Raw genomic sequence first — 115,343 nt, forward strand, 5'->3', positions numbered from 1 at the left:
ATTCGAGCCGCCATAGATCGATGTCTTGCGGTAATTGAAGTAATACGCGGCCAAGGGCGCTGCCAGGTCGTCGCCGGCGGCACTGTGCGGCGCGCCGCCATCGAGGAAAGCGGGATCGAACGGCAAGGCTTGCGGGCCGATGGCTTCCACCATCAGTTCCGTCAGCTGCTGCTGCAGTTCCGAACCGCGCACCTTCAGCATCGACGCCTGCGGTCCCGGCCCCTTGCCTTCATCGCTGATGACGCGCAAGACCGTCATTTCCAGCGCCATCAATTCGATTTCCAGGGTAGCGACCTTGGCCGCAAAGGCGGGATCGTGCAGCAGCGGCGCGCCGCGCTTGGTTTGCTGCATGGCAAGCTGCTTGAGGAAAGTCAATTCGCGCTTGGAGCGGCCGACGGCGGCGATGCCCGTGCGCTCGTGCCCCAGCAAATACTTGGCATAGGTCCAGCCCTTGTTTTCCTGGCCCACCAGGTTGCTGACGGGCACGCGCACGTTGTCGAAAAAGACTTCGTTCACTTCATGTTCTTCATCGAGCATGATGATGGGACGCACGGTGATGCCCGGCGTTTTCATGTCGATCAACAGGAAACTGATGCCTTCCTGCTTGCGCACCGTGCTATCCGTGCGCACCAGGCAAAAGATCATGTCCGCGTGCTGGCCCAGGGTCGTCCAGGTTTTCTGGCCATTCACGATGTAATGGTCGCCGTCGCGCTGGGCCGTGGTTTTCAGGGAAGCGAGGTCGGAACCGGCGCCCGGCTCGGAGTAGCCCTGGCACCACCAGTCGTCGCAGTTGAGGATGCGCGGCAGATAATATGCTTTTTGTTCGGCGTTGGCGAAGGCCATGATGACGGGCGCCACCATGTTGACGCCGAAGGGCAGGATGGGCGGCGTGGCGGCGCGCGCGCACTCGTCTTCCCAGATGTGGCGCTGCACGGCCGTCCAGCCCGTGCCGCCATGTTCGACGGGCCAGGCCGGCGCGGCCCAGCCTTGCTTTGCAACAATCTTGTGCCAGCGCACATAATCGTCGCGGTTCAGGCGCAGATGCTGGCGCACCTTGCGCTGCAAGTCCGCCGGCAGATGGGTGTCGAGGAAGGCGCGCACCGTGTCGCGGAACGCCGTCTCCTCGGCCGTGTAATGCAGGTCCATGTCTGTCTCCTTGTTCTTATCGGTTGCCGTGATGACTGCACGCAAGGAAGCTCAGCGCACAAAAAAGCACGACCGTTCTCAAGGATTGTACAACAGATTGGGAGCGGCGCCAGGGGTTTTACAAAGGCTGGCGCGCAAGGGAAGCGGGCGGAATTGATTGCCTGCTGCCGCAGGCACTTCGCCTATATGTGCGACAGGATATTAATGAGCTTGCCGAAAGGGTCGCGCACGAAAAACCGCCTGACACCCCAAGGTTCATCGACAGTACCATATTCAATGGGAAACCCCGCCACACGCATGCGTGCCAATGCGGCATCCACGTCATCGACTTCTATGGAAAGGTCGGGCACAGCGGTGTTCGAGCCGCCTTGCGTCGCGAAGCTCACTTGCACGCTCATCTCGCTTTGCGAACCATACGTCATGATCCAGCCATGGTCCATCAACAGGCTCAGACCCAGCACGTCCTCGTAAAAAGTCCGCGCCAGGCCCGGATCCGACGCCGGGAAATTTGCAACGATACGCTTGACTTGCATATTTTTCCTCCATGTCTACTATATAAGTCCAACCCTGCTCAATATCGTCATCCACGTCTCCAGACGTGTCCGCTTCTGGCGAGATTTCCACTGTACACAATTACCTTTGAAGCAACATCCCCCGCAGCAGCAATTCCAAAGCCGCGATTGCTTTTATCAGGCGCGCATTGCCTTCGTCACCGTCTGCGATCCAGAACGCCGCTTCTGCCAGGCTGCCGTAGATCAACGAAGCCAATGCCTGTGGGCAAGCGTCGACCACGATGCCTTGCTGAATCAGCTGCTGGATCAGCCCTTGCATCGATTCGAGGCAATGGCGCTGCGAATCCGGTGAGGCGCCGCCCAGTACCGCCCTGGCATCGCGCAAGACGATGCGCTGAATTTCCGGCTCCAGGGCCATCTCCAGATAGGCACGGCAGCGCTGGCGAAAGCCTTCCCACGAGTCTGCGGCGCTGTCGGAGATGGCTTGCAGGCGGCCATCCATTTCCGCATCGATCTGCTCCACCACGGCCAGCAGCAAGCCCTTCTTGTCGCCGAAGTGATGATACAGGGCGCCACGCGTCAGGCCTGCCTGCGCGGTCAGGTCGTCCATCGATGTGTCGGCATAGCCGCGCTCGCTGAACACTTTGCGGGCCGTGGCCAGCAACGATGCACGGGTTTCTTCCATTTCCACACGGGTGCGGCGAACCATTGCTCTCTCCTTACATACGCAACGTATGATTATTTACATTCATTGCGTATGTATATATACTATTCATACGCGCTGTATGTATTATCACTTTGATGCCCCTTCGTTGCAAGCAGGGCGCCGTATATCACATGATCACATGAAGGAAATGAACCATGAGTACGTCTCCCCACGTTGCCACAGAAACCACTGTCCGCCACCCATGGCTGGCGGTCGGCGCGGTCGGCATGGCCACCTTTTCGGTCGTGACGACGGAAATGCTCCCGGTCGGCCTGTTGACGCCGATTGCAGACACGCTGGACACCTCCACGGGAACCGCCGGCCTGATGATCTCGCTGCCAGCATTGCTGGCGGCCTTGTTCGCGCCGCTGGTCGTGGTCGCATCGGGCAGCCTGGACAGGCGCAAGATTCTCTGTGGTTTGCTGACACTATTGGTGATCGCGAACATTGCCTCGGCCCTGGCGCAAAACATGGCGTGGATGCTGGCCACCCGTGTGCTCGTCGGTTTTTGCATGGGCGGCATCTGGGCCATCGCCGGCGGCCTCGCTTCCCGCCTGGTTCCTGCCCGCTCGACCGGCCTGGCAACGTCGATCATCTTCGGTGGCGTAGCGGCCGCTTCCGTGCTGGGCGTGCCGCTAGGCGCACAAATCGGCGACGTTGCAGGATGGCGCTGGGCCTTCGGCGTCATGGCGCTGTTCAGCAGCCTGGTACTGGCGCTGCATCTGGCTGTCATTCCCGCACTGCCCGCTGCCGGTGCGGCGACCTGGCGCCAATTCGGCAAACAGCTGCGCAACAGGCAGTTGCAGGCGGGGCTGCTTCTGACTCTGTTGCTGGTGAGCAGCCATTTCATGGCCTTTACCTTCGTGCGCCCGCTACTGCTGTCCGTGTCGGGGTTTGATGCGCAATGGCTGGGCGCGCTGCTGTTTGCCTATGGCTGCGCGGGCATCATTGGAAACTTCCTGGTAGGCGTGGTTGCCGTGCGGCGCACGGCGACTACCATCATCGCCATCTCGGGCGGCCTGCTGCTCACGCCGCTGCTGTTCCTGGCGATCGGCGATTCCGGCATCGGCGGCGGCATGGTATTGCTGGCCTGGGGACTGGCCTACGGCGGCGTATCGGTCGGCCTGATGACCTTGATGCTGAAGGCGGCGCCCCGGGCCGTGGAGATCGTCGCCGCGCTGTATGTGGGCGTCTTCAATATCGGCATTGCGCTCGGGGCGTGGACCGGTGGCCAGGCCGTGGACAGGCTGGGCCTCTCAGCCAACCTGTGGCTTGCCGCAGGATGTGCCGCAGCTGCCTTGCTGCTGTCTTTTGGCATCCGTTTTATTGAAGCCAACAAGCAACTTCGCCCTGCAAGCGATTGACGCTGGCCGCCATCACCCGTACAGATGCAGCAACACCTGCACGGCCACGATCTTGACGATGGTCATGCTGGGGAAAATCATGGCATAGCCCAGGTTCGGGCGGTCGGACTTGGCCAGGCGGTTGGCGAACACCAGCACGGCCGGGTTGCCCGTGGCGCCGGCCGCGATGCCCAGCAATTCAGGAAACGGCAGGCGCAGGAAGATCTTGCCCAGGATCACGACGAGGGCCACCACCACCAGCACCGTCACGGCTCCCAGCGCCAGCATGGGCAAGCCATCGGCGCCCACCTGCTGCACGAAGGGCAAGCCGGACGCCATGCCGACGGAGGCGAGGAAAATCGTCAAGCCATAGTTGCGCATCACCAGGTTGGCCGACAGCGGCAAGCGCCAGCTGATCTTGCCGACCCTGCCCAGGCGCCCCAGGATCAGCGCCATCACCAGCGGACCGCCCGCCAGGCCCAGGCTGAACGAACCTATCCACGGCAAGGGGATAGGTACCAGGCCCAGCAGAACGCCCAGCACCATGCCCATGCCCAGCGACACATAACTGAACTCGGCCGTGGCCGTGATGGAATTGCCGAACAGCTTGCGCACATCGGCCGCATGTTTCGCCGGTGCAATGGCCATCACCCTGTCGCCGAATTCCAAAGTCAGGAACGGGTGCGGCAGGATCATGGCGTCGCCGCGCCGTATGAACGCGATCTGCAGGGGAAAATCCTTGCCCAAGTTCAATTCTCCGAGCGGCACGCCGACGATTTCCGCATCCGACACGAACACTTCCGTGCCATCAAACGCGCTGCGGTCCTTCATCAGGCGGCCCGGATCCAGGTGGCCCAGCGCCGTGCGCGCCGCTTCCACGCCCGCCACCGTGCCCGACACCATCAGCGCATCGCCCACGCCGAGCACGAGGCCCGGATCGGGCAAGCGGTTCTGGTGGCCCTGGCGCACGCCGATCACCTGCACGCCCGCCAGGGGGCCATCGGCCAGTTCGGACAGGGCCGCACCCGCCAATTTGGCTTCATCGATGGTAATTTCGGACACGACGATGGGTGCCGGCGGCGGCGTCAGCACGGGTTTTAATATGCGCCCCGCCAGGTACAGGCCCAGCATGGGGCCGACGACGCCGAACGGATACGCGACGGCATAGCCGACGGCCGCGTCGCCATTACCGTGCGACGCTTCCAGCGCCGCCTGCAGGGCAGCCGTGCTGGTCATGGCGCCGGCAAACACGCCGCTGGCCATGCGCAGCGAGATATCGATCCACTGCCCGCCCCAGACGGACACGGCCAGGCCGCCCATGACGGCGGCAAAGGCGATCAGGTTATGTTTCTGCCCCGCGCCGCGCAAGCCGGCGAAAAACTGCACGCCATACTGCACGCCTATGCCATACAGAAACAGCAGCAAGCCGATGGAGCCGACCATCGGCGGCGGCACGGCACCGGGAGCAAACGCGCCCAGCGCCAGCCCCGCGAACAGCACGCCGCCCACGCCCAGCGAAAAGCCGAACACGCTGATGCGCCCCAGCGCATAACCGGCGCCGATGACGAGAAACAGGGCGAGGATGGGCGTGGACTCCAGCGTGTGGCGAAATAATTGAAGCATCAGGCAACCTTGGTCTGGGGAAGGCCCAGTTTAGCATGCACAAAAGCAACACGATGGCGATGATGGCAAGCAAGCGTGCGCAGCTTTGTGCATGTAAAACGGGCAAAAAAAAGCCCGCTGCGGGAGCGGGCTGAATCTAATTCCTGTGAGGAAGTAGAGGAGACAAATGCATGATGCCGCATGGCAACATATAAATCCAATTGCATGTTGTGATGATGGAAATATGTTTCATCAATATCTGACCTAAGCCGTTCCAAAAATGAGGAGTTTTCGCTGCGATCGTTGTTCGCGCGTCACCAGCACGCGGGCTTGCTCCACGCTTACGCAAGTCTGCGGCGCAAACCCTGCCGGCACGGTCTGCGCATCTCGCGCGATGACTTGCGGATCATTGAGCACGTCATAGTCTGCACGCTTGAAAAACAGTTGCTCGATACCAGCACCCCTCGCCGGCAACGGCTTGACGACGATGAGCGACCAATGGCCTTCATCCCCCAGAAACTGCTTTTGCTTCAGGAAGACGTTGACGCGGTCTGCATGGGGCGCCGATTCGCTCAGCTCGCTCTGATAAATACCCAGCGGGCACAGCGCCGTGCCGGCCGGCCATCCCATGTCGGGCAACGCTGCGACCGTGACCGGGCGCAACTGGGCCAGATGGCGGTCGAACGGGTGCTTTTCCGCCGAACAGGCGCCGAGCGCCATCAGCGCGAGCATGCCGGCGGCGCGTAACAGAGCAATCATCCGTTGGTTTCCTTCTGGAGGGTAGGATTACGTGAAGGTATGGTAAGCGATAAGCCGATGGAAACGGGCAAAAAAAAGCCCGCTACGGAAGCGGGCTGAATCTATTTCCTTGGAGGAGATAGAGGAGACAGGAGAATGATGCCGCATCGCAGCATCATTCTCCAATTGCATGTTGTGATGATAGAAATACGATCCCGCTATATCTCAACAGGCCTCCCCTGCCCCGCCATCCTCAGACCTTGTCGCCGCGCAAGGTTTTCGCCGCCGCCACCATATTGGCCAGCGCGGGAATGACCTCTTTCCAGCCGCGCGTCTTGAGGCCGCAATCGGGGTTGACCCACAGGCGGTGCGCGGGGATGCGTTCGGCCGCCTTGCGCATCAGCGTCACCATCTGTTCCTGGCTCGGAATGTTGGGCGAGTGGATATCGTAGACGCCGGGGCCGATTTCGTTCGGGTAGTTAAAATCATCGAAGGCGTCCAGCAATTCCATGTCGGAGCGCGACGTTTCGATCGTGATGACGTCCGCATCCATGTCGGCGATCTGCGCGATGATGTCGTTGAATTCCGAATAGCACATGTGCGTGTGGATCTGCGTTTCGTCGGCCACGCCATTGGCCGTGATGCGGAACGATTCGACGGCCCAGCGCAGATACTCGGCCCATTGCGATTTGCGCAGCGGCAAGCCTTCGCGCAATGCCGCTTCATCGATCTGTATCACGCGGATGCCGGCCTGTTCCAGGTCCTGCACTTCGGCGCGCATGGCCAGCGCCAGCTGGTGGCACGACACGGAACGGGGCTGGTCGTCGCGCACGAAAGACCAGTTCAGGATGGTGACGGGCCCCGTCAGCATGCCTTTCATCGGCTTGTCCGTCAGCGACTGGGCATAGGTGCTCCACTCCACCGTCATGGCGCGCGGGCGGCTGATGTCGCCGAACAAAATGGGCGGTTTCACGCAGCGCGAACCGTACGATTGCACCCAGCCGAACTGGCTGAAGGCGTAGCCGTCCAGCTGTTCGCCGAAGTACTCCACCATGTCGTTGCGTTCCGCCTCGCCATGCACGAAGACGTCCAGGCCCAGGCTTTCCTGTTCCTGCACGCAATGGGCGATTTCCGCCTGCATCAGCTTTTTATAGCCGGCTTCGTCCAGCTGGCCGCTGCGGAACTGGCTGCGGGCCTGGCGGATTGGCGCCGTCTGCGGAAACGAGCCGATGGTCGTCGTCGGGTACAGCGGCAGTTGCAGCAGCGCGGCTTGCTTGGCGGCGCGCTCGGCATAGCCGCTGGCACGCTGGCCCAGGCTGGCGTCGATGCGGGCCACGGCCGCCTTGACTTGGGGATTATGCACGCGCGGCGACTGGCGGCGCGCTTGCACGGCCGCATGATTAGCATCCAGCGCCGCTTGCACGCAGGCGCGGCCCTGGTTCAGGGCGCTGGCGATGGTGTGCACTTCATCGAGCTTTTGACGGGCAAAGGCCAGCCAGGATTGGATATCGGTGTCGAGCTTTTGTTCGCTGTCCAGGTCGACGGGCACGTGCAGCAGGGAGCACGACGGCGCGATCCACAGGCGCGACTGCAGCCTGGCGTGCACGGGTTCCAGCCACGCCAGCACCTCGTTCAAATCCGTCTTCCAGATATTGCGGCCATTCACCACACCCAGCGACAGGACGCTGGAACTTGGCAATTGCGCGATCACTTGCTCGACTTCCTCGCGGGCATTGACGGCGTCCAGGTGCAAGCCCTGCACGGGCAGCGTGCACGCCAGTTCCAGGTTGTCTTGCAGCTTGCCGAAGTACGTGGCCAGCAGCAGTTTGACGCTGTTGACCTTGCTCAAGGCAGCGTAAGCCGTGACGAGCGCCTGCTGCCAGGCGCCGTCGAGTTCAGTGACGAGTATCGGCTCATCGATCTGCACCCACTCCACGCCCTGCGCGGCCAGTTCCTGCAACAGTTGCACGTAGACGGGCAGCAAGCCTTGCAGCAGCGCCAGCTTGTCGGAATCGTCCTTGGCCTTGCCCAGCCACAAATAGGTGACGGGACCGATCAGCACGGGCTTGGCTTTCACACCGAGCTGCCGCGCTTGCGCCAGTTGCTGCAGCAGGCGGCTGCTGTCGAGCTTGAATTGCGTGCCGGCCGCGAATTCCGGCACGATGTAATGGTAATTGGTGTCGAACCATTTCGTCATTTCGCCGGCGTGGACGCAGCTGCAATCGCTGTCGCTGGCCGAGCGGCCACGGGCCACGCGGAAATAGTTATCGAGCGCCGCGCCAGTCAGGTGGCGCACGCGCTGCGGCAGGTTGCCCAGGGTAAAGCTCAAGTCCAGCACCTGGTCGTAGAAGGAAAAGTCGCCGACGGGCGCCAGGTCCAGCGCGTTCTGGTCTTGCCAGTGGCGCTGGCGCAATTCGGCGCCCTGGCCTTCCAGCGCGGCCAAGGTGCTGCCGCCCTTCCAGTAATCTTCCAGGGCGAATTTCAATTCGCGTTTGGCGCCGATGCGCGGGTAGCCCAGATTGTGTGTCGTGACGGTCATGGCGGTAGTGCCTCCTAGTGAAGTATGAATACATCATAGAGGCTTTCATCCATGAAAAATAATGGTAAAACTTCATACATCCATTATTGCCACTCATGTGAATACATGTTCGAATACAGGCGGGGCAAAAAAAAGCCCGCTGCGGGAGCGGGCTGAATCTAATTCCTGTGAGGAAGTAGAGGAGACAGATGAATGATGCCGCATCGCAGCATATCAAGCCAATTGCATGTTGTGATGATGGAAATATGATTCATCAATATCTGTCGCAGCCAGGGCATCTCAGGCGCTGGCCCGCGCGATCAGCTGGTAGGCCAGCGGCGCCAGGGCTGGCGGCGCCGCGCCCTCGTCCACTTCGCCCAGGCGCTGCAGGATGGCTTGCGCGGCCAGCCGGCCGATGTCATAGCGGGGCACGCGGATCGTCGTCAGCGCCGGCATGAGTTTTTCCGAGAACGGGAAGTCGCCAAAGCCCGCCACCGCGCATTGCTCGGGAATGCTGATGCCCAGGCGCGCCGCTTCATAGATGGCGCCGGCAGCCATGTTGTCGTTGGCAAAAAACAGGGCGTCGGGACGCTCGGCGCGCGCCATTTGCTCGCTGAATACCTGCCCGCCCGCGTCGAGCGGCGCCGTCACCGACGCTTGCACGATTTCCGGGCGCAAACCCAGCTGCTGCATGGTTTCCTCATAGCCCTGGGCCCGCTTGCGCGCGCGGAAATCGCTGCCGATGCCGCTGTCGACGTAGACGATGCGCCGGTAGCCTTGCGCGTGCAAATACAAGGTCATGTCGCGCCCCGTGGCGATGTGCGAAAAACCGATTTGCGGATACGGCCGCTCGGGGCGGATATCCCACGTTTCGATGACGGGAATCTGCAAGCCGGCCAGCAAGGTTTCCGTGGCGGCGCTGTGGTCGGCGCCCGTCAGCACCAGCGCGCGCGGCGACCAGCCGAGAAAGGCGCGCACCACCTTCTCTTCCGTCTCGATCGAGTAATCGTGGGTGGCCAGCAGCAACTGGTAATTGTGCTGCGACAAGGTGGTCGACAAGCCCTGGATGGTTTCCGCAAAGATGGAGTTCGACACGCTGGGCACGATGGCGCCCACGATGCGGCCCTGGGTCGACGCGAGGCCGCCGGCCGCCTCGTTGCGGATGTAGCCGAGCTGGTCGATGGCGCTCTTGATGCGCTCGCGTGTTTCCTGCGACACGCGGTCCGGCTCCTTGAAATAGCGCGACACGGAAATGGCCGAGGTCTGTGCCAATTTGGCCACATCGAATACGGTGCTGCGGCCAAGGCCACGCCGCTTGCGTACTGGGTCGTTCATGGGTACTGCCTTCTCAAAAATCGGTGATCACCATGCATCATGCCATGGCCGGCGGCACAGGGGATGCCAGCGTGGCGCCGCTGCGTCGCGGCGTGCCGCGATGCATGCCGGCCGGGCCGCAGAAGTTCCACCTTGGAAATTAGTGCCATTGAAATCATGCCGATAGTGTAATGGCTGTGCGCGGCAAGATGCCAGCCGGCGCGCAATCTCCCTGCATTAAATCTGTTGACAGCCCCCTGCGATTCAAATTATATTTCGCTGTACTTGCAATGTTAGCGCTAACAAAGGCGGCAGGCAAGACCCGAGACAGCCGCACTGGAACGCCATACGCAGCGCGCCAGGCAACCAAAAAGGACACACATTGAGCTCCGCTACCTCCCGCCGCACGCTGGAATCCCTGCGCAGCCAGCGCTGGCTGGCCCCAGACGACATGCGCTCGTTCGCCCACCGCCAGCGCCTGCAGCAGATGGGCCTGCGCCGCGAGGAATTCCTCGACCGCCCCGTCATCGCCATCATCAATACCTGGAGCGACCTGTCGCCGTGCCACTCGCACCTGCGCGAACGGGCCGAAGCCGTCAAACGGGGCATCCTGCTGGCCGGCGGCTTCCCCGTCGAACTGCCGGCCCTGTCGCTGGGCGAAGTGATGGTCAAGCCCACCACCATGATCTACCGCAACTTCCTCGCCATGGAAACGGAAGAACTGCTGCGCTCGCTACCCATCGACGGCGCCGTGCTGCTCGGCGGCTGCGACAAGACGACGCCCGGCATGCTGATGGGCGCCATCAGCATGGACATCCCCGCCATCTTCTGCCCCGCCGGCCCCATGCTCAACGACCGCTACCGTGGCCAGAGCGTGGGCGCGGGCACGCATACCAAGAAATTCTGGGACGATTACGTGGCCGGCGATATCGCCAAGCCCGAATGGATCAAGCTGGAAGCGAAAATGACGCGCTCGCCCGGCACCTGCAACACCATGGGCACGGCGTCCACCATGACGTCCATCGTCGAAGCCATGGGCTTTACCTTGCCGGGCGCCACCAGCATTCCCGCCATGGATGCCAATCACGTGCGCATGGCTTCGCAGTGCGGCGAGCGCATCGTCGGCATGGTGTGGGAAGACTTGAAGCCGTCGCGCTTCTTCACCCGCGCCGCGCTGTCGAATGGCGTGGCCGCCTATATGGCGCTCGGCGGCTCGACCAACGCGGCCATCCACCTGGTCGCCATCGCCGGGCGCGCCGGCCTGGCCCTGTCGCTCGATGAAATGGATGCGATGGCGCAAAAAGTGCCCGTCATCGCCAACCTGTTCCCATCCGGCGACAAGCTGATGGAAGATTTCTTCTATGCGGGCGGCATGCCGGCCCTGCTCAAGGAAATCATGCCGCAGCTGGACTTGACGGCCTTGACGGTGACGGGCCGTACCCTGGGCGAGAACATCGCCGACGCCGTCTGCCTGGACGACAGCGTCATCCGCAAGGTGTCGCAGCCGGTGGCCGACGGCGCGGCGCTGGCCGTGCTGCGCGGCAACCTGTGTCCTGGCGGCGCCGTCATCAAGCCGTCGGCCGCCAATCCGAAGTTCGCCAAACACCGCGGACGCGCCCTCGTGTTCGACTCGAACGCGGAAATGCTGGCGCAGATCCACGCGCCCGACCTGGACATCGATGAAAACACGGTCTTGATCCTGCGCAATGGCGGCCCCATCGGCGCGCCCGGCATGCCGGAATGGGGCAATCTGCCCGTGCCGAAAAAGCTGCTGCAGCAAGGCATCCGCGACATGGTACGCATCTCCGACGCGCGCATGAGCGGCACCCATTACGGCACCTGCGTGCTGCACGTCACGCCGGAAGCGGCCGTCGGCGGCCCCCTGGCCCTCGTGTGCAACGGCGACATGATCGAACTGGACATCGCCGCGCGCACCCTGAACATGGATGTGACGGACGAGGAACTAGCGCGCCGCCGCGCCGAATGGCAGGCGCCGGCGCAGAAATATGCGCGCGGCTACACCAAGCTGTACATGGAGCACGTGACACAGGCGGACCAGGGCTGCGACCTGGACTTCTTGCTGGGCAACGCCGCCACGCCGGAGCCGCCGATTTTCTGATGCCGCCGCCTTCCCTACCTATATAGAGAGCACAACTATGGATATCCTGGACAACCCTTTCCGCGCCTTGCTGGCGGACAACGCAGTACCGCTGGGCAGCTGGCTGATGGCCGGCACGCCCGTCACGGCCGAAGCCATGGGCTGCGCCGGCTTCGACTGGCTGGTGCTGGACATGGAACACGTGCCCATCGATTACCAGGATGCCTACCAGATCCTGCAAGCCTTGGGCGGCACGCCGGCCTGCCCCGTCGTGCGCCTGGCCTGGAACGACCTGGTGCAGATCAAGCGCGCGCTCGACATCGGCGCGCAAACCCTGATGTTCCCGTTCGTGGAAAACGCCGCCGAAGCGCGCAGTGCCGTGGCCGCCACCCGCTATCCGCAGCCGGGCCAGGCCGTACCCGGCACGCGCGGTTTTGCCGCCATGCACCGCGCCAGCCGCTACGGCACCGTGCCCGACTACGCCACGCGCGCCAACGGCGCCGTCTTCTCGATTATCCAGCTGGAAACCCCGGCCGCGCTGGCGCAGCTGGAAGAGATCGCCGCCGTCGATGGCGTCGACGCCCTGTTCGTGGGGCCGGGCGACCTGTCGGCCGCCATGGGCCATATCGGCAATATCGGCCACCCGGACGTGCAGGCGGCGATCGCCGACGCGGCCCGCCGCGCCCGCGCCATCGGCAAACCCATCGGCATTGTCGGCCCCTCGCCGGAAATGGTGCACACTTTCATCCATTACGGCTATGACTACGTGGCCATCGCTTCGGACATGGGCATGATGATGCGCCAGGCCAACGCCTTCATCACGGCCCTGAAACCGTCGCTGGCGAAAGCCCTCGACACGGGCGCCTACTAATTGTTCTGTTGCAACACATTGTTGCAACGCACGTAACGCGCTCAGACGCGTCATTCGCATCTTTTGGAGACAAGCATGTCAGGTGTAAAACTGGAAAAGGTTGTCAAGAAGTACGACAACGGCGTCGAAGTCATTCATGGCATCGACCTGGAAATCAAGCAAGGCGAATTCGTCGTCTTCGTGGGCCCTTCGGGTTGCGGAAAATCAACACTGATGCGCATGGTCGCGGGCCTGGAATCGATCACGGGCGGCACCATCTCCATCGAGGGACAGGTCGTCAACGACTTGCCGCCGCGCGAGCGCGACATCGCCATGGTGTTCCAGGACTATGCGCTGTACCCGCACAAGTCCGTGTTCGACAACCTGGGCTTTGGCTTGAAACTGCGCAAGTTCCCGAAGGCGGAAATCGAACAGCGCGTGCGCGCTGCCGCCACCATCCTGAAAATCGACCACTTGCTCGACCGCAAGCCGCGCGCCCTGTCCGGCGGCCAGCGCCAGCGCGTGGCCATGGGCCGCGCCATCGTGCGCCAGGCCAAGCTGTTCCTGTTCGATGAGCCGCTGTCGAACTTGGACGCCCTGCTGCGCTCGGAAATGCGCACGGAAATCAAGAAACTGCACCAGCGCATAGGCGCCACCACCATTTACGTCACGCATGACCAGGTCGAAGCGATGACCCTGGCCGAGCGCATCGTCGTGCTGTCAGGCGGCAACATCATGCAGGTCGGCACGCCGGACCAGATCTACAACGAACCCGTTTCGAAATTCGTCGCCGGCTTCACGGGCTCGCCGCCGATGAACTTCCTCGGCGCCAAGGTGGCGCGCAACGGCGCCGGCCAGGCCGAGATCGTGCTAGGCGCGGCGCGCCTGGCCCTGCCGCCGGAGCGCCAGGCCGCGTGCGGCAAGCTCGACGGCCGCGCGGTGGAATTCGGCATCCGCCCGGAAGACATCACGCTGGAAGCGGCCAGTCCCGCCAGCGCCGCCCTGGCCGCGACAGTCGTGGTGGTCGAACCGCTGGGCGCGGAAACCCTGGTCATCTTCCAGTGCGAAGGGGGCGAATTGACGGCGCGCCTGCCGCCTACCTTCGCCCTGGCGCCGGGACAGCAAGTGACGGTACAGCTGGACATGGAAAAATTCCATCTGTTCGATCCGCAAGGGGGCGCGGTACTGCCCTCCCGATAAGCCGCGAACGACCGGCATACCCATTCCAAAAAAACAGGAGACAACATCATGCGTATCAAATCCCTCGTCCTGGCGCTCGGCGCCACTTTCGTCCTTGCCACCGGCTTGGCCACCAGCGCCCACGCGCAAACAGTCAAGGTGTTCGTCGGCGGCCAAGAGCGCCCCGAAGTCATGCGCGAACTGTTCGCCAAATTCATGGCCGCCAATCCCGGCGTCAAGATCGACCTGGAAACGGGCGGCGCCACGTCGGAATTGCAGCAGAAATACCTGAACACGGTGCTGTCGGCCGGCGACACCACCCTGGACGTGTTCCTGATCGACATCATCCGCCCGGCCCAGTACGCGTCGGCCGGCTGGATCGAAAGCCTGGACAAATACCTGGGCGCCGACCGCGACAAGATCATGGGCCAGTACCTGCCCGCCTACAAGCAAGCGAATATGGTCGACAACAAGGTCGTGGCCCTGCCCGCCTTTGCAGACGCCATGTTCCTCTACTACCGCAAGGACTTGCTGGCCAAGTACAAGCTGGCGGCGCCGAAAACCTGGGATGAGCTGGCCACCGTGGCGCGCACCATCCAGGCCGGCGAAAAGAATCCGGAATTGCAAGGCATCAGCTTCCAGGGCAAGGCCATCGAAGGCGCCGTCTGCACCTTCCTGTTGCCGTACTGGAGCCAGGGCGGCGAACTGGTCACAAACGGCAAGCTGACCCTGGACAAGCCCAAGGCGGAAGCGGGCCTGGCCATGTGGCGCAAGCTCGTCGACCAGGGCGTGGCAAAGAAAAACATTGCCGAAGTGGCCACCGACGATACGCGCAAGGAGTTCCAGGCAGGCAATGTCTTGTTCGCCGTCAACTGGGGCTATGCCTGGAACCACTTCCAGGATGGCGCCGACAGCAGCGTGAAAGATAAAGTCGGCGTCGTCAGCCTGCCGGCCATGGCGGGCGGCAAACCGGCCTCGTGCATCGGCGGCTGGCAGTGGGCCGTGTCCTCGTTCTCGAAGAACAAGGAGGCGTCCGCCAAGCTGGTGCGCTGGCTGTCGAGCCCGGAAGTGTCTAAGCAGCTGGCCCTCAAGGCGTCCAACCTGCCCGTCTACCCGTCCGTCTACCAGGACAAGGAAGTGCTGGCCGCCAATGGCTGGTTCGCCGATGCCCTGCCGGTGGTGCAAAGCGCCCGCTCGCGCCCCGTCACGCCGCGCTACAGCGAAGTGTCCGAAGCCGTGCGCGTCAACACGAATGCCGTGATGGCGGGCGTGAAGACGCCGGCGGCGGCCGTGGGCGAGATCGAAAACCGCGTCAAGCGCATCCTGCGCTAAGGGGATCACGCCCGTGCCGCCACGACGGCGGCGCGGGCGGCACACGCATACGCACACCGCAACAGACGAGGAAATCATGAGGCAACGCACCCTGAAAAGCCGCATCACGGACCCCAGCGAAACAACGCTGGCCTGGGTCCTGCTGACGCCGGCGATTCTTTTTTTACTGCTGATCGTGGCCTACCCGGTCAGCAAATTGATCTACAACAGCTTTTTCGACATCCGCCTGTCCGGCGGCAGCCTGCCCAGTTTCGTGGGCCTGGACAACTACAAGATGGCGCTGGAAGACGCGCTGTTCTGGAAGTCGCTGAAAAACACCGTCATCATCACCGTCGTCACCGTGCCGGGCGCGCTGGTAGCGGGCCTGGGCCTGGCCATGCTGGCCAACATGCCGTTCAAGTACCGCTGGCCCGTGCGCCTGGCGCTGCTGCTGCCGTGGGCACTGCCGCTGGCCTTCGTCGGCCTGATCTTCGCCTGGTTCTTCCACAGCGAATACGGCCTGGTGAACGACATCATCCGCCGCATCGACCTCTTGATCCCCGGCCTGGGCTGGGAGCCGCAAATCTGGTTCAATTCGCCCGCGCTGACCATGGCCGCCATCTGCATCACGACCATCTGGAAAACCTCGTCGTTCATGGCCCTGATTTTATTGGCCGGCCTGCAAACCATCCCCGCCTCGCTGTATGAGGCGGCCGAAGTGGACGGCGCCAGCAAATGGAAGCAATTTACGGAAGTGACCCTGCCGCTGCTGGTGCCATCGATGCTGGTGGCGCTGATCTTCCGCACCCTGACGGCCATCCAGTCCTTCGATATTCCGTACAACATGCCCGGCCCTGGCGACGAAACCAAGACCCTGGCCATGTACATCCAGTCCAATACCGTCGATTACCTGGACGTGGGCTACGGCTCGACCCTGGCGGTGTTCATGTTCCTGCTGTCGATGGCCACCACGTTTGTGTATCTGAAATATGTAAGAGGAGACAAAGAATGAGCGGCCTGTTTTCATCGAAGCGCCTGCGCTGGTTCGCCGCCGCGATCGTCATCCTCAACGGCGTCTTCCCCGCCCTGTGGATCCTGTTTACCTCGCTCAAGACCGAGAGCGAACTGACGCAAAAGCCGATCACCTACTGGCCGCACGAACCGACCATCGGCAATTTCATCTCCGCTTTCCAGGACCAGCCGCTGCTGACATTCCTGACGAATAGCCTGATCGTGGCCGGCCTGTCGACCCTGCTCAGCCTGTTCATCAGCGCGCTGGCCGCGTATGCGATCGCCCGCTTGCGCCTGCGCTTCCGCGGCCTGATCCTGACGGCCATCATCGGCGTGTCGATGTTCCCGCTGGTGACCCTGATGGTGCCGCTGTTCGAGATCATGCGCAGCCTGGGCTTGCTGAACTCCTACTGGGCGCTGGTGCTGCCGTACACGGTGCTGAACCTGCCCATCTGCACCCTGATGATGGTGAGCTTTTTCCAGGATATCCCGCGCGACATCGAAAACGCGGCCATGCTCGACGGCTGCACCCGCCTGAGCGCCCTGTGGCGCATCGTGCTGCCGCTGGCCGCGCCGGGCGTGGCGACGGCCGCCATCCTCGCATTTGTGAATTCCTGGGACGAGTTCCTGCTGGCGCTGTCGATGAATTCAGCCGTGGCTTACCGCACCCTGCCCGTCGGCATCCAGCTGTACCAGGGCGAGTTCGCCTTCCCGTGGCCGATCATTTCGGCGGCGCTGGTGGTGGCCATCGTCCCCATCGTCGTGCTGATCGTGATTTTCCAGGAAAAGGTCGTCAGCGGCCTGACCTCGGGCGGCTTGAAGGGCTGAAAATGGACCACCAGTCTCCCTTCACCCTGGCGCACGGCGACTGCCGCGCCGACTTCCACCCGGCCACGGGCGGCGCGCTGGCGGCTTTCCGCTGGCGCGGGCGCGACATCCTGCGCGCCGCGCCCGCCGCTGCCAACGTGCGGCAAATGGCCTGCTATCCTTTGGTGCCGTATTCGAACCGCATCGGCGGCGCCCTGCTGCAGGCGCAGGAACAGACGCATGCGCTGCGCGCCAACTTCACGCCCGAGCCGCACAGCATCCACGGCTTCGGCTGGCAGCGCGCCTGGCACGTGGCTGCGCGCACGGCCGACAGCGCCGAACTGCTGCTGATCCATGCCGGCGACGCCGACTGGCCGTTCGCCTGCGAAGCGCGGCAAACCGTGCTGCTCGACGCTGCCGGCCTGCGCCTGACCTTATCGGTGCGCAATGACGACACGCGCGCCATGCCCGCCGGCCTGGGTTTTCACCCCTACTTTCCGCTGGCGCCCGGCCTGCGCCTGCAAACGCAATGGGATGGCGTGTGGAGCATGGGCGCCGACCACCTGCCGGCCGGCTTGGCGCCCGTGGCGCAAGCGTCGCCATTCGCCACGCCGCAGCCGGTGGCCGGCTGGCGCAGCGACCATTGCTACAGCGGCTGGACGGGCCGCGCCAGCCTCGATTACGGCGACTACAGCGTGCTGCTGTCGGCCACCGACAATTGCCGCCACCTCGTGTGCTTCGCGCCCAACGACGAACGCAGCTTCATCGCCATCGAACCCGTCACGCACGCCAATAACGCGTTTGCGCTGGCCGCGCGCGGCGCGCACGACACGGGCATGCGCCTGCTGGCGCCCGGCGAAACGCTGCACATGGCCATGCGCCTGGCCATGCAGGAAAATGCGGAGGAGGCCCATGCGTGAATGGCAAGCCGAACTGGCCCTCGACGCGCGCGCCCAGCTGGGCGAATGCCCGCTGTGGAGCGTGGCCGAACAGTGTTTGTACTGGATCGATATCGCCGGACGCCGCCTGCACCGCTACGATCCGGCGACCGGTCTCGACCGCGTCTGGTGGGTGCCGTGCGAACCGGGCTGCATCGCCCTGGCTGAAAAAGGCGGCCTGGTGGCGGCCCTGCGCGACGGTTTCTACCGTTTCTATCCGCAGGAAGGCTTGCTCGACAAGCTGGCCGATGCGCCCTACGACAGCGCCGACATGCGTTTCAACGATGGCCGCTGCGACAGCGCCGGGCGCTTCTGGGCCGGCGCCATGTACGAGCCGCGCACGGAGGAACTGGCTGCCATGTTTTGCCTGGAACGGGGCGCCACGCGCCTGGGCTGGGGGCCGCAGCAGGGCTTCGGCGTAAAAGTCAGCAACGGCCTTGCCTTCGCCGCGGATGGCCAAGCCCTGTTCCAGTCCGACACGCCGAACCACGTGATCTACCGTTTCGCGTTTGACGCGGCCAGCGGCCAGGCGGGCGAGCGCAAGGTGTTTGCCCGCCTGCCTGCCAAGGGAGAAGAAGCCGTGTATGGCGGCCGCCCCGATGGCGCGGCGCTCGATGCGGAAGGCTGCTACTGGAGCGCGCAATACGAAGGCGGCCGGGTGCTGCGCTTTTCGCCGCAAGGCGAAATCATCGGCATCGTGCGCGTGCCCGTCACGCGCCCCACCATGATCGCCTTTGGCGGTGCCGACCTGCGCACCCTGTACATCACCAGCGCGCGCGAAGGCGCCAGCGACGACGAACTGGCGCGCCAGCCGCAGGCCGGCGGCCTCTTTGCCGTGCGCCTGGACGTGGCCGGCCGCCCCGAACCCCTGTACCGGGATTGATACCCGGATCTTCACCTTGAGGACAGCATGAACGCCAACATCACTCTCTACCCCAGCCTGCAGGACCGCGTGGTCTTCGTTTCCGGTGGCGGCTCCGGCATCGGCGCCGCCCTGGTCGAACACTTCGCCCTGCAAGGCGCGCAAGTGGCTTTTTGCGACATCGACCGCGACGCCAGCGCCGCCCTGGCCGCGCGCCTGGCGCCCCTGTGCCGCCATGCGCCCTGTTTTTTCTACAGCGACATCCGCGACATCGCCGCCTACCAGGCCAGCCTGGCCGACGTCGAGGCGCGCTTCGGCGCCATCCGCGTGCTGCTCAATAACGCGGGCCGCGACGACCGCCATTCGCTGGCCGAACTGACGCCTGAGTACTGGGACAACTGCCTGGCACTGAACCTCAAGCACCACGTGTTCGCCATCCAGCAGGTGGCGCCCGGCATGGCGGCCGCCGGCGGCGGTTCCATCATCAACCTCGGCTCCATTTCATGGATGCGCGGACGCCCCAACCTGGTCGGCTACACGACGTCCAAGGCGGGCATCGCGGGCCTGTCGCGCACCCTGGCGCGCGAATTGGGCGAACAGAATATCCGCGTCAACGCCATCGCGCCGGGCGCCATCGCCACGGACCGCCAGGCCGCGCTGTGGCGCGACCCGGAAGAAGACCGCCGCTTCATCGAACTGCAATGCCTGAAATACCGGCTCGACGCGGGCCACGTGGCGCGCACGGCCCTGTTCCTGGCAGCCGACGATTCGGACGGCATCACGGGACAGAACATCATCGTCGATGCCGGCCTCGCGCAAGTATCTGTAGCTGGCTAAGCCCCCATTCAAGGAGAACCCTCATGTTGAACCTGCAAGACGCAAGCCTGTTGAAACAACAATGCCTGATCGACGGCGCCTGGTGCGACGCCGATGACGGCGCCACCATCGCCGTCACCAATCCCGCCACCGGCGAAGTGATCGCCACGGTGCCGCGCATGGGCGCGGCCGAGACGCGGCGCGCCATCGCCGCCTCGCATGCGGCCTTCCGGCTGTGGCGCAAGCAGACCGTCAAGGCGCGCGCCACGGTGCTGCGCGCCTGGCATGCCTTGATTTTGCAGCACGCGGACGACCTGGCGCTGATACTCACCACGGAACAGGGCAAGTCGCTGGCCGAAGCGAAGGGCGAGATCGTTTCGAACGCGGCCTACCTGGAATGGTTCGCCGAGGAAGGCAAGCGCGCGTATGGCGACGTGATCGCGCCGCCGTCGAATGACAAGCGCATCGTCGTCATCAAGCAGCCGATTGGCGTGTGCGCGGCCATCACGCCGTGGAATTTCCCGAACGGCATGATCACGCGCAAGGCCGGCCCGGCCCTGGCGGCCGGCTGCAGCATGGTCCTGAAACCGGCGTCGCAAACGCCGCTGTCGGCCCTGGCCTTGGGCGAACTGGCGCTGCGCGCCGGCGTGCCGCCCGGCGTCTTCAATGTGGTTACGGGCGCGGCGCAGGCGATCGGCACGGAACTGTGCCACAACGACCTGGTGCGCAAGATCACGTTTACGGGGTCGACCGAAGTGGGCGCCTGGCTGTCGCGCGAGGCGGCCGGCACGATCAAGAAGCTGTCGCTGGAATTGGGCGGCAACGCGCCCTTCATCGTCTTCGAGGATGCCGACATCGACGCGGCCGTCGAAGGCGTGCTGATGTCGAAATACCGCAACAGCGGCCAGACCTGCGTCTGCGCCAACCGCATCTACGTGCAGGACAGCATCTACGACGACTTCGCCGCCCGCCTGGTGGCCAAGGTGGCCGAGCTGAAACTGGGCAATGGCCTGGACGCGGGCGTCACGCAAGGCCCGCTGATCGATGAAAACGCCGTGCGCAAGATCGAGCAGCACATCGCCGACGCGCTGGCCAAGGGCGGCAAGCTGGCCATCGGCGGCAAGCGCCACGCGCTGGGCGGCAGCTTTTTCGAGCCCAGCGTGGTACTCGAGGCAAACAGCGACATGCTGGTGGCCACCGAGGAAACCTTCGCCCCGCTGGCGCCGCTGTTCCGCTTCGGCAGCGAAGAGGAAGTCGTCGCCATGGCCAACGCCACGCAGTTCGGCCTGGCCGGCTATTTCTACAGCCGCGACCTGGGCCGCGTCTGGCGCGTGGCGGAAGAACTGGAAGTGGGCATGGTCGGCATCAACACGGGCATGATCGCCAATGAAATGGCGCCGTTCGGCGGCGTAAAGCATTCGGGCATGGGCCGCGAAGGCTCGCACTACGGCATGGACGACTTCCTCGATATCAAATACTTGTGCATGGGAGGAATTTGATTATTTCAATGTAAGCAAGGCAGGGATCAGCAACCATACTCATAAAAAACACAGGAGACAAGATCATGCAAACGACATTCCGCAAGACCACCCTGGCCGCGGCCATCACCGGCGTGCTTCTCGCGACGCCATTTGTTAGCGCTAACGCACGCGCTGACGAGCTCAGCGACATGAAGGCCATGCTGGCGCAGTTGCAGGACCGGGTGGCGCAGATGGAAGCGAAAGCGGCGCAACCAGCACCTGCGGTGCCTGCGCCAGCGATTGCGGCCGCACCGGCAACGTCGGCGGCGGCCCCCATGCAGCCCGCCACCGGCTTCAACTGGAAACTGTACGGCCGTGGCGATATCGGCTATACGGTGTCGCGCGGCAAGGATGCCAGCGGGCGCCAGCTGACCAACCACCGCCTGAATCAGGGCGAGATGGCCAGCCGCCTGGGCCTCACGGGCGCCTGGGTCTTCAGCGACGAGTACAAGGCCATCTTCGGCGTCGAGACGGGCTTGAACTTGTTTAACGGCAATGCGGGCGGCGGCACGCAAAACAACACCACCTCGTCCGTGCTGTTCAACCGGGGTTCCACCGTCGGCTTTGCCTCGACCACCTGGGGCTCGATCGAAGGCGGCACCATGTACATGGCGCCGTTCTGGGTCTCGCTGGGCGCCGATCTGGCCTCGGCGCACAATTACGGCGCCAACGACTTCAGCGCCCTGTTCTCGCTCACCCGCCCGGAGTCGCTGGGCCGCTACCTGAAAGACCCCGTGACAAACAACGCCAGCAAGACGACGAGTTTGGCCGGCAACAACTCGGGCACGGCCTTGTTCTACGGCAATGCGCTGCGCTACCGCAGCCCCACCTGGAACAACATTTCTGCGGAAGTGTCGTATTCGGCCGGCCAGCAGGCGTCTTCCGCCACCGACCTGGAAAACGATGGCCGCAGCTGGGCCGCCAACGTGCTGTACAAGAAGGGCGACCTGTTCCTCGGCTACGCGCACATGGATTACCAGCAGAGCAACGACATCAGCACGGGGGGCACGCCGAACTTCCTCAAGCGCAACCAGGTCACGGACATCGTCGGCGCGCGCTACAAGTGGAACGATTTCACCTTGGGCGGCTCCTACACCTCCTACCGCGTGTCGAACGCGGGCGGCTATGCGGCCGACGCCTTTGGCGTGTCGGGCGCCTACGACCTCGGCAAACACCGCATCGAGGGCAGCCTGGCGCACATCAGCTATGACGGCGCCAACGCCAAAGGCGCTTTCGGCACCAACACGGGCGATGGCGTGGGCAAGCCCACGTCGACGGCCTACTCGCTGGGCTACCTGTACAACTTCCAGCCGACCCTGTCGTTCTACGCGTACGCCACGCGCATCGCCAACAACAGCCATGCCAAGCTGGGCGTATTGCAGTTCCGGGGGGACAATAACTACTTCGGCTACAGCCCCGTCGAGCTGACCGCCGGCATGTTCCTCGTCTTTTAATTTAGTGCTTCTTTGTTGATGCACCGCCGGCCCGCCCCACGCCACCATGCGGGCGGCCGGTTTTCACAGGAGTTGATCGTCATGCAGTACACACTACACCAGGAAAATGACAGCGTCGCCCTGCGCTGCGCCGGCCGCTTGCTGCTGCGCCACGGCGCCGATGCGCCATGCGTGTTCGTTGGCCAGGGCCGCGAAAGCATGGAAATGTACCGCGGTAACTTCGCCATCGAAGATTACGTCGAAGAGCGCAGCGCCCTGCGCGCGCTGGCCGTCACGCAGGACGGCGACGGCGCCACCCTGAGCTTTGCGCGCCATGCCGGCGACACGCCGCAGCTGGTGCTGGCCGTGCAAGCGGCGCCGCATGGCGTGCACCTGGTGGTGCGCTACGCGGCGCCGGGCTGGAACCGGCTGTGGCTGCGCCTGCCCGCGGAACAGGACGAGCATGTATGGGGCTGCGGCGAGCAAATGTCGTACTTCGACCTGCGCGGCCGCCACTTCCCCCTGTGGACGTCGGAGCCGGGCGTGGGCCGCGACAAGTCGACCCATTTGACGTGGCAGGCGGACGTGACGTCGAAATCGGGCGGCGACTACTATCACACGAATTATCCGCAACCGAGCTTCATCTCGTCGCAGCGCTACTGCCTGCATGCCGAGACGACGGCGTATGCGGACTTCGATTTCCGCCAGCCGGACTTCCACGAGCTGCAATTCTGGGCCATGCCCGAGCGCCTGGAATTCATGCTGGCCGACTCCTTCGTCGACCTGGTCGGCGTCGTCTCGCAACGCTTCGGCCGCCAGCCGCAATTGCCTGCCTGGCTGCAAAATGGCGCCATGCTGGGCCTGAAAGGGGGCGAAGAGCATGCGCGCACCATCCTCGCGCAGGCGCAGGAACACGGCTTGCCCGTCAGCGCCCTGTGGTGCGAAGACTGGGTGGGCTTGCGCCAGACGTCGTTCGGCAAGCGTTTGTTCTGGGACTGGCGCTGGCAGCCGCAGCGCTATCCGGACCTGAAAAGCTGGATCACGGACCTGGCCAGGCAGGACATCCGCTTCCTCGGCTACGTCAATCCGTATTTATGCAACGACGGCACCCTGTACCAGGAAGCGCTGCAGCAGGGCTTTTTGGCCACGGCCACCGATGGCGGCGCCTACCTGGTGGACTTCGGCGAATTCGATTGCGGCGTCGTCGACTTCACCAACCCGGCAGCCGCGCTGTGGTTCGAGGAACGCATCCTGCGCCAGGAAATGCTCGACTTCGGCCTGTCCGGCTGGATGGCCGATTTCGGCGAATACCTGCCGATCGACCTGCGCCTGCACAATGGCGTCGATGCGCGCCTGATGCACAACGCCTGGCCGACCCTGTGGGCCGAAGTCAATGCGCGCGCCATCGAGGCGGCCGGCAAGACGGGCGACGCCACCTTCTTCATGCGCGCCGGCTACACGGGCGTGCAGGCGCACTGCCCGCTGCTGTGGGCCGGCGACCAGTCGGTCGACTTCAGCCGCCACGACGGCTTGCAGACGGTGATCTGCGGCGCCCTGTCGTCCGGCCTTCTGGGCAACGCCTACCACCACAGCGACATCGGCGGCTATACCAGCCTGTTCGGCAACCTGCGCACGGCGGAACTGTTCCAGCGCTGGACGGAGATGGCCGTCTTCACGTCGATGATGCGCACGCACGAAGGCAACCGCCCGGACGAAAACTTCCAGTTTTACCAGGATGAACAGGTGTTCCAGCACTTCGCCCGCATGACGCGGCTGCACGTGGCGCTGGCGCCCACCATCCGCGCGCTGGCCGACGATGCAGTGGCGCGCGGCCTGCCGCTGCAGCGCCCCCTGTTCCTGCACTATGAACACGACCGCGCCACCTACGCCATCCAGGACCAGTACCTGTTCGGCCCCGACCTGCTGGTGGCGCCCGTGCATGCGGCGGGTGCTGCGCGCTGGAGCGCCTACCTGCCGCAGGGCGACGCCTGGATCCACCTGTGGAGCGGCGCCGTCTTCGAAGGCGGCCAGCGCGTGGAAGTCGACGCCCCCCTGGGCCAGCCGCCCGTCTTCGTGCGGCGCGGTTGCGCACAGCAGGATTTCTTCCTGTCGCTGGCGAAATGAGCCTGGCATGAGCGTGGCGTCGCACTTGCTGTTCCTGGCCTGCGTGGCGCTGGCCAGCGTCGCGCAGAACCTGACGGGCTTTGCTTTCGGCCTGATCCTGCTGGGCCTGACGGCCGTGCTGCACCTGGCCAGCCTGGGCGACGTGGCCAACGTGGTCAGCGTGCTGGTGCTGGTGAATGCCGCCATCACCTTTGGCCGCACGCGCCCGCAGCTGGCCTGGCCCGTGTTCGGCCCTTCGCTGGCCGTCAGCCTGCTGGGCGTGGGCGCTGGCGTGGCCCTGTTGGGCTGGTTCAGCGCGCAACAGGTGACCCTGCTGCGCTTCCTGCTCGGCTGCGCCATCGTCGTCTGCGCATGCATGCTGGTGCTGCGCGCCAGCACGCGCCGGCGGCAATCCGGCCTGCCCGCCTTCCTGTTCTTCAGCGGCGTGTCCGGCGTGATGGGCGGCCTGTTCGCCAGCGCCGGCCCGCCCATGGTGTACCACCTGTACCGCCAGCCATGGCCGGCCGACATGATCCGCCATTCGCTGATCGTGCTGTTTGCCGCGAATGCCGTGCTGCGCCTGGCCCTCGTGCTGGCGCACGGCCAGTTCAGCCTGACGGCACTGTGGCTGACCCTGGAAGCCTTGCCGCTGGTGACGGGGCTGACGTGGCTGGCGCGCCGCCACCCTTCGCGCCTGCCCATCGAACACGTGCGCCGCGCCGTCTTCGTGCTGCTGCTGATCGCCGGCCTGGCCCTGGTGCTGCCGCCCGTGCTGGCCCTGGCCGCCTGAGGCGGCGCCTTTTCACTGTTTACCCTTTTTTACGAGACGAACCTTCCATGTCCGCTTCCCGCTTTTCCTCCCTGCCCGCCGACTGCGACCTGCTGGTCGTCGGCGGCGGCATCAATGGCGCCGGCATCGCGCGCGACGCGGCCGGCCGCGGCTTGCGCGTGGTGCTGTGCGAACAGCACGACCTGGCGCAGCACACCTCGTCCGCCTCCACCAAGCTGATACACGGCGGCCTGCGCTACCTCGAATACTATGAATTCAAGCTGGTGCGCAAGGCGCTGCAGGAACGCGAAGTGCTGCTGCGCGCCGCGCCGCACATCATGTGGCCGATGCGCTTCGTCATGCCGCACGACGCCGCCCAGCGCCCCGCCTGGATGATACGCGCGGGCCTGTTCCTGTACGACCACCTGGCCAAACGGGCCTTCCTGCCCGCCTCGCAAGGCATCGCGCTGGACCGCCATGCGGCAGGCGCGCCGCTGAAGGCCGGCTACCGCAAGGGCTTCGTGTATTCCGACGGCTGGGTCGACGATGCGCGCCTGGTGGTGCTCAACGCGCTCGACGCGCAGGAGCATGGCGCGCATATCCTCACGCGCACGGCCTGCGTCGACGCGCGCCGCGACGGCGACGCCTGGCAAGCCACCCTGCAAGCCGAGGGGGGCCAGCGCAAGACCTTGCGCGCGCGCGCCATCGTCAACGCGGCGGGACCGTGGACGGCGCAATTTGCAGGCGTGGCCGGCGGCGGCAAGACGCAGGGGTTGCGCCTGATCAAGGGCAGCCACATCATCGTGCCGCGCCTGTTCGACCATCCGAACGCCTACATCTTCCAGAACCCGGACCAGCGCATCATCTTCGCCATCCCCTACCAGGATGACTTTACCCTGATCGGCACCACCGACGATGAATACAAGGGGGACGTGAGCCAGGTGAAGATCAGCCAGGCGGAGATCGATTACCTGTGCCAGGCGGCGAACCGCTATTTCAAGCGCGAAATCGGCCCCGCCGACGTCGTGTGGACGTATTCCGGCGTGCGCCCCCTGCTCGACGACAGCGCGCAGAACGCGTCGGCCGTCACGCGCGACTACCTGCTGGAAGTGGCACGCGGCGCAGCGGCGACGGGCGCGCCCCTGCTCAATATCTGGGGAGGCAAGATCACCACCTACCGCAAGCTGGCCGAAGAGGCGCTGGGCCTGCTGGCGCCCCTGCTGGACAATGCTTCCCCGGCCTGGACGGCCCATGCGCCCCTGCCCGGCGGCGACCTGCAGCAGGTGAATCAACTCGTGGACAGCCATGATTTCGACGGTTTCCTCGCCCGCTTCCAGCGCGACCACGCCTGGCTGCCGCCCGCGCTGGCGCGCCGCTATGCGCGCGCCTATGGCAGCCGCGCCGCGCGCCTGCTGACGGGCGCCACGTCGATGGCCGACCTGGGCGCGCAACTGGCGCCCGGCCTGTACGAGGCCGAAGCGTGCTATCTGGTCGAGGTGGAATGGGCCAGGAGCTGCGACGACATCCTGTGGCGCCGCAGCAAACTGGGGTTGCGCTGCGCGCCGGCCGACGTGGCGCGCCTGCAGCAGTGGCTGGCCGCCCATCCGGCGCAAGAGGTGGCGGCATGACGTATTTGCTGGCCCTCGACCAGGGCACCTCCAGCTCGCGCAGCATGGTCTTCGATGAAACGGGCGCCATCGTGGCCGTGGCGCAGCGCGAATTTCGCCAGATCTTCCCGCAGCCGGGCTGGATCGAGCACGACCCGATGGAAATCTGGCACAGCCAGCTGGCTACCTGCCGCGAAGTGCTGGCCAAGACGGGCTTGCAGGCCGACGCCCTCGGTGCGCTGGGCATCACCAACCAGCGCGAAACGACGGTGGTATGGGACCGCGCCACGGGCGAACCCGTCTACAACGCCATCGTCTGGCAAGACCGCCGCACGGAAGCGCTGTGCGAGGACTTGCGCGCGCGGGGCCTGGCAGGCGCCATCCATGCGAAGACGGGCCTGGTGCTCGACCCGTATTTTTCCGGCACCAAGCTGCGCTGGATACTCGACGCCGTGCCCGGCGTCCGCGCGCGGGCCATGCGCGGCGAACTGGCCTTCGGCACCATCGATACCTGGCTCGCATGGCAGATGACGGGCGGCAGGCTGCACGTGAGCGACGTCACCAACGCTTCGCGCACCATGTTGTGGAACCTGCATGAAGGCTGCTGGGACGCCCAGCTGCTCGACTGGCTGGGCATTCCCGCCAGCCTGCTGCCGACCGTCCACCCTTCGAGCCACGTGTATGGCGAAACGGATGCGGCGGTGCTGGGCAGCCCCGTCATCATCGGCGGCATCGCCGGCGACCAGCAGGCGGCGCTGTTCGGCCAGACCTGTTTTACGCCGGGCATGGCCAAGAATACCTATGGCACGGGCTGCTTCTTGCTGCTCAACACGGGCGAACAGTGCGCGCAATCGCAGCATGGCTTGATCAGCACGGCCGCCTGCCAGGTGGGCGCGCAGCCCGCGTATGCGCTCGAAGGCAGCGTCTTCATCGGCGGCGCCGTGGTGCAGTGGCTGCGCGACGGCCTGGGCGCCATCGGCCACGCGGGCGAAGCGGAAGGCCTGGCCGCCTCCGTGCCCGATTCCGGCGGCGTCGTCTTCGTGCCCTCGTTTACAGGCCTGGGAGCGCCGTACTGGGTGCCCTCGGCGAAAGGCGCCATCCTGGGCCTGAGCCGGGGCAGCACGGTGGGCCACATCGCCCGCGCGGCGCTCGAAGCGATCGCCTTCCAGAGCGCCGCCCTGCTGGGCGCGATGACGCGCGACGCGCAAGCGCCCATCACCGAGCTGCGCGTGGACGGCGGCGCCTGCGCCAACAACCTGCTGCTGCAATTCCAGGCCGACTTGCTGGGCATCCCCGTCGTGCGCCCGCAAGTGATCGAAACGACGGCCCTGGGCGCGGCCTGCCTGGCGGGCCTGGCCATCGGCCAGTACCGTGGCGTCGACGAGCTGGCATCGCACTGGCGCGCCGACAGGACGTTTCTGCCCACCATCGGCCGCGACCAGGCGGCCAGCCTGATGCAGCAGTGGGAGGTGGCGGTGCGGCGGTTTACGGGTGCCGGCGACGCATAGTCGTGCGGAATGACAGGCAAAAAAAAAGCCCGCTGCGGGAGCGGGCTGAATCTATTTCCTTGGAGGAGATAGAGGAGACAAGTGAATGATGCCGCGTTGCAGCATATAAAACCACTTTATATTCGTGATGTCAGAAATACGCAGCAGTGATATTAGGGGCAACAGACAATTCCATACGGCAACTTTTACGTTGCCGTTTCCGTTTTTACGTCGCCGGAACGCAACATATTCTTGATGCCGCGCAAGGCTTGCCGGACGCGCGCCTCGTTTTCGATTAGGGCGAAACGCACGTATTCATCGCCGTATTCGCCGAAACCGATGCCGGGCGACACGCTCACCTTGGCTTTTTGCAGCAGCAGCTTGGCAAATTCCAGCGAACCCAGGTGGCGATACGCTTGCGGGATATGCGCCCAGATATACATCGAGGCCTTCGGTTTTTCCACCATCCAGCCCGCCTCATGCAAGCCTTTCACCAGCACGTCGCGGCGGCGCTGGTACTGGGTGCAGATTTCCGTCACGCAACTTTGGTCGCCTTCCAGCGCGGCAATGGCCGCCACTTGCACGGGCGTAAAACTGCCGTAGTCGTGGTAGCTCTTGATGCGCGCCAAAGCGGCCACCAGTTCCGCATTGCCGACCATGAAGCCGATGCGCCAGCCCGCCATGTTGTAGCTTTTCGACATGGTAAAGAATTCCACGGCCACGTCGCGCGCGCCCGGCACCTGCATGATGGACGGCGCCTTCCAGCCATCGAAGGTGATGTCGGCATACGCCAGGTCATGCACCACCAGGATATTGTGCTGTTTCGCCAGCGCGACGACCCGTTCGAAAAACTCCAGCTCCACGCATTGCGCCGTGGGGTTGGACGGGAAGCCCAGCACCATCATCTTCGGTTTCGGGTAGCTTTCGCGGATGGCCCGTTCCAGTTCGGCAAAGAAATCCACGCCCGGCCCCATGCGCACGGAGCGGATGTCGGCGCCCGCAATGACGGCGCCCCAGATGTGGATCGGGTAGCTGGGATTGGGCACCAGCACCGTGTCGCCACGGTCCAGGGTCGCCAGCATCAAGTGCGCCAGGCCCTCTTTCGAGCCGATGGTGACGATGGCTTCGCTGTCCGGGTCGATGTCGACCTCGTAGCGCTTCTTGTACCAGTGGGCAATCGCGCGGCGCAGCCGCGGAATGCCCTTGGAGGCGGAGTAGCCGTGCGTGTCGGGGCGTTTCACCGTCTCGACCAGCTTGTCCACGATGTGGGCCGGCGTGGCGCCATCGGGATTGCCCATCGACATGTCGATGATGTCCTCGCCACGGCGGCGCGCGGCCATCTTGAGTTCGGCGGTGATATTGAAAACGTAGGGGGGAAGGCGATTGATGCGCGAAAAGCTGCGCGGAGCTTGGCTGTCGGTCATGGTTATCTCTGTACGTAAGCGCCCGGATCCGTCCGAGCGACGTTGGCGCAGTAGCTGCGCCTGCAACGATACTAACCCGTCTTCGCAAGAACTGGCAAGGCCGATTCGGACAAGCTACAATACGCGCTGATCGAAAATGAGCGCACCGGTTGGTAACCCGGTAAGTGCCTGGCACAGTCCAGCATGCTCCCGCCCACACGGACCCACGGCGCTGACCCTTGGCTGTTACACCAGCCGGGGAGGTGTTCTGGTTCGTGCATCTTTCCGCCGCGCCATCCCTCCCCTGCTCTGATTAGGAATAAAAACGGATGGCAACACACGACACCGCAGTAAGCAACATGACCCTGGACCGCGCCGGCATCGAGCAGCAGCTGGCCCTGCCCGTGCGCCACTTCATCGATTGTGCGTTCGACGGCGAAGACTTGTCGCGCCTCGATCTGCAGGGCTGTACCTTCGAGCGCTGCACCTTTGCCGAAACCAATTTGTTCGCCAGCAAGCTGGCGCGCAGCACCTGGCGCCGCTGCCGCGCGGGCAGCGCCGATTTCGAATCCGTCGACGCCGTCGACGCCACGTTTGAAGGCTGCGACCTGAACAACACAAAATGGCGGCGCGCCAAGCTGGCCTCGGCCACCTACCGCGGCTGCAAGCTGACGGGCGCCTCGTTCGAGGAAGTGGCCCACCTGGGCCTCACCTTCGAAGACAGCCTGCTGGTGGGCGCCGACCTGCGCGGCTTCTCGTTTCGCAAGGCAATATTAAAGCAGCTGGACTTTTCCGACGCCTACCTGGCCGGCTGCGACTTCCGCGACGCCGTCTTCGAAGGGGGCAGCCTGCGCAACGCCACCATCAAACTGGCGAAGTTCCAGGGCGCGGACTTGCGCGGCGCCGATATCGACGGGTTCAAATTGAGCGAAGCGTCCTTGCTGAAAGGCGCCGTCATCACGCATGCGCAGGCGGCGAACTTCATGCGCGCGCTCGATCTGGTGGTGATTTAATCTGCAATGACAAAAAAAAGCCCGCTACGGAAGCGGGCTGAATCTATTTCCTTGGAGGAGATAGAGGAGACAAGTGCATCTTGCGGCATCGCGGCATATCACGCCACTTTATCTTCATGATGATAGAAATAGCCGTCAGTGATAACGAGCCGCCATCAGGGTTTCAAGCCGTGCGGCGCGCGGCCAGCGGCAGAAATTCTCCCATCCATACCAGCAGGGCCAGGCCCGGAAACGCCATGCCGGTCAGCAAGGTTGCTTGCCAGCCATAGCTGGCATACACCCAGGCGCCGATGGCCGAGCCGGCCGCGCCGCCGGCGAAGAACAGCGCGAAATACAGGCCGTTCAGGCGGCCCCGCACTTCCGCGCCCAGGCTGAAGATGGCGCGCTGTCCCAGCACCAGGTTGGCCGCCACGCCCATGTCGAGCACGATGGAGGCGACCACCAGCAGCCCCAGCGCCACATGTTTCGACTCTGGCGCCAGCATCGGCAAGGCAAAGGCGACGATGCCCAGCGCCAGCGCGGCGGCCGTGGCTGGCAAGGTGTGGCCAGCATCGGCCAGACGGCCGGCGATGGGCGAAGCGACTGCGCCTGCCATGCCCACCAGGGCAAAGATGGCGATACCCGTTTGCGACAGGCCGAACGCGGGGCTGGACAGCACCAGCGGCGTGACGGTCCAGAACAGGCTGAAGGCGCCGAACAGGCCAGCGTGATAGGCGGCGCGGCGGCGCAGCACGGGCGTGCCCAGCAGCAAATGCCACAAGGACGCCATCAAGGCCGGATAACGCATGTTCGACACGGGCCGGCGCACGGGCAAGGCGCGGCGCAGCACCAGCGCCAGCAGCACCATCAGCACGGCGGCGCCACCAAACACCACATGCCAGCTCGCATGGGCCGCCACCAGCGAGGCCACGGGACGGGCCAGCATAATGCCCAGCAACAAGCCGCTGACCACCTTGCCCACCGTCTGCCCACGCGTCGCTTCCTGCGACAGGTGGGCGGCAAACGGCACGATCACTTGCGCCGCCACGGAACCGAGGCCGATGGCCAACGCGGCGGCCAGGAACACGATGGCGCCCGTGGAAAGGGCCGCCACGACGAGGGCCGTGGCCGTCACCAGCAGGGCCGTGATGATCAGGCGGCGGTTTTCCAGCAAGTCGCCCAGGGGCACGACAAACAGCAGGCCCAGGGTATAGCCCACTTGCGTCAGGGTGACGATCAGCCCGGCCGCCTTGGCCGACAGGCCAGTCGAAGCGCTGATCGGCCCGACAAGGGTTTGTGCGTAATACAGATTGGCGACAATCAGGCCGGAAGCGATGGCCAGCAGCAGCACCATGGCGGGCGAAATGTCGTGGGGAGCAGAAGGTGAGGCCTTGTTCATGTTGTTTCCTCGGTTCGATAGGGATGTCGCTATTCTAGGCAAAGCCGGGGAAAAGATAATTAGGGCATAATCACCCTATACTTTTCACATAATATGAACAATGAAAGCTATCCCATGGACAAGATCAAGGCCATGCAGACCTTCGTGCGCATCGTCGAGGCCAACAGCTTTTCCAAGGCGGCCGAAACCTTGAATTTGCCGCGCGCCGCGCTGACGGCCACCCTGCAAAAGCTGGAAGCCTACCTGGGCACGCAACTGCTGCAGCGCACCACGCGCCGTTTGTCGCTGACGCCGGAAGGAGCCGAGTATTTCCGCCATTGCCTCGATATTTTGAAAGCCGTCGACACGGCGGAACTGGCGTTCCGTGGCCCGGACGCGAAAAAACCCCGCGGCTTGTTGCGCATCAACCTGCCCAACACGGTGGGCCGGCGCCTCGTCATGCCCCATATCGCGCAATTCCACGCCGCCTGGCCGGACGTGCAACTGCAGCTGAGCCTGACTGACCGCCTGGTCGACCTGACGCAGGAAGGCATCGATTGCGCCTTGCGCGTGGGCACCTTGCAAGATTCCGCCTTCATCGGCAAACAGGTCGGCCTGATGCGCTTCGTCACGTGCGCCTCGCCCGCCTACCTGGCGCGGCACGGCACGCCGCACACCCTGGCGGACCTGGCCGCGCACCGGGGCATCATGCATTACTCGGGCCGCACGGGACGCGCCTTCGACTGGGATTTCCTGCAAGGCAAGGAGGTGGTGCGCGTGCCGATGGCCGGCCCCATCGCCGTCAACGATGCCGACGCCAGCGTCGCTTGCGCGCTGCAGGGACTGGGACTGGCGCAGGCGGCCGTGTACCAGGTGCGCGCGCACCTCGACAGCGGCGCCCTGGTGGCCGTGCTGGCGGATCACCCGCCGACGCCGATGCCCATGTCGCTGCTGACGCCGCAAGGCCGGCTGGCCACGCCCAAGCTGCAGGCGTTTGCGGGCTGGATCACGGCCCTGTTCGAAGCCAATATGGATCTGCAGCCGCTTGCCAGGGAGGCTGCCGCACGGGCCGGCTAGCCGGGGCAAGCACGGCCCTGGCTGTTACGGCATGGCCGGGCCGCTGGTCATGCCGGCCGGCAACAGGATGCCGCCGTCGAGCACGCTCAATTGCAAGCCCGGCAGCACCTGGCGGGATGCTTGGCCGGCCACGCCGGCCACGACAGGCACGGCAGGGCCGGCCGCCGCTTTGCCGCTATGGGCATGCTCCGCGACCACCATATTGCCCGCCAACGGCACGGCGGCGACGGAAGCGGCCGCTGCCGTCAGCGCATTGCGCAAGGCTTCGGCCGGCTTCACCTTCAAGCTGCCGGCCACATAGCCGATCGCATAGTTGTTCGACGTCTGCCCTGCGGCGGCAACCTTGTAGTTGCCGGCCGGCGAACCCGCGCCTGCCTCCGTGCTGAACAGCAGTTCGCCGCGCAGTTCCGATGCCACGCTGTCGCCCCCCAGCAAGCCCGCATAGCCGACGTCAAAGACGGGATTAGGGCGCCCCTGGTCTTTCTCGGCATTGTTCACCGTCACGGTCAATTTCGCCTGCGTAATATCGGCCCGCGCCGACGCCGCCGTGTTGACCACATAATTGCCGGCGTCCAGCCCGCTCAAGCGTATGCCATCCACGCGCACCGTCTTGCCCTGTCCCGCATTCTTGTCGGCAAACTGGGCAGCATTGCTGCTGATGCTCAGCTGGTCGCCGGCAAGACGGTCGTCGCGCCAGTTCACGCTGGCAGCGACGCTCGCATCGTAGACCTTGTTGACACCCGTGATACCCACCGTCAGCGCCGCCGGCGTGATGCTGGCCGTCAAGCCGTTCGGGTCGGCCACCGTGTAATTGCTGGCCAAGCCGCTGGCCGTGTCAGCCAGGGCCGTGCCCGTCACCGTCACCGCCTTGGCCTTGCCCGCGTTCTTGTCGCCGAAGCTGGCCGTCATCCCGGTCACGCCCAGGCGTTCGCCTTCGACCAGGCCGGACAGCACGCCGCCGCTGACGCTGGCCTGGCGCGTGCCGTCGTAGACCTTGTCGAGCGCCACCGCCCCCGTCACCGTCAAGGCCTTGGGCGTGATGCTGGCCGTCAAGCCATTCGGGTCGGCCACCGTGTAATTGCCGGCCAAGCCGCTGGCCGTGCCGGCCAGGGTCGTGCCCGTCACCGTCACTACCTTGCCCTTGCCCGCGTTCTTGTCGCCGAAGCTGGCCGTCATCCCGGCGATGTCCAGGCGTTCGCCTTCGATCAGGCCGGACAGCACGCCGCCGCTGACGCTGGCCTGGCGCGTGCCATCGTAGACCTTGTCGAGCGCCACCGCGCCCGTCACCGTCAAGGCTTTGGGCGTGATGCTGGCCGTCAAGCCGCTCGGGTTGGCCACTGTGTAGTTGCCGGCCAAGCCGCTGGCCGTATCGGCCAGGGTCGTGCCCGTCACCGTCACCGCCTTGGCCTTGCCCGCGTTCTTGTCGTCGAAACTGCCCGCCATGCCGGCGATGTCCAGGCGTTCGCCTTCCACCAGGCCGGACAGCACGCCGCCGCTGACGCTGGCCTGGCGCGTGCCGTCATACACCTTGTCGCCCGCCACCACGCCCGACACCGTCAGGGCCTTGGGCGTGATGCTGGCCGTCAAGCCGCCTGGGCTGGTCACCGTGTAGTTGCCGGCCAAGCCGCTGGCCGTGTCGGCCAGGGTCGTGCCCGTCACCGTCACTACCTTGCCCTTGCCCGCGTTCTTGTCGCCGAAGCTGGCCATCATCCCGGCGATGTCCAGGCGTTCGCCTTCGACCAGGCCGGACAGCACACCGCCGCTGACGCTGGCCAGGCGCGTGCCGTCATACACCTTGTCGAGCGCCGCCGCCCCCGTCACCGTCAAGGCTTTGGGCGTGATGCTGGCCGTCAGGCCGTTCGGATCGGCCACCGTGTAATTGCCGGCCAAGCCGCTGGCCGTGTCAGCCAGGGCCGTGCCCGTCACCGTCACCGCCTTGGCCTTGCCCGCGTTCTGGTCGCCGAAACTGGCCGTCATGCCGGCGATGTCCAGGCGTTCGCCGTCCACCAGGCCGGACAGCACGCCGCCGCTGACGCTGGCCAGGCGCGTGCCATCGTAGACCTTGTCGAGCGCCACCGCGCCCGTCACCGTCAGGGCCTTCGGCGTGATGCTGGCCGTCAAGCCGTCCGGGTTGGCCACCGTGTAGTTGCTGGCCAAGCCGCTGGCCGTGTCGGCCAGGGTCGTGCCCGTCACCGTCACCGCCTTGGCCTTGCCCGCGTTCTTGTCGCCGAAGCTGCCCGCCATCCCTGCGATGTCCAGGCGTTCGCCTTCCACCAGGCCGGACAGCACGCCGCCGCTGACGCTGGCCAGGCGCGTGCCGTCATAGACCTTGTCGCCCGCCACCGCGCCCGTCACCGTCAGGGCCTTGGGCGTGATGCTGGCCGTCAAGCCGACCGGGTTGGCCACCGTGTAGTTGCTGGCCAGCCCCGTATCGCTGGCCAGCACGGCGCCCACCGTCACGGCCTTGCCGTTGCCGGCGTTCTTGTCCGAAAAATAGCCGCTCAGGCCAGACAAGATCACGTTTTCCGAGCCGACGAAACCGCTCAATGTGCCGCCCGTCACGCGCGCGTCGGCATTGCCATCGTAGACTTTATCTTGCGCCGCGACGCCGCCGAGCGTCAGCGCCTTGGGCCGGATGGTGCCCGTGATGACGGCGTCCGTGGCGGCCAGGATATAGTTGCCGCTGTCGGCGCCAGCCAGCACGATATCGCTGACATACACCGTTTTGCCGCTGCCCGCATTCTTGTCCGCGAAATTGCCTCTGGCAGTGACCACGGCAAGACTGTCGCCGCTCACCATGCCGTGCAAGACGGCCGAAGCGCCGCTCAGGCTGGCCCCCAGGCCGCCGTCATACACCTTGTCATCGGCCTTGATTCCCGTCACGCTGCTGATGGTGGCCTTGGTGATCGCGCCGCTGAAGTCGCCGATTGGCGCCAGCGTGTAGTTGCCGGCGGCACTGCCGCCCAGCGTGGCGCTGGCCGTAATGGCGAGATTGTTGCCGACATTCTTGCTGGCATAAGCGCCGGACAGCAAAAAGCTCAGCTTGGCCACGTCATCGCCCAGCACGCCACTGAGGCTGCCGCCAGCCAGCACGGCAGAGGTGTTGCCGTCATACACCTTGTTGCCCGCCGAAACGCCATTCAGGCTGATCTGGCGCGGCGTAATGGTCACGCCGCCATCGACATAGCTAATCAGGTAGCCATTCTGGGCCGTGGAATACATGCCGCTGGCCCGCACCACATAGTTGCCGGCATTGACCGGGCTGCCGGACGCATTATCATATGTCAACGAGCCTTGCAGCAGGGAAGGATCGCCCACCCTGGAATAGCTTACGGTGACCGGATCGCTGGCGAGGCCATCATAGACCTTGCTGCTATGCGACACCGTCACCACCAGGGGCGTCAGGAAGGAACGCAGCAATGGCGTGCTCTGTCCTTCGTAAATCACCCAGGTATTGTTCAAGTCCCACGCCGGGCTGCCCGCGCCGTTGCTGCCGTTATAGTTGGCCAGTTTTTTCAAATCGGCCGAACTCAAGCCCGTGCCGCCCTGGCTGCCCGCCTGCCCGCTGATCTGCGTATCCCAGTAACTGCCCGTGGCATCGGCGGCGGAGGCGCCGCCTGCCAGCCCGCCCAGCCCCGCTGCGCCGCTGACGGCAACGGCCGCATAGCTGTTACGGATGCTGCCGCCGCGGCTGTCGCCAGCCAGGCCGCCCACATTCACGCCGCCCGTCGCGCTGCCCAGCGCGTAACTGTCGACAATTTCACCCGTATTGCTGCCCACGAGGGCGCCGACCTGCGCATCGCCCGTGACATTGCCGGTAACGAAACTGCCGCTGATTTTTCCCGCGTTCGCGCCGGCGAGCGCGCCCACATCGCTGCCGCCGGTGATCCGGGCGTCGCTCAAGCCCAGGTCCGAGATACTGCCATTTTTGCCGAGACTGCCGATCAGGCCGATTGCAGCGCTCCCCTGCCGGAAGATGCGCAAGTCGGAAATGATGTGGCCGGCGCCATTGAGGCTCCCCGTGAACGGCGACGCGGCGTCACCGACAGGCACGAAGCCTTTGCCGCCCCAGATATCGCCGCCGGCCGTCGCCCCCGCGCTGAAGCTGCTGCCCAGGGTATAGGCAGCCGCCTTGTCCATCGCCATCAGCTGCAGCTGGTGCGCGGAATTGATGGTGGTCGAGTACTCGCCGCTGAACATCGGCAAGGTGCCGCCCTTGCCGTTCATGCCGCCGTTCGATCCCACCGTCACCCAATTGTTGCCCGTGGCGCCAGCCGTCGTCGTGAAATTGAATGTTGGATAACTTGCAGGATCACCCATCGCAAGGTCCGTCAAGCCGACGATATTGCTCGTTCTGCCATTGCCTTGGCCCAGGCCCGTCAGGCCGTGGTTGGCGCTGCTGTTGTAATAGGCATTGCTCACGTTGCCGCTGGAATCATTGTAGCCAACGATGCCGCCCCGGTTGTCGTGCTGCGCATTGACCGCGCCGACGGAATAGACATTGTCCACAATCCCCTGGTTCCGGCCGACGATGCCGCCCGCATAGTTGCCCGCATTGACGCTGCCAGTGGCATAGCTGTTGCTGATCCTGCCCGCATAAACGTCACCGACGAGGCCCCCAAAGCCTTGCTCGGACTGCGCATCGCCGGAAGAGTAGACATTGCCTGTCGCATAGCTGTTGCTGATCGTCCCGCTCATGCGGCCAGCCAATCCCCCGGCGATGGAATTGCTGGTCACGCTGCCCGTCGCATAGCTGTCGCTGATATTGCCAGACGTGAATGCCGCCAGGCCGCCCGTAAAGGTATCGCCCGCGACGTCGCCCGTGGCAAAGCTCTTCGCGATGGCGCCAGCGTTTTCAAGCACCAGCCCGCCGGCCCTGCCCTTGACAACGGTCACTTTCATGCTGCTGCTACTGTTGCTGACGCTGCCGCCACGTTCATTTTGGGCAACCAGCCCGGCAGCTCCGCCACCGTAATTGGGAGTGTGTTCGATACTGCCGCTGCTGCGGCTATTATTGACCACGCCGCTATTCACGCCCACCAGGCCCCCTGCATAAATCGACCCTGTCAGCTTCAGCTCGCCGTACGCACTGACGTTATCGATCAAGCCCGCGTTTCTTGCCGCCAGCATGCCCATCCGGATCTGCCCGTACTTGCCTTCCGGCGCCTGTATCCGGGTATTGACCAGATTGAGGTTGCGCACCACCCCCGACGCGCCGATGGCGCCGAACATGCCGACATCGGCATAGTCCGTCAGCCGGGTGAGGGACAATCCCGTGACGTCATGGCCAAGGCCGTCAAGCCTGCCCGTGAATGGCGTGCCTGTGCCACCGATAGGCACGAAGCCCTTGCCGCCGTCCCAGTTGAGCGTGGCACTGGCGTCGATATGGCGGCCCAGCGCGTAGTTGCCTCCCAGGTTGGCATTCATACCCTGCAAATCGGCTGCGCTCAGGCTGCCAGCCGCACCTGCGCTGTTGATCACCGTATAGCTGATGACTGCGCCATCCGTGCCCTGCCTGGTGCTGAAGTTATTACCCGATGGCAAGTCCACTTCCGCCTTCACGTTGTAGGTGGACAAATTGCCGGCTGCCACACCGCGCTGTCCATACTCGAGCGCCAGGCTGGCCGTGCCGACACCGCGCAGCGGTGCATTGATATTGATATTATTGTGCGCCGTCAAGGTCAGCTTGTTGGCCGACCAGCTGATCGTGTCGTTGACATGGATATCGCCTGCCGCGCCGCCGCTGGCGACCGTTGCAATGGTGACATTGCTGGACTTGAGCGCATTGCTGTAAAACGCACCGGTCTGGTTGCCGCCCGATGCCGCAATCGTGAAGTCGGTCGGATCGATCAGCCACATGCCCGTCGCGCCCTTCGCCGCGGCCGTGCTCACCTTCAAACCATCGTCGATCTTCACGTGCGCGGCCGAGGTGTCGATGAAGCCGCCATTGCCGCCCGCAGGCGCGCTGGCGTCCAGGGTGCCGGCCGCGTTCACCGTGCCGCTTTGCATGTCGCCCAGCAACTTGATCGTGCCGCCGCGCGTGTCGATGCTGTGCGCCTCGATCACGCCCGTGTTGTTGACGACGGTTTTCAGCAAGTCGCCCGCCGCTTGCGCCGTCAGGACGACGCTGCCGCCATCGGCCTGGATCAAGCCGCCGTTATTCACGAGAGCGCCCACGGCGCCCCGGTCCACCGCCACGTTCAGCAAGCCGTCGCCCGCCACGTCCAGCGTGATGGCGCGGCCCGCCGCCAGGGCCACCGAGCCCAGGCGCGCCTGGATCGTGCCTTCGTTCGATACGTTCGCGCCCAGCAAGGCCACATAGCCGCCCGGCGCGCTGATGTTGCCCTGATTCAAGACTTTACCGCTGCCATTGCCGGAAAACTGGTACTTGCCCGCCATGAAGTCGGCATTGCTGATATCCAGCGTGGATGCCACCAGGCCGGCCGTGTTCACGGACGCGCCGTGGCCGAACAGCACGCCGTTCGGATTGACGATGAACACCTTGCCGTTGGCCGACAGCTTGCCCAGGATGGTCGTGCCGTCGCTGCCCAGCACGCGGTTCAAGGCTACCGCATTGCTGTTGGGCTGCTGGAACTGCACCGATTCGCCCTTGCCGATATTGAAACTGGCCCAGTTGATGACGGCATGCTGGCTGCCCTGCTGGATCACGGTATTGCCCGGCGCGCCATTGATGGAAGCCTGGCCCGCCACCACCGTGCCGCCCGCCGGCCCCGCCAAGGCCAGGGAGCCATAACCGAGCATCAGCGCCGCCGCCATGCCGGTCAGGGCGAAATGCGCGCCGCCCCCGCTGCTGCCCGGCATTGAGCGCTTGCCGGCGGATTTGACGTTTTCGGAAACGGCGGCGTAGGCGCCGGTGGCCTGGTTCCAGATGGAGCGGTAGATGCGGTTCATGGCAGTGTCCTGATGTTTTTATTGATGTAGTAATTTAGAAATACTTGACGGCTTGCAACCAGAAGCGGCCTGCCGCATCCGGTGCCGAGGTCGCCTTGGCATTGCCCAGCTTGTGCGCGTAATACGCCTTCAGCACGAGCGCGTTGGCGCCCGTCCACGTCACGCCCACGCCCGCGCCGCTCAGGGTGCGGCGGTTGTCGCCGGCGCTCCAGGAATCGCGGTTCAGCTTGACGGTGCCCGTGTCGGCAAACGCCAGCACTTGCAGCTGGCCGGGAAAGGCCGTGAACGCCGTCACGTTCTGGCGCAGCTCCACATTCAGCACATAGCCCTGGTCGCCATACGCCTCGCCGCCCGGATAGGCGCGCACGCCGCCCACGCCGCCGATGCCCATCTTTTCCGACACATCGAGGTTTTTCGACGCCGCCTGGCCGCTGACGGTGCCGAACAAGCTCGTCTCGCCGCCCAGGCTCTGCACGCGCGCGCCATTGAAGGCCAGCTTGTTGAAGTGGCCGTTGCTGTTCACCGTCGCGCGGTCGAGCGCCAAGGTTGCCGGCGTCTCGATATCGATCTTGCCCGTGGCAAATGTCAACGAATAGGTGCTGGCGCCGCCACCGCCCCAGCCATCCTTGCTGTCGCCATTCAGATTCAGCATCCACACCTTGGCCTTCTTGTCGTTGACGCTGCCCGTCGATTCCGTGCGGTCCTGGAAGGTCTTGTCGTCATAGCTGACCTGTGCATACAGGTTGTTGCTGCGCGAGCGGATCAGCGGATAACTGCCGTAGGCGCTGGCGATCTTCGCCGTGCCCTTGGCGTCGAGCACGGCAAATTCCTTGCCCAGCTTGTAGTCCATATAGGTGTAGGCGCCGCCCAGGCGCAGCAAGCCCGCCTGCCCCTGGTAGGCCAGGCGGCCATAGTTCAGGCCGTCGGCCGAGGTGAACGCGCGCACGGTGGCCACGTCGCCGATGCCGGCCAGTTCATTGATGTTCAGGGTGGCGCCGATGCGGTTGCGGCCCGTGTAACGGTTGCCCTGGTTGTCTAGGTCGATGCTGCCGTTGAAACGCGAGCCCGGCTGCACGTCGACGATCAGGTCGGACGCGCCCAAGGACGCCCCCGGCGCCAGCGTCGAGCTGACCTGCACGCCCGGCAAGTCCGACAGCAGCAGCAAGCGGCGTTCCAGCGGCGCCGTGGCGATCACCTGCCCGTCCAGGCCCGCCAGCACGGTGCCGGCCAGGCCGTCGGACAGATTGCTCTGGTTGCGCAGTTGCACCTGGCCATACTGGCCTGGCAACACGCTGATCGTAACGACGCCATCCTTGATATCTTGCGCGGGCAGATAGGCTTGCGCGAGGAAATAGCCGCGGTTCTGGTAATAGCTGGCGATGTTGGACGCCATGGCGCGCAATTCGCCCAGGGTCAGCTCGCTTCCCGCAGTAAATCCCGAGGCGGCCACCAGTTCGCTCTCGGTGAAGACTGGCGGCGCCGTGATCTGCAGGCGCTGCACGGCGATGCGCGTCGTGTCGCCCACCGTGGTGGCGGGTACATTGCCCTGCTGCACGCGGATGGCGGGCGGCGCTTTCGGCAGCGGGGGCGCCACGGGAATCTGCTGCAGCTGGCTGCCGGCACCGGGAGGATCGACGGCCCAGGCGGTCTGTATCAGCGCCAGCAAGGGCAGCAGGGTCAGGGGAAGAAGTTTACAACGCAAGATAAGCCTCTCGGTCGCCGCTGGCGGCATGACGGAATGAATAAAGAAGGAAAAAGCATGCGGTGCCGGCATCGGGCGCTATGCATCAGGCGCAGGCAGCCATGGGACGGCGCACTGCGTGGCGGATAACGCGCTTTGCTGCCGCGCTTGACCGCGCTGCCATTACAGAAAGCCAAAGAAAATTTCTTTGTGGGAATATAACAAGAATGGAAAATGTATAACGGAGCAAATCTGAGCGATTCCCGACAAATTCAGTCGGGATTTGCGGCTCGCAGCGGCATGAAGATGAGGGAACTTGGGGAATGCGGCGGGCGCCACGCAAAAAGCAAGACAAAAAAAAGCCCGCTGCGGGAGCGGGCTGAATCTATTTTCTTGGAGGAGAATAGAGGAGACAAGTGCATTATGCTGCGTCGCGGCATATCAATCCAATTGATTGTTGGAATGATAGAAATACGCCAGACAGATAACTGATGGCACAAAAAAAGCCGGCTCCGCAAGGAACCGGCCTCTTATGGGACAACAAGCCTTATTTCGCTGCCGTCACCGGCGTCGCCTTGCCGTCCGCGCCATATGGCAAGACCTTCGACGCCATGCGGCTATCGGCCTTGATCAGCGCCACTTCGTCGGCCAGGATGCGCGCCGCTTCGTTCAGCAGCACGTCCTTGGCGCTCTTCGCGGCCGTTTCAGCGTCCAGTTCGGCACTCAGGGCCCGTTCGTCACCCTGCAAGCCGTCGTCCGTGCGCAAGGCGCCCTTCACGGCGGCGATCTGCTTGGCCGTCTTGTTGGCCGCTTTCGCGCCCTTCAGCACGTCTTTCGGATCCGGAATCACCACCAGGTCGTCGGCAGGGTTCGAAATCTGCGCGATCAGGCGTTTTTCACGGGCCTTGGCGCGCGCTTCCTGGGCATCGCGCTCCTTGCGGCGCACGGTTTCATTGAGCGAAATCTGGTTTTCCTTGCGCTGCTTGACGACGAGGGCTATGTCATCGAGCAAGTACTGGAAATCCTTGTCCTTGGCCACGCGCGCATCATGTTTCTTGTCCAGCAGCGGCACGATCTCCTTCAGGTCGCCCGTCGGTATGTAGGGCGCCGGCTTGATCGCGACCCATGGCAGGGCATTGTCATAGCTCGACTCGCCGAAGTTTTCCGCGTCCGACATGGCTGGCAGCTTGATGTCTGGCGTGACGCCGCGCAACTGCGTGGTGCCGCCATTGATGCGGAAGAATTGCGCGATGGTCATTTTCAGCTCGCCGAAACGGGCTTTTTCGCTGCCGCCGAAACGGTCGAGGTTGAACAAGGTTTGCACCGTGCCCTTGCCGAAGCTGCCTTCGCCGATGATGACGCCACGGCCATAGTCCTGCACGGCGGCGGCGAAAATCTCGGAAGCGGAAGCCGAGCCGCGGTTGATCAGCACGCCCATCGGGCCATCCCAGGCCAGGCCGGCATTCGTATCGCTTTCCACTTCGACCTTGCCTTCGGCATTGCGCTGCATCACGACAGGGCCCTTGTCGATGAACAGGCCTGTCAGTTCGACGGCTTCGTTCAGCGAACCGCCGCCGTTGTTGCGCAAGTCGATCAGGACGTTGTCGACCTTGTCTTTCTTCAACTCGGCCAGCAAGCGGCTGACGTCGCGCGTGGCGCTTTTGAAGTCCTTGTCGCCGCGGCGGCGCGCTTCGAAGTCCTGGTAGAACGTCGGCAGGGAAATGACGCCGATGCGGCGCTTGACGCCGTTGTCGCGCACTTCGATGATCGATTTCTTCGCCGCCTGCTCTTCCATGCTGATTTTCTTGCGCACCAGCGGCAAGACCACGTGCTTGGCGTCCGGGCCGGCGTCGGCCGGCAGGATGTCGAGGCGCACCACGGAATCCTTGGCGCCGCGGATCAGCTGCACCACGTCGTCGATGCGCATGCCCAGCACTTCGGTGATGGGGCCGCTTTCGCCCTGCCCCACGCCGACGATGCGGTCGCCCACTTTCAGCTTGCCCGACAGGCCGGCCGGGCTGCCCGGCACGACTTCGCGCACCACCGTGTATTCGTCGCGCGTCTGCAGCACGGCGCCGATGCCTTCGAGCGACAGCCGCATGGCGATGTCGAAGTTGTCCGACGCGCGCGGGCCCAGGTAATTGGTATGCGGCTCGATCGACATGGCATACGAATTCATGAAAATCTGGAACACGTCTTCGCTGTTGAGCTTGCGCGAACGGGTCGTATAGCTTTCATAGCGCTTGTCCAGGGTCTCGCGGATGGCCTTGTCTTCCTTGCCCGCCAGTTTCAGGCGCAGCCAGTCGTTCTTGACGCGCTTGCGCCACAGGTCGCGCACTTCCTCGTCGTTCTTCGGCCAGGCAGCCTTTTCGCGGTCGAGCTGGTAGCTCTCGTCGGCCGTGAAGTCGAACTTGGTTTTCAGCAATTCACGCGCATACGCCATGCGCTCGTCGAAACGCTGCTGGTACAGGTTGTAGATGGCAAACGGCGCCGTCAAGTCTTCATTGATGATGGCGTCATCGAGCTTGGTGCGCAGCGGCGCGAAACGGTCGACGTCGGCTTGCACGAAAAACAGTTTTTCCGCGTCCAGGGACTTGAAGTAGCGATCGAAGATTTTCTCCGACATGGCGTCGTCGAGCGGCATGGCCTTGTAATGGACGCGTGTCAATACGCGCGATGCCCACAAGGCGGCCTGCGTTTGCTGGGCCAGCGGCTTCATGGGTAGCGGAGGAGCGGCGCTCTTGTCCGTCTGGGCTGCGCCAGCGTGGGCTGACAGGGCAAGCACCAGGGTGACCAGCATCATTTGCTTCTTCATCGGCTTCTCCGAAAATTAGTTGAATCAATTCCAGGCGGCGCAGATAGGCATGCGCCAGCCAGCAAGACAGTAAGGGGAATACACGACTGGTCTGCATATTATTCTACAGGATACGGCCTGGCAGTCTCCCATGGAATATCAGTTTCTTCCTGGAAGCTTAAACGCGGATTAAAGGCAGCGTGTCATTCATTACAAAGTGAAACATTCGTGACAAAAATCGCATCACCCGCCAGTGACGAACAGCAACATTCATTATTGAAATCAAAAAAGTCAATAGCCAGTCTTTGCAATCCTTGATGCAGATGATGTTTTTACGCAAAAGAAAAGATTCCTGCGGGAAACACTTAGTAACAAAAGACAAGCAACATGCTATCATCGCGCCCTGAAATTCAGCTTGCCTGTGCGCGGCCCGACAGCCTGCGCGCCTCCGTTTCAAGCGCATTCCCCACCAGATCCCCTCCCCGCGTGTCATGTCATGACCAGGAATGGCCGAGCTGATTACCCTTTGCCAGACTCACACTATGCCTACAATTTCCTTCTCCCCCCGCCACTGGAGTGTCGGCGGCAAGATCACCATTTTCACGTTTGCGCTGGTCAGCCTGATCCTCGCCAGCCTGACGGCCTTGACCAGCATCCGCACCTCCAATGCGCTGGAACAGCGCGCCGAAGCGGCCGTCACCAGCGAACTCAATAGCGTCATGACGACCACGGAAGTATTTCATACCGCCATGGTCAACGAGGCGGCCAGCTTTGCCCGCCTGTTCGCGGCCGAATTTCCCGGCCCGTTCTCGGTCGATACGGGCGCCATGGTGGCCGTGGCCGGCAAGGCCACGCCGGCCCTGGCCAACGGCAACAGGGTGCTCAACCTCGACACGTCCCTGGTCGACCGCTACACGGCCCAGACGGGCGTGATCGCCACCATTTTTGCCGCCAACGGCGATGAATTCGTGCGCATCAGCACTTCGCTGAAAAAACAGGATGGCGAACGGGCCGTCGGCACCCAGCTCGACCACAACCACCCCAGCTATGCGCCGCTGCGCGCAGGCCAGCGCTTCGTTGGCATGGCAACACTGTTTGGCAAGCAATACATCACGCAATATGACCCCGTGCGCGATGCGGGCGGCAAGGTGGTGGGCGTGCTGTTCATCGGCCTCGATATCAGCAAGAATCTGGCCATGCTGAAAGAGAAGATTCGCCAGGTCAAGATCGGCCAGACGGGTTACATCTATATCGTCGACACGGCGCCCGGCGCCAATTACGGCCACCTGGTGCTGCACCCGAACAGCGAAGGCAAGAGCGCGCTCGAGTTCAAGGCCAGCGACGGCCGATTGTTCATCCAGGAAATGCTGGCGCAAAAGGATGGCGCCATGCGCTACACGTGGACGGCGCCGGGCGAAACGAGTGCCAGCGCGCGCGAAAAGCAGCTGTTTTACCGTCAATTCAAGGATTGGCAATGGATCATCGCGGGCGGCACGTTCACGGATGAGATCACCCTGGAAGCGCGCCAGATGCGCAACCAGCTGGCCATTTCCGGCTTCATCGCCCTGCTCGTCTTCGCCCTGCTGCTGTACTGGCTGGTGCGCACCCTCGTGTCGCGCCCGCTGGCCGCCGCCGAAACGGCCGCCGCGCAAATCGCCGCCGGCGACCTGACGGTGCACCTCGATACCAGCAGCCTGGACGAAATCGGCCGCCTGCTGCTCGCCATGAACCGCATCAGCGACAACCTGTCGCAAGTGGTCAGCAATGTACGCGGCAGCGCCGGGCAGATCGCTACGGCGTCCGGTGAGATCGCCAGCGGCAACCTGGATTTGTCGAGCCGCACGGAACAGCAAGCCAGCTCGCTGGAAGAAACGGCCGCCTCGATGGAAGAACTGAGCTCCACCGTGCGCCAGAACGTTGATCACGCGCAACAGGCAAGCCGACTGGCGCATGACTCGTCCAGCCTGGCAGCGGAAGGCGGCGCGGCCGTGGCGCAAGTGGCCAGCACCATGGACGCCATCCGCAGCTCCTCGGGCAAGATCGCCGACATCATCGGCGTCATCGACGGCATCGCCTTCCAGACGAATATCCTGGCCTTGAACGCGGCCGTGGAAGCGGCACGTGCCGGTGAACAGGGACGGGGCTTTGCCGTCGTCGCCACGGAAGTGCGCACCCTGGCGCAGCGCTCGACGGCAGCGGCGAAAGACATCAAGGATTTGATCCAGGCGTCCGCCAGCACGGTGGACCTGGGCCATGCGCAAGTGAGCCAGGCCAGCGCCACCATGGACACGGTGGTGGCCAGCGTGCAGCAAGTGAGCACCATCATGGCCGAAATCGCCCAGGCGAGCGAAGAGCAGCGCAGCGGCATCGAGCAAGTCAACCAGGCCATCGCCCAGATGGACCAGGTGACCCAGCAGAACGCGGCCCTGGTGGAAGAAGCGGCCGCGGCGGCCGACGCCTTGCAGGAGCAGGCGCAGGAACTGAACCAGGTGGTGGGCGTGTTCAAGCTGTAAGGACTAGCCCGGTGCTAAGATGGGGATGAATCTACCTTGCCAGGAGGCACCATGCATGACGACTACGTTTTAATTGCCCGGCTGATGATCCCCACGGATGCGCACGTCATCCGCGGCTGCCTGGCCGCCGCCGGCATCGACGTGCTGCTGACGGATGACCAGCACATGCAGGCCGACATGCTGCTGGCGGCCGCCATCGGCGGCGCCCGCGTGCTGGTGCGCGAACACGACGTGGCGCGCGCGAATGACATCCTTGCCGCCTTCGAGCGGGGCGACCTGGCGCTGGCGGACGATGCCGATGTAGGCGCGCCTGTCGCCGAATAAGAACACCTGTCAAAACCTACTGCGCGTCGTAATTTGCGGTCTGCGATGCTCACTGTACCTTCGTACAGTTGCGCTTCTCAAGCACAACTTCCTTCCGCTCGCTACGGTTTTGCTAGGCGTTGTAAATCAGGCATAGAAACAGCGCCCGCAAGCCTGGCGGTAACTTTCGTTGCCGCCAATACTGATCTGCTCGCCTTCCTTGATGCGGCGGCCCTGCTCATCCACGCGGATGTTCATCGTGGCCTTCTTGCCGCAAGTGCAGATATTCTTCAATTCCTCGATATCGTCGGCCAGCGCCAGCAGATAGGCCGAGCCGGGGAACGGTTCGCCCTTGAAATCCGTGCGCAAGCCGTAGCAGATGACGGGCACGCCCTTCACTTGCGCCAGCTGGTGCAATTGTTGCACTTGTGCCGTGCTAAGAAATTGCGCTTCGTCAACCAGCAGGCAAGCGACCTGGGGAATTGCGTCGAGGAAATTCGTGTCGGCATGGAAGATATCGACCTGGCGCTGCGGGCCCAGGCGCGAAGTGACCCTTCCCACGCCGTAGCGGCTGTCGATGGCGGCCGTGTACAGGCGCACCTGCTGGCCCTGCTCTTCATAGTTGTGCGCGACCTGCAACAAGGCCGTCGACTTGCCCGCGTTCATCGCGGAATACCGGAAATAAAGTTTTGCCACTGCCGCCTGCCCTGTTCGTCTGGTTTTCAGGATACTGTTTAGTTCCTTTTCGAGGCGTGATTATAAATCGCAATGGCGGGCTTGCGGCAGCTTAATAGTCGTGCCGTTGGCGCGGCAAGCGGGCAAAAAACGGCGCATACTCGAAGCGCGCACGCTGTAGCCGCGCTGCTGCTGATATGCGAAAGCCGCATATGCAAGCATGCAAACATTCGTTCGCCGCACCCGTGCACCCGCCTACACTGCGCGGCACGGAAGGCGGCTCGGGACACAATCCGGAGCGGCTGTTTCTCTGACAGGAGCCACCATGAATGATCGAATGCCATCCCCATCCCAGCCGCCAGCGCTATACAAGCTGATCGGCAACACCCCACTGGTCGAAGTGACCAGGCTCGACACGGGCCTGTGCCAGCTGTTCCTGAAACTGGAATCGCAAAATCCCGGCGGTTCCATCAAGGACCGCATCGGCCTGTCCATCATCGAAGCGGCCGAAGCCGACGGCCGTTTGCAGCCGGGCGGCACCATCGTCGAGGCGACGGCCGGCAATACCGGCATCGGCCTGGCGCTGGTGGGCCGCATCAAGGGCTACCGCGTGATCCTTGTCGTGCCCGACAAGATGTCGACGGAAAAAGTACTGCACCTGAAAGCCCTGGGCGCCGAAGTGCACACCACGCGCTCGGACGTGGGCAAGGGCCATCCCGAGTACTACCAGGATTACGCGGCGCGCCTGGCGCGCGAACTGCCGGGCGCCTTCTTTGCCGACCAGTTCAACAATCCCGCCAATCCGCTGGCCCACGAAACGACGACGGCGCCCGAAATCTGGGAGCAAAGCGGCCATGACGTGGACGCCATTGTCGTCGGCGTCGGTTCCTCAGGCACCCTGACGGGCCTGACGCGCTACTTCCGCAAGGCGCAGCCGAAGCTGGAATTCGTGCTGGCCGACCCGCAAGGCTCCATCCTCACCGAATACATCGACACGGGCAAGGTGTCGGACACGAGCGGCTCGTGGGCCGTCGAAGGCATCGGCGAAGATTTTATCCCGTCGATCGCCGACATGGACAGCGTCACCAAGGCCTACACCATCAGCGACCAGGAAAGTTTTGATTCCGCGCGCGCCCTCTTGCGCGCCGAAGGCATTTTAGGGGGCTCGTCAACGGGCACCCTGCTGGCCGCCGCGCTCAAATACTGCCGCGAACAGACCACGCCCAAACGCGTCGTCACCTTCGTGTGCGACACGGGGACGCGCTATCTGTCGAAGGTCTACAACGACGGCTGGATGCGCGACCAGGGTTTGTTGCAACGGGCCTTGTCCGGCGACTTGCGCGACCTGATCGGACGCCGCTACGACGAGGGCGACGTGGTCAGCGTGGCGTCGGGCGACACCCTGCTCACGGCCTTCAACCGCATGCGTGCCAGCGACCTGGCGCAGCTGCCCGTGATCGACGGCGGCCAATTGGTCGGCATCCTCGACGAATCGGACTTGCTGCTGCACGTCTCCGGCGACGCCGCGCATTTCGCGGGTCTGGTGGGCGCCACCATGACGACGCAGATCGAAACCCTGGCGCCCACCAGCGGCTTGCCCGCCCTGCGCGCCACCCTGGACCGGGGCTTGACGGCCGTCGTCGCCGACGACAGCGCCTTCTATGGCCTGATCACCCGCTTCGACCTTCTCAACCACTTACGCAGGACACTATCTTGAGCCAGCACATTCCCCGCAAGAGCCGCCTCGCCACCCGCGTCATCCACGCCGGCCAGTCGCCCGACCCGTCGACGGGCGCCATCATGCCGCCCATTTACGCCACCTCCACCTTCGTGCAGGACAGCCCCGGCGTGCACAAAGGCCTGGACTACGGCCGCTCGCACAATCCCACGCGCTGGGCGCTGGAGCGCTGCGTGGCCGACCTGGAAGGCGGCAGCGCAGCCTTCGCCTTCGCCTCGGGCCTGGCCGCCATCTCGTCCGTGCTGGAATTGCTGGATGCGGGCAGCCATATCGTCGCCGGAGACGACATGTACGGCGGCACCTACCGTTTATTTGAGCGCGTGCGCCGCCGCTCGGCCGGTCATGAATTCACGTATGTCGACCTGACCAATCCGGAAAACCTGCTGGCCGCGCTGCGCCCGGAAACGAAGATGGTATGGGTGGAAACGCCCACCAACCCCATGCTGAAACTGGCGGATTTGCGGGCGATCGCCGACATCTGCCGCGAACGGGGCATCATCGCCGTGGCCGACAACACGTTTGCCAGCCCGCTGGTGCAGCGCCCCCTGGAACATGGCTTCGACATCGTCGTGCATTCGACCACCAAGTATTTGAACGGCCACTCGGACATCATCGGCGGCATCGCCATCGTGGGCGCGGAAGAACGCCAGACGGAATGGCGCGAGCAGCTGGGCTTCTTGCAAAACTCGGTGGGCGCGATTGCCGGGCCGTTCGACAGCTTTTTGGCCCTGCGCGGCGTGAAGACCCTGGCCATCCGCATGCAGCGCCATTGCGAAAGCGCCCTGGCCCTGGCGCAGTGGCTGGAACAGCAAAAGGAAGTGCGCAAGGTGTTTTATCCGGGCCTGGCCTCGCACCCGCAGCACGCGCTGGCGCAGCGCCAGATGGATGGCTTCGGCGGCATCATCTCGATCGACCTCGATACGGATTTGGCGGGCGCGCGGCGCTTCCTCGAACGCTGCGAGGTGTTCGCCCTGGCCGAAAGCCTGGGCGGCGTGGAAAGCCTGATCGAGCACCCTGCCCTGATGACGCATGCCAGCATCCCGGCCGAGCAGCGGGCCAAGCTGGGCATCGGCGATGGCCTGATCCGCCTGTCGGTGGGGATCGAGGACATCGAGGATTTGCGCCATGACCTGCGCACGGCGCTCGACGCGATTTGATACGCCCGGCGGCTATTTTCCGGGGTGGTACCTGCGCTCCAGGTGCTTCGCCACGTCCTCGGGATAAAACAGCACATCCTTGAATTCGCACCGCGCATACATGGCCGCCTGGTCCCGGAAGTGGGGCGACTTCGGGTCGCCGCTCTGGCCGCCGGCGAGGATGCTTTTCGCCTTGATGCGGGGGCCGAATTCCACGGCCGCCACAAAGCTGTTGCCACGCTCGCCGTAGATCCTGCGCGTGGTGCTCTTGCTGCTCTGTCCATACGCGGCCAGCGCGCCCCAGTTGCCCGACGCGTAAGGCACGGGCAGGCTGGCTTGCGCATCGTCAAACGGCTGCACGATGTCGCCCGTCAGGCGCTGGAAGCGGTTGATCTCGCCCCACGGCGTTTGCCAGTTGCCGAAATCGCGCTGCAGTTTATCGGCCGCCGTCGCCAGTGCAGCCAGGCGCTGCGCCGCCGTGACCTTGTCCGTCGCCAGAAAATCGACGACGGGCACGCCCTGCTCGCGCGCCTGTTTTCCTGCCAGCTCGGCCAGCTCCTGGCCCCAGAACACGGCCAGCGAGGTGGCGGTGGAGTCCAGCGCATAGCGCCAGTCCCAGGCCCGCAGCAAGGCCACCTTGTCGGCCAGCGCCAGCTTGTGCGCGTCGCCCGCCGGCAGCGCATCGTATGCCGCGAACAGGGGCGGCAACAGCGCTTCGAACGCCGTCAGTTCGCTGTCGTAGGACGCGGCGATCAGGCTGCCCAAGGTAAAACCCGTCCTGTTCTGGAAAACCTTGACGGCATGCAGGCCGCGCGCGTTTTCGCCGTACACGGACATGTAGGCGGGATAGTCGCTCTGGCGCGGGCTGTGGGCGCCAGCCGCCGAATACGGCCAGTTGTTCGTATTCTGGATCCAGCCATTCTTCGGATTGAACAGGGTGATGGTTTGCGCCACCGTGTGCAGCCCTTGCCATTCCGTGGCCGGGTCGCTGCCGTCGACTGGCTGCTTCCAGTTGAAGCGCGGGTCGCGCACGGGGATGAAATTGCCGTGAAAGTAAGCGATATTGCCATCCGCATCCGCATACACCGTATTGTTCGACGAATTCGTGCGCAATTCCATCGTTTGATAAAACGCAGCATAATCGCGCGCCTTGGTGCGCGTGTACGACTGCATCAAAGCCTTCAACGGTTCCTGCATCAGGCGCACGGCCACCCATTTACCGTCCTGCGCACGCACGATGGGGCCGTGGTGGCTGTAGTGGACGGTGATGGTCTTCGACCCCATGCCGCCATCGGCCAGTTTGTAGGGCAAGGTGATGGGCACGGTTTTCAAGGGCCGCAAGCCGCCGTCATAGCGGTAGAACCAGGCGCCATCGTGGTCGACGATGCTTTCCAGGTATTCGTCGATGACGTCGCCGCCGCCCGAGGTGTGCATCCAGCCCAGACGCTCGTTAAAACCCTGGTAGACGAAGAACTGGCCCCAGGTGACGGCGCCATACGCGTTCAAGCCTTCGCCGCTGGTGACCTGCACTTCGGGACGGAAGTAGAACGAGGTGTGCGGGTTGATCATCAAGAGCGCATGGCCATTTTTGGTGATGGCCGGCGCGATGGCGAAACCGTTCGAGCCGCTCGGCTCGGGATCCAACCCGGTCTCGATGCTGGCCAGCGCCACGGCGGCAGGACTGGCCTGCTGGCCGTAAAACGCTTCGAGCTGCGCCAGGTTGATCGATTCGATATCGCCGCCGATGCTGCCCTCGCTGAAGCTCAAGGCCATCCACGGCTCGAAATGCGCGATCAGCCGCGGTTTGACCTGCGGATGCATGGCCAGGTAAAAATTCAGGCCATCGGCAAAGGCGTCCATCAACTTGCGCAGCCACGCCGGGCTGGCACGGTACTGCGCCTGCAGCTCAAGCGGGTCGATGAAGAGCTTCATGCGCAGGTCGCGGTACAGCTCCCGTTCGCCCTCCACTTCCGCCAGGCGCCCCATGGCGTTGATGTAATTGAGTTCCACGCGGGGGAAATCGTCTTCGGCCTGCGCATACATCAGGCCAAATACGGCATCCGCATCCGTCTTGCCCGTCACGTGGGGAATGCCCCACGTATCGCGCGCGATGCTGACATTGGCCGCCTGCGCCTGCCAGCGGGCCATGTCCTTGACAGAAACAGCGGGTGCGGCCAGCACGGGAATACTGGCGACAGCAACTGCGGCAAACAGGGCACTGCGATGTAACATGCCAAAACTCCAGATCAGGATGCGTCAATCAGGGCCGCGATGCGCTGGTTCAACTCCACATTTTCCGCCTGCAGCTGCGCCACCTTCTGTTTCAGGCTGGCGATCTCGCCGCGCAAGCGTTCCGTTTCGGACGGCGCCTGCGCCGCGTTCTCGGCCCACGGCTCGTTGCCCGTTTCCGGCGTATCCTGCGATACATGCACCTTCGGCTCGCGCGGCGTACGCGTGGCGGCGCGCTGTTCGCGGATTTCCTTGGCCGCCTGGCGCAGCAGTTTTTTGCCGCCGGCGACGGCCGCCACCTGCTCTTCCGGCGGCAGGGATGCCACGGTGGCCGCCGCATTGATGGAAATCGTGCCCGAACGGACGGCTTCCACCAGTTCCGGCGACGCCGCCTTCTGGATCTTCTCGATCTGGCTGATCTGGTTGCTGCTCAATCTCGCCGCCTTGGCCACCTCTTCGCGCGTGCTCATGGGTGCCTTCGGCGCGTTTTCGCCGTCCGGCGCATCCTGAGCGCTGACGGGCGCCGGGCTGCGCGCGGCGACGATTTCCTTCTTGCGCAGGGCCAGCACGCCGCGCTGGAAGTCAGACACGCTGCGGCGCGCCAGGTGATTGTCGATCATCCACAGCATGACATCGTCGAGCGAGGTAAAGCTGGTGTTCTGGATGGTCTTGAATTCGATGCCGTGCTGGCGGCAGATGGCGTAGCGGTTATGCCCGTCGATCAGCACGTCGTTCCACAGCACCAGCGCATCGCGGCAGCCTTCGGCCAGCAGGCTGCGCTCGAGCGCCGCGTACTCGCTGGCGGTGAGCGGGTCGATATACGACTGCAGCACCTGATTGATAGTGATATTCATGGTTGTCCTCAATATTGCGGCGCGATGGTCCGCGCCGGCACGAATGCTACACCATCCGCCGCCCATGCAGCTGATCGAGGTCCGCCATCGTCCGTCACAATGGAAAAAAGCGCATTTTCCCTTTCTTTCATAGGCAACTGAACTTATCATTTGGCAATATTTAGCTACCCTTCCCCTTAATCGCGCCGGCTTGTGCATGAGCGCGCCCAAGACAAACAAGGAAATCAATGAAAAAGTTATACCGCGTCGCCATCGCTGCGCTGCTACTCAGCGGATGTGCCACCATGGAAGTCCGCGAGACGACCCGCACGATGGAGCGCATCGGCCATGATCCGCAACTGAACATCGTTTCAAAGGTCACTGCTGGTGAAGCGCTATTGTCCACATTCCAATACACAAGCAAAACGGGCTATCAGATCTACGATGGACGCGCCGTGTCCATCGGCGGCGGCCGCGTTGCCGTCATCGAGGGCGACTTCCTGTACCGCGCCGATATTGAAGGCAAGCCCGCTTACTGCACCGAACGCCAGGTCTTCAACATGCTGCTGCCCGGGATGACCAGGAATGCCTGTTTTGCCGACCGCAACAATGATGGCCTGCTGGACCAGGTGATGGTCGCCAGCGATCTGATGTGGTGGCACGAAGATGTCAACCCCGGCATCAAATTCGGCCCGGGAGTGGAAACCGCGCCTATCGACAGGTCCATCAATTCGCAGTTGCTATACCAGGGCTACAGCAATCACACCTTGCGCATTGCCTACAGAGAATATGCAGGCGACCTGGCACGGCCGTCGTTTTCGCAAGACTTGTCGTTTGAGATCACCAGTTTTCCCGCGGAAGTCACCTTCCGGAAAATCCGGATCCAGATACGCAGCGCAGGAAATCAAGGTTTGGAATACCAGATCCTTGGCGGCTATTGACCCCCGCGTGCAAGCTGCGACCCAACGAGCCATAGCATGAAAAGAAAGTACGCCACCGCGATCATTTTTGCCGTCGCCGCCATCGGCTTCACCTGGGTCAGCCCCTATATCGCCATGTACCGCATCAGCATCGCGGCGAAATCCGTGCGCCTGGAAAACCTGGCGCAGCAGGCCGACCTGCCCGCCGTGCGCGCCAGCGTGGCGCGCCAGCTGCGGGCGGCCGGCGAAACGGCCAATGAGGACGATTTCAAGGAAATGCTTGACACCATCGTCTCGCCGCCCGGCATCACGGTATTGATCCTGCATGGCAAGCACGGGGTGGACGGCAAGCGCCACGACTTCGGCATGGCGTACCGTTCATGGAACGAAGTGGTGCTGCGGCGCAGCGGCGCCGGGCCCGCCGCCAGCCAGTTTTTGCTGCGCCGCCATGGCATCTGGGACTGGAAACTGACGGACATCACCTTGCCGCCGGAATTACTTTAAAGAAACTTGATCTAAAACAACACTTACTTAAACCTCTATATTGATTTTGGGAAATATTATGTAGAATGCCAACACTTCAGGCGCACCGGGTCGCCAGGCATCCGAGAGATCGCACGATGAAAAGAATGATGCTTCTCGCTGTAGTGGCACTGGTCGCGCTGGCCGGCGTCTTCTATGGCAGCCCGTATTTCACCATGAATAAGATTCGCACGGCAACGATGGACGAGGATACCCAGGCCCTCGCTGCGCATATCGACCTGCCCCAGCTGCGCGGCAGCCTCGGGCAACAACTGCACACCCTGTTTTCGGCGCCCGAAGTGGCCGACGACATCAGTCCCGACGTCATCGACCCCTTGCTCGATACCATGCTGATGCCCGAAGGCATCGTCGCCTTGATGAAGCTCAATGACCGCTACGAAAAACCGCTCGCCAAGGTCAGCGACATCAGCGGCCGCAAGCGCAATACCAAGCCCGACTACAAACTGCGCTACACCTCCTGGGACAGCGTCGTGGTGCAGCGCGCCCACAGCAAAAGCCATATCGGCGAACTGACCCTGGCGCGCGACGGCCTGTGGCACTGGAAGCTGGTGTCGGTGGCCCTGCCGAAGAACTTGCTGGCCGACGCCTGAGGCGCCGGCGCAATTCTGCTCCCGAGGCGATCAGCGCCGGTCCGTCACCCTGCCCGTCGTATCGGCAAACCAGCGGCTATGCGACACCACTTGCAGCGCGCCGGCAGCCACTTGCCCCGCCAGCCATGCCAGCAATTCATCGATGACCGCATACGAGGTCTGGTAGTCGGACGTTGGCGTCCTGACGATATCGTGGCCGTTGACAAACACAAAGCTGTCGTCGCCCACCGCCGTCTGGATCGCCGCCTGGACTTGCGCAAAGCTGGCGTCGTTTGTCAGGTTGACCGTGGAAGTGTTGAGGATGTAGGCATCCTTGTCGTTGCCAGTGAAAAACATCTGGTCAAAGCCGCGCTCGGCCGTATAGCCGGCGCCGCGCGCCGACAGGAAACCGGCGGCGCGCATGGCGTTGATGGCCGTATTCGTCCACAGCGATTCGACCCACGCATGGTGCGATGGCCCATCGCCGCCGATACCGGCGGCGCGCATCTTGTCCCGCCCCACCTGCAGCGCAGTGACGTACTGGGCCGAACCCTGTACCGCCACATTGTCGTGCACGCTCTGGTGCAAGGTAAAGTCGAACAGGCGCGACGGATCGTCGAAGCGCGCCTTCATGCGCTCAGCCGACATGTAATCGGGCTGCCCCAGCAGGGACGTGACGATGGCAAACGAGGCCGGCAAATCATAGTATTTCAGCCGCTCCATCAGATACGTATCCCAGGAGGCATAACCATCGTCAAAGGACAAGATGACGGTGGGCAATTTACGCTTCGGCAACGCCGCAAGCATGCCCAGCCAGATGGTTTCCGGCTGCGTCGTGGCGGCGGTCAGCTGCACGGTAAATTTCCCGCGCGACAGGTTTTGTGCCGTGGGCGTGCCCTCGCTATCGAGCGGCGTGGCCAGCTTGGGCACCCACCACTCATTGTTGACGAACATCAAGGTGTCGGCGGCGGCGGAACCGCCGTAATGCAAGGCATTCAGGAAGCCGGACCAGAAACTGCTGTAATCGCTGTTGCCCAGGTAAATCATGCCCCCCGTCTGCATGATGGCGGCATTCGTCGAGCGCAGCGCGAAGGAAAAGCGTTGCAAGTCCCAGTTGAACGGGATGCGCGGCTGGCCCTTGCCGGCAGCGCCTGTCGTGCCCACTTTCACGACGGTACCTGCAGGCAAGCCGGCTGGCAGGTCGATGCGCAAGGAGGGGTAGCCATCCTTGAACGACACGGCGGCATCGAGCGACACCATGCAACCCGACGTCACATCGCTGTCCCAAAAGGACAGATCGTGCGTGGGCATGAATTCCAGCGGCGTATTGGTGACTGGCGGCGAGGGCATGGAAAAGCGGGGCGGGGCGTCAGGGTACTGGCTGGACATGGTGCGGCTTTCAAAAGTAGTGCGCGCGGCGCCGGCGGAACAAACGCAGCACGGCAGAAAAGGATCAATCAACATTGCCTTGCCAAGCTTTTTCGCCAGGAGTGCTTGTCAACTATATCACTTGATTGCCATTATGCAAATAAATAATGACGCCCGGTCATGCCTTCCGCGGCGGCCATGGCGCAGCCCGCGCGCCAGGCCGGCACGGCATCGCCCAAGCCTGCGCGGCACTGCTATCATCGAGCTTTGATTTCCATCGGAGGCTCCATGTCAGACTTGGTACAACACGCACTGGCCCACGCGGGCAAACCGGCCACCACGCCCTGGGTGGTGACCCTGATCAGCGGTGAAAAACTCACCGGCCCCATTTCCCCGCTCAGCGACGGCTGCTACGCCATCGGTCTGGGGCAAATCAAGTATTTTTCCAGCGATAAGGTCGCCTGCCTGAATGTGTCGGGCGCGGGCGCGTTTCCCATCTGAAGACCTTGGCAATGGACCACGCGCAGGATCAGACGCAGGACGGCGCACGCCTGGCGGCGCAGCTGCAGGCGCTGGAAGCGGCGCTGCAAAGCCGGGCCGTGCGCGCCGACAGCGCCAGGCTGGCAGCGCTGCTAGCCGACGAGTTCGTCGAATTCGGCAGCTCGGGCAAGCTCTGGACACGCGCCGCGACCCTGGCGGACTTGCCGGCAGAAGATTTTTGTCCGCGCAGCATCAGCGATTTTCAAGCCCGCCTGCTGGCCGACGATGTGGCCTTGGTGACCTACCGCTCGCAACGCCACGCCAGCGGCGCCCTGCCTGCCAGCGCCAGCTTGCGCAGTTCGCTGTGGAAGTGGCGCGATGGCCGCTGGCAAATGATTTTTCACCAGGGCACGCCGATTCCCGGCTGATCCGCACAGGGGATGGCCGCCACCGGCACCGTCCCCTGTCGCGCAGCAACAACACGCCCCTGCCGAAAAAAATCCGCGGCAGCTGTTGTATTTCCAGTGCCCGGGCGCGGGCCGCGCGGCAACAGCCCTCCCTCTGTTTGCGTTTCCGCAGGAAACCGCCATCGCCATGCCAGGCCACTTTGCGCTCGCGCAAGCCTGCCGGCACTCCACTATGCACCCGCCCAATATTGACGACAAATACGATTTTATTCGCGTATTCAGTCGAAAAACATATGAATGAGCGCGCCTGAAAAATGGCATGAATACCAAAACTTTCCGTGCTAGCATGATTTTTCGTCCAGCTGACCAGCGCCAGCTTGCAGCGCCCCAACAACCTTCACCGACAGGAGCCGTTTCATGATGACACCGCATGCCAGCACACGCGCCAGCACAATACGCCACACCCTGATTGCCCTGGCAATCACTGCCGCCTTCCCCCTGCAGGCGATGGCGCAGGACAGCGTCCCGCCGCCAGCCACCGACGCGCCGGCCGCTCCGGTGGCGCAAGCCGGCCCCGGCCAGCTGGAAACGGTGATCGTGACGGCGCAACGGCGCGCGGAAAACATCAAGGACGTGCCCATGTCCATCGCCACCCTGAAGGGCGATAAGCTCGACACCCTGACGGCCGGCGGCGCCGACATCCGCTTCCTCAACAGCCGTTCGCCCAGCGTCTCCGTCGAATCGGATTACGGCCGCACCTTCCCCCGTTTCTACATTCGCGGCCTGGGCAATACCGACTTCGACCTGAACGCCTCGCAACCGGTGGGCCTGGTGATGGACGACGTGGTGCAGGAAAACGCCATGTTGAAGGGTTTTCCCGTGTTTGACGTGGATCAGGTCGAGGTGCTGCGCGGCCCGCAAGGCACCCTATTTGGCCGCAACTCGCCGGCCGGCGTGATCAAGTTCGACTCCGCCAAACCCGTTTTCAAGACGGAAGGCTACCTGAGCGGCGGTTTCGGCAAGGATGGCATGAAGAACCTGGAAGGCGCCTTCAACGTGCCCGTCAGCGACACGGTGGCCCTGCGCTTTTCCGGCCAGACGCAGCGCCGCGACGACCGCGTGCACAACCCGCGCCCCACCGGCACGCGCGACTTCGAAGGCTATGAAGACAGCGCCGCCCGCCTGCAGGTACTGGTCAAGCCCACGCGCGACTTCACCGCGCTGTTCAACGTGCATGCGCGTAACCTCGACGGCACAGCCACTTTGTTCCGCGCCAACATCCTGAAACAGGGCACCAACGACCTGGTCGACAACTTCGATTACGGCTCCTACCCGACCGACGGCATCAACCGCCAGCACCTGAAAACCAAGGGCGGCAGCATGCGCCTGAAATGGGACTTGCCCGGCGTCACCCTGCATTCGATCACCGGCTACGAAAAACTCGATTTCTTCAGCCGCGCCGACGTCGACGGCGGCTATGGCGCCGTGTACGCCCCGCCCATGGGCCCCGGCTTCATCCCCTTCGTCGTGGAAACGGCCGACGTGATCCCCAACCACAAGCAGATTTCGCAGGAATTCCGCGCCGAATCGTCTGCCCGCGGCCCGCTGCAATGGATAGGCGGCTTGTTCTACTTCAAGGAAGATATCCAGATCGACAGCATCAGCTTTGACAGCCTGGCGCCCGGCAATCCGCAAAACAGCGCCTACGCCACGCAAAACCAGAGCTCGAAATCGTATGCGGCCTTCGGCTCGCTCAACTACACGGTCTCGGACGCCCTGAAACTGCGCGCCGGCCTGCGCTACACGAGCGACAAGAAGGATTTCTCAGCCAAGCGCGTGGAAGCGACCACGGCCGGCCCATTCAACTTGCACGACACCTCGCACAACGTCAGCTGGGACTTGAGCGGCACCTATGTGCTCACACCGGAAACCAATGCCTACGCGCGCATCGCCACCGGCTACCGCGCGCCGTCGATGCAGGGCCGCCTGAACGGCCTGGCCGACCGCCCTTCGTTTGCGGGCGCTGAGAAAGCGCTGTCCGTCGAGGCGGGCATCAAGCAAGACCTGTTCGACAAGCGCGCGCGCCTGAGCGTGGCCGTGTTCCAGTACCGCGTCAAGGACAAGCAGCTGACGGCCGGCAGCGGCGCCGTCAACATGAACCAGCTGATCAACGCCGACAAGGCCACGGGCCGTGGCGTGGAACTCGATTTCCAGGCGAATCTCAGCGATTCGCTCAGCATGACCCTGGGCGGCAGCTACAACCACACGGAAATCCAGGACAAGAAACTGTTCGTGCAAAGCTGCGGCAACGCGCAAAACAACCCGGCCAGCGGCTGCACCGTCACCGATCCCGTCGGTCCGTTCAAGGGTACGGCCTACATCGACGGCAACCCGCTGCCCCGCGCGCCGGAGTGGCAGACCAACTTCACCCTGAAATACAGCATTCCCCTCGCCAATGGCGAGTTCTACGCCTACACGGACTGGGCCTATCGCACCAGCTACAACTTCTTCCTGTATGAAGCGAAGGAATACAAGGCCAAGGAACTGCTGGAAGGCGGCTTGCGCGTCGGCTACAAATGGGACAAATACGAAATCTCCGCCTACGGCCGCAACATCACCAACCAGATCCAGTCGCTGGGCGCCATCGATTTTGACAACCTGACGGGCATCATCAACGAACCGCGCACGTACGGGGTGCAGTTCAAGGCGACGTTCTGACGGCAGGCAGATGAAACCAGGCTGTCCGGCGCAAACCGGACAGCATGGCTCAGGCACAAGATGGCATTATGGGCATCACCTGTGCTAGAATCTCGCCGCGCTGCCCGGATGGTGAAACTGGTAGACACTGGAGACTTAAAATCTCCCGCCTGTAAGGGCGTGCCGGTTCGATTCCGGCTCCGGGCACCAGCGCACAGAATTCAGAAACATCAAAAAAGCCATTAAACCCAATACAATCAACGGGTTAGTGGCTTTTTTTACGTCCCGACATTTCCCTTGATACAGATTAAACCCGACAAAAACCGGTAGCGATTACGCCAGATTTACGCCGTGATTACGCGAGCGACCCCGACGCCATCATTGACCTGATGGCCAACGAGGAAACGCGCAAGCATGGCATGGCCTTCGAGGTGGATTTTAATAACCATGAAACGGTCGACATTTCCATCAAGCTGGACCTGACCGAGCGCGTGACCGTCAAGGCCGGCGAAGCGGGCCGCCTGGACATCAAGCACCTGGCCGAGATACAACACATGCCGGCCTACGCGGACGAGTTTTGGAAGCTATATGACGGCGAGACCCTGCTTGCCGAATGGCGCACGCCCGAGGCCACGCCATGAGCGACGACCTGCACGCGCTGGAAGCCTGGGCCGGCGCTCTGCTGGCCATGCTGCAGCCTGCCCGGCGCCGCGCCATCAATCACAAGGTGGCCATCGACCTGCGCCGCAGCCAGGTGCAACGCATCAAGGCGCAGCAGGGGCCGGATGGCGCCGCGTACCCCGCGCGCAAGCGGCGCAAGGATTTCAAGGGAAAGAATGGGCGCATCAAGCGGCAGAAGGCGGCCATGTTCGCCAAGATTCGTACCGCAAAATACATCAAGGTGCAGGCAGATCCTGGCCAGTTGACTGTCGGCTTCGTGGGTAAGGTGATGCACGTCGCACGGGTGCATCAAGAGGGCTTAACGGATAGCGTCTCCAAGAAGGGGCCAAAATACAGCTACCCGGCCCGGCCGCTCCTGGGTCTCAGTGAAACTGATCGGACGTTAATTCGCGAATCTCTGCTGCAGCATCTGGAGCAATTCTAGATGGCCTGCTTCGAACTTCAACTGACTAAAGTTGTCATTTGAGTTAGAGTGGCGTCGAAGCCTCAGTCAGGGGCGAAAGAAATCGCACAAAGTTACTAAATTTGCATTAAAATGCATAAAATATCATTATGGCAATATACTACATTTTCCGGAGACAATTGTACCTCCCGATAGCTTCCGATTATGTACAATTTTAACGTAGCGAAGCATAATCTTAATGTGGAAGTTGACGCCTTACCATAAATAACCGTTGAAATTAAAAAAAGTAAAATATAAAAACACCCAACATGTGTTATTAGAAAAATTATTAATATAAAATTCCCAATGAAAAAACTATTTCCCGGTCACTATCGCCCTTCCGAAGAAGCATTCAAATCTTTATGGACGAATGGTCTATTTGTCTTCGATACCAATGTTTTGCTCAACTTGTACTCATACCCTGAGGCGGCACGGGAAATTTTCTTTTCCGTACTAAATAGAGTAGCAGAACGCTCATGGATTCCTTACCAAGTTGCATTAGAATTTCATCGAAATAAATTCACAAGGATTAAGAAATCCAACGAGCCCCTCTTGGATTTACGCGACCGCATCAGAGAAAATAGTGCAAGCTTGGAAGCCGAATTCTTAAAAATAGAATTTGAGAAGAGAAATACAGGAATTGTCGACCTACACGACAGACTTAGCGCTGTACGTGATTCGAATATAAAGCTAGCAGAAGCAATCGACCTCGCTTGTGTTCGTTTGCCAAGCGTAAGCTTAGATGACCCAATTGGAAATAGGATTGCAGAGCTATTTTCCGGTCGCGTCGGTGAGCCTCCAGCCGATCAAGAGGCTCTAGACATACTCGTGAAGGATGGCCAGGACCGCTATGACAAGAGAATTCCACCAGGATACAAAGATGCCAAAGATAAACGTGACCTACACTATCGAGATCGTGGAATTACATACGCAGGAATGTTCGGCGACTTAATTTTATGGCGCCAGACAACGGCATTTGTCGCAAAGAATGGCAATAAGGACGTCGTATTTATCACAGGCGATGGCAAAGATGATTGGTGGTCCTCTCACGAAGGAAAAACTCTTGGTCCAGCACCCGAACTGATACAAGAATTTCTAACCCTTTCCGGAGCAGAGCGATTTTGGATTTACCGAGCAGATCAGTTCCTAAAAAATGCAGAGCAATACTTGAAAGCCAAGGAAGTCACAGAAGAGACTATCGCGCAGGTAAAAGAGACGGCAGAGTACCAACAAAGCGAAGCGTCCGAGCAAAGCCTTACATGGGAAAATCTTCGGAATTTTCAACTTAGACCGCAAGAAGAAGGATATACAATCTTCGATGAGCGATTAATAAAATCAGGAGAAAAAAATAATCTTCGACGTGATTCAAGATCTTGGATGCTGTACGTAGAAAGTATAGTAACCCGTTGGGCAAAAACCTTTCATCGATCAGATAAATTAATTAATATGATTTTCCCAGACATTGTCATAGAAGGGAAAGATGGCTTGCACGGGTATGAGATTATTTCCCCGCGCGGATTAAAGCGAAGGGTAGTCCAAGAGCTAATTCGAGATGTATCTACGCGTTCAAAAGAAGTACCCATTGACAATATATCAATCGTCGTGGCATTTTCGGCACAGGAATTTGTTGACCTCGATGAGCGGGCGCTAGATAGATATGCTAATGACATTTTAAATATGTTATTCAACACCCCCATCCATAGCGTCATCATTGGCTACATTGTTGGCGATGAGTTCCACACCACATTCGTTCTCAAGAGCCCAATTTTCCTAGCAAATCAAGCGCTGAAGGAAAGATGATTCTAATGAAATTTTTTCATATGGCTTCTATTTTACAATGGTCGCAGAAACTGACACGAAAAACCCGGCCCGGAAAATTCACGTCTCTATACCAAGTTAACATCTAAAGGAAGAAATCGAGCATCAGGATACTTCAGTTAATAGAGACGATTAGCCATTTTGTGAAACACTAACATATCAGCTATCTAAATCAGCGCGTCATCAATAACCGTAGCCACTAAGCAGCATATCAACCCGCCCCCGCGTGCATCCGCACGCGGACTTCGGCAACATGCACTGCATGAACGCCGACCTGTCCGACCTCTCCCGCCTGCTGCAAAACCTCATCCGCCTGGGCACCATTGCCGAGGTCGAAGGGGCCAAGGCGCGCGTGCGGCTCGGGCCGACTCTCACCACCGAATGGCTGAAATGGGCCACCCGACGCGCCGGCAGCACCCGCACCTGGTCGGCGCCCACCGTGGGCGAACAAGTGATCGTCTTTTCCCCGGGCGGCGACCTGACGCGTGGCATCATCGTGCCCGCGCTGTACTCGCAAGAATTTGACGCACCCGAAACTAGCGACAGCATCCACACCACGCACTACCCCGACGGCGCCGTGGTGCAATACGACCACGCGACCCACGCCCTGACTGCACTTCTCCCCGACGGCACGACCACCATCACCGCCGACAAGGTCACGTCGAACGCACCGAGCACCATCTGCACGGGCAACCTGATCGTCATGCAATCGGCCACCGTCAGCGGCGCCACCGCCCTGAACGGTGGCGTGAACGCCAAGGCCGGCGCCGCTGACAGCTTGGCCATAACCATGCAAGGGACAATCACGGCAAGCGAGGACGTGCTGGCCAGCGCCATCAGCTTGCTCAAACATCCGCACGCCAACGTCAAAACCGGCGAGGAGCAGTCGGGCGGGCCGCTGCCATGATGGGCATGCACGCCGCCACCGGGCGCAGCCTGACGGGCCTGGGCCACCTGCGCCAGTCGGTTGCCGACATCATCACGACGCCCATCGGCTCGCGCATCCAGCTCCGCCGCTATGGCTCCGAAGTGCCCGAGCTGATCGATAAGCCCCTGAACAGCGCCACGCAGTTGCGCATCTATGCGGCCACCGCCTTTGCCCTGCGCCGCTGGGAACCGCGCCTGCAGCTCGCCAGCGTGCAGCTCACGCGCGACACGGACGGCGCCATCGCATTGCTGCTCGATGGCACGGCGAATGGCCAGGGCATCACCCTGTCCGTGCCCGTCAAACAAGGCGGCAGCGTATGAGCACGCCCATCGACCTGGCCCAGTTGCCGGCGCCCAGCGTGATCGAGGTGCTGGACTTTGAAGCCATCCTCGCCACGCGCAAAGCGCACCTGGTCAGCCTGCTGCCGGAAGCCGAGCGCGCCGCCGTCACGGCCCTGCTGAAACTGGAATCGGTGCCGGCCACCAAGCTGCGGGAAGAAAACGCGTATCAGGAAACCATCCTGCGCGACTGCGTCAACGAAGCGGGCAAGGCCATCATGCTCGCGTTTGCCCTGGACGGCGACCTGGACCAGCTGGGCGCCAACGTCAACGTGGCGCGCCTGGTCATCACCCCGGCCAATCCCAACGCCATGCCGCCCGTGGCCGCCGTCATGGAAGACAATGACGCCTATCGCCTGCGCATCCAGGAAGCGCCGCCCGCTGACCTAGCGTCCTCGTCGACCGATTCGATTTTATGGCCTCACAAAATCAGGCCTTTGTCCTTCAGTATTGCAACTTCCTATTTCCGTCTGATGATTTTGCGTCCTTTATCGCACCCGAATGGAAACCACAGACGCGCGAGTATTTGGTCGCAAAAAAAGGGGATGGGAGAAGCCTGCTTCAAAAAAGACAGACAACGTGGCATAGTTGCTACCGGCGAAGTCTTTTTTTTTGATTCCGCTCAATGAAGATTATCCTACCCTCCGAAACGATGAAAGCTCCTGGTCGCTGTAGGTGGTATGGAGAAGCATGGTCGGAAAACAAGACGCCGAAAAACATAATCATTTTTCACAATAGCAAGCTGAGGAAAGTATGAACTTAGAAAAAGAAATGCCATCATCCGCCGATGACAGTACGGCTCCCGCTGTAGATAGAGCATTTGTCAGAAACCTGGCTGTTAAAAACTTTGAGGCGCTACAGGCAGCCGCCATTGCTGGGAAGAATACTCACCAACTAGCCCTTGACCAGAGCGACGAAATAGAGGACTTCATCAAAACTTTGCCGTCTGAAGATAGGTCAAAATTCTCTACTCTCTACGAACAAGAGTTGAATGCAGCTACCCAAGCGTCGATCGACAAGACCATGGAGATTAATTCACAAACTGCCAATCAACTTTTAGATAACGCTACAAAAACCAATAACGTCTCTATCTGGATCAGCCTTATTGTCTTTTTCATTGTCCTGATCAGCTTCATAAAAATGATAAAGAACTGAATCACCCCACTGCCGCGTGCATCCATAAGCGAATTTCGGCGTCATGCATTGCATGAACGCCGACCTGTCCGACCAAGCCATCACCCTGACCGTGCCCGTGCCCGTAAACTAAGTAAGCATCGCACGCGCCCCCATCGATCTCGCCAGTTGCCGGTGCCCTGCGTGGTGGCAGTGTCGGACCTCGAAACCATCGTCGCAGCGCGCAATGAACATCTGGTCAGCCAGCTCCGGGAAGACCAGCACGTAACCTTCGCAGCCCGGCCGGCTTTTATACAACACCGCTCATCGCACCATGCAAGGCGGTATCTGACCCTCGCTCGCCTTCAGATGAGTCTGATCTACGTAGCCTAAAAGGGTCGCCAGATCGGACAGCTACGTATTCCCCCGCCGCCGCTCCCGCGTCGCAGCCACTAGCGATTCCACGGCCCGTGCCTAGCGGCGCAGCACACTCAAGGGAGGCCCGGTCCAAATACGTACGCGACAGCCTACCATTCGTGCGCTGCGGCCTACTTCGGCTGTTCCAGCGCGCAAGAGCGCCTGTATTGCAGCGTGTCGCAAACGTTCAAGACCTGCTTAAGCAACCAAACGATACTACCTCCATCTGATGCCAACCGAGGGAGTCTGATGAATACCGCTGCCATGTCCGCCTTGCATGATATTGCCTATTTATTAATAAATGAGAATTTTCGGTGCAATATCTGTAGCCCTCGATGAGGTATGGAGCTCCAGCGCAACACAGGGAAAATCACACTCACTCATGGATTCATATGTCAATTCGTAAATTTCACCGCCTGTCGGCATGCGTCCTGGCGGCCTATATATTGCTGCATCTTGTCAATCACCTGATGGCCATTGCCGGCGCCCATGCGCACATCGCCTTCATGGAGGCGACACGGCCACTCTATCGACATGCCGTCGTCGAGTCGGTGTTGTTGGCGTGCGTGCTGTTTCAATGTGGCAGCGGAATATGGATGGTGCTGCGGGGATGGAAAAAACGCTGCGGGTTCGTAGCGTGGCTGCAGGCCGGCTCAGGGATCTATCTGGCCCTGTTCCTGCTTTTTCATGTCGGCGCGGTCCTGTTTGGCCGCGCCGCGCTCAAGCTCGACACCAATTTTTACTATGCCGCAGCCGGTTTTGTGCTGATGCCATATGAATTGTTCTTTGCACCGTATTATTTCTTCGCAGTGTATGCGCTATTCACGCACCTGGGCTGTGCCGCATATTGGCAAGTCGAAGCGCACTCGCCAATGGTGCGCAGGCTCGCCATCGGCGTTCCGGCAGGAGTCGGCCTGGTGGTCGCCCTGCTGATCAACCTGGCGCTGGCTGGCATGCTCCACCCGCTCGATATTCCCGCGAAATACCTGACTATTTACCGGTAAGCGGGGCGCGAGCACGCTGAGTCAGAACACGCATGAAAAAAGGAAGCCGCACCGTTTGCTTCTGCCAATTAGCCTGTACATTCTTTTTCCGATGGCGTACGTCGGTATGCCATCATGCCCGTTATCCAGTTTCCAGGTTGCGCTGGTGCCGCATCCCCTCATCGCTCCCCCTCAGTGCCCCCCCGCTGACGTTTTTACAACAGCCCCCATCGCCCCGCGCCCTCCCCCGCAACTCCCTACTGATATAATACTAGCAATCAACTAGTACTCCGAGATGTGCGCCTCAAGGCTCCCGCAACCGTCTGTGTACCGCTAAGCCCTGCCCATGCGCTCCCTTTTCGACCACGAGATCATCAAACAGCTGCACAGCGGTACGCGCTCGCGGGTTTATCGCGCCCGGGCCGCCGATGGCACTGCGCTGATCGTCAAGATGCCGAATCAGCAGTTCCCCTCCTTTCAGCAACTGGCACAATTCAAGCGCGAGTATGCGATTGCTCGCCGCTGCCGCCATCCGGGCGTGGCGCATCCGCTGGCGCTGCAGCTGCACGGCGGGCGCTGGACGATGATCCTGGAAGATACCGGCGGCCTGGCGCTCGACCAGGTGTTGCGCGCGCAGGTGGCGAGGCGCAGTACTCCGTCGCAGCCCGCATTGGCGCTGGACGATTTTTTCGACATCGCGCTGCAACTGTGCGCGACGCTGGACGAGGTCCATCGTCAGGGCGTGATCCACAAGGACGTCAATCCTTCCAATCTGGTGTGGAATGCCGAACGGCGCCTGCTGCAGCTGATCGATTTCGGCATCGCCTGTGAACTGCCCTGCGAAAGCCATGGCATCGTCAATCTCCAGACCCTGGAAGGCACGCTGCGCTACATGGCGCCGGAGCAGACGGGGCGCATGAACCGGCGGGTCGATTGGCGCGCCGATTTCTATGCGCTCGGCGTCACCTTGTACGAAATGCTGACCGGCCAGGCGCCGTTCGAGACGGGCGACGAGATGGAACTCGTGCATTGCCACATTGCGCGCAGCCCGGACTGGTCGCACCCGGCGCTGGCCAGCTTGCCTGGCCAGCTGCTGCCGATCATCCAGCGGCTGCTGGAAAAAAATGCCGATCAGCGCTACCAGAGCCTGCAAGGCTTGCGCAGCGACCTCGAAGCCTGCCGCGCGAACAAGCCGGCGCAGGCGCTCAAGCTGTCCGACCACGACGGCCGCTTCCTCGTGCCACAAACGTTGCACGGGCGCGAAGATGCCATCGCCACGCTGCTGGCGGCGTTTGAGCGCAGTGCCGCCGGCACATGCGAGATGCTGCTGGTGGCCGGCCATTCGGGTATCGGCAAGTCGGCGGTCGTCAACGAAGTGCAAAAGCCCATCATCGCCCGGCGCGGCCGCTTCCTGTCCGGCAAATTTGACCAGCTCCAGCGCGACGTGCCGTATGCCTCGTTGATCCAGGCCTTCCAGGGGCTGGTGCGCCAGTTGCTGGACCAGCCGGAAGAAACCCTGCGGCAATGGTCCGCAAAACTGCACGAAGCCCTGGGCAGCGGCGTGGGCGTGATCGTCGAGCTGATTCCCCAACTGGCCTTGATCGTCGGCCCCAGCGACCCGCTGCCCGCGGCGCCGCCGGCACAGGCCCAGCTGCGCCTGGACCGCCTCTTCCCCCGCTTCGTCGAAGTCTTCGCCTGCGCCGGGCATCCGCTGGTGCTGTTCCTCGACGACCTGCAATGGGCCGATGCGGCCACGCTGCGGATGATCGAGCTGCTGATGGTCTCCTGCGACAAGAGCTGCATGCTGTTCATCGGCGCGTACCGCGATAATGAAGTGGGCCCCGCGCATCCGCTCAGCGCGCTGCGCGACAAGCTGCTCGCCCGTGACGTGCGCCTGTCGACGCTGTTACTGAGCGCACTGACCGAGCCGCAGGTGGCGCAAATGGTCTCGGCCACCGTGCGCGTGACGGCGCCTTACTGCGCGCCACTGACCAGCATTTGCTACCGCAAGACGGCCGGCAATCCCTTCTTCCTCAACCAGTTCCTCGCCGCGCTCAACGAGGCGGGTCACCTGCGCTACCGGCCCGCCGACGATTGCTGGGACTGGGACCTGCCCGCGATAGAACAGGCCGGATACGCCGACAACGTGGTCGAGGTGCTGCTGGAGAAAATCCGCCGCCTGCCCGGCGTGACGCAGCACCTGCTGCAACTGGCCGCCTCCAGCGGCAACCGCTTCACGCTCGACACGCTCACCCTGGCAGTGGACCGCGCTCCCCGGCAAACGCAGCAGGACCTGTGGCCGGCGCTCAGGGCAGGCTTGATCCAGCCGCTCGACGCACGCTACAAATACGTCAATGGCGACACCGCCGCGGGCAACAGCGGCGTCAGTTACCGCTTCCTGCACGACCGGGTGCAGCAGGCAGCCTACCTGGTCGCCGATGCCGGCGCGCGCGCGGCCAACCATCTTCTCATCGGCCGCCTGCTCCTGCGGCATACGCCGCCGGAGCGCCAGGACGAGACGCTGTTCGACATCGTCGAGCAGCTCAACGCCGGCCGCGCGCTGATCGACGAGACGGGCGAGCGCGTGCATCTGGCGACGCTCAATCTCCAGGCCGGCGTCAAGGCGCGGCGCTCCGCCGCGTTCCAGTCCACCCTGGAGCACATGCGCATCGGTCTCGAGCTGCTGCCGGCGGACGCATGGAACGCCCAAGCCGGCCTCTGGCTCGAGCTGCAGCTGGGCGCCGCCGAAGCGGCCTACCTGTGTGGCCAGTTCGATGCCGCCGAGGCGATCTATCCACTGGTGCGCGCCCGCGCCTTGAGCCCCTTGCAGCAGGTACGCTGCATCGCCATCCAGGCGCACCAGTATCAGTTGCAGGGCCGCCTGCTCGACGCCATCGCCGTGCAGCGCGACGGCCTGGCACAGCTGGACATCGACATTCCGCACGATGTGGCGCACATGAAGGCGCGCTTCGCCGACATTCTCGCCGACATCGGGCGGCAGCCTGGCGCGCATGCGCCCGAGACCTTGCTGGCGGCCGCCGACATGTGCGAGCCGGACGCGGTGGCCGCGATGCAGATGATGCAGGGCCTGTGGATGGCCAGCTACTACGCCGGCCAGCAGGATCTCAGCGCGCTGATAGTGGTGTCGATGACGCGCCTGTCCATGCAGCGGGGGAACAGCGATTTCAGCGCTGTCGCGTATGTCGGCTACGCGATGATGCTGGCGCTGTACAGCGGCGACATCGCGCGCGGCTACCACTTCGGCGCGATGGCGATGGCGCTGGCCAGGCGCCGTACCAACCTGCAGACGCGCACGCTCACGGGGCTGATGTTCGGCGCGCTCAGCAACCACTGGACGCAGCCGCTGCGCAGCTCCGACGCCCTGTACGAGGAAGCGTTTGGCTGGGCGCTGGAAATCGCCGATTTCGTGCAGGTCGGCGTGGTGGCCGCCGTGCGCGCCACCGACCGGATCATCCTCGGCGACTACCTGCCGCACCTGATGCACGACATCGAGCACGACCTGGCGCTGATGCGCGCCAATGGCCAGCAGGCGATGGCCGATTGCTGCGTCGCCGCCGCGGTCCAGCCGATCAAGTGCCTGACGGGCCTCTTGCCGCGCCATGACAGCTACGACGATGCGGCCTTCAGCGAGGCAGGCTTCCTCGCACGGTATGGCGACTCGCACCTGTACCGCGCCTACTTCTTGCAAGGGAAGATCCGCAACGCCTACCTGTTCGACAACGCCGATGCCGAACAGCTGGCCGGCCAGCTCGGCATCGTCACGCAGATCATGCGCGGCCAGGCCAAGGTGGCCGAGTGCAGCTTCTATGCCGCGCTGATCCTGATCCGCGCCTTGCAGCGCGCTCCCGCGCGCGCCGATGCGGGCGATCTGCGGGCCGTGATCGGCACGCTGCAAGCGAGTCTCGCCGAGTGGGCCAGGCAAGGCTCGGACAATAGCGCGGCCAAGCACCTGCTGGTGATGGCCGAGATGGCACGCTACCGGGACGATCTGCAGCTGGCCACGCGCCTTTACCAGCAGGCGATCGACGCGGCTGGCCTGGCAGGCTACGTCAACATGCAAGCGCTGGGCAATGAACTGTGCGGCGAATGCTGGTGCGACCAGGGGCAGCCGCGCGTGGCAGCCGTCTTCATCGGGGACGCCATCGCGCACTACGGCCAGTGGGGTGCAGAGGGCAAGGTGGCGCAGCTGCGGGAGCGCCATGCCGCGCTGCTGTCAAGGATGGATGGCCGCGGCACGCAGCGGCATTCCGTCTCCCACACGCACGGCAGTTCCGCGCTCGACCTGGTGTCGCTGCTGAAGGCGGCACAAATCCTGTCGAACGAAGTCGGCCTGCGCAATGTGCTGACACGCCTCATTGCCATCGTGTGCGAAAACGCCGGCGGGCAGGTAGCGCGCCTGCTGCTGCTGTCCGAAGGCAGCTACCAGCTGGAGGCCAATATCGACGGCGATGGCGTCACCGTCCTGCAGGCGCGCCCGCTGGACCTGAACGCCGCCAGCGACCCGCAATTCCCGCTGTCGCTGCTGCGCTACGTCATCCGCACTGGCGCGGAGGTGATCGAAGACTGCATCACGGGCGGTTCTCGCTTTGCCGCCGACCCGTACGTGCAGCTGAACCTGCCGCGCGCCGTCATGTGCCTGCCGATCCGGCACGGCGGCCGGATCGACGGCATCCTGTACTTCGAGAACCGGCTGGCCGACGCCTCGTTTACGGAAGAACGCGTCGCATTCCTGCGCATGCTCGGTGCGCAGGCGATGATCTCGATCTCCAGCGCCAGGCTGCATGACAGCCTGGAACGGCGCGTTGCCGAGCGCACCGGGCAACTGGAAGAGGCCAACCGCAAGCTGGCGACCCTATCCATCACCGACGGCCTGACGGGGCTGTCGAACCGGCGCCATTTCGACGACGTGCTGCGCACCGAATGCGCGCGTGCCACGCGCGTCGGCCAGCCGCTTGCCGTCGTCATGCTCGATGTCGACTACTTCAAGCTCTTTAACGACCGCCACGGCCACCAGGCCGGTGACGCATGCCTGATCCGGGTCGCGCAGGCGCTGGCGGCCGGCATGCGGCGCGCAGGCGACCTGACGGCGCGCTACGGCGGCGAAGAGTTTTCGATCGTGTTGCCGAACACGGGCGCGGACGAAGCGCGCCAGATCGGCGAAGCGCTGCGGCGCGCCATCGCAGACCTGGACATCGTCCACGCGAGTACGGAAGCGCAGCAGGTGACGATCAGCGTCGGCATCGCGGTCCAGTCGGCGCCGGGCGCCGCCGATCCTGACGCCCTGTTGCGGCTGGCCGATGCCGCGCTGTACCAGGCCAAGGATGCGGGGCGCAATTGCGTGGTGCTGAGGATTCTGCCGCCTGGCTGACGCATGCGCCCCACGCCCTTTTTCACGACGCGGGGCGGCGCCTCACTCGCTGCCATGGGTGTGCTCGCGCGCCTGCTCCCGTGCCTTTTCCTGCGATGCCAAGCCGTTGAAGAACAGATTGAGCAGCACGGCGACGATGGCGGCCAGCAGGATGCCGCTGTGCAGCAGCGGTGACAGGGCCTTCGGCATGTGCTGCGCGGACTGTTCCGCCACCAGCGGCAGCATGCCGAAGCCGATAGCCAGAGCCACGATGAACAGGTTGTTGCGGTTGCTCTTGTAATCGACGCCGGCCAGGATGCGGATGCCGGTGGCGGCGACCATGCCGAACATCACCAGCCCTGCCCCGCCCAGCACGAACGCCGGCACGGCTTCGGCCGTCTGCGCGATCTTCGGAATCACGCCCATGACGAGCAGGATGAGGCCGGCCGCCACGCAGACCCAGCGGCTGCGCACGCCCGTCACCCCCACCAGGCCCACGTTTTGCGAAAACGAGGTGTAGGGAAAGGTATTGAAGATGCCACCGATCAGGGTGCCCAGGCCATCGACGCGCAAGCCGCGGCTGATGTCATCCTGCGTGATGCGCTTGTCCGTCATCTCTCCCAGCGCCAGAAACATGCCCAAGGACTCAATCATGACGACGATCATCACCAGGCTCATGGTGACGATGGCGACCACGTCGAAGGTCGGCATGCCGAACTGGAACGGCGTGACGATGGCAAAGGCCTTGGCGCCGGCCACTTTGGCGAAATCGGCCTTGCCCAGCGCAAACGACAGGGCCGTGCCGGCGATGATGCCGATCAATACCGCGATATTCGACAGGAAACCGCGGCCATATTTGGCCACCAGCAAGATGACGGCCAGCACGAAGAAGGCGATGCCCATGTTATCCAGCGCCCCGTAGCCGGGATTGGCGATCAGGGGCACAGGACCGGCTGGCGCGGGCAAGCCGGCCGCCGTGGCGGCAGCGGTCATCTTGAGGAAGGCAGGATCGACGATTTGCGCCATGGCGGGCGGCCCGCCCATGGCCCAGTTCACGCCCACGCGCATCAGCGACACGCCGATCACGGCGATGATGCTGCCGGTGACCACGGGTGGAAACAGGGCCAGCAGGCGGCTGATGAAGGGAGCGATCAGCATGGAAACGACGCCTGCGCCGATCACGGCGCCAAAGATGCCGGTGATGCCCAGGGCAGGGGTGTTCGCCATGGCCAGCATGGGGCTGACGGCGGCAAAGGTCACGCCCATCATGACGGGCAGGCGGATGCCGAAGTACTTGCCGATGCCCAGGGACTGGATCAGGGTGACGAGGCCGCAGCAGAACAGGTCGGCACTGATCAATGCCGCCACCTGCTCGGGCGGCAGCTTGAGGGCGCGGCCAACGATCAGCGGCACGGCGATAGCGCCCGCATACATGACGAGCACGTGCTGCAAGCCCAGCGTAAACAGTTTGCCGGTCGGCAGGATTTCATCGACGGGCGATGGCGCGGCAGGCACCGTGCCGGGCACGCTGCGGTGGATGGATTTCAGACGGGGAGTGGCCATTTACGCTCCATTTCCTGGGTTACCGCGGCCCGGATGGGTGCAGGTGAAAGGGAAAAGCAAGAGAGAAACGGGACGACAGGAAGACACTGGCGGCGGATGAGACATGCGAAGCTCCTTGGATGGGATGACCAAGGTATGCCATGCACGCATCGTGCCAGCACCGATTGTATACAGGAATCGTGCCGAAAATCGCCAGAGATCAGGCAATTTGACGGTGGATGCACCGTTTTCTCGCATGCCGCCCCGCACCTGCACCAGAAGGCGGCACAAGGCGACGGGGCTGACAGGTCGCTGATGGCTGATGGAGGTTGGCAGATGGCAGATGGGTGGAGGTGGAGGTGGAGTTGGAGTTGGAGTTGGAGTTGGAGTTGGAGTTGGAGTTGGAGTTGGAGTTGGAGTTGGAGTTGGAGTTGGAGTTGGAGTTGGGAACTGGAGTCTGAAGCTGGAACCTGGCGACTGGTGCTGAGAGCCTATCCCAGTAGAGGCATACATCCCCTGCTGGTGCCTCTCGGAAGCGAAGACTGCATTGATCTTCGTCGCGTGGCTCGCCACGCGTCCCCCTAACACCTTGTCCGCGGTCCTGATGCGCTGCCAGCAGAAGACGCTCCCTGCCAGGATAGGCGCTTAGCCACCGGAGCAGGCATCAAGCAGCGTTTCCAGCTGGCGCACATGGGCGGCACGCAATTGCTCGCGCGCCAGCAAGGCTTGCACTTGCTCGAAGATGCCGTGGGATGGCACCGCCGGCAAGACGGGAGCGGCGGGGCGCGTGGCAATGCATGGCACGCTGACCGGCCAAGTTTCCCCCTTCGATGCCGGCACCCATGCCGCACAACCGGTCAAGAAACTCATCAGCAACACCGCGGCGGCGCACCTGGCACACCACCACCCTGCCGTCCTCCCGGCCCGCCACCCCGCACTCGCACGCGGCGGCCTCATGGCATTTCGCTGGCGATCAGCGCCTCTGCGGCACGGCAGGCGTCACCTTCGGGCTGCAGCGCCAGGATGCGCGCCGCTGCAGCTTGGGCGTCTGCCTGCCCGGCCTGCGCCGTGGCCAGCGCCTGCCGCACCCGCGCCGACCGGCGTGCGCCCTCTTCCCGCATCGCATTCAGCGCCTGGGTCTGGCGCCCCAACAGGCCCTGCACCTCCTGCACTTGCGCCGCGCACGCGGCGCGACCGGCTTCGCGTCCCCAGCGCTGCGCGCAAAACACGGCTGCCCCCAGCAACAGCAACATGGCCAGGATGCTCAACGACGGCTTCATGCCAGCACCTTGCGCGCTGCCGCGTACATGGCCAAGCGTTCGGCCAAGCCGTTCACGCCGCCGTTGATGCGGCGCGTCACCCTTTCCTGGTCGCCCGCGTCGGCCAGGCGGTTCAAGCCGCGCGATTGCCAGAACCAGCCCGCCGAGCGACACGCGAACATCGTTTGCTCCAGCAACTGCGGCGCCGCCAGCAAGTCCAGGCCCAGCGACACGCCGCATGCCGCATAATTGGCGCGCCCCGTCACCTGCAGCAAGCCGCGCCCCTTGAAGCGCACGCCGTCGCCGGCAATCACATTGCCCAGATCCGCCCTCCCCTCATAAGCCGCGCCGCTGGCCAGCTCGCGCACATAGCGCAGCTGTCCCGATTCGTGGCCCACCTGTGCCAGGAACGCTGCCTGACGCAGCGGCGTATCAATACCGAATTCGGCCATCGCCGCATTCAAGGGCGCCAGGAACAGCATAGCGCGGCGGCCGGCCAACGGCATGATCTGCATCAATTGGGCGCCTGTCACAACATGCCCCGCACATCCTTGACGGTCGCGGCGGCATCGGCCACCAGTTCGCCGATATCCTTGCCACGCCGCTTGTCGAACCAGCGCACGCAGGCGCCCAGCACCCACCAGGCTGGCAAGCCGGCCGCCACCATCAGCGGCGCGGCGATGAACAAAAAACCCGTTGCCGGATCGCCGCCATACAGCCCCGCCACGGTCTTCGCGCTGTCAAACAGGCTGGGCCACCACGACAGCACGGCGGCCACGAGCACGGGGCCGAGAAAGGTGGAAATGATGATGCTGGAACAAAAACGAATGAATGCCTCCTTGGTGGACTGGGGCCACATGAACATGAAGCCCAGCGACGTGGCGGCGGCGCCGGCCAGCACGGGCACGCCAAACAGTTTGATCAATGCGCCGCCGGCGGCGGTGGTTTCGAGGGCCATGATTGCCTTTCAGGTGGTGGAAATGAAAAAACCCGCCGAAGCGGGTTTAAGGTGGACAACTGATTTGCTACACGGCCTTGACCATCACGTAAGCCCTGCCATCGGGCTCGGCCGAGATCACGCGGCCGACTGCATGGAGGTACTGCTTCATGCTGAGATCGTCCTCATGCACGGCGATGCCCTTGATGCCGGCGCCGTCCTGCACCGGCACGATGTAATCACCAGGCTGGGTACCCAGTACGTTGACCGGCACGCGGCCGGCGATGGCGATGCGGTCGACCTTCTGGCGCTCGACTTCCAGCGCCGCGTCGAAGGCGGCCATGGCTTCGGCATCCTGCAGCACGGCGGTGTTGTGGGCGGCCAGTGCGGCGGCGTAGATGGCCTGCTTTGCTGCCCACTCGTCATCGGTGTCGCCGGGTTCGGCTATGACGTCCTCGAATTCCGGTGGCTCAATACCTGGAACTGCCTGCGACGTGACTACATCTGCACGGCGCACGGGCCGGGTCGGCGCTACCCCGGCCTGGGCCGACGGGCGCGGCCCAACCTCATGGCCCCAGGTATCACCGCCCACGAACGACGGGGCCGTTGATTTGATCGAAAACATCACGGCGTCGGCCCACATGTCGGTGACCTTATTCTCCGCGGTGATACCGACAATCTGGCCAGGAGCTACGATGCCGCACATCGAGCTTTTGAAAATATACTCGGCATAATCATTGCCATTTGTGTTCACCGTGCCGGTGACATTAATACTACGGCTTGTCGTACTGTTCTTTCCAACAGTCAATACTGCGGGCGAAAACGACCATCCCGCCTGGCCATTCGACGCAACCACCCATACAGAGGGATAGGCGGCGGCATCGGTGCCAACGTACAAAATCGGATCGCCCTCGGCAGCGCCGCGACTGATGCTATGCTGAAGGCCAGTATTGGTGCTGCCTGCTTTCAGCAAGGGCACATACACTTGGCCATTGCCCTGAAATCTCGCCAAATCTGCGGAAGTTGTATTGGAATTTTTGTCATATGCCCGGAGAATAAGACGGAACCCCTCCTTCCCAGCCAGGGAGTTTGCACCGCCTGAAACATACCAGACAAACTGTCCAGTCGAGTAGCTGCCGGCAAGCCCGCCTACACCCAGTGAAAGTACGTCATTTACTACGCCCGCTGCCGCCCCTGCAGAGCAGGGTCTAATATACCCGCCCCCCGTAGTCCAATCCCCGAAGAATAACCCGTTGTTGACCTGTACTGCACTGTGCAGGCCTGCGTACGTGCCTGAATTGGATATACCGCGCATGCGCGGTGGATATACAGCAGCATTTCCTGAGTCATAGACAACTGCTCCAGCAGGAGTTGCTGTCACTGATACTGGCTGTGCGTATGTCGTAGTGGTATAGCCCAGCAGACTAAATGATGCCGAACCAAACGTCCCGGCTCGGAAATGCAAGTACACCTCAAAAGTTCCGTTCACTTGCTGAAAAACCTGTATTCGCGCGTTTATCGAAACGGCGCCATTAAACGTCGCATCGTAATAAAAGCCGTTCCGCACACCCAGCATGAGGACGAACGGGGTACTGGCGCTTGCAGCCCAATCGCTGTTGACTACACCATCAATTCGCAGGTGCTGTGCATTGCTGCCGCCGTCAGCTGCAAATGTAGCGATCCGATACCAGATACCCGTCGGGGGATTTTGGCCAACGTAGCTATAACCGTACTTATTGGTTATGCCCACCGCCACAGGAAAGGCCGTTGCAATTGGGATGCCCGGATCAAGCCACGCCGGACTCATATAGCCATTCGGCCCGCCCAGTGGCGACCGCCCCACTGCTGCAGCATACGACGCCACCACGGCGCCGCGCCCGGCCAGCTCATTCAGGCGCTGGATCGTATCCTTCTGGCCATAGTAGAAAAAGTCACCCATTACATTTCCTCGATTTCGATGTTAGTGGCATATGCCAGGTAATACGGTGTGGTGATGGCGGAATTGCTGGCAATGCGACCATACACCTGATGCGCCTGCTCGAGCTCGCCGTCGTCGCTCTCTGGATAGAGACTGACCAGCAGCGGGCGCGACAAGCCGTTACCGCGCACGATGCGCCACACCTCGGCCCGGTCCAATGGCGTCATATGGTCGAGCGCCAAAGACAACTTGCGGTACAGTGCGCCGCGCGCCACAGTCTGGCCGCCAGCGCCGTCCCGGTTGTGGGTGCTGGTGTCGACCGACGTGACACCGGCACCATATGACGCGTTCTGCTCCGGGCTCCAGTAGGGGCCGGCCACCAAGCGCGCCGCCTCGATATAGCCTGCCGGATTGTCCGGATCAGCAAGCTCGATCACCAGTTTCTTAACGCTGACCATCGGCAGCCAGCAGCGCGCATACGTGCCGCCGCCGTAGCTGAAGGCGTTCACACCGAGCGGCAGCGCGCCCCAATCCCACATACCCAGCACAGCGTATTCGCATGCCGATACGATGCCCGTATCGAAATCAGGCACGGCGTCACCTGGCTCGACGTAGCCGCGTACACGGATCGTCGCCGTCGGCGTCAGGTTGCAAAATGGCAGGGCCACGCACCCAATAATCTCGGGCGTGGGCCAGGTAGCGGTGATGGTTAGGGCCAGGCCGAGCGAGCGCAGCACGGAAAACTTGCCTTCGCGCTGCAGATTGGCCGGCCCCAGCGCGTCGGCCTGGCTCGATGCGGTCAGCACAGCCCGGTCGCCGGCGTTGTCGTAGATGATGCGGAGGTTGGTCATGTCAATCCTATTCGTAAAGTGAAGCATCTATGACCGGCAACACCAGGCCGCTGGTATTGCCGTAGGTCTGGTCTTCAAAATAACCATGGGTGTTTCTAGGTGGAACATTGGAATTACTCGTCTCGACCATTCTCGCTTTGACGTTCCCGTCAGTTCGCCGATAACAGGCAAGCCACTCGGTGAAGCGCGCAGACGAGCCTCTAGTACTGTAGGACTCCCTGTTACGCATAATTGACGGCACTAGAAAAGCGGGCTTCCTCGGCAACGATGGCAGTGCCAGGCTTGATTCTGTGCTGCTGACGTTGATTCCTGCCGCAATTTGCTGTATCGCCAAATGCACCTTTCCGCTGTCGAATAGCAAGCGCCCGGAGGTATCCCACAGGCGAGTAGCCATCCGGGCAGTTGATATCTCGACTGGGCTCAATGAGAATACATACGCCTCGGGAAGAACGGGCGGCAACGCAACGGAGGGGGGAAAGAATGCATGAACTCCCGTGTGGACATAGGTAACTCCCGCAAAGCCATACTGATTCTGCGGCCACCACCAGATATTTTCGTCGGAGACTGGCAGCGTCCAGAAGACCATGAATCCCCGACCGTTCGTTGCCGGTAAGACACCGCTATACCCATGCGAAAGAAAGCCGGATTCGCCACCGTCATTCGAAATGATGGGCGTCGGATTAAGTGTCACCTTGCCGATAAACTCGGGCACCAGATTGACGTTGTCGATCAAGCGATGGCCAGCATCCGTGTTGAAAAAGAGGCTCATACGGCAAATACCAATAAAAGAATGGGACCGCCGTTAAAAGTTGCGGGTTGAACGGTAAAAATAAGCTGGGGGTTACCAGCGCCGTCCTGACCAACAACCCAGGTAAAGCTGCCGCCGTGTACTTGGTAGATACGCAGCGCCAGGCCTGCAGCGCCGTAGAAGGTCCGTACCAGCGGATCGCCGACCTTTTGCTCGTGCATGCCCAGGAAGACACCGCCAGCAACAGTGGGGGTGATGACCGGCGTGCCGTCGGTTTTAAAGGTCCAAAGGCCGATCATCGCGGCCACTTCCCACAAGCCATGGCGATGCTGCCATCGGAGTTGTAAAAATACAGCCCAGTTCCTGTCTGGTCGTACCCTTCATTGTTACCGGCAACGCGATTGGGACTCTGGATCAACTGAAAGGAGCCGACAACGCCCGACAGTACGCCGGAGAACTTTGCAACCGGGGGAGCTACCGCAGATCCAGGCGTCACGGTAAGTCCTGGCATCTCAAAATAGCCCGTACTCGACAGCTGAAAAAAACCACCTGGCACATTAATATTGCCAATAAGCAATCCTTTGTCGCTCAGATGAAAACCGCTACCGCCATTGCTTGGCCATGCATAGGCACTGGTGGGATAACCATTACCGCCGTGCAGCGTCGCGCTGTAGATATCGCCCGCCGTGACCTTGCCAAGATCAGCGCTGATTGCACTCAACTGACCTACTTTAAGTGCGTTGAGATACGGTGCTGCCCACTTGGTGGTGCCGCTGGCCGGATTAAAAATGCCATCCGAACGGTACAGCGATTCGCCGGCGCCAAACAGCGGCGGCGAACCCTCCCACACGGTGCCGGCGCCCCAGGTATCAATCGGCGGATAGGATGTTGCCCCCTCCGTGCTGAGCGTCGCCGGCGTGCTTCCCAGGGACAGCAGACTGGTTTTGCTGTAGCAGACGCGCGCCGAATTGCCCGTAACGCCGTCGAAGATCTTGCTCACCGTCTGGCTGGCCGTGTAGGTCAGGCCGTCGACCACGATGGTCGCCGTGACCGTCACGCTGTCGCCCACCATACCGGCATACGCCATGCTGGCAACATTGCCGACGCGCGTCAGCACGCTGGCGTTGCTGGTGGTGAATGTCACCTGACCCTGCATGTTCACCAGGCCCGCCGTGAAATCGATGCTGGCAGGAGCGGCAATTGTCGTGGCCGCCACCTTGAACGCCTGTGCCGTAGCAGCCAGCAGCAGCACGCGATCGTTGGCCGGCGCGAAGCGCGGCACGGTATTCATGATCAGCCTGTCGCGTTCCCCCACAATCGCGCTCATGCCAGCACCCCCACCGTCACTCTGCCCGTCAGCCAGAAGCGCGACAGCAGCACCACCACGCCCGGTATGCCATCCTGCAAGCCAAAGCGTTCAGCGCGCAGTTGTACGGGCTGCCCCAGTTCCAGCATCATCATCTCGGGTTCTCCATCGAATTCGTAAATGGTGCGTGGCACCTTGTTCAAGGCCAGGCGCCGCTGCGCTTCCGCACGGGCGTCGGCCCGCGTCTTCAGGCACGTATCGATCTGCACCGGATCGTCGCTCAGTCGGTAACGGGTGCGCACCGCCGCGTCGACGGCCGTCTCCGTCAGCCATTCCGTGGCGTACAAATCCGCATGCGCGGGCGGAATGCTGGTCGTCAGACCCGCCTGCAGCGTGTAGTTGCGGTCGAAGCCGATCTTCACGGCGGCCGTCACGGGCACACGCTGCGCGGGACGCAGTGAGCGCTCGCGCATCTGTTCCGGACCGATTTCCACCGGCACGCCGGCGGCCGGCAGCGCGATCTGCACCAGGCGCAGCTGGCCGGTGCGCGACATGATCGCCTGGGCGCCCACGCTGGCCGCCAGTTGCTGGATGGCTTGCGCCTGGTTCGTGCGGTCCGCAACATACAAGCCCACCGGCTGCGGATGGGCCGCGTCGAAGGCGGCCAGGTTGTCCAGGTCCAGGTCGTCCGGGGTAAAACGGTCGGCCGCCTTGCCGTAGGCGGTGGCGATGCGCTGCACCAGCGGGGCGATGCGCGGCGCATAGCCGCCGCCCTTGTCGCCCTGCACGCTGGCCGTGATCGTGGTGGAAAACGGATCCGTGGTCAGGTTGAAGCGTCCCGCCTGGTCATTCAAGGCCACGGCGATCGGCTTGCCGTTGGTGCGCACCTCGAACGTCGATTCGACCGCGCCAAGAAAACCGTACTCCAGGGTGGCCGGATTGGTCAGCAAGGGCGCCACGTTGTGGCACTCGCCAAACGGTATCGGCAGGATGGCGTCCTTGTTCGGCGTCGTGCCTCCCAGCTTCGCCTCGGAGATCGGCGTATTCAGGCGCTGCAGCTTGTCGCGCAGTACCAGGTTGACCGACTCGCGCCCCGCACTGGCCACGTCGGCGATGATGCCGTCGAAGACCAGCTGGAAGGCGGCGCGCGGCCACGATGCATCGCCGGCCCAGGCCTTGATCGGCCGGTTCATCCAGACGTCGTCCAGCCAGCCATCGAGCGCGCCATCGGCGTTATCGAGTTCGATATCGCCGCCCGACAGCCCCGCCTCGCCGGACAGGCTGACCTGTTCCGTGAAGGCCAGGCCACCCTTGGCCAGCGGCTGGTACGCGGTATTCGCCGGCACCTCAACCGGCCCGGTGATGTAGGGTCGGGAAGAGATATACCGCGTCACCTCGCTGCCATCCACATTCACTTGCGCCTCGATCAGCACCATGCGGATGGCCGACGGGCTTTGCAGCCAATCCTGAAATTGCGCATCGGTCATGCGTATTCTCCTTTCACTGCATTGGCCCAGGCGGATGCCCGGGACGATTTGTCCACGCCATCGACCACCGTCCTGGCGGCATTGGCGTTCGATTCAAAGGTGGCCTGGATGGTGGCGCCCGTCTGCGCCCGCTGGTCGGCGCGCAAGCCTTCCAATTCGGCTCGCATGGCCTGGTTGTCTTCGCGCAGGCCACGGATTTCGGCGACGAGAACATCGGAACCGACGTTCGCGGCCGACGAGTAGCGCACGGGGTCGAAGACTGCCGCCGCGACCGGGGTTGTCATCGCCGCCAGTGCAGCGATCACGGGTGGATTGCTGAACTGGACGCCAAGATCTGCCGCACCGCCCATCGCTGCCCGCAAACCGGCAATGGCTTGCGCCACCGTCAGCACGCTGTCATTGATCTTGATCAATCCCGATACCTGGGCATTGAGCGCATCGAGGCTGGCCTGCTGCACATCGACCTGTTCGGCAGCCCATTTCAACGCTTCCTTGTTCGCTTCCACCACGCGGGCATAATCCGCCGCATAACGGGCATCGGAGGCGTTGACCACCTGCGATGCCGTCAAAAACGCCTGTTCGGCGGCGGACAAACCCGATTGCGCCGTCGAATCACCCGCATTCGCAGCCGCCAGGGTTTTCTCGAACTGGGCCCGTGCTTCCGCATACTTCTGCTCCGGCGTCAGCGTCGACTGGGCCCCCAACGCCATGCTGGCATTGAGCCCGTTCAAGGTCGTCACCCACGATTTCGACTTCTCCAGTGCCGACTTGGCCGCCGCCGATTCCGTCTCGTAGGCCTTGGCCAGCGCATCCTTCGCGCTGGTTACCGCCTTGACGGCCTGGATCTGGTCGAACAGCCCCCGATTCGCTTCAGCGACGCTGGCGCGCTGGGCAGCCAGCAACTGCGCTTCGCTTTGCGTCAGCTGGTTCAACTGCTGTTGCAAGTCGCGCCGTTCGCTGGCGATGTCGCTGGCCGTCTTGCTCACTGCGGCCAGCTCGCCCGTGGCGGCGCTGAGGTCGGCGGCATAGTCGGCAGCGGTCTTGAACGGCTCGGCAAGGGCCAACAGGGATGCGTACAGCTCCGCAGCTCCATCCTGGCCCGTTGCCACGCCATCGGCAGCCGACAGGACGGCAGCCTTGAAGCCATCCATCGTCGTCACTCCAGCCAGGCCCAGTTTGCCCATGGCTTCATTGACCGACCTGGTAATCGGCGCCAGACGTTCCGCCTCGGTCAGGAAGTTTTCCACGAAAAAACCCGTACCACTTGTCAGTTTGTCGATTCCACCAGCCGCGTCGATCAGATGTTCGCTCAACTTCACGGCGCCCAGGCCTGTCGTATTGAACGACTTGCCCAGTACGGCCAGCACATCCGTCACTTGCATGTAGTCATTCGCAACGCGCGCCAAGGTTTCCAGATAACCCTCGCCAACCTTCTGGTACTGTTCCAGGCCACCCACACCAAACTTGGCCATATCGTCGCCCAGCTTGGAGAATGCGGCTTCCAGCGCTTTCTGAATCTCGTCACCCTTCAGGTCTTTCAGCGAGATCTTGCCCAGATCGACCACGAAGGACTTCAACCGTGCGTTGAATGCATCACCGCCCATTCCCAGCATGCCGGCCGCCGCCTTGACGGTGTCGGACAGGCCGAGAATGACTTTGCTGAATTGATCGTTCGCTTCGCGGTCGAGGCCATTCAATGCCGTACGTTTCTTGTCACGGGAAAACCAGCCACCCGACGTCTTGGTATCCGTGTACTGACTGGCCGATACGCCTCCCGCCTGAATGCTGTCCAGCGTAGTCTTGTTCAACATCAGGCCCGTGTCGATCGTCGTCGTTTTACCGCCGAAGATAGAGCCAAGGATGCCGCCCGTGATTTTTCCTACCAGCCCACCTGTCAGCTTATCGAGTGTCAGGCCAATGACGCCGCCCGTGATGGCAACGCCAAGTGCGGAAGAGCCAAACGTCGCCGCACTGCCCTTGGTATCCGGCGCCATGGCGCCCGTCACGCCGGAATTGCGCACCAACAGTCCACCCAAGCCACCTATGCCCGCCACCACCTGGCGCAGCGAGTAAGCCATCGAGGCGGAGTACGCGAGCCCGAGTCCAGAGTTTTTCTCCATGATTTCCAGCGAATTCGCGATCGAATTACTCTTTGCGCTGCTGTCTCCCAATACCGTGCCCGTGCCGGTTGCCGCCTGCCTGTCCTTGGCAGTGGTATCGCCACCACCGCCGCCGGAAACGGCGACGCCGATGGCCATCAGCATGCCAGCCACCATGGCGAATGCGCCGATATTGGCTGGAAATGGCGCAGCCAGCGAAGCGGCAAGGGCCGACGTTCCGTAGGCGCTGGACTTGGCCGCTTCCGCGGCAGCCACCGGAGCGACAGATGCAGCAGTACTTGTAACTTCCGCAGTCGTCGCTGCTGTTTTCGCCGTCGTCACCAGGCTGATATTCGTCAGCTTTTCAAACAGCGACTTGGCATTCATGGCAAATTCATAGGCACGGAAGCCTTTTTCCACCTTTTCCATGAGTTCATAGCCGGCCGACTTCTCTTTGAAAAAGCCTTTCGCGGCAGTCGCCATGTCGTGATACTGCTTGACCGTGGCCCTTTTCTTGTTTTCCTGCGCCTTTTCCTGCCCTTTTTCGGACGGGTCTTCCTTCACTTCCTTGGCGAAGTTAAAATCGATATCGTCCTGCGCCTTCCTGAAGCCCAGCAAGGCAGTGGTCATTTTTCCGATGGTGCCACCGACCTTGCCAAACGCGTGCTCCAGCTTTTCACCGAACGTCTTGGCAAATTCACCCGCCTCCTTCCATTCCGCCTCGCTATATTTGCGTGCAGGGGCTGCCGGAGTTGCCGGTGCTGCCTTTGCCTTGGCATCGGCGGCCTCTTTGCCTGCCGTATCCAGCTTGTCCTGGCGCTGCTCTTCAATCGCAAAAGCGCCATATTTGGCGCCTGCGCCGGCGGTGGCGGCGCTCCCCGCGGCACGGAAAGCCGCCAGCCGCGTATAGGCATTGCCAAGGCCATTGACCACCTTGAAGGCATCGGCCAGCGACTTCGCCTCGCCGGCATTCCATGTCCCCAGGGCATTCGAGGCGGCGGTGGCATCGCGTGCCTGCTCCGCCAGGGCGCGCAGCAACAGCGCCGACGATTCCGCCTCCGTATTGCTCGCCTTCATGCCCTCGGCCGCAGCCAGGCTGGCCTCGCTGATTGCTTTCAGTACCTGCGCGGTGTCGGTCGCCTTCGTCAAGTCAATGACAAGTTTCAATTCTGTTATCTCTGGCATGATTGGCCCATAAAAAAAGCCGCGCATGGCGGCCGGGTTGAAAAATGCGGGTCAGCCCGCCGCATGCTGGTGCGACAGGAACAGCGCGTCGAGTTGGTCCAGCAGTTGGTGCTCGAACGGTTCGATGGCGATGCCGTGGCGCGCCTGCCAGGCGAGGATTTCCGTGCTGGCGATGGGGTTGACGGCCATGCCGTTCTGGCGCTTGCGGTTCAATTGCGCGAACCACTCCCACACGTGGGTCAGTTCGAACGGCATGGGTGGCACCGCCTCCTCGGGCGGCGCGCGGTACAGCGGATGGCGCCGGGCCGCGTCGATATGCTCGCCCTTGGCATGCCCATCGGCCGCCCTCGCGCCGCGCTCGAACTGGTGCCCGGCGTAGCGCAGCAGGCTGGCCGTCAGAGTTTCAAAAAATTCGACTCGTTTTCCAGCGCCGTGGTGACCTTTTCCTGCCAGGTCGGGTATTTTTCAAAGGCCGCTTCCAGCAGCGCGGCATCGAGCGGCGCGGGCGCACCGTTGCTGGTGAAGCCGTACCAGCCCGTGACCACGGCCAGGGCCAGGCGCTTCTGGTTGCCATCGATGGCTTGCACCAGCAGTTCCGCGCCTTCGTCGGTGGAGGCGTCGATGGCCGTCTTGCGACGCGCCGATTTTTTATAGCCTTCGGCGCGCACGGCGTTGTTGGCCAGGCGATATTGCTCGCTGTTCTTGCCGACGATGGTCAGGCCGGCCACCGCTTCGCCATCCGCGTCGAAGATGACGGGCACGTCGAAGGTGACGGGAGTGGCAGCCGCGTGGATATTTCCAATGTCGAAACCTGCCTGGATTTTTTGTGCGTTGTTCATGTGTGCTGCTTTCTTGATCAAGATAAAAAGTAAAAGGGCCGCCACGATGGCGGCCCCGGTGCAAGCGTCAGCCGATTACAGCGCGCTGTCCTGGATGCTCAAGGTGGTCGCTTCGTGCTGCGCGTCGGCGCCCTTGTAGCGCAGGACGTCGAAGGCGCAGGTGACGATCTTGTTCTTCTCGCCGTCGTCGATCTTGGCCGAGGTGATCTTGATGCGGCCCATGGCCAGTGCCAGCACGTCGGCGGTGGGCGCCGTGCCCGACGCCATGGCGTAGGCCAGCGGGATTTCCGTCTCGGACTTGAAGTAGTCGAGGTAGGTGGCATCCTGCAGCAGCACCGTGAACTGGCCCGAACCCATTACCTTGCCGCGCGAGGCGGCCGTGGCATACTTCGAGCCGATCACCGGGTCGACCTTGACCTGGCCGTCCAGCGAGACGGACATGCCGGTGCAGATCTGCGACGGGATGCCGTTCACGGACAGCATCGCCGTGGCGCCCGAAAATTTACCGGTGCCCGGCGCGGCCAGCGGCGTGGGGAAGTACGGCACGGCCGTGGTCGGGCCTTCCGCCTTGCCCATCAGGGTGAAGTCCAGGCTGGTGATGCCGTTCGGCTGCACGGCGATATCCATCTTGCTGACCAGCTGGTCGACGAAGCTGCGGTGCACGCCGATCTTCGGATCCTGCACTTCGGCCGTGAACCAGTCGGTGGTGTGGCCCGTCAACGGGGTGAAACTGCGCTTGCCGACCGCCGTCACGCCGACCGAGTCGCCGGCCGCCTTGACGATCATCGCCGAGCCGTCCATGAACTGGCCATTCAGGTTGGTGGCCGTCACCGACGTGACGAAGAAATTCTTCGCGTTGTTGGCAGCGGCGGGCGCCGTCATACCGGTGATGCGCACCACGCTGCCGGCACGGAAACCTTCCGCCAGCCAGGAACCGGCGCTGCGCGTCAGGCCGGTGGCGGCGGCGGCGATCGTGGTTTGCGCGGCAGCCACGCCGCCGGCCGTGAAGTCGCGGCGCAGCAGCGCAGCCATCAGCGGCGCATACGTGCCGCACGCCGCTTCGGCCTTGATGGCGCCCGTGGTGCGGAAGTTGCCCAGGCGGGTATCGCCCTGCTGCTGGCTGGCGTCGATTTCGGCGCTTGCGTATTTGTCCGCTTCCGTGTCGAAAGTGGCCGTGACGCGGGGGTAAATCTGGCCGCCGCCGGCGGCGGCCTTGCTGCCTTCGGCGCTTTGTTTGCTGATAACGATCAAGCTGTCGATGCCGTTTGCTGTCGATGCCATAGTTGTAAAACCTTTCGTGGGGTGAAAACCGCCGGGGCGGCCTTGTGGAAGAAACTGAAAAATGGAAGGTGAAACGAAAAAGCCCGCACGCGGTGAGGCGGCGGGCTGGCGTCCGGATGGCGCGGGGCCATGCCGGACGGAAGGTGGGCGAAGGGGCCATGAAGGCCGTTCGCTGCGCTGATTTCCCCTATCGGTGTCGCGCCGAAAGCGCGTCTATTACGAGTGGAGAAGCATGTGATGTACTGCGGGTGTTAGCTGTGTTGCCGTTGCTGCGTGATCGAGACTCTATTGTAGGGGCGTTTTTTTCAGCGCCAGGCATATTGCAAAAAATTTGTCAGTGGCCGAGGCGGCGCATGGCGCGGGCGCCGTGCGACTGGAAGATGGCTTCCAGTTCGCTGACCATGTCCTTGATGCGTTCGAGCTCGAAGCCGCCGGAGCAGCTGATGGCCGCTTCGCCGGCGCCGCGGCAAGCCTGGCAGACGAGCGGCGCGCCGGCCTGCATGGCAGCGACGACGCCAGTGCCGTGGCAGACCTTGCATTTGCTGTCGAGCCAATGCGCGAGCGACGCTTCGGCCACGCGGCGGTACAAGGTGTTGGCCGCCTGCGCATCCCAGGCCGTCTGCGCCTTGACCCAGCGCCGCGCGCGGCCCTTCTGCGTCACGGCCGCCGTCCAGGCGCGCAGCAATTGGGCCAGGTTGCCCGCATTGCCTTCGAACAGACGGCTGACGGTGCCGTCCGCGTATTTGACGCGGCACAGCAAGGCGCCCATGTCGCCGGCCAGCGCGGCGGCCGCGATCACGTCCAGGTCGTGGTGGACGGCATCGTCGCGCAGGTTCTGCGACGACAGCGATGCGATGAATTTTTCTGCAAACCCCATGATTTCTCCTCGTTGATTCTTGTTTCAGTTACCCGCCGGGCCAAACAGGGCCGCCACCAGCGGATCGCGGCGCGCCGCGCCGCGTACCCAGCTGGCCGTGCGGCGCACTTGCGGCGGCAATTCGGCCCAGCCATCGACGTCGTCGTCCTGTTCCCCCAGCGCGTACAGGGCGGGCCGCTGGCGCCCCGGCTCCGTGCAATGGCGCTGCGCCAGGTGGATCTGTCCCAGGCCGCACATGTGGCGCAGATAGCGGCTCATGGTGCCCGCATCGAGTCCCAGCAAGGCGGACAATTGCGCCGCGCTGGCCTGGCCCTGCTCGCGGATGTACTGCGCGATGCGGGCGATATGCAGCTGCGACTTCTTGCTGCGTCCCTGTAATTGGCGCCCCTGCCGTGGCGCCGTCCTGCTTTCAACCAACTGACTGCTGTTCAACATCTGCCTGACCTCCCGTGGTGCTGCCCGCCGGCAAACGCTGTAGTGCGTTTGCGACAGGCAACGAGTGGACTTTATCAATCGCTAATGTTAAAGTCAAGCATTTGGTAATTTATCAAACGGTAAATTTCAGGTTTAATGTGGAGATGAATATGTATCAATACAGACGCGACCGCCTGCTGGCCCTGATCCGCGAGCACTACGACAACACGCGCAAGAAGATTTCCGACGTCAGCGGCTGGAGCGAGGCGCGCATCTCGCAAATCCTCTCGCCCACCTACCGCGAGGGGCGCGCCTTCAGCGAAAAGATCGCGCGCAAGCTGGAAGCGGACCTGCAACTGGACAGCATGTATTTCGATCAGGGCGCGGCGCCCGATCAGGCGGCGCTGACGGCACGCGCGCTGGCCGGCGTGCAGCCGGTGGTCGTGGAAGATGGCGAGGATGAACGCTTTTATCCGATCCGCAAGGTAAAACTGCGCCTGTCGGCCGGCATCACGGGCTTTGCCATCGAACCGGAAACGCACGACGGCAGCACCATCAGCGTGCCGCGCAGCTGGGTCGAGCGCAATGGCTACCATCCGGAAAAACTGGTGGCGATCAAGGTCAAGGGCGAGAGCATGGAACCGGCCCTGTACGAGGACGACGTGGTGATCATCAATACGGCCGACAACCGGCCGGCAGATGGCATCGTGTTTGCCATCAATTACGAAGGCGAACCGGTGGTCAAGCGCATGGCGCGCGATATCGGCGAATGGTGGCTGACGTCGGACAACCCGGACCAGCGCAAATACCACCGCAAGCTGTGCCGCGGCAATGAATGCCTGATCGTCGGCAGGGTCGTGCGCAAGGAAAGCGACCGGATTTGAAAGCGAAGTTTATCAAACGATAAACTTCGCTCACGGCAGGGCGCTTACGCCAGCGCCGCCTGGATCTGCTGCAGCGATGCCGGATCGTCCATCGACGTCAGGTCGCCCGGGCTGCGGCCTTCGCAGATGGCCTGGATCGAACGGCGCAGCAATTTGCCCGAGCGCGTCTTCGGCAACTGCTGCACGAACAGCACGCGCGCCGGCCGCGCCACGGCGCCCAGCTGGCGGTCGACGACGGCCATCACTTCACGCTCCAGCAGCGCTTTCGCCTCGACGCTGTCGAAGCCCCGCGGGTCCTTCAGGATCACGAAAGCCATCGCCACCTGGCCTTTGAGCTTGTCTTCCACGCCCACCACCGCCACTTCCGACACGTTCGGGTGACTGGTGATGCTTTCCTCGATTTCGCGCGTACCCAGGCGATGGCCAGCCACGTTGATCACGTCGTCGGTGCGGCCCAAAATGAAGTAATAGCCATCCGCGTCGCGCACGCCCCAGTCGAAGGTGGAATACACTTGCCGTTCGCTGAAGGTGGACCAGTAGGTGTCGACGAAGCGCGCATCGTCGCCGTAGACCGTCTGCATGCAACCGGGCGGCAACGGGCCTTCCAGCACCAGCACGCCCTTCTCGTTGGCGCCGCACTCTTCGCCCGTCGCCTCGTTGAGCAGCTTGACCTGGTAACCGTACATGGCCAGGCCGGGGCTGCCCAGGCGCGTGGGCGTGTTGGCAACACCCTTGGCCACCGAGAGGATCGGCCAGCCCGTCTCCGTCTGCCAGTAGTTGTCGATGATGTCCACTTTCAGTTCGTCGGCGATCCATTGCGACGTGGTTTCATCGAGCGGCTCGCCCGCCAGGTACAGCGCCTTCAATGACGACAGGTCGTATTTACGCATCAGTTCCACCGGGTGCTTGCGCAGCACGCGGATGGCCGTCGGCGCCGAGAACATGCGCGTGACCTTGTATTTTTCAACGATGCTCCACCAGATGCCCGCATCGGGACAGATGGGCAAACCCTCGTACAGGATGGTGGCCATGCCGGCGATCAGCGGGCCATACACGATGTAGGAATGGCCCACCACCCAGCCGATATCCGAGGTGGCAAAGAAGGTTTCGCCGGGCTTGCCGCAAAATGTGTACTGCATCGACGACGCCAGCGCCACCGCATAGCCGCCCACGTCGCGCTGCACGCCTTTCGGCTTGCCCGTCGTGCCCGAGGTGTAGAGCACATACGACGGTTCGTTCGATTCGAGCCAGGTGACGGGCACCTGCGCATCCAGGTGCTGCTCGCGCAGGGCAGCGTAATCGACGTCCCGGCCCGGCGTCAGTTCCATCGGCACCAGTTGGCGGTCGACCAGCAACACCCGCTGCGGCTTGTGCGCGGCGATGCGGATGGCTTCGTCGAGCAGCGGTTTGTAGGCAATCGCCTTGCCATTGCGCGAACCGGCATCGGCGGAAAACACCAATTTGGGCTGCGCATCGTCGATGCGGCTGGCCAGGCTATTGGCGGCAAAGCCGCCGAACACCACGGAATGCACGGCGCCGATGCGCGCGCAAGCGAGCATGGCGAACGCCGCCTCGGCGATCATCGGCATGTAGATCAGGACGCGGTCGCCCTTGACCACGCCCAGCGACAGCAGGATGGCGGCGCAGCGCTCCACTTCGCGCTGCAGTTCGCGAAAGCTGTAGCTGCGCTCGGTATTCGTTTCGGTGGAAATGGCGATCAGCGCGGCCGCATCGCCCTGGCTTTCCACCCAGCGGTCGACGGCGTTATGACACAGATTGGTGGTGCCGCCGACAAACCACTTGGCGAACGGCGGGCGGGAATAATCGAGCACTTGCGAAAACGGGGCATGCCAGGCTATCTTGTCCGCTTCCTCGCGCCAGAAAACGTCAGGCGTGTCGATCGAGCGTTGATAAAATGCTGCGAAATTCATGTCTCCTCCGGTAGGCTTGCAATCTGTTGTAGTTGCTGCTCGTTCCTGTTCTGGTGATCTGTTCGCGCAAGCACCCTCCGCTCCGTGCCGCCACTTGCAGGGCAGGTATCGGCCGGACCAGTTGCGGTCCGGCCTGGGCGGGTTATGCGCTAGAGGCGTCGCCAGGAATGCGCACAGTCCCTTCCATCAGCACGCGCGCGCTGCGGCTCATGATGGCCTTGGTGACGCTCCACACGCCATCGGCCAACGCCGCTTCCGCGCCCACCATCAGGGTGCCGGACGGGTGGCCGAAGCGCACCGAATTGCGGGGACCGCCGCCCGCCGCCAGGTTGACCAGGGTGCCGGGAATGGCCGCCGCCGTGCCGATGGCGACAGCGGCCGTGCCCATCATGGCGTGATGTAATTTACCCATCGACATGGCGCGCACCAGCAAGTCGATCTCGCCCGCTGCCACCTGCTTGCCGCTGGACGAGACATAGCCGGCAGGCCTGGCGACAAAGGCCACCTTCGGCGTGTGCTGGCGTTTCGCCGCTTCATCGAGATGCGCGATGAGTCCCATGCGCAAGGCGCCATGCGCGCGGATGGTTTCGAAGCGGGCCAGCGCCACCGGATCGCCATTGATGGCGTCCTGCAGTTCCGTGCCCGTGTAGCCGATGGCGTCCGCATCGACAAAAATCGTCGGGATGCCGGCGTTGATCATCGTGACCTTTAAAACACCGATGCCGGGTACGTCCAGGTCATCGACAAGGTTGCCGGTAGGAAACATAGCCGAGCTGGCCCCATCGCCGCCCTCCTCGTCTGCCGCCGGATCGAGGAATTCCAGTTTCACTTCGGCGGCCGGGAAAGTCACGCCATCGAGTTCGAAGTCGCCCGTTTCCTGCACTTCGCCATGCGTCATGGGCACGTGGGCGATGATGGTCTTGCCGATATTGGCTTGCCAGATGCGCACCGTGGCGATGCCGTTTGCAGGCACGCGCGCGGGATCCACCAGGCCGCTGGCGATGGCGAACGAGCCGACGGCGGCCGACAGGTTGCCGCAATTGCCGCTCCAGTCGACAAATGGCTTGTCGATGGAGACCTGGCCGAACAGGTAGTCGACGTCGTGGTCAAGCTTGGCGCTTTTTGCCAGGATCACCGTCTTGCTGGTGCTGGACGTGGCGCCGCCCATGCCGTCAATCTGCTTGCCATACGGGTCGGGGCTGCCGATCACGCGCAGCAGCAGCGCATCGCGCGCGGCGCCCGGCACTTGCGCGCTGGCCGGCAAATCCTGCAGGCGGAAAAACACGCCCTTGCTGGTGCCGCCGCGCATGTAGGTGGCGGGGATTTTGATTTGGGGTACGTGGGTCATAAGGTTTCCTGAAAAGCCGGGCAGCGCGCCTGCGCGCCACCCGGTGAATGACGAACTGCTTACGCTGCCTTGGTCGACTCGAGGAAATCCTGCGCGAAGCGCTGAAGAACGCCGCCCGCCTCGTAGATCGACACCTCTTCCGCCGTATCGAGGCGGCAGGTGACAGGCACTTCGACCGTTTCGCCGTTCTTGCGGTGGATCAGCAAGGTCAAGGTGGAGCGCGGCGTGCGCTCGCCGACGACGTCATAGGTTTCGCTGCCGTCCAGGCCCAGGGTCTTGCGGTTCACGCCAGCCAAAAATTCCAGCGGCAAGACGCCCATGCCCACCAGGTTGGTACGGTGGATGCGTTCGAAACCTTCGGCCACGATGGCTTCCACACCGGCCAGGCGTACGCCCTTGGCGGCCCAGTCGCGCGAGGAGCCCTGGCCATAGTCGGCGCCGGCGATGATGATCAATGGCTGCTTGCGCTCCATGTACACCTCGATGGCTTCCCACATGCGCGAGATCTTGCCTTCCGGCTCGATGCGCGTGAGCGAACCCGCTTTCACCTTGCCGTCCTCGATTACCATCTCGTTTTTCAGGGTCGGATTGGCAAACGTGGCGCGCTGCGCCGTCAGGTGGTCGCCCCGGTGCGTGGCGTAGGAATTGAAGTCTTCCTCGGGCAAGCCCATCTTCGCCAGGTATTCTCCGGCCGCGCTGTCGAGCATGATGGCGTTCGATGGCGACAGGTGGTCGGTGGTGATGTTGTCGCCCAGGACGGCCAGCGGACGCATGCCTTTCAAGGGGCGCGCGCCAGCCAGCGCGCCTTCCCAGTACGGCGGGCGGCGGATGTATGTCGTCTGCGGACGCCAGTCGTACAGGGGGCTGACCTTGATGCCATCGTCCGCCTGCGCGGCGAACATCGGAATGTACACCTTGCGGAACTGCTCCGGCTTGACGCTGGCAGCGACGATGGCGTCGATTTCCTCGTCCGACGGCCAGATATCCTTGAGCAGAATCGGCTTGCCATCCGCATCATGGCCCAGCACATCCTTCTCGATATCGAAGCGGATGGTGCCGGCGATCGCGTAAGCCACCACCAGAGGCGGCGAAGCGAGGAACGCCTGTTTCGCGTACGGGTGGATGCGGCCGTCGAAGTTGCGGTTGCCCGACAAGACGGCCGTGGCGTACAGGTCGCGCGACACCACTTCGTCCTGGATCACGGGGTCGAGCGCGCCCGACATGCCGTTGCACGAGGTACAAGCGAATGCCACCACACCGAAGCCCAATGTTTCAAGCTCCGGCATCAGGCCCGCTTCCTGCAGATACAGCTCCACGGTTTTCGAGCCGGGTGCCAGCGACGATTTCACCCACGGCTTGCGGGTCAAGCCCAGGCGGTTCGCATTGCGCGCGATCAAACCGGCGGCGATCATGTTGCGCGGATTGTTCGTGTTGGTGCAGCTGGTGATGGCCGCGATGATGACGGCGCCGTCCGGCATCTTGCCCGGTTCGTTTTCCACTACGCAGGAAATCCCGCGCGCGGCCAGCTCCGACGTCGGCACGCGGTTGTGCGGATTCGACGGACCGGCAATATTGCGCACGACGGACGACAGGTCGAAGCTCAAGACGCGCTCGTACTGCGCGTCCACCAGGCTGTCGGCCCACAAGCCCGTCTCTTTGGCGTACAGCTCCACCAGTTTCACCAGTTCGTCGTCGCGGCCCGTCAGTTTCAAATACTTGATGGTTTGCGCGTCGATGTAGAACATGGCGGCCGTGGCGCCAAACTCCGGCGCCATGTTGGAAATCGTGGCGCGGTCGCCCAGGGTCAGATGCGACGCGCCTTCGCCAAAGAATTCCAGGTAGGACGAGACGACCTTCTGCTTGCGCAAAAATTCCGTCAGCGCCAGCACCGTGTCGGTGGCCGTGATGCCCGGCTGCGGTTTTCCCGTCAGCTTGACGCCGATGATGTCCGGCAGGCGCATCCACGAGGCGCGGCCCAGCATCACGCTTTCCGCTTCCAGGCCGCCCACGCCGATGGCGATCACGCCCAGCGCATCGACCATCGGCGTGTGCGAATCCGTGCCCACCAGCGTATCGGGATAGGCTACACCATTTTGCACCTGGATCACGGGCGACATGCGCTCAAGATTGATCTGGTGCAAGATGCCGTTGCCCGGCGGAATCACGTCGACGTTCTTGAAGGCCTTCTTGGTCCAGTCGATGAAGTCGAAACGGTCTTCGTTGCGGCGGTCTTCGATGGCGCGGTTCTTGGCGAAGGCGTCGGGGTCGAAACCGCCGCATTCGACGGCCAGCGAGTGGTCGACCACCAGCTGTGTCGGCACGACGGGGTTGACGAGGGCCGGGTCGCCGCCCTGGGCCGCGATGGCGTCGCGCAGGCCGGCCAGGTCGACCAGGGCCGTCTGGCCCAGGATGTCATGGCAGACGACGCGCGCGGGGAACCATGGGAAATCGAGGTCGCGGCGGCGTTCGATGAATTGGCTCAGGGACGCGTTCAGGGTGGCCGGATCGCAGCGGCGCACCAGGTTTTCGGCCAGCACGCGCGAGGTGTAGGGCAAGGTGGCGTAGGCGCCTGGCTGGATCGCATCGACGGCGGCACGCGTGTCGAAGTAGTCTAGCTGGGTGCCTGGCAAGGGCTTGCGGTAAAGCGTATTCATGTTGGAGTTCATTATTTGCGGTCCTTGATCGGCACGAATTCCAGGTCTTCCGGGCCCACGTAATTGGCGCTCGGGCGGATGATCTTGTTGTCGATGCGCTGCTCGATGATGTGGGCAGCCCAGCCCGAGGTACGCGAGATGACGAACAGCGGCGTAAACATCGCCGTCGGCACGCCCATCATGTGGTACGACACGGCCGAGAACCAGTCCAGGTTCGGGAACATGTTCTTGATTTCCCACATGACCGTCTCCAGGCGCTCGGCGATGTCGAACATTTTCGTGGAACCGGCTTCCTGCGACAGCGAACGGGCCACTTCCTTGATGACTTTATTGCGCGGGTCCGAAATCGTGTAGACGGGGTGGCCGAAGCCGATCACCACTTCCTTGTTGGCCACGCGTTCGCGGATGTCCGCTTCCGCTTCGTCGGCGTTGTCGTAGCGTTTCTGGATATCCAGCGCCACTTCGTTCGCGCCGCCGTGTTTCGGGCCGCGCAGCGCGCCGATGGCGCCCGTGATGGCGGAATGGATGTCCGAACCCGTGCCGGCGATCACGCGACTGGTGAAGGTCGAGGCGTTGAATTCGTGTTCCGCGTACAGGATCAGCGACGTGTGCATGGCTTTTTCCCACGACGCCGACGGTTTTTCGCCGTGCAGCAGGTGCAGGAAGTGGCCGCCGATCGAGTCGTCGTCCGTTTCCACTTCGATGCGCTTGCCGTTATGGCTGTAGTGGTACCAGTACAGCAGCATGGAACCGAACGACGCCATCAGGCGGTCGGCGATGTCGCGCGCGCCCGGGGCGTTATGGTCGTCCTTCTCCGGCAGGGTGCAGCCCAGCACGGACACGCCCGTGCGCATCACGTCCATCGGGTGGGCGGCGGCCGGCAGCGCTTCCAGCGCCAGTTTCACTGCCGACGGCAAGCCGCGCAGGGATTTCAACTTGGCCTTGTAGCCTTTCAGTTCGGCGGCTGTCGGCAGCTTGCCGTGCACCAGCAGGTAGGCGATCTCCTCGAACTCGCAGCTGTCGGCCACGTCCAGGATGTCATAGCCGCGGTAGTGCAAATCGTTGCCGGTCTTGCCGACCGAGCACAGCGCCGTGTTGCCGGCGGTGACGCCGGACAGGGCGACGGATTTTTTAGGCTTGAAAGTGGCGGCTTGCGGTGCGTTCATTGATTTCTCCAAAAATTGACTAGTCTCGGTTGCATCACTGCGGGGCCGGCATGCGGCCCCTGCTTCTCTTTTCTTTACTTATTTCTTTTGCGCGGCGAACAGCGCATCGAGCTTTTGCTCGAAATCGTGGTAATTGATCGATTCGTACAGCTCCATGCGCGTCTGCATAGTGTCGACGACGTTCTTTTGCGTGCCGTCGCGGCGCAGCGCCTGGTAGACGTTTTCCGCCGCCTTGTTCATGGCGCGGAAGGCCGACAGCGGATACAGGGCCAGGCCCACGTGGGCGCTTCGCAGTTCGTCCAGGGTGAACAGCGGCGTGGAACCGAATTCCGTGATGTTGGCCAAAATCGGCACGTTGACGGCCTTGGCGAAGGTGGCGTACATGTCCAGGTCCGTGATGGCTTCCGGGAAGATCATGTCGGCGCCCGCTTCGACGCAGGCGACGGCGCGTTCCAGCGCCGCTTCCAGGCCATCGACGGCCAGCGCATCGGTGCGCGCCATGATGACGAAGTTCGGGTCCGTGCGCGCATCGACGGCCGCCTTGATGCGGTCGACCATTTCTTCCTTGCTCACGATTTCCTTGCCCGGACGGTGGCCGCAGCGCTTGGCGCCCACCTGGTCTTCGATGTGCAGGCCGGCCGCGCCGAACTTGATCATCGATTTCACCGTGCGCGCCACGTTGAAGGCGGACGAACCGAAGCCCGTGTCGGCATCGACCAGCAGCGGCAGGTCGCACACGTCGGTGATGCGGCGGATGTCGGTCAGCACGTCGTCCAGGCTGGAAATGCCCAGGTCGGGCAAGCCCAGCGAGCCGGCCGCGACGCCGCCGCCGGACAGGTAAATGGCCTTGTAACCGGCGCGCTTGGCCAGCAAGGCGTGGTTGGCGTTGATGGCGCCGACGACTTGCAACGGGGATTCTTCCTGGACGGCCTTGCGGAATGCGGCACCTGCGGAGTATTGAGTCATGTGTTCACCTTATGGGTTTCGGATGGTCCCGAATGTTTCACGGAGTGGCTATGAGCATCAGTATTGCAAATGCCGTGCCAGGCCGGCGCGGCGCGGCGAACAACACGTGACGGCAGAGCGAAAACAAGCGACAAGGGGCCAGCCAGCACTGCTCCGGGGCTGTGACGCGAGGGAACAACGATGTCACGTTTGTCCTATTCGATGTTTCATTATCGTTTCATAATTTCATTTTGAAACATAGCATTGAAACATGCAACACCGCTAGATGAAAAGATGGGGGCAGGCACACGCGCCGCCGGTCGCGCGCAAAAAAAAACAGCCGGCGGATGCCGGCTGCGGGAACACTGAAAGAGTAAAGAACTAGGCCAGCCGCACCAGCGGGTTGGCGATGATGTTGTCGATCTGGCGCACGGCTTCTTCGCAGGCGGCGGCAATGGCGCCCTCCTCGTCGTCGCGCACGAATTGCATGGTCGAGCCTTCGAATACTTCCAGGCCTTCGGCCGTGGCGCGCTCGATGTCGCAACTGGCCGACCATTTGCCGTCGGTGGTGGGCACGGCCAAGGGAACGATTTCCCAGCCTTTATAGTGAATTTTAGAACTGCTATCCATGGGTGCCTCCTTCGTGACTGACTCAATAGTGGAAATCGTAGCATGAAGCGCGGCTGGCAGCGACGTGTTTCACGCGCCAGCCGTAGTCAGGCTCACTTTCGGGCTAAACGATTTACGCTGGCTCAAGGGCGCAGCAGATTATCGACTTCCGTCCTGGCCACTTGCAGGCCCGCCGTGCAAGCCGTTTCGGGGGCCGCGTAGCCGCCCAGGGTGCGGCTGCGCGTGATCGCCTGCGCTTCCGGCTCGCCTTCGCGCTGCAGGCGGTAGGTAAAATCCCATAAATCGTCGTTATCCTTTTGCGGGGTCACGGAAATCGTAAAACCGCGGTACTGTTCGCTGCGTGCAGTGATATCGTTCATGAATTCCTCCTTGGAAGAATGAGGTTACCATGCTGCAAGCGCCGGGGTGCGCACGGCTGTAACGGCCGCATGCCTGCTCCCTTATCTGTTTTTCGCATGTTAAATGTGAATTTACAGCATTTTTTTAGCGAACTCTGGCGATATAATGCCATTCCCTGTCCGTCCCTTGCCGCCGTGATGACTCCACAAATCCAAGCTTTCTTCGATCCCGCCACCGCCACCGTCACCTATATCGTGTATGAGGCCGACGGGCGGGACTGCGCCATCATCGATTCCGTGCTCGACTACGATCCCAAGGCGGGCCGCACCTCCACCGCTTCGGCCGACAAGGTGATCGCCTTCGTGCGCGAACACGGCTTGCAGTGCCGCTGGCTGCTGGAAACCCATGCACATGCCGATCACCTGTCCGCCGCGCCCTACCTGCAGCAGCAGCTGGGCGGCGACGTGGCCATCGGTGCCGCCATCCAGACGGTGCAGCAGGCCTTCGCCGCCGTCTACCACCAGGGTGCGGCCAAGGCCGACGGCTCGCAGTTCGACCAGCTGTTCGCGCCCGACCAGGTATTCCATATCGGCGCATTGGAAGTGCGCGCGCTGCACGTGCCCGGCCACACGCCGGCCGACCTGGCATACCAGATCGGCGACGCCGTGTTTGTCGGCGACACCCTGTTCATGCCGGACGTGGGCTCGGCCCGCTGCGACTTTCCCGGCGGCTCCGCTGCGCTGCTGTACCGCTCCGCGCAGCGTTTGCTTTCGCTGCCGCCGCAGACACGGCTGTTCATGTGTCACGACTACCCGCCCAATGGCCGCGCGCCGCGCTGGGAAGTGACGGTGGCCGAACAGCGCGCAGGCAACATCCACTTGCGCGACGGCATCACGGAAGAACAATTCGTGGCCATGCGCACCAGCCGCGACGCCACCCTGGACATGCCGACATTGATCCTGCCCGCCATCCAGGTCAACATCAACGCGGGCAAGCTGCCCGAGCCGGAAGACAATGGCGTGCGCTACCTCAAAATACCGCTGAACGCGATCTGATTTCCCCGGCATTCCCCGCCCGCCGCGCTTCCTTTCTTGACACCACGCAATTCCCACCTCAGGCAATCCGCATACAGTGCAGATTGCCTGAGTTCGCTTGGGCGCCGCTTTTCATCTTTAACGTTGACGGAGCGCCCGCATGTCGCCCGACCCTACGCTAGCTGGCAATTGCATCCTGCTCGCCGAAGCCGAAGGCACAACCTTGTTCAGCCATGCGCTGCTCCAGGCCGTCACGCGCCTGCCCCGTCCCAGCATCGTCATCTTCGTGCATGGCGTCAATTCCGACGGCGAATGGTATGAGCAGGCCGAACAAGGGCTGTGCGCCGGTCTGAAGGCGCGCCTGAAGCGACGCGACGAGGATCTGGCGATCCCGGGCCCGGCGGCCGGACAGATGCAGGCCGCCACCTACGCGCGCGAATTGACGGATGACGGCTTCCTCAATCCCAAGCGCAACGCCACCACCTTCCTGCATCCACCAACTTTGCGCCGAGGACTGACGGTGCATAAGTTCATTGCCACGCCGCGCCAGCGACTGGCCTGGGCCTTCGCCACGTTTCTCTGCGTCATTTTCCTGACATGTTGGTCCATCTGGTCGGGCTATGCCGATCACCAGCATGTCCATTCACCTGGAGACTTCATGAAACAGTTCCTCGCGCTGCCCACGCTCGCCGCCTTCTCCATGTTTGCGCTATTGACAGCCTGCGCCGTGAAGCCGGCGCAGAAAGAAGACGGTCTCCCAACAACCACTGTCCAAGCTCCCTTCCGGGCACAGGTCGTGGGCCTGCAGTGGCTCAACCCTCTGCAACGACGCGACTATCCCACCGAGTGGCAACTGCTCTGGACGCTTGGCCTGGCCAAACCCAACAAGAATGACGATATGGTCAGGACGGATCCCAGGGGTTTCAGTACCTTGCAGGCAGTCGCCCCCATTGCCCACGATATCAATGGAAGGGAAACGTTCAAGGGCTATCACCATAAATATCTACTCGAACTGATGACCAATTTTCACGATATTTATTATTCCAGCCCCACCTACTTCTACCACGTCTACCCCAAGGATCAAAAACAGAACTGGCGCGAACTGGCAGGCATCCGCGTGGAATATGCCCTGCCTGACGGAAAATTCGATCCGGCAGAAGTACACCAATTCACGCAACAAACCATCACCGACACCTTCAGCATCGGCAACACCCACTTCCCCACCCTCTGGACCCGCGCCACCCCGCCCGACGTGCGCATCACCCTGGGCGGCAACAACGCGGGTTTTACCGCCCTGAAAGCCGCGCTGGCCTACCTGGAAACGCATCCGAAGGAAACCGTGTGGGTGATGAACTGGGATGCGCCGAGCCGGCCGAAGACCATGCAGATCAATGAAAACCTGGTGCTGCTGGTGCTGGCCGGCCCCGATTACAAGACGGAGCGCGCGGCGCTGGCGTGGATAGCTTATCCGGCCACGCGCAAGGTGGCCGATTTTGAAGCGGGCAAGGACAAGCCGCCGCGCGCCGTGCAGGCATGGCAGGCCGTGTTTGCCGAAGCGTCGCGCCATGGCGGCAAGACGGAAGAAGACATCGGCTACGTCATCCACGACGCCAGCAAGACCCTGCCCTCGTCATCCGACCGTCTGGGCCAGCTGGCGCAAGCGCTGACCCTGGAAGTATCGGGATTCGACTTCCTGCCGCAGACCTTCAATACGCCGGCCCTGCTGGGGGAAATGGGCGCAGGCACGGCGCTGACCAATGTCGCCCTGGGTATCGCCCATGCGAACCACGTCGGCAAGCCCGTGCTGGTGGCGGGCACCAGCGATCCTGACGGCGTCACGGGCGTGCTGGTCTTGCCGCCAGCGACGGTGCGGCCCATCGCCCACGACAAACCGTGGTTCCGCGCGCGCGGCGAAAACAATGCGTATTTGCCGTGGTGGGGCATCCGGCATGACACGGCGGACAGTTTGCAGGGTTACTCGAAATAAAGTCCAAGTACTGGCCACCGGCGCGCAGCGACCTTCCCGGCGGCCCGGCCGCGCCGCATACATGGCGTCCAACGCAACAACACAATGCAAATGATGCGCCTTCCGCCATACCAGATCCCTCGATACCATGTAATGACCCCATTCGAGGATCAGCCACGCCATGCATGCACCGTCAAAACCCGCTCCACCCAACCAGCAGGCGTCCCAGGCCGGCAACGCCACGATGCCCGTGCGCGGCGCGCTTGCCAGCCTGTCCCTGGCGATGCTGCTGCCCGCGCTGGGCACCAGCATCGCCAACGTCGGCCTGCCCGACATGGCCAGGGCCCTGCAGGCACCGTTCCAGGACGTGCAATGGATCGTGCTCGCCTATCTGCTGGCCATCACCGCCCTGATCGTCAGCGTGGGGCGCCTCGGCGACATGGTCGGCCGGCGCCGCCTGCTGCTGGCCGGCATCGCGCTGTTTGCCCTAGCTTCCATCCTGTGCGCGCTGGCGCCCACCTTGTGGCTGCTGGTTGCCGCGCGCGCCCTGCAAGGCCTGGGCGCGTCCGTCATGATGGCGCTGACCATGGCCCTGGTCGGCAGCACCGTCCCCAAGGCCAGGACGGGCAGTGCCATGGGCCTGCTCGGCACCATGTCCGCCGTCGGCACCACGCTGGGCCCCGCGCTGGGCGGCCTGCTGATCGCGCGCTTCGGCTGGCAAGCCATTTTCCTCGTCAACGTGCCGCTGGCCGGCCTGGCGCTGCTGCTGGCCTGGCGCTACCTGCCGGCGGACCAGCGCGACGCGCACGCCAAACGGCCCGTCTTCGACCACCGCGGCACTGCGCTGCTGGCGCTGACCCTGGGTGCCTATGCGCTGGCCATGACCCTGGGCCGCGGCCATTTCGGCGTGCGCAACGCAGCGCTGCTGCTGGCCGCCTGCGTCGGCGCCATCCTGTTCGTCCGGGTCGAGCTGAAGGCGCCGGCGCCGCTGATACGCCTGGCCATGCTGCGCGCGCCCATGCTCAGCGCCGGCCTGGCGACCAGCATGCTGGTCGCGACGGTGATGATGTCCACCCTGGTAGTCGGCCCCTTCTACCTGGCACGCGGCCTAGGTTTAGGCACGGCCGTTACCGGCATGGTGCTGGCGGCGGGGCCGCTGGTGGCGGCGTTCTGCGGCGTGCCGTCCGGCTGGCTGGTGGACCGCTACGGCGCGCAGCGCATGGGCGGCGCGGGCCTGTGCGGCGCGGCGGCCGCCTGCCTGGCGCTGGCCCTGCTGCCCGCCAGCCTGGGCATTCCCGGCTACGTCGCGCCCATCATGCTGCTCACGGCCAGCTATGCGCTGTTCCAGGCAGCCAACAATACGGCAGTCATGGGCGATATCGCTGCCGAGCAGCGCGGCGTCATTTCCGGCATGCTCAATCTGTCGCGCAATCTGGGACTCGTCACGGGCGCCTCCGTGATGGGCGCCGTCTTCGCTGCCGGCGCCGGCGATATCGCCAGCGCCCGGCCAGCCGCCATGATCGGCAGCATGCACGCCACCTTTGGCGTGGCCAGCGCGCTGATACTCGCCGCGCTGGTCATTTTCGTGCTTGGCCGCACCCTGAGCAAAACTGGAGACCCCGCATGATACGCACCCGTGCAATCCCATCCCTGCCTGTCCCTCTGTTGCTGCTGGCCCTGGCCTGCGGCGCCACCCTGTCCGGTTGCTGCTGGCCCTGAGCTGGCGCGCCGGCGGCGTCAGCCGGCGTTGATCCGGGCCGCGCAAGCGTCGACCACGCAGCCGCGCAGCCAGCGGTGGGCGGGGTCGGCATCCATGCGCGGATGCCACATCAGCGACACGGTCAGGTCGGGCATGCGCAGCGGCAGCGCAAAGCTGAACATGCCGGCGCGCAGATTGCCCGTATGCCGTTCCGGCACAGTGGCGATCAGGTCGGAGCCGGCGGCCAGCGCCAGCGCCGCCGTGAAGCCGCCGACGATGCTGGCGATCGTGCGCTGCAATCCCAGCGCGGCCAGCGCGTCGTCCATCGGCCCCGTCTCCTGGTCGCGCCGCGCCACCAGCACATGCCGGCCGGTCGCATAGCGCTCGGCGCTGATGTCGCCCTGCGCCAGTGGATGGCCGCTGCGCACCACGCCCACGAAACGGTCGCCGAACAGCCTGCGCGTGCGCACTTCCGGGCTGGTGAGGCTGCCGATCACGCCCGTTTCCAGGTCGATGCTGCCCTCGCGCAGCTGCACGCTTTCGCGGTCGAGCTTTTGCACGAAACGCAGACGCACGCCTGGCGCTTGCGCGCCGATATGCGCGAGCAGCGCCGGGCCGAAATTTTCCACGAAACCGTCGCTCGAACGCAGCGTAAACGTTTGCGCCAGCTGGCGCGGATCCAGCTGCTGCGCCGGTCCCAGTACGGCCAGCACTTCGCCCAGCAGGGGGGCGACTCTTGCGCGCAGCTCCAGCGCGCGCGGCGTGGGCACCAGTTCACGCCCGGCGCGCACCAGCAGCGGATCGCCCGTCGTCTCGCGCAGGCGCGCCAGGGCGCGGCTCATGGCCGATGGACTCAAACGCAAGCGCCGCGCCGCGCGCGTGACGCTGCCTTCGGCCAGCAGGACATCGAGGGTGATCAACAGATTCAGATCGGGTAGCGACATGGTGTTTACCTTGGCATGCATTGCTGGCGCCAAGTTGCCGGCGCCAGCACTGGCGCTTACTCGCCCTGCTCCGGCGCGCGGCCGATCTCGCCGTCGATATTGGCCAGGAACCAGGCCAGCGACGACATCAGCGCCACGTTGCGCTTCAGGTTTTCCGGGTCGACCTTGTCCAGCGTGTCGGCCGCCGTGTGGTGGTAGTGAAAGTAACTGTGGCTGTCCACCAGCGGCTCGAAACTCGGTACGCCGCCCGTTTCCAGGCGGTGCAAATCGCCCGTGCCCAGCGCGTCGCGGCGCGTGAAGGCGTGCGCGCCCATCGGCAACAGGGCCGCGCGCAGGGGCGCGAACAGTTTTTCCGACTTCGGCCCCACGCTGGCGAGGATGCCGAACGGGCGGCCGGCGCCGCTATCCATCTCGATGGCCGCGTATTGTTTACCGAGCGCCTGCTTGTGGGCCTCGAAATAGGCCTGGCCGCCGCGCCCGCCGTTTTCCTCGTTCATCCAGGCGATCACGCGGATGGTGCGGCGCGGACGATAGTCGAGCTTTTTCAGGGTTTCCACCACGCCCATGGCTGCCACGACGCCGGCGCCGTCGTCGTGCGCGCCCGTCGCCAGGTCCCAGGAATCGAGGTGGCCCGAAACCACCACCACTTCGTCGGCCTTGTCCGTGCCCGGCCAGTCGGCGATGACGTTGTAGCTGTCCGCTTCCGGCAGGTTTTGCGGCGTCAGGGTCAGGTGCATTTTCAGGGGGCCGCGCGCGGCCAGGCGGCCCATCAGCAAGGCGTCTTCCACGGTGACGGCGGCGGCGGGAATGCGTTTATTCTCGTCCAGGCCCGTGGCGCCCGCGTGCGGGATGCGGAAATCGGCGCCGCCCACCGAGCGCACCAGCGCGGCAGCCGCGCCCAGGTCGGCCGCAGCCTTCGGCCCGAGGAAGCGCGCGCGCGAACCCTGGCCATAGGTGACGCCGGCCAGGCCGCGCTCGGCCATCTCCTGGTCGAACGGCGTGTCGATCAGGACGATGGCGCCCTTCACTTCCGCCGCGCGGGCCTTGAGCTCATCCAGGCTCCTGACGATGATCACGGGCGCCGTCAGGCCGGCGGCCGGCGTGGCGCCGGAGCCGCCCAGGGCGGTGAGCACCACGCGCTGCGACACGCCTTGCGGACGCCCCGCGTAATCGACGATTTCCGCCGTTTCCACGCCGCGCACCCAGTGCGGCACTTTCACGGGCTGCAAGGTGACGGTCGCGCCCAGCCGGCGCATGGTGTCGGCCACCTGCTGCACGGCGGCGGCCGCGCCGGCGGAACCGGACAGGCGCGGGCCGATCAGATCCGTCATGTCGGCCAGGCGGGCGTACGCCCAGTCGCTTTGCAGCGCGGTGTCGCGCACCTGCGCCAGCGCTTGCGGCGCATTGCCCGGCGCGGCGGCAAAGGCGCCGGCGCTGACGATGCAGCCAAGGGCAAGGGATATGGCGGAACGGCGCAATGGCGCGCCAGTCAGGATGCTATGCATGTGTTCAAATCCAGTCAACGAGGTCGAAGCGGGTACGCCGTGGCCATGGGCAAGGCGCGACTTTTTCTACGATAGCGTATTTATTCTGTCATTGCAGCAACTTTTACGGGATCGATTGCCTCGCCCCCCATAGTCGATTACCATCAGAATCGTGATCGCTACCGGAAACCGCCATGCTCAAGGGAACACTCTGTACCGTCCGGCATTTGCAGGCCGCCGACCTGAATACCTATATTTCCCTCGTCAACGACCTGCCCTCGCGCGGCGAGTTTTTCTCGATGCAATTCAAGTCGCCCGAAGCCATGCGTCGCGACTTCCTGCAATCGGGCTTCGTGACCGAGGACAGCGAATTGTTCCTCATCGAAGATCACGCCCAGCACATCATCGGCACGATCACGCACTTCAAGAGCCGCACGCCAGCCTCGCGCGAGATCGGCTACCGCCTGTTCGACCGGCAGCGGGATGGACGCGGCTACATCAGCGAAGCGACGCGCCTGCTGGTCGACTACCTGTTCAACGCCTATCCGTATCACCGGCTGGAGCTGCTGATGGACCCGCTGAACATCGGTTCCGAGCGCATCGCGCAAAAGAACGGCTTTACCCAGGAAGGCTTGCTGCGCCAGGCCTTCTTTATCAATGGCGTGATGCGCGATGTCAAAATGTACAGCCTGCTGCGTCCCGAATGGCAGGCGCGCCTGCGCTGACTTGTTACGGCTGGGGCAGGATTGTAATAAGTTGTATTAGACATGGAACACGGTTGCGACAGCAGATATAGTCCAGTCCATGCAGATCATTGTGATCTCGCCGGAATGGAAGGAAATGCCATGTTGAACAAGAAACTCCTGGGTGCGGTAATGGTAGCGGCAGTGGCTGTGTCTTCGGCCGCAGTCGCCGGTGACCGCGACTTCAATACCGTTGCAGGCGCCGTTGTCGGAGCGGCCATTGGCAACAGCACCGGCGGCCGCAATGGCGCGATCGTCGGTGGCGTGCTTGGCGCCGCCGTCGGCAACAGCATCAGCACGAATGACCGTTATTACGACCGTGGCGGCTATCGCGGCGGTTACCGCGAAACCTATTATGCGCCGGCGCCGCAGCCCGTGTACTACGCCCCTGCCCCGCAGCCCGTGTATTACGCCCCGCCACCGCGCTACTACGGCCCGCCGGCTGTCGTCTACGTGCAACCGGGCCGCGGCTACTACCGCGACCATGGCCGCCGCGACTACTATGACCGCGGAGACTACCATGACCATGGCCGCGGTCACGGCTGGGGCCATCGCCGTTAAGCAGCGCCCTGCACCTGCACCATGAAAAACCTGCGCCAGCCTGCTGCCGCGGGTTTTTTTGCGTGAAAGGCAAGGTATCGCCCCTGCACAATATCGGCTAAGCTGTGTCCTATGATCAACATTGCTGGCCGCCTGGACCGCACCAACCGATGCATTTAATCAAAGACGAGCTCGATTTCGGCCCCTGGCTCGACGCCGCCGCCGGCACCAGCGTGGGCGCCGGCCCCCTGCCGCGCCGCGAAAACCAGGACAATTTCCTGCTGATCGATGCCAGCGGCCACGCCGTCTGCCTGTCGCGGCAGGCGCCGTTCCACTGCCAGGTGCCGGGCTGGCCGCGCGGCCACGTGCGCGCTGCCGTGCTCGACGGCATGGGCGGCCACGGCCACGGGCGCGAAGCGGCGGAAGCGGCCGTGCAAGGCTTGCTGGCCATGCCCGCCTGCCTTGACACGGCCAGCCTGGCGGCCAGGCTCGACGCGCTGCACACGCGGCTGCAGGACAGTTTTGCCGAGGCCGCGCCAGTCCAGGCGCGTCCGCCCGGCACCACCCTGACCCTGCTGGAAGTGCCGCCCGGCGAAGCGCCGCTGCTGTATCACGTGGGCGATTCGCGCCTGTACGAAATTGCCGACGGGACAGCCAACATCCTCACCGTGGACCACGTGCCGGCCACCGTGTACGCCATGCGCGGCGCGCTCGACGAGGCGCGCTGGCGTGCCGCCGTGCACGGCGAACACCACCCGCAAATCTCGCAGGCATTCATTTTAGGCAATGCCATCGGCGACAGCTTGCAGCTCGACAAGCCTTTGCGCGGCCTCGATGCGGCCATCTTGCCGCCCTTCCTCGCACACCTGGGCGACCGCCGCGTGCTGCGCGTGCGCCCCGGCGCCCACTATCTGCTGGCCAGCGACGGCTTCTGGGCCTGCGAGGACCCGCTGGCCCTCACGGCCCGCTGGCCCGCCTTGTGCGCCGGCAAGACTGCGGCACAGGCCGTCAGCGCCCTGTTCGACGACTTCCTCTCGCATCCACCCAAAGGCTTGCATAGCGACAACATTACCGTGCTGGCGCTGCGCTTCGATGCGGAATTCACCGCCCCAGCCGGCTAGCGGCCAGGTAGCCGGCCGTCGCCGACACGGACGACAGCACGGCGCCCCAGGCCATGTCGATCGCCGTCAAGGCCAGCGGCCAGTCGCGCAAGGTCGCATAGTTGCTCAAATCATAGGTGCCGTAGGCCAGCAGGCCCAGCAGCGCGCCCAGCACTGCCGCCGTGCGCCCGCGGCGCGCGCGCAAGCCCGGCAAAATGGCGAAAACCAGCAATCCCGCCACGTACAGCAGATAAAACAGCGTCGCCGGCGCCCAGCGGGGAGACTCCGCCAGCAGCGGCCCCAGCGCTGCGGCGTACACCGGCTTCATCAGCACCGCCAGCCACAGGGCATCGATGGCCAGGAATACGCACAGGGTGGCGCCATAGGCTATGGCAAGCTGGAGCGGGCGTTGGGCAGGCATGGTCGTCTTTCGAAGTCGGGCGGCATCGGGGGAACGGCTGTGCCAGCATAATACAAAACGCCTTCCAGCTCTTGCCGCAGGCATCACCATGCGCGACCGGCGTCCACACGCATGGCTGGAAAACCTGTCCATACAATATCAAAATAACATATCCAGAAAGATATAAAATGTGTTTTTGAGCAATAGTTTCCATGACATGTATTGCGAGGTGTGACCAGGGACATGAATTTGGACAAAAAGAGCGCATTCCGCTGCCGTGAAAGTTGCCAAGCAAGCGCAAAAGCGCGTAAGCTCTCATGTATAACAGAGGGCAAAATGTCCCCGCTCGATTCGAGTCAGAATGTCATGAAAAAATGCAGCAACCCGGAGCACCCGCACTGTACGTTCTGGGTCTTGCCTGGGGAAACAGTCTGCGCGGGCAACCACCCGCAAGCGACGACTGCCCCCAGCAGCTACGACCTGTTGACCGCACTGCGCAGCGCCCGTTCCGAGCCATCGGCAACGGCGCTTCCGCACGCCCCTGCTGCTGACGCTGTTACCGCACCGCTGACGGGCACAACCGCGCCAGCGCTGCCCACCCGCATTCCTGCGACTATGCCGGCCTCCACGCCAGCGGCCTCGCCTGCCGTCGTTACCGCCGCCGCCCACGCCGCCTACCAGCCCGTGCAAGCCCACCTGCACATCAGCGGCTTCGATCCCCGCGCGGCAGGCGGACGGCAAACCCTGAAGATGGAATTGCGCGGCATGAGCGCCGCCTGCGCGCCGCAGCTGACCTTGCGCCTGCGCTCGGACCTGATCCCCCGCGGCCAGGTGCAGCATGATTTCGTGCGCACCACGCGCGGCGACTGGCGTCCCGTGATTGTCGAGTTTTCCTCACGCAACAAGGAACACGGGCAATACCAGATCGAAGTCGAGGTGCACAGCCACGTCGATGGCGCCGTGGCGCAGAAATGGGTGTGCACCTTTGTCATCCTCGTGCCGCGCCGCGACGCGACCCTGACGGAAATCCATCAGATCTTCCTCAGCACGCACAAGAATGTGCGCGTGATGGCCGACGACGCCTCGATCGCCCGCGTGACGGGTGGCGACGGCTGCAACCTCGACGTGACGGCGCGCAATGCCGGCATCGCCCATGTGGATCTGTCTGCGCCGCAGGGCAAGATCGACATGGGTTTTACCACTATCGCCTGGGACGAGGAATTGATCGAGGTCGACCTGCCCGCCGCCAGCCACTGCCATCCGCACCCGAGCCAGGCCGCCTGCCTCGTCAATGCGGCGCCGGAAGCGGGCGAACAGCGCCAGATCCGCCTGTTCGCGCTGGAAGAATGCATGCTGGGGCGTTTTGAGCTGGTGGACCCGGAAGCCGATGTGCTGCTCAGCCATTTCAGCCCCGACGGCCAGGACAACAATGGCTTGACGCGCCGCCTGTCGGGCCGCCACGCCATCATCCGGCGCGGCCAGCAAGGCTTTGAAATCGAGGACGTGTCGCGTTACGGCGTGCTGCTCGATGGCGTGTGGCCCGGCAAGCACAAGCCCGTCGCCCTGCGCCTGGGCATGCGCATCGAATTGTCTGCCAGCATCAAGGGCATCGTCGTGCTCAGCGTCACGGCACTGCTCGCGCACGGCGTGATCCTGCACCGCATCGACCACGGCGCCCGCGCCGAGTGTTTTTACCTGCTGCTGCCGGAAGCCCAGCCTGCGCCGGCCAGCCACCTTGCCACGCCGCAAGCCAGCTGCCTGCCCGTGCTATTCCACCGCAACGGCGGTTTCTGGCACCTGGACACGGCCAGCGGCAAGGAAACCGCGCTGGCGCCCGCCACCGCGCTCGACAAGCTCAGCGGCTTCGCGCGGCACAACCGCTTCGCCAGCGAACCGTATCCGGAATGCTGGATCATCCGCACCGAAGCCGCGGCCCTGTGCGATAGCACCATGCAAACTGCCTGATACAACGCCTCCCGCCACCTGACCGCTAGCGTCTGAAAAATGGTCAGAGCAAGGCGCGCTGCCGAAGACAGTACGAATGTACGGCAAGGCAGTGCAACGCAGCTATGGCCTTTTTTCGGACGCTAGCGTGGCACCAGCACGAGAAAAATCATCGACAGGCCGAGTATGAACACCGCTTCCAGCGTGAACACGATGGCGGGAATCTGTAATTCGCGTGGAATTTTCATGGCGAAACCTCTTCAAAACGCAGGACTGCTTTCAGCATAGCGCGCCCTGCGCCGATTGCATTATCATCTACACAACATACTTGACCGGTCGGCATGAGTTGCCGAGTTCGCTGGCCAGGCTATTCCGACACACAATTTAACAATTCAATCGCAGATATTCTGCAAATAGCACCCCTTCCCGCCCTTGCATACTGTATATTCATCCAGTTAATATTTCCCTGCACTTCATACAGCGCCCGCACGGCGTTTTACATTTCCTATGGCTTCCAACAAAGCGCATCACGCGACCGGTTGGGCTGCCGGCGTGATCGCCGCGGCCCTGGTCGCGCACGCTGGCGCCGGCGGCCCCTATCAAGTGCTGAGCATGCTCGCCTTTGTCATGGGCGCGCTGGGCGGTACGGCGCCGGACTGGCTGGAAGTGGCCTGGTGGGCACGCACGCACCGGCTGTGGATCACGCACCGCACGTGGACGCACTGGGGCTTGGCGTGGATCGCCCTGCTCGTCTACACGTACCTGCAATTGCCGCACCACCTGTGGGCGCCGCCCCTGTTCGGCTTTGCGGCCGGCGGCATCATGCATTTGCTGGCCGACTGGCCCAATCCGCTGGGCGTGCCGTGGATCTTCCGCCGCCACTCGCTGCGCTGGTGGAAAAGCGGCCGCCACGACATCATCGTCATCATCGCCGCCTGGCTGGCCGCCACCGTCGTGGCCGACCACGTGTTTTTCGACGGCATCCACCTGCGCCGCACCGTGCTGGCGCTTGAGGGCCTGCTGCACTGGTCCGCTGGGGCACTGCAGACGGCCTGGGCAAATCTGCAACAATGGCAGCTGCGCTGGCGCCTGGGCGGCGACGCCAATTGACGCAGGCGGCGTGGCAATGTGATAATGAGTATCATTCTCAAACAGCCCAGCCAGCCGGCACCCCGCGTTCCGTCAGCCCAGCCCTTCCCTTGTCTGGAGAACGCAGTGAGCACCGTCAGTCCCGTCCATGCCAACCACCTGAGCACCCTGTACTGCGAGCACCACGGCTGGCTGTATGGCTGGCTGCGCGGCAAGCTGGGCAACCGCGCCGAAGCGGCCGACCTGGCGCAGGACACCTTTTTGCGCCTGCTGGGCAAGCGCGAGGTGACACCGCTGGCGCCCCTGCGCGAACCGCGCGGCTACCTGGCGACGATCGCGCGCGGCTTGCTGATCGACCGCTACCGCCGCCAGGCGCTGGAGCAGGCCTACCTGGAAGCGCTGGCGCAGCAAGCCGAGCCAGCATCGATGTGCGCCGAAACGCACGCCATCATCATCGAAACCCTGCTCGCCGTCGACCGCCTGCTTGACGGCCTGGGAGCGCGCACGCGGGCCATCTTCCTGCTGGCGCAAATCGAAGAACTCAGCTACGTGGACATCAGCCGGCGCCTCGGCATCTCGCTGCCGACCGTGAAAAAACACCTGGTGCGCGCCTACACGGAATGCCTGATGCTGGCGGCCGCCTGATGTTCGGCACCGCGACCTCACCTTCCGCCCCCATCGCCCGCAAGGTGCTGGCCGCCGCCGCCCACTGGCATGTGGAACTCCTGTGCGGCAGCGCCGACCCGGCCGCCCTGCAGGCATGGCGCGACGCCAGCGCCGAGCATGAACGGGCCTGGGACCTGCTGCGGCGCATGGACGGCCAGCTGGGCGCGATACCGGCAGCGCTGGCGATGCCGGCGCTGCAGGCGGCGCAGCAGCGCCGGCGCGCGGCCGCCAAGATACTCGCCCTGCTGGTGGCGGCCGGCGGCGGCATCGCGTTGGGCCAGGCGGGCTTGCAATCCGGCCCATGGCAAGCCCTGACGGCGTCCCTGCGCACGGCGCCGGGCCAGCGCCGCCACGTGACGCTGGCTGATGGCGGGCGCCTGGAGATGAATACGGCCAGCGCCCTGGATGTCGCTTACAGCGCCACGCACCGCCGCATCCGCCTGCACCGTGGCGAAATCATGATCACGACGGCGCCCGACCCGCGCCCCTTCCTCGTCGACACGCCGCACGGCGTGATCCGCGCGCTGGGCACGCGCTTCGGCATACGCTGCGACGACGATGGCAGCACCGTCAGCGTCTTCGAGCACGCCGTGGAAGTGCGCTGCGCGGCGCGTCCGGACGCCGTGCGCCGCCTGGAGGCGGGGCAGCAGCTGCGCTTCGGCGCCACCGGCGCGGATGAGGTATTGAGCATGCCCGCGCACCAGGATAGCTGGCTGCGCGGCATGCTGGTGGCCGCCGACTGGCCGCTGCAACAGCTGGTGCAGGAGCTGGCGCGCTACCGGCGCGGGCGTCTCGCCTGCGATGCCGCCGTGGCGCTGCGCCCCGTCACGGGCACCTACCGCCTCGACGATATCGACGCCGTGCTGGAAAGCCTGTGCGCCTCGCACGGGCTGCAAGTGACGTACTTCACGCGCTACTGGGCCACGGTATCGGCCCGGCCGGCATAAATATTTTCAGTTTTTTTGCGTTTGGGGTTGGTGTTTCGATGCGCTGCTTCGGCTTGACAAGTAAGAAGCCGATTCATTGGCCATTTTCTTATCCCTCTGAGCAGAAAGACCGAGCATGCAGCTGACCACCCCTGTCCTCCATCCCGCCGCGCGCGCCATCCGCCTGGCCGTCCTCGCCATGGCTTGCGCCGCCCCCGCCGCCTTCATCGCCGCGCCCGCCCTGGCGCAAGGCCAGGCCGCCGCCACGGCGCCGCAAGCCTACGCCGTGCCAGCCGGCCCGCTGGCCACTGCCCTGAACGACTTCGCCGTCGCCGCCGGCGTCAGCCTGTCGACCGATCCCGCGCAGACGCGGGGACTGCGCTCGCCCGGCGTGCGCGGCAGCTTCAACATCACGCAGGGGTTTGCCCAGGTGCTGGCCGGCAGCGGCATGGAAGCCGTGCAGCTGCCGAACGGCGCCTATGTGCTGCGCCTGGCGGCCGTGCCTTCCGCCTCGGCGGCCGGCGCGGAAAAGACCATGGCGCCCGTGACGGTCAGCGCCAGCATGGAGCGCGATCCCGTCAGTGAACACAGCAACTCGTACGCGGCGCGCGCCGTCACCGTCGGCAAGGGCGTGCAAACCCTGCGCGAGATTCCGCAATCCGTCAGCGTCGTCACGCGGCAAAAGATGGACGACCAGAACCTCAATACCATCGACGCCGTGCTGGCCAATACCACCGGCATCACCATGTACGACAGCCCCAT

General features: G+C 63.3%; 93 protein-coding genes and 1 tRNA gene (2 of these 94 only partly in view). 51 read left to right on the forward strand and 43 right to left on the reverse strand.

Annotation, left to right across the window (positions count from 1 at the left end):
* The 3 genes from O0881_RS05480 to O0881_RS05490 all read right to left on the reverse strand — a co-directional run.
* Positions 1-1,146: the 5' portion of an acyl-CoA dehydrogenase family protein gene (locus O0881_RS05480; RefSeq protein ID WP_289910502.1), read on the reverse strand. 45 nt of this gene lie to the left of the window's left edge; 1,146 of the gene's 1,191 nt are visible here — the first part of the coding sequence; its start codon is at positions 1,144-1,146; the stop codon falls past the left edge of the window.
* Between the two features lie 182 nt (positions 1,147-1,328).
* Positions 1,329-1,679: a VOC family protein gene (locus O0881_RS05485; protein ID WP_289910503.1), complete on the reverse strand. Its 351-nt coding sequence runs from the start codon at positions 1,677-1,679 to the stop codon at positions 1,329-1,331.
* Positions 1,680-1,779: 100 nt separating this feature from the next.
* Positions 1,780-2,367 carry a TetR/AcrR family transcriptional regulator gene (locus O0881_RS05490; protein WP_289910504.1) on the reverse strand — a complete coding sequence of 196 codons (588 nt, stop codon included), beginning with the start codon at positions 2,365-2,367 and terminating at the stop codon, positions 1,780-1,782.
* Positions 2,368-2,519: 152 nt separating this feature from the next.
* Between O0881_RS05490 and O0881_RS05495 the strand changes: the two genes are divergently transcribed.
* A complete protein-coding gene (locus tag O0881_RS05495; protein WP_289910505.1) occupies positions 2,520-3,728 on the forward strand; it encodes an MFS transporter in 1,209 nt (402 codons plus the stop codon).
* A 12-nt stretch (positions 3,729-3,740) separates the two neighbouring features.
* On the opposite strand, the gene O0881_RS05500 is transcribed toward O0881_RS05495, so the two are convergent.
* The 4 genes from O0881_RS05500 to O0881_RS05515 all read right to left on the reverse strand — a co-directional run bounded on the left by O0881_RS05500 (position 3,741) and on the right by O0881_RS05515 (position 9,900).
* Positions 3,741-5,330 carry a TrkA C-terminal domain-containing protein gene (locus O0881_RS05500; RefSeq protein ID WP_099667495.1) on the reverse strand — a complete coding sequence of 530 codons (1,590 nt, stop codon included), beginning with the start codon at positions 5,328-5,330 and terminating at the stop codon, positions 3,741-3,743.
* Between the two features lie 243 nt (positions 5,331-5,573).
* Complete coding sequence (locus tag O0881_RS05505) at positions 5,574-6,068, reverse strand: hypothetical protein (protein WP_289910506.1); 495 nt, start codon at positions 6,066-6,068, stop codon at positions 5,574-5,576.
* A 232-nt stretch (positions 6,069-6,300) separates the two neighbouring features.
* On the reverse strand, positions 6,301-8,586 hold the full coding sequence (gene metE / locus O0881_RS05510) for a 5-methyltetrahydropteroyltriglutamate--homocysteine S-methyltransferase (RefSeq protein WP_289910507.1): 2,286 nt from the start codon (positions 8,584-8,586) through the stop codon (positions 6,301-6,303).
* Positions 8,587-8,865: 279 nt separating this feature from the next.
* Positions 8,866-9,900, reverse strand: a complete 1,035-nt coding sequence (locus tag O0881_RS05515) for a LacI family DNA-binding transcriptional regulator (RefSeq protein WP_289910508.1) — start codon at positions 9,898-9,900, stop codon at positions 8,866-8,868.
* A 361-nt stretch (positions 9,901-10,261) separates the two neighbouring features.
* Between O0881_RS05515 and araD the strand changes: the two genes are divergently transcribed.
* From araD to glpK, 15 genes are all read left to right on the forward strand, one after another.
* Complete coding sequence (araD, locus tag O0881_RS05520) at positions 10,262-11,998, forward strand: L-arabinonate dehydratase (protein WP_289897509.1); 1,737 nt, start codon at positions 10,262-10,264, stop codon at positions 11,996-11,998.
* Positions 11,999-12,035: 37 nt separating this feature from the next.
* Positions 12,036-12,848, forward strand: coding sequence for an aldolase/citrate lyase family protein (locus O0881_RS05525; protein ID WP_289910509.1), 813 nt, complete (start codon positions 12,036-12,038; stop codon positions 12,846-12,848).
* A 75-nt stretch (positions 12,849-12,923) separates the two neighbouring features.
* Positions 12,924-14,027 carry a sn-glycerol-3-phosphate ABC transporter ATP-binding protein UgpC gene (gene ugpC, locus O0881_RS05530; RefSeq protein WP_099388104.1) on the forward strand — a complete coding sequence of 368 codons (1,104 nt, stop codon included), beginning with the start codon at positions 12,924-12,926 and terminating at the stop codon, positions 14,025-14,027.
* Positions 14,028-14,075: 48 nt separating this feature from the next.
* On the forward strand, positions 14,076-15,338 hold the full coding sequence (locus O0881_RS05535) for an ABC transporter substrate-binding protein (RefSeq protein ID WP_289910510.1): 1,263 nt from the start codon (positions 14,076-14,078) through the stop codon (positions 15,336-15,338).
* Positions 15,339-15,414: 76 nt separating this feature from the next.
* A complete protein-coding gene (locus tag O0881_RS05540; protein ID WP_289910511.1) occupies positions 15,415-16,329 on the forward strand; it encodes a sugar ABC transporter permease in 915 nt (304 codons plus the stop codon).
* The gene (locus tag O0881_RS05545; protein WP_034755232.1) at positions 16,326-17,156 is read left to right on the forward strand and encodes a carbohydrate ABC transporter permease; all 831 of its coding nucleotides are present in this window, start codon (positions 16,326-16,328) and stop codon (positions 17,154-17,156) included. Before O0881_RS05540 ends, O0881_RS05545 begins: the two co-directional genes overlap by 4 nt.
* Before the next feature lie 2 nt (positions 17,157-17,158).
* Complete coding sequence (locus O0881_RS05550) at positions 17,159-18,055, forward strand: aldose 1-epimerase (RefSeq protein WP_289910512.1); 897 nt, start codon at positions 17,159-17,161, stop codon at positions 18,053-18,055.
* On the forward strand, positions 18,048-18,956 hold the full coding sequence (locus tag O0881_RS05555; protein WP_289910513.1) for an SMP-30/gluconolactonase/LRE family protein: 909 nt from the start codon (positions 18,048-18,050) through the stop codon (positions 18,954-18,956). The genes O0881_RS05550 and O0881_RS05555 overlap by 8 nt, the downstream gene beginning before the upstream one ends.
* Before the next feature lie 27 nt (positions 18,957-18,983).
* Complete coding sequence (locus O0881_RS05560; RefSeq protein WP_289910514.1) at positions 18,984-19,772, forward strand: SDR family oxidoreductase; 789 nt, start codon at positions 18,984-18,986, stop codon at positions 19,770-19,772.
* 23 nt (positions 19,773-19,795) lie between these two features.
* Positions 19,796-21,250 carry an NAD-dependent succinate-semialdehyde dehydrogenase gene (locus tag O0881_RS05565; RefSeq protein WP_289910515.1) on the forward strand — a complete coding sequence of 485 codons (1,455 nt, stop codon included), beginning with the start codon at positions 19,796-19,798 and terminating at the stop codon, positions 21,248-21,250.
* A 65-nt stretch (positions 21,251-21,315) separates the two neighbouring features.
* Positions 21,316-22,725 carry a porin gene (locus O0881_RS05570; RefSeq protein WP_289910516.1) on the forward strand — a complete coding sequence of 470 codons (1,410 nt, stop codon included), beginning with the start codon at positions 21,316-21,318 and terminating at the stop codon, positions 22,723-22,725.
* A gap of 81 nt (positions 22,726-22,806) precedes the next feature.
* Entirely contained in the window at positions 22,807-24,828 is a 2,022-nt protein-coding gene (locus O0881_RS05575) for an alpha-glucosidase (protein WP_289910517.1), read from the forward strand.
* Between the two features lie 7 nt (positions 24,829-24,835).
* Positions 24,836-25,597, forward strand: coding sequence for a TSUP family transporter (locus O0881_RS05580; RefSeq protein ID WP_289910518.1), 762 nt, complete (start codon positions 24,836-24,838; stop codon positions 25,595-25,597).
* Positions 25,598-25,644: 47 nt separating this feature from the next.
* Positions 25,645-27,204: a glycerol-3-phosphate dehydrogenase gene (gene glpD, locus O0881_RS05585; protein ID WP_289910519.1), complete on the forward strand. Its 1,560-nt coding sequence runs from the start codon at positions 25,645-25,647 to the stop codon at positions 27,202-27,204.
* The gene (gene glpK / locus O0881_RS05590; protein WP_289910520.1) at positions 27,201-28,691 is read left to right on the forward strand and encodes a glycerol kinase GlpK; all 1,491 of its coding nucleotides are present in this window, start codon (positions 27,201-27,203) and stop codon (positions 28,689-28,691) included. The genes glpD and glpK overlap by 4 nt, the downstream gene beginning before the upstream one ends.
* A gap of 185 nt (positions 28,692-28,876) precedes the next feature.
* Here glpK and alaC read toward each other — a convergent pair whose 3' ends face one another.
* Positions 28,877-30,094 carry an alanine transaminase gene (alaC, locus tag O0881_RS05595; RefSeq protein WP_289910521.1) on the reverse strand — a complete coding sequence of 406 codons (1,218 nt, stop codon included), beginning with the start codon at positions 30,092-30,094 and terminating at the stop codon, positions 28,877-28,879.
* 308 nt (positions 30,095-30,402) lie between these two features.
* Here alaC and O0881_RS05600 point away from each other — a divergent pair, with 308 nt between their 5' ends.
* Positions 30,403-31,086: a pentapeptide repeat-containing protein gene (locus tag O0881_RS05600; protein WP_289910522.1), complete on the forward strand. Its 684-nt coding sequence runs from the start codon at positions 30,403-30,405 to the stop codon at positions 31,084-31,086.
* A gap of 163 nt (positions 31,087-31,249) precedes the next feature.
* Here O0881_RS05600 and O0881_RS05605 read toward each other — a convergent pair whose 3' ends face one another.
* Complete coding sequence (locus O0881_RS05605; RefSeq protein ID WP_289910523.1) at positions 31,250-32,464, reverse strand: MFS transporter; 1,215 nt, start codon at positions 32,462-32,464, stop codon at positions 31,250-31,252.
* Between the two features lie 114 nt (positions 32,465-32,578).
* Between O0881_RS05605 and O0881_RS05610 the strand changes: the two genes are divergently transcribed.
* On the forward strand, positions 32,579-33,520 hold the full coding sequence (locus tag O0881_RS05610; RefSeq protein ID WP_289910524.1) for a LysR family transcriptional regulator: 942 nt from the start codon (positions 32,579-32,581) through the stop codon (positions 33,518-33,520).
* 24 nt (positions 33,521-33,544) lie between these two features.
* Here the strand turns inward: O0881_RS05610 and O0881_RS05615 are convergent, their stop codons facing one another.
* Both O0881_RS05615 and O0881_RS05620 read right to left on the reverse strand, forming a co-directional pair.
* Complete coding sequence (locus O0881_RS05615) at positions 33,545-40,432, reverse strand: YDG domain-containing protein (RefSeq protein ID WP_289910525.1); 6,888 nt, start codon at positions 40,430-40,432, stop codon at positions 33,545-33,547.
* Positions 40,433-40,466: 34 nt separating this feature from the next.
* A complete protein-coding gene (locus O0881_RS05620) occupies positions 40,467-42,134 on the reverse strand; it encodes a ShlB/FhaC/HecB family hemolysin secretion/activation protein (protein WP_289910526.1) in 1,668 nt (555 codons plus the stop codon).
* A 213-nt stretch (positions 42,135-42,347) separates the two neighbouring features.
* Between O0881_RS05620 and O0881_RS05625 the strand changes: the two genes are divergently transcribed.
* A complete protein-coding gene (locus O0881_RS05625; RefSeq protein ID WP_289910527.1) occupies positions 42,348-42,605 on the forward strand; it encodes a hypothetical protein in 258 nt (85 codons plus the stop codon).
* A gap of 55 nt (positions 42,606-42,660) precedes the next feature.
* Here O0881_RS05625 and O0881_RS05630 read toward each other — a convergent pair whose 3' ends face one another.
* Positions 42,661-44,928 (reverse strand): carboxy terminal-processing peptidase, encoded by a 2,268-nt coding sequence (locus O0881_RS05630; RefSeq protein ID WP_289910528.1) that lies wholly within the window; start codon positions 44,926-44,928, stop codon positions 42,661-42,663.
* Between the two features lie 521 nt (positions 44,929-45,449).
* On the opposite strand from O0881_RS05630, the gene O0881_RS05635 reads away from it, so the two are divergent.
* Positions 45,450-47,420 carry a methyl-accepting chemotaxis protein gene (locus O0881_RS05635; protein ID WP_289910529.1) on the forward strand — a complete coding sequence of 657 codons (1,971 nt, stop codon included), beginning with the start codon at positions 45,450-45,452 and terminating at the stop codon, positions 47,418-47,420.
* A 51-nt stretch (positions 47,421-47,471) separates the two neighbouring features.
* Positions 47,472-47,744 (forward strand): DUF2007 domain-containing protein, encoded by a 273-nt coding sequence (locus O0881_RS05640; RefSeq protein ID WP_070256715.1) that lies wholly within the window; start codon positions 47,472-47,474, stop codon positions 47,742-47,744.
* Between the two features lie 126 nt (positions 47,745-47,870).
* Here O0881_RS05640 and O0881_RS05645 read toward each other — a convergent pair whose 3' ends face one another.
* A complete protein-coding gene (locus O0881_RS05645; RefSeq protein ID WP_099667472.1) occupies positions 47,871-48,419 on the reverse strand; it encodes a thymidine kinase in 549 nt (182 codons plus the stop codon).
* Positions 48,420-48,735: 316 nt separating this feature from the next.
* Here O0881_RS05645 and O0881_RS05650 point away from each other — a divergent pair, with 316 nt between their 5' ends.
* Both O0881_RS05650 and O0881_RS05655 read left to right on the forward strand, forming a co-directional pair.
* Positions 48,736-50,115, forward strand: coding sequence for a cystathionine beta-synthase (locus tag O0881_RS05650; RefSeq protein ID WP_289911457.1), 1,380 nt, complete (start codon positions 48,736-48,738; stop codon positions 50,113-50,115).
* Positions 50,112-51,293, forward strand: coding sequence for a PLP-dependent aspartate aminotransferase family protein (locus tag O0881_RS05655; RefSeq protein ID WP_289910530.1), 1,182 nt, complete (start codon positions 50,112-50,114; stop codon positions 51,291-51,293). Before O0881_RS05650 ends, O0881_RS05655 begins: the two co-directional genes overlap by 4 nt.
* Positions 51,294-51,305: 12 nt before the next feature.
* Here the strand turns inward: O0881_RS05655 and O0881_RS05660 are convergent, their stop codons facing one another.
* Both O0881_RS05660 and O0881_RS05665 read right to left on the reverse strand, forming a co-directional pair.
* Positions 51,306-53,504, reverse strand: coding sequence for an acylase (locus O0881_RS05660; protein ID WP_289910531.1), 2,199 nt, complete (start codon positions 53,502-53,504; stop codon positions 51,306-51,308).
* A 14-nt stretch (positions 53,505-53,518) separates the two neighbouring features.
* Positions 53,519-54,355 (reverse strand): hypothetical protein, encoded by an 837-nt coding sequence (locus O0881_RS05665; protein WP_289910532.1) that lies wholly within the window; start codon positions 54,353-54,355, stop codon positions 53,519-53,521.
* A 227-nt stretch (positions 54,356-54,582) separates the two neighbouring features.
* Here O0881_RS05665 and O0881_RS05670 point away from each other — a divergent pair, with 227 nt between their 5' ends.
* The 3 genes from O0881_RS05670 (at position 54,583) to O0881_RS05680 (ending at position 56,387) form a co-directional block, all read left to right on the forward strand.
* Entirely contained in the window at positions 54,583-55,275 is a 693-nt protein-coding gene (locus O0881_RS05670) for a hypothetical protein (protein WP_251348258.1), read from the forward strand.
* Positions 55,276-55,311: 36 nt separating this feature from the next.
* Entirely contained in the window at positions 55,312-55,758 is a 447-nt protein-coding gene (locus tag O0881_RS05675) for a DUF2939 domain-containing protein (RefSeq protein ID WP_289910533.1), read from the forward strand.
* A gap of 125 nt (positions 55,759-55,883) precedes the next feature.
* Positions 55,884-56,387 carry a DUF2939 domain-containing protein gene (locus tag O0881_RS05680; protein WP_180278753.1) on the forward strand — a complete coding sequence of 168 codons (504 nt, stop codon included), beginning with the start codon at positions 55,884-55,886 and terminating at the stop codon, positions 56,385-56,387.
* Positions 56,388-56,417: 30 nt separating this feature from the next.
* Here the strand turns inward: O0881_RS05680 and O0881_RS05685 are convergent, their stop codons facing one another.
* The gene (locus O0881_RS05685) at positions 56,418-57,755 is read right to left on the reverse strand and encodes a polysaccharide deacetylase family protein (RefSeq protein WP_289910534.1); all 1,338 of its coding nucleotides are present in this window, start codon (positions 57,753-57,755) and stop codon (positions 56,418-56,420) included.
* A gap of 267 nt (positions 57,756-58,022) precedes the next feature.
* On the opposite strand from O0881_RS05685, the gene O0881_RS05690 reads away from it, so the two are divergent.
* The 13 genes from O0881_RS05690 (at position 58,023) to O0881_RS05750 (ending at position 73,427) form a co-directional block, all read left to right on the forward strand.
* Entirely contained in the window at positions 58,023-58,235 is a 213-nt protein-coding gene (locus O0881_RS05690) for a hypothetical protein (RefSeq protein WP_010399127.1), read from the forward strand.
* 11 nt (positions 58,236-58,246) lie between these two features.
* Positions 58,247-58,642: a nuclear transport factor 2 family protein gene (locus tag O0881_RS05695; protein WP_289910535.1), complete on the forward strand. Its 396-nt coding sequence runs from the start codon at positions 58,247-58,249 to the stop codon at positions 58,640-58,642.
* Between the two features lie 399 nt (positions 58,643-59,041).
* Complete coding sequence (locus tag O0881_RS05700; protein ID WP_289911458.1) at positions 59,042-61,339, forward strand: TonB-dependent receptor; 2,298 nt, start codon at positions 59,042-59,044, stop codon at positions 61,337-61,339.
* A 102-nt stretch (positions 61,340-61,441) separates the two neighbouring features.
* Positions 61,442-61,528, forward strand: a tRNA-Leu gene (locus O0881_RS05705).
* Positions 61,529-61,707: 179 nt separating this feature from the next.
* Positions 61,708-61,959, forward strand: a complete 252-nt coding sequence (locus O0881_RS05710; RefSeq protein WP_289910536.1) for a phage tail protein — start codon at positions 61,708-61,710, stop codon at positions 61,957-61,959.
* Positions 61,956-62,423 carry a phage virion morphogenesis protein gene (locus O0881_RS05715; protein ID WP_289910537.1) on the forward strand — a complete coding sequence of 156 codons (468 nt, stop codon included), beginning with the start codon at positions 61,956-61,958 and terminating at the stop codon, positions 62,421-62,423. The genes O0881_RS05710 and O0881_RS05715 overlap by 4 nt, the downstream gene beginning before the upstream one ends.
* Before the next feature lie 324 nt (positions 62,424-62,747).
* Positions 62,748-64,241, forward strand: coding sequence for a PIN-like domain-containing protein (locus O0881_RS05720; protein WP_289910538.1), 1,494 nt, complete (start codon positions 62,748-62,750; stop codon positions 64,239-64,241).
* Positions 64,242-64,521: 280 nt separating this feature from the next.
* Positions 64,522-65,166, forward strand: coding sequence for a phage baseplate assembly protein V (locus O0881_RS05725; RefSeq protein ID WP_289910539.1), 645 nt, complete (start codon positions 64,522-64,524; stop codon positions 65,164-65,166).
* Complete coding sequence (locus tag O0881_RS05730; RefSeq protein ID WP_289910540.1) at positions 65,163-65,507, forward strand: GPW/gp25 family protein; 345 nt, start codon at positions 65,163-65,165, stop codon at positions 65,505-65,507. Before O0881_RS05725 ends, O0881_RS05730 begins: the two co-directional genes overlap by 4 nt.
* A 38-nt stretch (positions 65,508-65,545) precedes the next feature.
* A complete protein-coding gene (locus tag O0881_RS05735; protein ID WP_289910541.1) occupies positions 65,546-66,154 on the forward strand; it encodes a hypothetical protein in 609 nt (202 codons plus the stop codon).
* Between the two features lie 124 nt (positions 66,155-66,278).
* Entirely contained in the window at positions 66,279-66,680 is a 402-nt protein-coding gene (locus O0881_RS05740) for a hypothetical protein (RefSeq protein ID WP_289910542.1), read from the forward strand.
* A gap of 767 nt (positions 66,681-67,447) precedes the next feature.
* Positions 67,448-68,059 (forward strand): hypothetical protein, encoded by a 612-nt coding sequence (locus tag O0881_RS05745; protein WP_289910543.1) that lies wholly within the window; start codon positions 67,448-67,450, stop codon positions 68,057-68,059.
* Between the two features lie 325 nt (positions 68,060-68,384).
* Positions 68,385-73,427, forward strand: coding sequence for a diguanylate cyclase (locus O0881_RS05750; protein WP_289910544.1), 5,043 nt, complete (start codon positions 68,385-68,387; stop codon positions 73,425-73,427).
* Between the two features lie 42 nt (positions 73,428-73,469).
* On the opposite strand, the gene O0881_RS05755 is transcribed toward O0881_RS05750, so the two are convergent.
* From O0881_RS05755 to O0881_RS05835, 17 genes are all read right to left on the reverse strand, one after another.
* Positions 73,470-74,969, reverse strand: coding sequence for a nucleobase:cation symporter-2 family protein (locus O0881_RS05755; protein ID WP_289910545.1), 1,500 nt, complete (start codon positions 74,967-74,969; stop codon positions 73,470-73,472).
* A gap of 624 nt (positions 74,970-75,593) precedes the next feature.
* On the reverse strand, positions 75,594-75,818 hold the full coding sequence (locus O0881_RS05760) for a hypothetical protein (protein WP_289910546.1): 225 nt from the start codon (positions 75,816-75,818) through the stop codon (positions 75,594-75,596).
* A gap of 83 nt (positions 75,819-75,901) precedes the next feature.
* A complete protein-coding gene (locus O0881_RS05765) occupies positions 75,902-76,228 on the reverse strand; it encodes a hypothetical protein (RefSeq protein WP_289910547.1) in 327 nt (108 codons plus the stop codon).
* The gene (locus O0881_RS05770) at positions 76,225-76,722 is read right to left on the reverse strand and encodes a glycoside hydrolase family 19 protein (RefSeq protein WP_289910548.1); all 498 of its coding nucleotides are present in this window, start codon (positions 76,720-76,722) and stop codon (positions 76,225-76,227) included. Before O0881_RS05770 ends, O0881_RS05765 begins: the two co-directional genes overlap by 4 nt.
* Positions 76,723-76,736: 14 nt before the next feature.
* On the reverse strand, positions 76,737-77,165 hold the full coding sequence (locus O0881_RS05775) for a hypothetical protein (RefSeq protein ID WP_289910549.1): 429 nt from the start codon (positions 77,163-77,165) through the stop codon (positions 76,737-76,739).
* A gap of 67 nt (positions 77,166-77,232) precedes the next feature.
* Positions 77,233-79,083 carry a hypothetical protein gene (locus O0881_RS05780; protein WP_289910550.1) on the reverse strand — a complete coding sequence of 617 codons (1,851 nt, stop codon included), beginning with the start codon at positions 79,081-79,083 and terminating at the stop codon, positions 77,233-77,235.
* A complete protein-coding gene (locus O0881_RS05785) occupies positions 79,083-79,913 on the reverse strand; it encodes a hypothetical protein (RefSeq protein ID WP_289910551.1) in 831 nt (276 codons plus the stop codon). Before O0881_RS05785 ends, O0881_RS05780 begins: the two co-directional genes overlap by 1 nt.
* Before the next feature lie 7 nt (positions 79,914-79,920).
* Positions 79,921-80,682 carry a hypothetical protein gene (locus O0881_RS05790; RefSeq protein ID WP_289910552.1) on the reverse strand — a complete coding sequence of 254 codons (762 nt, stop codon included), beginning with the start codon at positions 80,680-80,682 and terminating at the stop codon, positions 79,921-79,923.
* Positions 80,679-80,969 carry a hypothetical protein gene (locus O0881_RS05795; protein ID WP_289910553.1) on the reverse strand — a complete coding sequence of 97 codons (291 nt, stop codon included), beginning with the start codon at positions 80,967-80,969 and terminating at the stop codon, positions 80,679-80,681. Before O0881_RS05795 ends, O0881_RS05790 begins: the two co-directional genes overlap by 4 nt.
* On the reverse strand, positions 80,957-81,988 hold the full coding sequence (locus O0881_RS05800) for a hypothetical protein (protein WP_289910554.1): 1,032 nt from the start codon (positions 81,986-81,988) through the stop codon (positions 80,957-80,959). The genes O0881_RS05795 and O0881_RS05800 overlap by 13 nt, the downstream gene beginning before the upstream one ends.
* Positions 81,985-83,454: a hypothetical protein gene (locus O0881_RS05805; RefSeq protein WP_289910555.1), complete on the reverse strand. Its 1,470-nt coding sequence runs from the start codon at positions 83,452-83,454 to the stop codon at positions 81,985-81,987. Before O0881_RS05805 ends, O0881_RS05800 begins: the two co-directional genes overlap by 4 nt.
* Complete coding sequence (locus O0881_RS05810; protein ID WP_289910556.1) at positions 83,451-86,720, reverse strand: hypothetical protein; 3,270 nt, start codon at positions 86,718-86,720, stop codon at positions 83,451-83,453. Before O0881_RS05810 ends, O0881_RS05805 begins: the two co-directional genes overlap by 4 nt.
* Positions 86,721-86,789: 69 nt before the next feature.
* A complete protein-coding gene (locus O0881_RS05815; RefSeq protein ID WP_289904549.1) occupies positions 86,790-86,993 on the reverse strand; it encodes a hypothetical protein in 204 nt (67 codons plus the stop codon).
* A 140-nt stretch (positions 86,994-87,133) separates the two neighbouring features.
* Positions 87,134-87,577: a hypothetical protein gene (locus O0881_RS05820; protein ID WP_289910557.1), complete on the reverse strand. Its 444-nt coding sequence runs from the start codon at positions 87,575-87,577 to the stop codon at positions 87,134-87,136.
* Between the two features lie 75 nt (positions 87,578-87,652).
* Entirely contained in the window at positions 87,653-88,858 is a 1,206-nt protein-coding gene (locus tag O0881_RS05825) for a phage tail tube protein (RefSeq protein ID WP_289910558.1), read from the reverse strand.
* Positions 88,859-89,192: 334 nt separating this feature from the next.
* The gene (locus O0881_RS05830) at positions 89,193-89,735 is read right to left on the reverse strand and encodes a hypothetical protein (RefSeq protein ID WP_289897415.1); all 543 of its coding nucleotides are present in this window, start codon (positions 89,733-89,735) and stop codon (positions 89,193-89,195) included.
* A gap of 24 nt (positions 89,736-89,759) precedes the next feature.
* The gene (locus tag O0881_RS05835; RefSeq protein WP_099667432.1) at positions 89,760-90,170 is read right to left on the reverse strand and encodes a hypothetical protein; all 411 of its coding nucleotides are present in this window, start codon (positions 90,168-90,170) and stop codon (positions 89,760-89,762) included.
* Positions 90,171-90,319: 149 nt separating this feature from the next.
* Between O0881_RS05835 and O0881_RS05840 the strand changes: the two genes are divergently transcribed.
* The gene (locus tag O0881_RS05840) at positions 90,320-91,033 is read left to right on the forward strand and encodes a S24 family peptidase (protein WP_289910559.1); all 714 of its coding nucleotides are present in this window, start codon (positions 90,320-90,322) and stop codon (positions 91,031-91,033) included.
* Between the two features lie 44 nt (positions 91,034-91,077).
* On the opposite strand, the gene O0881_RS05845 is transcribed toward O0881_RS05840, so the two are convergent.
* From O0881_RS05845 to O0881_RS05875, 7 genes are all read right to left on the reverse strand, one after another.
* Positions 91,078-92,964, reverse strand: coding sequence for a propionate--CoA ligase (locus O0881_RS05845; protein ID WP_289910560.1), 1,887 nt, complete (start codon positions 92,962-92,964; stop codon positions 91,078-91,080).
* A gap of 142 nt (positions 92,965-93,106) precedes the next feature.
* Entirely contained in the window at positions 93,107-94,312 is a 1,206-nt protein-coding gene (gene prpF / locus O0881_RS05850) for a 2-methylaconitate cis-trans isomerase PrpF (RefSeq protein ID WP_289910561.1), read from the reverse strand.
* A gap of 59 nt (positions 94,313-94,371) precedes the next feature.
* The gene (acnD, locus tag O0881_RS05855; protein ID WP_289910562.1) at positions 94,372-96,966 is read right to left on the reverse strand and encodes a Fe/S-dependent 2-methylisocitrate dehydratase AcnD; all 2,595 of its coding nucleotides are present in this window, start codon (positions 96,964-96,966) and stop codon (positions 94,372-94,374) included.
* Positions 96,967-96,977: 11 nt separating this feature from the next.
* On the reverse strand, positions 96,978-98,132 hold the full coding sequence (prpC, locus tag O0881_RS05860; RefSeq protein ID WP_251348232.1) for a 2-methylcitrate synthase: 1,155 nt from the start codon (positions 98,130-98,132) through the stop codon (positions 96,978-96,980).
* Positions 98,133-98,210: 78 nt separating this feature from the next.
* A complete protein-coding gene (gene prpB, locus O0881_RS05865) occupies positions 98,211-99,098 on the reverse strand; it encodes a methylisocitrate lyase (protein ID WP_034783951.1) in 888 nt (295 codons plus the stop codon).
* Between the two features lie 360 nt (positions 99,099-99,458).
* The gene (locus tag O0881_RS05870) at positions 99,459-99,707 is read right to left on the reverse strand and encodes a hypothetical protein (RefSeq protein WP_034783948.1); all 249 of its coding nucleotides are present in this window, start codon (positions 99,705-99,707) and stop codon (positions 99,459-99,461) included.
* Positions 99,708-99,829: 122 nt separating this feature from the next.
* Complete coding sequence (locus O0881_RS05875; protein ID WP_099667425.1) at positions 99,830-100,066, reverse strand: hypothetical protein; 237 nt, start codon at positions 100,064-100,066, stop codon at positions 99,830-99,832.
* A gap of 177 nt (positions 100,067-100,243) precedes the next feature.
* On the opposite strand from O0881_RS05875, the gene O0881_RS05880 reads away from it, so the two are divergent.
* The 3 genes from O0881_RS05880 to O0881_RS05890 all read left to right on the forward strand — a co-directional run bounded on the left by O0881_RS05880 (position 100,244) and on the right by O0881_RS05890 (position 104,673).
* The gene (locus tag O0881_RS05880; RefSeq protein WP_289897409.1) at positions 100,244-101,101 is read left to right on the forward strand and encodes an MBL fold metallo-hydrolase; all 858 of its coding nucleotides are present in this window, start codon (positions 100,244-100,246) and stop codon (positions 101,099-101,101) included.
* A gap of 139 nt (positions 101,102-101,240) precedes the next feature.
* On the forward strand, positions 101,241-103,067 hold the full coding sequence (locus O0881_RS05885; RefSeq protein WP_289910563.1) for a virulence factor: 1,827 nt from the start codon (positions 101,241-101,243) through the stop codon (positions 103,065-103,067).
* Positions 103,068-103,227: 160 nt separating this feature from the next.
* Positions 103,228-104,673, forward strand: coding sequence for an MFS transporter (locus O0881_RS05890; RefSeq protein WP_289910564.1), 1,446 nt, complete (start codon positions 103,228-103,230; stop codon positions 104,671-104,673).
* A 110-nt stretch (positions 104,674-104,783) separates the two neighbouring features.
* Here the strand turns inward: O0881_RS05890 and O0881_RS05895 are convergent, their stop codons facing one another.
* A complete protein-coding gene (locus O0881_RS05895; protein WP_289910565.1) occupies positions 104,784-105,689 on the reverse strand; it encodes a LysR family transcriptional regulator in 906 nt (301 codons plus the stop codon).
* A gap of 56 nt (positions 105,690-105,745) precedes the next feature.
* Complete coding sequence (locus tag O0881_RS05900; protein ID WP_289910566.1) at positions 105,746-107,194, reverse strand: M20/M25/M40 family metallo-hydrolase; 1,449 nt, start codon at positions 107,192-107,194, stop codon at positions 105,746-105,748.
* A gap of 173 nt (positions 107,195-107,367) precedes the next feature.
* Between O0881_RS05900 and O0881_RS05905 the strand changes: the two genes are divergently transcribed.
* From O0881_RS05905 to O0881_RS05915, 3 genes are all read left to right on the forward strand, one after another.
* Positions 107,368-107,898, forward strand: a complete 531-nt coding sequence (locus O0881_RS05905; RefSeq protein ID WP_099378762.1) for a GNAT family protein — start codon at positions 107,368-107,370, stop codon at positions 107,896-107,898.
* Positions 107,899-108,018: 120 nt separating this feature from the next.
* Positions 108,019-108,477 carry a glycine zipper domain-containing protein gene (locus O0881_RS05910; protein WP_034783918.1) on the forward strand — a complete coding sequence of 153 codons (459 nt, stop codon included), beginning with the start codon at positions 108,019-108,021 and terminating at the stop codon, positions 108,475-108,477.
* 149 nt (positions 108,478-108,626) lie between these two features.
* Positions 108,627-109,577 (forward strand): protein phosphatase 2C domain-containing protein, encoded by a 951-nt coding sequence (locus O0881_RS05915; protein ID WP_289910567.1) that lies wholly within the window; start codon positions 108,627-108,629, stop codon positions 109,575-109,577.
* Here the strand turns inward: O0881_RS05915 and O0881_RS05920 are convergent.
* Positions 109,558-109,977: a DUF2177 family protein gene (locus tag O0881_RS05920; RefSeq protein ID WP_099667419.1), complete on the reverse strand. Its 420-nt coding sequence runs from the start codon at positions 109,975-109,977 to the stop codon at positions 109,558-109,560. The two genes, O0881_RS05915 and O0881_RS05920, sit on opposite strands and share 20 nt — an antisense overlap.
* 345 nt (positions 109,978-110,322) lie before the next feature.
* Here O0881_RS05920 and O0881_RS05925 point away from each other — a divergent pair, with 345 nt between their 5' ends.
* The 5 genes from O0881_RS05925 to O0881_RS05945 all read left to right on the forward strand — a co-directional run.
* Entirely contained in the window at positions 110,323-111,921 is a 1,599-nt protein-coding gene (locus O0881_RS05925; protein ID WP_289910568.1) for an FHA domain-containing protein, read from the forward strand.
* Positions 111,922-112,407: 486 nt separating this feature from the next.
* A complete protein-coding gene (locus tag O0881_RS05930) occupies positions 112,408-113,010 on the forward strand; it encodes a metal-dependent hydrolase (protein WP_289910569.1) in 603 nt (200 codons plus the stop codon).
* A 105-nt stretch (positions 113,011-113,115) separates the two neighbouring features.
* Entirely contained in the window at positions 113,116-113,634 is a 519-nt protein-coding gene (locus O0881_RS05935; protein WP_289910570.1) for a sigma-70 family RNA polymerase sigma factor, read from the forward strand.
* A complete protein-coding gene (locus O0881_RS05940) occupies positions 113,634-114,602 on the forward strand; it encodes a FecR domain-containing protein (RefSeq protein WP_289910571.1) in 969 nt (322 codons plus the stop codon). The genes O0881_RS05935 and O0881_RS05940 overlap by 1 nt, the downstream gene beginning before the upstream one ends.
* A 115-nt stretch (positions 114,603-114,717) precedes the next feature.
* A protein-coding gene (locus O0881_RS05945) for a TonB-dependent receptor (protein ID WP_289910572.1) crosses the window boundary here: on the forward strand, positions 114,718-115,343 show its start. It continues 1,852 nt past the right edge of the window; 626 of the gene's 2,478 nt are visible here — the first part of the coding sequence; it begins with the start codon at positions 114,718-114,720; the stop codon falls past the right edge of the window.

The sequence above is a fragment of the Janthinobacterium sp. SUN100 genome (assembly GCF_030397705.1).
GTDB classification, from domain to species: Bacteria; Pseudomonadota; Gammaproteobacteria; order Burkholderiales; family Burkholderiaceae_D; genus Janthinobacterium; species Janthinobacterium kumbetense.

Bases quoted from the DNA above. Each gene is read 5' to 3' on its own strand.
- O0881_RS05870 (WP_034783948.1), bottom strand. From the start codon at position 99,707: ATGGATAGCAGTTCTAAAATTCACTATAAAGGCTGGGAAATCGTTCCC.
- O0881_RS05605 (WP_289910523.1), bottom strand. From the start codon at position 32,464: ATGAACAAGGCCTCACCTTCTGCTCCCCACGACATTTCGCCCGCCATG.
- O0881_RS05765 (WP_289910547.1), bottom strand. From the start codon at position 76,228: ATGAAGCCGTCGTTGAGCATCCTGGCCATGTTGCTGTTGCTGGGGGCA.
- O0881_RS05740 (WP_289910542.1), top strand. From the start codon at position 66,279: ATGAACTTAGAAAAAGAAATGCCATCATCCGCCGATGACAGTACGGCT.
- O0881_RS05610 (WP_289910524.1), top strand. From the start codon at position 32,579: ATGGACAAGATCAAGGCCATGCAGACCTTCGTGCGCATCGTCGAGGCC.
- O0881_RS05920 (WP_099667419.1), bottom strand. From the start codon at position 109,977: ATGCCTGCCCAACGCCCGCTCCAGCTTGCCATAGCCTATGGCGCCACC.
- glpD (WP_289910519.1), top strand. From the start codon at position 25,645: ATGTCCGCTTCCCGCTTTTCCTCCCTGCCCGCCGACTGCGACCTGCTG.
- O0881_RS05700 (WP_289911458.1), top strand. From the start codon at position 59,042: ATGACACCGCATGCCAGCACACGCGCCAGCACAATACGCCACACCCTG.
- O0881_RS05785 (WP_289910551.1), bottom strand. From the start codon at position 79,913: ATGACCAACCTCCGCATCATCTACGACAACGCCGGCGACCGGGCTGTG.
- O0881_RS05640 (WP_070256715.1), top strand. From the start codon at position 47,472: ATGCATGACGACTACGTTTTAATTGCCCGGCTGATGATCCCCACGGAT.
- O0881_RS05580 (WP_289910518.1), top strand. From the start codon at position 24,836: ATGAGCGTGGCGTCGCACTTGCTGTTCCTGGCCTGCGTGGCGCTGGCC.
- prpF (WP_289910561.1), bottom strand. From the start codon at position 94,312: ATGACCCACGTACCCCAAATCAAAATCCCCGCCACCTACATGCGCGGC.
- O0881_RS05915 (WP_289910567.1), top strand. From the start codon at position 108,627: ATGCATTTAATCAAAGACGAGCTCGATTTCGGCCCCTGGCTCGACGCC.
- O0881_RS05780 (WP_289910550.1), bottom strand. From the start codon at position 79,083: ATGGGTGACTTTTTCTACTATGGCCAGAAGGATACGATCCAGCGCCTG.
- O0881_RS05540 (WP_289910511.1), top strand. From the start codon at position 15,415: ATGAGGCAACGCACCCTGAAAAGCCGCATCACGGACCCCAGCGAAACA.
- O0881_RS05570 (WP_289910516.1), top strand. From the start codon at position 21,316: ATGCAAACGACATTCCGCAAGACCACCCTGGCCGCGGCCATCACCGGC.
- O0881_RS05650 (WP_289911457.1), top strand. From the start codon at position 48,736: ATGCCATCCCCATCCCAGCCGCCAGCGCTATACAAGCTGATCGGCAAC.
- O0881_RS05515 (WP_289910508.1), bottom strand. From the start codon at position 9,900: ATGAACGACCCAGTACGCAAGCGGCGTGGCCTTGGCCGCAGCACCGTA.
- O0881_RS05485 (WP_289910503.1), bottom strand. From the start codon at position 1,679: ATGCAAGTCAAGCGTATCGTTGCAAATTTCCCGGCGTCGGATCCGGGC.
- O0881_RS05675 (WP_289910533.1), top strand. From the start codon at position 55,312: ATGAAAAGAAAGTACGCCACCGCGATCATTTTTGCCGTCGCCGCCATC.
- O0881_RS05715 (WP_289910537.1), top strand. From the start codon at position 61,956: ATGAGCGACGACCTGCACGCGCTGGAAGCCTGGGCCGGCGCTCTGCTG.
- O0881_RS05560 (WP_289910514.1), top strand. From the start codon at position 18,984: ATGAACGCCAACATCACTCTCTACCCCAGCCTGCAGGACCGCGTGGTC.
- O0881_RS05670 (WP_251348258.1), top strand. From the start codon at position 54,583: ATGAAAAAGTTATACCGCGTCGCCATCGCTGCGCTGCTACTCAGCGGA.
- O0881_RS05635 (WP_289910529.1), top strand. From the start codon at position 45,450: ATGCCTACAATTTCCTTCTCCCCCCGCCACTGGAGTGTCGGCGGCAAG.
- O0881_RS05925 (WP_289910568.1), top strand. From the start codon at position 110,323: ATGAAAAAATGCAGCAACCCGGAGCACCCGCACTGTACGTTCTGGGTC.
- O0881_RS05630 (WP_289910528.1), bottom strand. From the start codon at position 44,928: ATGAAGAAGCAAATGATGCTGGTCACCCTGGTGCTTGCCCTGTCAGCC.
- O0881_RS05775 (WP_289910549.1), bottom strand. From the start codon at position 77,165: ATGGCCCTCGAAACCACCGCCGCCGGCGGCGCATTGATCAAACTGTTT.
- O0881_RS05830 (WP_289897415.1), bottom strand. From the start codon at position 89,735: ATGGGGTTTGCAGAAAAATTCATCGCATCGCTGTCGTCGCAGAACCTG.
- O0881_RS05565 (WP_289910515.1), top strand. From the start codon at position 19,796: ATGTTGAACCTGCAAGACGCAAGCCTGTTGAAACAACAATGCCTGATC.
- O0881_RS05815 (WP_289904549.1), bottom strand. From the start codon at position 86,993: ATGCCGTTCGAACTGACCCACGTGTGGGAGTGGTTCGCGCAATTGAAC.
- O0881_RS05685 (WP_289910534.1), bottom strand. From the start codon at position 57,755: ATGTCCAGCCAGTACCCTGACGCCCCGCCCCGCTTTTCCATGCCCTCG.
- O0881_RS05805 (WP_289910555.1), bottom strand. From the start codon at position 83,454: ATGACCGATGCGCAATTTCAGGATTGGCTGCAAAGCCCGTCGGCCATC.
- O0881_RS05905 (WP_099378762.1), top strand. From the start codon at position 107,368: ATGCTCAAGGGAACACTCTGTACCGTCCGGCATTTGCAGGCCGCCGAC.
- glpK (WP_289910520.1), top strand. From the start codon at position 27,201: ATGACGTATTTGCTGGCCCTCGACCAGGGCACCTCCAGCTCGCGCAGC.
- O0881_RS05710 (WP_289910536.1), top strand. From the start codon at position 61,708: ATGGCCAACGAGGAAACGCGCAAGCATGGCATGGCCTTCGAGGTGGAT.
- O0881_RS05545 (WP_034755232.1), top strand. From the start codon at position 16,326: ATGAGCGGCCTGTTTTCATCGAAGCGCCTGCGCTGGTTCGCCGCCGCG.
- O0881_RS05625 (WP_289910527.1), top strand. From the start codon at position 42,348: ATGTATAACGGAGCAAATCTGAGCGATTCCCGACAAATTCAGTCGGGA.
- alaC (WP_289910521.1), bottom strand. From the start codon at position 30,094: ATGACCGACAGCCAAGCTCCGCGCAGCTTTTCGCGCATCAATCGCCTT.
- prpC (WP_251348232.1), bottom strand. From the start codon at position 98,132: ATGAACGCACCGCAAGCCGCCACTTTCAAGCCTAAAAAATCCGTCGCC.
- O0881_RS05875 (WP_099667425.1), bottom strand. From the start codon at position 100,066: ATGAACGATATCACTGCACGCAGCGAACAGTACCGCGGTTTTACGATT.
- O0881_RS05885 (WP_289910563.1), top strand. From the start codon at position 101,241: ATGTCGCCCGACCCTACGCTAGCTGGCAATTGCATCCTGCTCGCCGAA.
- O0881_RS05790 (WP_289910552.1), bottom strand. From the start codon at position 80,682: ATGAGCCTCTTTTTCAACACGGATGCTGGCCATCGCTTGATCGACAAC.
- O0881_RS05730 (WP_289910540.1), top strand. From the start codon at position 65,163: ATGATGGGCATGCACGCCGCCACCGGGCGCAGCCTGACGGGCCTGGGC.
- O0881_RS05725 (WP_289910539.1), top strand. From the start codon at position 64,522: ATGAACGCCGACCTGTCCGACCTCTCCCGCCTGCTGCAAAACCTCATC.
- O0881_RS05910 (WP_034783918.1), top strand. From the start codon at position 108,019: ATGTTGAACAAGAAACTCCTGGGTGCGGTAATGGTAGCGGCAGTGGCT.
- O0881_RS05680 (WP_180278753.1), top strand. From the start codon at position 55,884: ATGATGCTTCTCGCTGTAGTGGCACTGGTCGCGCTGGCCGGCGTCTTC.
- O0881_RS05660 (WP_289910531.1), bottom strand. From the start codon at position 53,504: ATGTTACATCGCAGTGCCCTGTTTGCCGCAGTTGCTGTCGCCAGTATT.
- O0881_RS05500 (WP_099667495.1), bottom strand. From the start codon at position 5,330: ATGCTTCAATTATTTCGCCACACGCTGGAGTCCACGCCCATCCTCGCC.
- O0881_RS05835 (WP_099667432.1), bottom strand. From the start codon at position 90,170: ATGTTGAACAGCAGTCAGTTGGTTGAAAGCAGGACGGCGCCACGGCAG.
- O0881_RS05600 (WP_289910522.1), top strand. From the start codon at position 30,403: ATGGCAACACACGACACCGCAGTAAGCAACATGACCCTGGACCGCGCC.
- O0881_RS05665 (WP_289910532.1), bottom strand. From the start codon at position 54,355: ATGAATATCACTATCAATCAGGTGCTGCAGTCGTATATCGACCCGCTC.
- O0881_RS05820 (WP_289910557.1), bottom strand. From the start codon at position 87,577: ATGAACAACGCACAAAAAATCCAGGCAGGTTTCGACATTGGAAATATC.
- O0881_RS05615 (WP_289910525.1), bottom strand. From the start codon at position 40,432: ATGAACCGCATCTACCGCTCCATCTGGAACCAGGCCACCGGCGCCTAC.
- O0881_RS05490 (WP_289910504.1), bottom strand. From the start codon at position 2,367: ATGGTTCGCCGCACCCGTGTGGAAATGGAAGAAACCCGTGCATCGTTG.
- O0881_RS05760 (WP_289910546.1), bottom strand. From the start codon at position 75,818: ATGAGTTTCTTGACCGGTTGTGCGGCATGGGTGCCGGCATCGAAGGGG.
- ugpC (WP_099388104.1), top strand. From the start codon at position 12,924: ATGTCAGGTGTAAAACTGGAAAAGGTTGTCAAGAAGTACGACAACGGC.
- O0881_RS05575 (WP_289910517.1), top strand. From the start codon at position 22,807: ATGCAGTACACACTACACCAGGAAAATGACAGCGTCGCCCTGCGCTGC.
- O0881_RS05755 (WP_289910545.1), bottom strand. From the start codon at position 74,969: ATGGCCACTCCCCGTCTGAAATCCATCCACCGCAGCGTGCCCGGCACG.
- O0881_RS05745 (WP_289910543.1), top strand. From the start codon at position 67,448: ATGTCAATTCGTAAATTTCACCGCCTGTCGGCATGCGTCCTGGCGGCC.
- O0881_RS05825 (WP_289910558.1), bottom strand. From the start codon at position 88,858: ATGGCATCGACAGCAAACGGCATCGACAGCTTGATCGTTATCAGCAAA.
- O0881_RS05770 (WP_289910548.1), bottom strand. From the start codon at position 76,722: ATGCAGATCATGCCGTTGGCCGGCCGCCGCGCTATGCTGTTCCTGGCG.
- O0881_RS05840 (WP_289910559.1), top strand. From the start codon at position 90,320: ATGTATCAATACAGACGCGACCGCCTGCTGGCCCTGATCCGCGAGCAC.
- O0881_RS05800 (WP_289910554.1), bottom strand. From the start codon at position 81,988: ATGAGCGCGATTGTGGGGGAACGCGACAGGCTGATCATGAATACCGTG.
- O0881_RS05845 (WP_289910560.1), bottom strand. From the start codon at position 92,964: ATGAATTTCGCAGCATTTTATCAACGCTCGATCGACACGCCTGACGTT.
- O0881_RS05890 (WP_289910564.1), top strand. From the start codon at position 103,228: ATGCATGCACCGTCAAAACCCGCTCCACCCAACCAGCAGGCGTCCCAG.
- O0881_RS05690 (WP_010399127.1), top strand. From the start codon at position 58,023: ATGTCAGACTTGGTACAACACGCACTGGCCCACGCGGGCAAACCGGCC.
- metE (WP_289910507.1), bottom strand. From the start codon at position 8,586: ATGACCGTCACGACACACAATCTGGGCTACCCGCGCATCGGCGCCAAA.
- O0881_RS05720 (WP_289910538.1), top strand. From the start codon at position 62,748: ATGAAAAAACTATTTCCCGGTCACTATCGCCCTTCCGAAGAAGCATTC.
- prpB (WP_034783951.1), bottom strand. From the start codon at position 99,098: ATGACTCAATACTCCGCAGGTGCCGCATTCCGCAAGGCCGTCCAGGAA.
- O0881_RS05525 (WP_289910509.1), top strand. From the start codon at position 12,036: ATGGATATCCTGGACAACCCTTTCCGCGCCTTGCTGGCGGACAACGCA.
- O0881_RS05880 (WP_289897409.1), top strand. From the start codon at position 100,244: ATGACTCCACAAATCCAAGCTTTCTTCGATCCCGCCACCGCCACCGTC.
- O0881_RS05495 (WP_289910505.1), top strand. From the start codon at position 2,520: ATGAGTACGTCTCCCCACGTTGCCACAGAAACCACTGTCCGCCACCCA.
- O0881_RS05940 (WP_289910571.1), top strand. From the start codon at position 113,634: ATGTTCGGCACCGCGACCTCACCTTCCGCCCCCATCGCCCGCAAGGTG.
- O0881_RS05555 (WP_289910513.1), top strand. From the start codon at position 18,048: ATGCGTGAATGGCAAGCCGAACTGGCCCTCGACGCGCGCGCCCAGCTG.
- O0881_RS05930 (WP_289910569.1), top strand. From the start codon at position 112,408: ATGGCTTCCAACAAAGCGCATCACGCGACCGGTTGGGCTGCCGGCGTG.
- O0881_RS05695 (WP_289910535.1), top strand. From the start codon at position 58,247: ATGGACCACGCGCAGGATCAGACGCAGGACGGCGCACGCCTGGCGGCG.
- acnD (WP_289910562.1), bottom strand. From the start codon at position 96,966: ATGAATACGCTTTACCGCAAGCCCTTGCCAGGCACCCAGCTAGACTAC.
- O0881_RS05750 (WP_289910544.1), top strand. From the start codon at position 68,385: ATGCGCTCCCTTTTCGACCACGAGATCATCAAACAGCTGCACAGCGGT.
- O0881_RS05900 (WP_289910566.1), bottom strand. From the start codon at position 107,194: ATGCATAGCATCCTGACTGGCGCGCCATTGCGCCGTTCCGCCATATCC.
- O0881_RS05895 (WP_289910565.1), bottom strand. From the start codon at position 105,689: ATGTCGCTACCCGATCTGAATCTGTTGATCACCCTCGATGTCCTGCTG.
- O0881_RS05535 (WP_289910510.1), top strand. From the start codon at position 14,076: ATGCGTATCAAATCCCTCGTCCTGGCGCTCGGCGCCACTTTCGTCCTT.
- O0881_RS05550 (WP_289910512.1), top strand. From the start codon at position 17,159: ATGGACCACCAGTCTCCCTTCACCCTGGCGCACGGCGACTGCCGCGCC.
- O0881_RS05505 (WP_289910506.1), bottom strand. From the start codon at position 6,068: ATGATTGCTCTGTTACGCGCCGCCGGCATGCTCGCGCTGATGGCGCTC.